Here is a 100,931-nt window from a genome sequence, read left to right as displayed (position 1 = left end):
CCTCGCCGACGACCTTGGCCCGCATGTCGTCGCCGTTGACCCGGATGGCCGGCGCCCCGCCCCCGCCCCTCCCGGGCCCTCGCCCGCCCTGCCGCAGAAGCGGAATGGGTCACAATCGCTTTCGATGAGCAAACACCCGGCCTAGCGTTCGACAGGTCGGGTGTTTGCATGTCGGCAGCATGTCGGCACCGTTACCAAAGCGTGATCCCGAGGGTTCTTGCGGATGTCCCCGGGGTGGACGCAGAGTGATGTATGCGCTTACAGGCAGCGCATACATCACCGGTTGACACCGCCGGAACGCTCAAGGAGGAGCCTCCATGCACCGCACCGCCAGAACCGCCTCGGTGGCCGTCGCACTCGCGGCCATGTTCGGAATCTCCGCGTGCGGCGGCTCGGGCGGGGCGGAGGTCGGCGCCGACGAGAAGCAGACCCTCACGGTCTGGGCCATGGGCACGGAGGGTGAGAAGCTCGTCGATGTCGCCGCCGAGTACCAGAAGAAGAACCCCAACGTCACGGTGAAGGTCACCCCGGTGGGCTGGGATGTCGCCCACCAGAAGCAGGTCGCCGCCGCCGCGGCGGGCAATCTGCCCGATGTGATGCAGATGGGCTCCACCTTCATGGGCGAGTTCGCCGAGCTGGGCGTCCTGGAGCCGGTGGACACCAAGGCGTTCGCCGAGAAGGACTTCTTCCCCGCCGCGTGGGAGGGCAATGTCGTGGACGGCACGGTCTACGGCGTGCCCTGGTACGTGGACGCGCGGGTGCTCTACTACCGCACCGACCTCGCCGAGAAGGCCGGTGTCGGCAAGGCCCCGGCCACCTGGGCCGAGATGTCCGCGCTCGCCGGAGCCTTCCAGGAGAAGGCCGACACCAAGTGGGGCATCTCCCTCCAGCCCTACAACCTCGACGCCTGGCAGAACTGGCTGCCGTTCTTCTACTCCGCGGGCGGTGAACTGATCAAGGACGGCAAGCCCGCCCTGGACAGCGAGGCCGCGGTGAAGTCCCTCGCGGAGTACGCCTCGTACTTCGAGAAGGGTCTCGCCAAGAAGAGCGTCCAGCCCGGCTATGACGTGATCAAGGACTTCGGCAACGGCAGTGTGCCGATGTTCCTCTCCGGCCCCTGGCAGACCGTCAACATCGCCGAGAACCAGCCCCAGCTCAAGGGCAAGTGGGCCGCCGCCCCGCTCCCCGCGGGCACCTCCTCCACCTCCTTCGCCGGCGGCTCCAGCCTCGTCATATCCAAGGACAGCGAGCACAAGCCGGCCGCCCGGGAGTTCATCAAGCACCTCACCGACGCCAAGGGCCAGGCCGACTGGTACAAGCGCACCACCGATCTGCCCGCGAACAAGGCCGCGTGGGACGACGGCGAACTCGCCTCCGACCCCCACCTGAAGACCTTCCGCACCCAGATGGAGAGCGCCAAGGCCATCCCGGCGCTCGCCAAGTGGGCCCAGATCGGCTCCAAGATCGACTCGGCGATCGAGTCGGTGACCCAGGGCAAGGCGTCCCCGGCCGAGGCGGCCGAGAAGATGCAGTCCGAGACCGCCGGCCTGGTCGAGTAGCGCCGTGAGCACCCTCACCGAGACGCCCGCCAAGGGCCCGGCGGCGACGGCGCGGCCGTCCCCGCCGGGGCCCGGGCCCCGCAAACGCCGCCGGGCCGGGGTGCAGAACCTGGCGGGCTGGTTCTTCTCCACCCCGTTCCTGGTCCTCTTCGCCGTCTTCATGGCCCTGCCGATCATCGCCACGCTGGTGATGAGCTTCACCGACTTCGGGCTGCGCAATGTCACCGACCCGTTCTCGGCGGAGTTCATCGGCCTGGAGAACTACACCAGGCTCTTCGGTGACGAGAAGTTCCTCACGGCGCTCTTCAACACGGGGTACTTCGTCGTCGTCGGGGTGCCCCTGACCATCGGGGTGGGTCTGGTCATCGCCGTCCTGCTGAACAACGGCATCCACCGGCTCCGCTCCTTCTTCCGGATCGGCTTCTACGCCCCCGTCGTCACCAGCATCGTGGCCATCGCCGTCGTCTGGCGGTTCGTGCTGGACCCGGCCGACGGCCTGGTCGCCGGGGTCGCCGCCGAACTCGGCATGACCTCGCCCGACTTCCTCGGCTCCGAGACCCTCGCCATGCCCTCGCTGATCGTGATGGCCGTCTGGCGCAACCTCGGCACGGTCATGGTGCTCTTCATCGCCGGTCTCCAGGCCATCCCCGCCGAGGTCCGCGAGGCCGCCCGGCTCGACGGTGCCGGGACGTGGCAGGAGTTCCGCCGGATCACCGTCCCGCTGCTGCGCCCCACCCTGCTCTACGCGACCGTCATCACCACCATCGGCTACCTCAATGTCTTCGAGGAGCCCTTTGTGATGACCAACGGAGGACCGTCCGACAGCACCCTGACGGTCTCCCTCCACATGTACCGGGAGGGCTTCAACTTCTTCCACATGGGATACGCGAGCGCCATGGCGTACGTCCTGTTCGTCGTGATCATGGGCATCACTGTGCTCCAGCTCCGTCTGCTGAAGGACAACACCGAATGAGCACCGCACGACTGAAGCGGCCCGCGGCCTATCTGGCGCTCAGCGCCGGGCTGATGCTGATGGCCGCCCCCTTTCTGTGGATGGCGCTGTCCGCGTTCAAGACCAAGCCGGAACTGGCGGCCAGCCCGCCGGTGTGGATTCCCACCGAGTGGACCCTCGCGAACTTCCGCGAGCTGCTCGACCTCCTCGACCTCCCGGCCTACTTCCTCAACTCCACGATCGTCGCCTCCCTGGTCACCGTCTCCAATCTGCTCTTCTGCTCGATGCTCGGCTACGCCCTGGCGAAGCTGAACTTCGCCGGGAAGAACAAGCTCTTCGGTCTGGTCCTGGGCGCGCTGATGGTGCCCGGCAATCTGATGCTGCTGCCCCTGTTCGTGCTGATGAGCAAGATGCAGCTGATCGACTCCTACGCGGGGCTCGTGCTGCCGTTCGCCGCCGGGGCCTTCGGGGTCTTCCTCATGCGCCAGTTCATGCTCTCCGTCCCGGACGAGCTGCTGGAGGCCGCGAGGCTCGACGGCGCGGGGGAGTGGTACATCTTCTGGCGGATCGTGATGCCGCTGGTGAAACCGGCCCTGGCGACCCTGGCGATCCTCACCTTCCTCCAGTCGTGGAACAACTTCGTCTGGCCGCTCATCGCGACCAACGACCCCGACAAGTACACCCTCCCCGTGGCGCTGGCGACCTTCGCCACCGACCCCAACCGGGCCAACGGCGCCAATGGCGTCCTCATGGCCGGCTCCTTCCTCGTGGTGCTGCCGGTGCTGCTGGTCTTCGCGGTGCTCCAGCGCCACTTCACCCAGGGCATCGCGACCGCCGGTCTCAAGTAACCCGGCCCCGGCCCCCGGGAGCCCCGCCCCCTTCACCGGGCGCCCCCTCTCTCCGGGCGGCGGCCCACGCGCCGCCGCCTCACCATCCCCACCCCCCTCACGGATAGGTATGTGCTGATATGAGCGAGAAGTCCGCTGCCCATGTCGACTGGGAGTCCCGCATCGGCAAGCCCAGCGACACCCGCCTCACGGGAGCGGGCGAGCTGCCCGCCCCCACCCGGGTGACCGCTCGGGACGGCACCGGCCATGTTCTGCTCGACTGGACCCCGGTCGACGGAGCGCTCGGCTATCTGGTCCACCGCGCCGACACCGCCGAGGGGCCGTTCGAGCCGCTGGACCACCTCGGCGGCGATGTGCTGGCCGTGCCCCACCCGCCGTACGCCGACACGCTCGCCGAGCCCGGCCGCGGCTACCACTACCGGATAGCCACCTGGTCCGACAGCGGCGCGGGCGGACTCTCCGAAGCCGTCACCGGCAGCGCCGCGCCCGCGGGCCCGGCACCTGCCGGGGTCACCGTCGCCGTCGACGCCTCGGCGCCCACCACCGATCTGCCCGGCGTCTGGAACCGGATGATCGGTGCCGAGCACTTCTCCCTGCTGATCTGGGACAAGCCCGGAGCGGGCGGCTCCGATGTCGCCGCCGAGTACGCCCGGGCGCTCGGGATCGTCCGGGACGAGATCGGGGTGCGCTCGGTCCGCGCCCACGGCACCTTCCTGCCCGAGACGGTCTCCGTCCGGCCCGATGGCTCCTTCGACTTCTCCGGCCTCGACCAGGTCTACGACCGCTTCCTCGCCACCGGCCTCAAGCCCGTGGTCGAACTCTCCTTCATGCCGAAGGAGCTGGCCGCCGACCCCGGCTACACCGTCTTCGACTACAAGGCCCTGGTCTCCACCCCCGCCGACTGGGACCGCTGGGGCGACCTCTGCCGCGATCTGACCCACCACCTCCAGGAGCGGTACGGCCGGGACGAGGTCGCCGGCTGGGAGTTCGAGGTGTGGAACGAGGCCAATCTGGAGGTCTTCTGGAACGGCACCCAGGACGACTACCACCGGCTCTACGAGGTCGCCGCCCGCGCCGTGAAGTCGGTGGACGAGCGCATCCGCGTCGGCGGCCCCTCCTCCGCCGCGGCCGGCTGGGTCGGCGCGCTGCTGGAGCACTGCCGCACCCATGACGTACCCCTCGACTTCGTCTCCACCCACACCTACGGCAACGCGCCGCTCGACTTCCGGCCCATGACCCGCGCCTTCGCCGAGTCCACCGGACGGCCCGAGCCGGAGATCCTGTGGACCGAGTGGGGGGTGACCCCGACCCACTTCCACCGGGTCAGCGACTCCGTCTTCGCCGCGCCCTTCGTGCTCCGGGGCATGAAGAGCGCACTCGCCTCCACCGACGCCCTCGCCTACTGGGTCGCCTCCGACCAGTTCGAGGAGCTGGGCTGGCCGCCCCGGCTCTTCCACGGCGGCTTCGGGCTGCTCACCGTCGGCAATCTGCGCAAGCCCCGCTTCTGGGCGCTGTACCTCCTCTCCCAGCTGGCGGGCGGCCGGATTCCCGCCGCCGTCACCGGTGACGGCGCCGACGCGCTGACCGAGGCTCTCGCCACCCGCGCCGAGGACGGCTCCACCCTGGACCTCCTCGTCTGGAACGGCACCCTCGACCAGTCGAAGATCGACGGGGACGAGGCGCTGCACCGCACCGCGACCGTCCGCCTCTCCGGGCTCACCCCCGGCGCCTCCTACACCCTCGCCTCCCGGCGGGTCGACGAGCGGCACGCCAACATCCAGGCCGTCTGGAACGACCTCGGCGGCGGCGACTGGCCCGACGACCAGCAGTGGGAGAAGCTGCGCGCCGCCGACCAGCTCCCCGAGGAGGGCCTCGGCTCCGTGACCGCGGAGGCCGACGGCACCGCCGCCCTCACCTTCGAACTGCCCAACCCGGGCATCCGCTTCCTCCACCTCACCCGCGCCTGATCCGCCGGGGGCCGCCGGCAGCCGAGCGCCGGCGGCCCCCGGGCCCGCACCACCGACCCCACCCCCGCATCCGACCACGGGAGCTGGACATCCATGGACCGTCTCGACCGCCGCACGCTGCTCACGGCCGCGGGGGCAGCCGCCCTCTCCGTCCCGGCGCTCTCCGCGCCCGCGCTCGCCGCGCCGTCCCCGGCCGCCACCGGTGCGCCTCAGGGCGCGAAAAGTCTCCATGCTTCTCCTACGACCCTGCTGCACAAGTGGTTCCGGGACACGTATCACTCGATCGAGCGAATGACGACCGACTTCGGTCTCACCGCCGACAAGGCCGACCTCAGCCGCCCCGGCAAGCCCGTCCCCTCCCGCAACACCTCTCCCACCAACATCGGCTGCGGTCTCTGGTCGACCGTCGCCGCCGCCGGGCTCGGTGTGATCAGCCGGGCCACCCTGCACCGCCGCCTCGACCACATGGTCACCGCCGTCGAGCGGCTCGAACGCCACCACGGCTTCTGGGTCAACTGGTACGACGCCCACGACGGCTCCGTCCTGACCCGCTGGCCCGAGACCGGGGAGGCGGTCCGCCCCTTCCTCTCCTCCGTCGACAACGCCTGGCTCGTCACCGGACTGCGCATCGCCGCAGACGCCGACCCCGCGCTGCGCCGCCGTACCGCCCGGATTCTGGCCGGCGCGGACTGGTCGTACTTCTACACCCCCTACGACCCCGCCGACCCCGTCAAGGGCCCCGGCCAGCTCCGCGGCGGCTTCTGGACCGACACCGGCGAACCGACACCCCACCACTACGGCGCCCTCAACACCGAGCCCCGCATGGCCAGCTACCTCGGCATCGCCGACGGCTCACTCCCCGCCGCCCACTACTGGCACCTGCTGCGCACCATGCTCCCCGAGCACGAGCAGGAGCAGACCCCCGGCGGCTCGTACACCACCGTCGACGGCGTCCGGGTCTGGAACGGCCACTACACCCACCGGGGCCGCAAGCTCGTCCCCGCCTGGGGCGGCTCCATGTTCGAGGCGCTGATGGTGCCCCTGTTCGTCCCCGAGTCCACGTGGGGGCGGCGCTCCTGGGGAGTGACCCACAGCCGTTTCGTGCGCTCCCAGATCGAGCACGGACTCGACGAGGAGAAGTACGGCTACTGGGGCTTCTCCCCGGCGAACATCCCCGAGGGCGGCTACCGCGAGTACGGCGTCGACGCGATCGGGATGCAGGTGGAGGGGTACCAGTCCGGCGGGGTCGTCACCCCGCACGCCTCCTTCCTCGCCCTGCCGCAGGCCCGCCGGGAGGCCGTCGCCAACCTCCGATCGATCGCCCGCGACTTCGGCGCGTACCACGAGGGCTACGGCTTCCGCGACTCCGTCGATGTCCGCACCGGACGGGTCAGCGACTTCGTGCTCGCGCTCGACCAGGGCATGATCGCGGCGGCCCTCGCCCAGGAGCTGCGCCCGGGCCTCCTCCAGCGCCCCTTCCGGACCGGCGGTTTCGCCTCCCGGGTCAGGCCGCTGCTGGAGCGGGAGCGGTTCAGCATCTGAGGACCGACGCCCGAGGGGCCGGTTCCACCGGACAGTCCCGGTGGAACCGGCCCCTCGGGCACGGGGCGCGAGCCGCTCAGAGCGCTCCCTTGCGCCGCTCCCGGGTCAGCAGATAGCCGAGATAGGCGCCGCCGATCGCCATCGTGTAGATACCGACGGGCAGATCCTCGAAGAGCGGCAACTGCTGGGCGCAGAGGTCCGCCACCACCATGAGCAGGGCGCCGGTCAGCGCGCCCAGCAGCAGATGGGGGCCGGGCGCCCGGGTGATCCGCTTCGCGATCTGCGGCGCGGTCAGCGCGACGAACGCGATCGGGCCCGCCACACTCACCGCGCCCGCCGACAGCACGATCGCGAGCACCACCGCGAACGTCTTGGTGTTCCTCGGCTCCGAGCCCAGCCCCTGGGCGATGTCGTCGCCCATCTCGCCGATGCCCAGCCGCCGCGCGGTGAGCGCGGTGAGCGGCACGGTCACCAGCAGGACCAGCCCGATGGTGGTGGCATCGGACCAGGAGCGCGAGTCCAGGCTGCCGTTGACATAGGCCGCGAGTTCCGACGCGCTGTCCCGCTTCATCGCGTACACCACGTACTGCGTCACGGCCGCGCAGATCGCCGCGACGCCGATACCGGCGACCACCAGCCGGGCCGGATTGCGGAACCCGGTGCCGGTGGAGACATGGACGAGCGCCATGGCGAGCACACCGCCGGCCAGCGCGCCGACCGGGACCGGTACCGTGCCGGGCAGCATCAGCGCCACGAGGGCCGCGCCCGCGCCCGCCCCCGCGCCCAGCCCGATCACATCGGGGCTGCCCAGCGGGTTGCGGGTGGCGGACTGGAACAGCGCCCCCGAGAGCCCCAGCGCACAGCCGGTGCCGAGCGCCACCACGAGCCGGGGGCCGCGCAGCCGCTCCAGGACGAAGGCGTTCTTGCCCTCGGCCCCGCCGCCCAGCGCCTCGCCGAGGTCGGCGAGCGGAATGCCGAGCCGGCCCAGCGACAGCGTCGCCACGCACGCCACCACCAGCAGCACCAGCAGGCCGAGCGCCGTGAACACCGACACCCGCCGCACGGGGACGGCGAGTCCGCGCCCGATCCGGAGAAACCCCCGGGGGGCCCGGATCTCCGCCGGCGCCGGGCGAACCGGCCCGCGGGGCGCTCCGGTCCGGGGACCGGCGGCGTCCGGGATCATGCGTTCCCCCTCATTCTGCGTACGGCCACGAGCAGCGCGGGAGCGCCGATGAACGCGGTGACGACCCCGACCATCAGCTCCTGCGGCCGCATCACCACCCGCCCGACGACATCCGCGGCGAGCAGCAGCGCCGGCCCGGCGATGGCCGAGAAGGCGATCTGCCAGCGGAAGTCCACTCCGACGGCGGCCCGCACGATGTGCGGAACGGCCAGACCGACAAAGGCGATCGGGCCGACCGCCGCCGTCGCCGCCGCGCTGAGCAGGGTGGCCGCGAGGAGACCTCCCGCCCGCACCAGCCAGGGGTTCGCCCCGAGGGCCGCCGCGGTCGAGTCCCCGAGCGCGAGCGCGTTGAGGCTGTGCCCCAGCACCAGCGCGAGGACGAACCCGGCGGCGGCGAACGGCAGCATCGAGTGGAACACCTCGAAGTTCCGGCCGCCCAGCGCGCCGACCACCCAGTACCGGTAGCTGTCGAAGACCTGCGGCTTGCTCAGGGTCACCGCCTGGATGTACGCCATCAGCACGGCGGAGAGCACCGCGCCCGCCAGGACCAGGCGGACCTGGCTCTTGCCGGAGCCCGCCGAGCCGATGCCCTGGACGACGACCCCGGCGATCAGCGCCCCCGGCAGGGCCCACCACATCGCGGCCGTACCGCCGCTCGCGCCCCAGAAGGCGGTGGCGGTGACGATGCTCGCCGAGGCGCCCGCGTTGATGCCCAGCAGTCCGGGCTCGGCCAGATGGTTGCGGGTCACCCCCTGCATGAGGGTGCCCGCGACCGCCAGACAGAGCCCGGCCAGCACCCCGAGCGCGGTCCGCGGATAGCGGCTCTCGACGATGGTGGTGATCTGGGCGTCACCGCTGCCCGAGAGCACGTCGACCACCTCGCCGAACGAGGTGGTCCTGCTGCCGAACATGACACTGGCGGCCAGGGCGAGCCCCAGCACCACCAGGCCGGCGATCAGCGCGCACACCCGCCGGGCAGTGCCCTGTCGTGCGGCACTGCCCGGCGGGACGTGGGAAACGGTGGCCATATGGCTCCTCTGTCCCCTGCTTCCGGTCTACTTGCCGGCGGCGGCGACAGCCTTGTCGATCAGCGGCAGATACCGGTCGATCGTCCACGGCACGGTCAGCGGGTTGATGATCGAGGAGGCGGTGACGAAGGAGTTGCTGTCACCGACCACCACGGCGCCCTTCTCGACCGCGGGGATGTTCGCGTACAGCGGCTGTGCCTCGATCTCCTTGCGGTTCTTCTCGTCGGTGTAGAACGTGAAGATCAGGTCGCTGTCCTTGAGCTTCTCGGCGTTCTCCAGACCGATCAGCGCCGAGTCGGTGCCCTTCGTCTCCTTGAAGCCGTTCACCACCGGGTCGACGGTCAGGCCGAACGAGGAGACCATCTTGACCCGCTGCTCCTCGGGCTTGAACACACCGAGGGTCCCGGGGCCGGTGTTGTAGATGTACGAGAAGGTCAGGTCCTTGTACTTCGGCCGGGTCTTGCCGGCGTCCGCGAGCTGCTTCTCGATCTTCCCGATCAGCTCGGGGCCCTCGGCGGGCTTGCCCAGCGCCTTGGAGATGATCTCGATCTGCTGGTCCCAGTTGGTGCTCCAGGGCAGATCCGGGTAGGCCACCGTGGGGGCGATGTCCTTGAGCTTGTCGTACTGCTTCTGCGTGACGCCCGACCACGGGGCGAGGATGACATCCGGCTCCAGCTCCAGGATGGCCTCCATGTCCAGCTCCTCGCCGCCCGTGAACTGCTCGGGGAGCTTGTCGCCCTTCTCGGTCACGGCCTCGTGAATCCACGGCAGGTAGCCGGTCTTGTCGGCGCCCCACGGGTAGCTCTCGATGCCCACGGGGGTGTGGCCGAGGGCGATGGCGGTCTCCGCCGAGCCCTGGCCCAGGGTGACGACCCGCTTGGGCTGTGTCTTGATCTCGGCGGTGCCGAGCGCGCTCTTGATGGAGACCGGGAACGCTCCGCCGCTCTTCTCGGCGGCGCCGTCCGGCTTCTTGTCGCCGTCGCCGGACGACGAGCAGCCACCGATGGTCAGTACGGCGGCGGTGGCGGTGGCCGCGGCGGCGAGCGCGCGGCGACGCGCACGAGTGAACCCGAGCATGGACGTTCCTCAAGATTGATGTGCAAGGCCGTCGACCCGGCGTCCCGGCGGAAGGGGGATTCCTCCCGGTGTTCCGCCACGGTGGACGCGGTGAACAGCGGCACTGATCGACTTAGGCAAGCCTAAGCTACGCCTGACTCAACCTTCAACCACCCCCCTGAGGGAGGCGCCGAGGGGCTTCTCCGTGTCCGCTCGGGCACCCTCCGTGACAACCGTGTCCGCGGAGAGTGGTTTCCCCTCGTTGGCCTATGCCGGGCCCCGCACTCTCCCTAGCATGGGCGTCTCACGGCTTCTCTCTGCCGACAGACCGACGGACATGGGTGATTGCGGGATGCGGAACGAGTCGTGGCGCCCGGACGCCATCGACACGACAGTGCCCAGCGTGGCACGGATGTACGACTACTACCTGGGGGGCAAGGACAACTACGAGTCGGACCGCGTCGCCTGCGAGGAGCTGCTGACGCAGGTCCCCAGCACCAAGGTCCTCGCGGTGAACAACCGGCGCTTCCTGCAGCGCGTGGTGCGGCTGCTCGCCACCGAGTACGGCATCCGCCAGTTCATCGACCACGGCTCAGGTCTGCCCACCCAGGACAATGTCCACCAGGTGGCCCAGGCCGTCGACCCGGCGTCGAAGGTGGTCTATGTCGACAACGACCCGATCGTGCTCGCGCACGGCCGGGCGCTGCTCGACGAGAACGACCGCACCGCCGTCATCCAGGCCGACATGCGGGACACCGAGGGCATCTTCGGCCACGCGGACACCGCCCGGCTGATCGACTTCGACCAGCCCGTCGCCGCCCTCTTCGTCTCGGTCATGCACTGCATACCGGACGAGAGCGACCCGGCCGCGCTGATCCGGCGGGTCGCCGAGCGGCTGGCGCCGGGGAGCTTCCTCGTCGTGTGCCAACTGGTCAGCGAGCGCCCGGAGATCCGGAAGTTCGTCACCGACTTCATGGCCGAGGCGACCGGCGGACACTGGGGCCGGGTGCGTGCCCAGAGCGAGGTGACCGAGTACTTCACCGGGCTCGACGTCCTGGAGCCGGGGCTGGTCGAGGTGTCGACCTGGCGCCCGGACAACGACCTCGCCCCGGTCCAGGAGACCGACGAGTGGATCGAGTGGGGCGGTGTCGCCCGGCTGGCGTGACCGGCCGGCGTGACCTCGCGCACCGGCCGCCCGGGTGACCGCGCGGCCGGGGCTCCGCCCGGTGGGCGCGTCCGGCGCGGGGGCGCGGGCGTCAGGATTGGCTCAGCCGCCCGCGGAGCACCTCCAGCGACCGGGCGGGCGTCAGCGCGCAGGCGCCGACCCGGTCCAGCATGTTCCGGTACTGCTCGACGATCTGCGGTTTCTGGGTGAAGGTCGAATCCGTCAGATGCTCTATGTAGACGGCGTCCCGGAGATCGCCCAGCGCGAACCGCAGATAGGTCACGCCCGTGCCCACGCCCACCGCGGCCGACACATCGAGCGGGGCGATCTGGAGGGTGATCCTCGGGCGCTCCACCAGCGTGATCAGATGCTCCAGCTGGGCGCGCATCACCTCCGCGCCGCCGACCGTCCGCAGCAGCACTGACTCGTCGATCACCGCCCACAGATGGGGCGCGTCCGCCTGGTCCAGATGCCGCTGCCGCTCCTGGCGCAGCTCGACCCGGCGCATCACCTCGTGCGGCAGGAGATGGCCGGGGCCCGCCTGGATCACCGCCCGGGTGTACGCGGGGGTCTGGAGCAGGCCCGGCACATAGAAGGGCTCGTACGCGCGGATGCGCTCGGCCGCGCTCTCCAGGGCGACCAGGGGGGTGAAGAAGTCGGAGAGGACATCGCTGAACGAGCGCCACCAGTCACTGCGGCGGGACTGCTCGACCAACCGCAGGAACTCCTCGACCCGCTCCTCGCTGTCGACCCCGTACAGACTCAGCAGCGCGAGCGCGTCGGCCCGCTTGCAGCCATGGCGCCCCAGTTCGATTCGGCTGGTTTTCGACCGTGAGAAACCGAGCTGCCCGTCGACGTCGGCGGGGTCGAGCCCGGCGGCCACGCGCAGTTCGCGCAGCTTGCCGCCGAGGATCAGCTTCAGCGCTGTCGGGTTCTTCTCCACCGCCCCCAGAGGTCTCAGGAACAACGACTCGGTCGGGTCGGGTGCAGCCATGGGGGCCATGGGGGCGCTCCTGCGGACGCTCGGGAGATGTCAGTATCCACCACGGACCCATGACCGACAGGGGGCGTGCCCGTCCGGAGTGCTTTTCAGCCTGTCATCGAGTCGAAGTCGCCACTGCGCGCACCGGCCACAAAAGCGGCTATCTCCTCCCGTGTGTAGACCAGGGCCGGTCCCTGCGGGTCACGGGAGTTGCGGATCGCGACCCCGCCGCCGGGCAGCTCCGCCAGTTCCACGCAGTTCCCCGTGGCGTTGCTGTGACTGCTCTTGGTCCAGGTCACCGAGGTGAGTGCGCTTGCTCGCATGCCATTGATGAAGTGTTCCACTGCCACAGTCCCTTGCTCTTCGTACGGTCGCTCGTGGGCTCAGACTGCCGCGAATGCAATCCCATCTGCAATCCCAGATGCAATTGCATTCTTGTGCGGGACTCGACCATACTCGTCCCCGCGGCCCGCCGCCGCAGCGTCGAAGTCCGCATCCTCCAGGGGGACATGACCAGTGACGACCCATGTGTCAGCCTCAGCGACCACGAGCATCAGGGGCAGCGGAGGGCTCTCCTCCGCCGGCTCGGGCGCGGACTGGCCGCTCGGCTCGGCCGATCAGGGCCCGCCGTCGCCCTGGGGAGGCGGTCACGGCGGGGTCCCCGCCGGATTCGCCGCGTGCGGGCTGGACGGGAATCTGCGCAACGCCTCACAGGCCCGCCGCTTCGTCGCCGCCACCCTCGACCGGTGGGAGCTGCCCGCGCTCGTCCCCGACGCCGCGCTCGTGGTCAGCGAACTCGTCACCAACGCCGTGCAGCACGCGCTCGACCCCGAGACGCCGGACCCGGTCGACTACCCGGTCTGGCTCGGGATGTTTCTCCACCCCGAGGATGTCGTCTGCGCGGTCACCGACCCCAGCTCCCGCCCGCCGCGCCCGCGCGACGCCGGCAGTTGCGCGCTCGGCGGCCGGGGGCTCTCGCTGATCGACGCGCTGAGCCAGAGCTGGTCGTGGTCGCTGACCCCGCCCCGGGGCAAGACCGTCTGGGCGGCTCTGCCGCTGGCCGCCCCGCCGCGCTGACTCAGCGCTCTTCGCCCTCCTCGCCCTCCTCGCCCTCCAGGAACGTCCGGACGACCTCGATCTCCCCGATGCGCGAGGTGCTCACCCGCCGGGGGTCGTCCCCGAGCACCACCAGATCCGCCCGCTTGCCCGCGGCGATGCTTCCGGCGCTCTCCTCCCAGCGGCAGGCGTGGGCGGCGCCCAGGGTGTACGCGTGCAGGGCCTCGTCCACGGTGATGCCCTCGGCGGGTCCGATCACCCGCCCCGACAGCGAGGTCCGTTCCACCATGAACTGGATGGCCCGCAGCGGCGCGCCGTCCGCCACCGGGCGGTCCGAACTCCCCGCGATCCGTACGCCGTTGTCGAGGAACCCCCGGCCCCGGTAGAGCCAGGGAGCACGGCCCTCGCCCATGATCGCGGCATAGTCGTCGCCGAAGTACCGCAGAAACGACGGCTGGATGACGGCGGTGGCCCCCACGGCCGCGAAGCGCGGCAGCTGGTCGGGGCGGACCAGGCCCGCGTGCTCGATACGGTGCCGGGCGTCGGGCCGGGGCCGTATCCGCTGTGCTCTCTCCAGTGCGTCCAGGGCGAGTTCGACGGCCCGGTCGCCGATGGCGTGGACGGCGAGCTGCCAGCCCGCGAGATGGCCCTGGACAATGATCTCGTCGAGCGGCCGGTCGGTCCGCTGGAGCCGCCCGGCGCCGTCCGTCCCCTCGTAGGGGCTGCTCAGAGCGGCCGTACGGGCCATCATGCCGCCGTCCGTGAAGACCTTGAGCGCGCCGAGCGACAGCCGCCCCCCGCCGAAGCCGGTGCGCAGGCCGAGCCCGATCGCGTGCGAGGTGGTGTCCCCGGGCGCCGCGTCGACCGGTCCGAGGGCGTCCGCGGCGACCATGAGCTGGAGCCGCAGCGGCAGCCGGCCCGTGTCCAGGGCGAGCTGGCACGCCGCGCCCTCGATCGGGCTGAAGGCGAAGAGGCCGCTGCCGAGGCCCGCCTCGGCGCAGGCCGTCACCCCCTCGGCCCGGCACTGGAGGGCGGCCCGCTCCAGGGCCCCGGCCAGCTCCTCCAGCGCGTGCGCGGGCCGCAGCCGGCGCGCCCGCGCCATGGACTCCTCCGCGAGAAAGCCCTCGGTGCGGACGGGCCCGGGGAGCAGATCCATGATCGCGCTGTTCACCACGCACCCGTGGCCCGAGATGTGACCGATGAGGACCTTCCGCCCCGCGCTCACCGTGTCCAGCTCGGCCGCGGTGAGATGGCGGCCCAGCGGGCGCTGGTCGTACCCCGTCAGATCCACCCAGTCCCCGGGCCCGGCCCCGGCCACGGCCCGCGCGACCACCGCCAGGACGGCGCCCGGGTCCGCGGAGGGGGCGACGTCGGGCATCCGTGCCCCCAGCCCCGTCCACAGGAGATGGACATGGCTGTCGATGAACCCCGGCAGTACGGTGGCACCGCCGAGATCGAGGAGGCGGCGCGCGGGGAGCGCGGAGACCTCCTCGTCCAGGCCCGCGATCCGGCCCCGCCAGATGCCGAGTTCCCGGGCGGCGGGGCGGGCCGGGTCCATGGTGACGATGTTGGCGTTGGTGATCCTGGCGCAGAGCACGGGCGCATCCCTTCGAGGACGGTGGAAGAGGGGGAGCCGTGGAGCCCTCTCCCATCCTGTGGTCCCGGGGGAGCGTGAGAACCCGTCAGGCGCGGTGGATTCCGCGGCATATCGGTCGGAGAATCGCAGCAAGAACAGTTATGATTAGGTGAGGCTAACCTAAGAAGGTGTTGTGGGTGGACGAGCGGCGAGAGCTCCCGCCGAGCCGGCTGGCGACCTGGGCGGATGGCGTGGTCGCGGACCTCGACACGCAGGACGAGATCGACCGGGCGCTGCGCCGCGCCCTGGGCGGGGAGCCGAGTCTGCGCGAGGAGAACGCGTCCCGCATGGCCGACGCCCTGCGCGCGGCGGCCCTCGGGCTGACTCCGGCCGGCTGCGCGGCCGCGGCGGGCGTCTCGGAGCGGCTGCTGCTCAACTGGCAGTCCCAGGACGCCCCCTTCGCGGCGGCGATGGCCGCCGCGGAGGAGATGGCCCGCGCCCATGCCCCGGCGCCCGCCGCGCCCGTGCTCAACCCGGCCGCGCTGCGGGTCCTGCTCGCGGCCGTCCGGGCCGGAATGCTGCACGCGCCCGCCGCCGCGCTGGTCGGCCTCTCCGGACGGGCGCTGTACCGGCTGCGCAGGGAGAGCCCCGAGATCGCCGCGCTGGTGGCCGCCGCCCGCAGGGCCCGCCCGAAGAAGGCGGACCGGCGGGGAAAGCCCAAGTTCGAACAGCGCTACCGGCTCGTCAGCGTCGGCGAGGCCCCGGTGGCGCGGCCGTTCCCGGACCGGCACCCGGCCGTCCGCCCGGCGGCGGAGCCGCGCCGCCCGGTGGCCGGCGGGGACGGCACCCGGCCACCGTGCTGACCCCGGGGAACCGGCGGACGCCGGAAGCCCGGCCCTGCTCCGGCCGTCGCCCGGCACCCCCGCGCGCGCGTCAGGGCCGCGCGCTGAGGTATCCGCCCATGGTGCGGAAGTACTCGGTGGCGGCGTGCTCGGTGCCGTCCTCGGTCCGCAGCCGCTTGATCACCAGCCCGGGACGCCGTCCGGACCGCGCGTCCGCCCCGGCCACGATGACCACCCCGTCTCCCTCGCGGATGAAGATCCGCCCGGGAGTTCCGCCGTACCGCTTCTCGGAGACCGCCGCCGAGACGATCCGTATCCGCTCGCCCCGGTGGTGGGTGAAGGCGCTGGGGTACGGGTCGGACTGGGCGCGCACCAGCCGCTCCAGGTCCTCGGCCGGCCAGCTCCAGTCGATCCGGCTGTCCTCGATCGCGCGCTTGTGGAAGAAGCTCGCCCGGGAGCGGTCCTGCCGCACCCACACCGCCTCACCCGACTCGATCAGGTCCAGGGCGTCCCGGACGATCGGCCCGATGAGGTCGACCGTGCGGTGGAAGAGGTCGGTCGCGGTGTCCTCGGGGCCGACCGGCACCGAGCGCTGGAGCACCACGTCGCCCATGTCCAGCTCGGCGTCCATCCGGTGCGCGGTGACGCCGACTTCGGGCTCGCCGTTGATCAGCGCCCAGATCAGCGGGGAGAAGCCGGCGTAGGCGGGGAGGAGCGAGTCGTGCACATTGAGCGTGCCGTGCGGCGGCAGATCGAAGATCTCCGGCGGGAGCCAGGTGCGCCAGTTGTTCGCCACGATGATGTCGGGCCTGGCCTCCCGGAGTCTCTCCAGGAGTTCGTCGTCCCCCGGCCGGTTGCGCAGCAGGACCGGGACGCCGTTCTTCTCGGCCAGATCGGCCACCGAGTCGTCCCAGATCTTCTCGTACACGTGGTCACTCTTGGGATGGGTGACGACGAGGACCACTTCGTGCTCGGAGTCCAACAGGGCCTGCAGGGTGCGATGACCCCAGGTCTGGTAGCCGAACATGACGACCCGCATGCGAATCCTCCTCAGGACATTGCAAGGTAAGGCTAACCTTATCTAACATATGCCTGCTTAGGGAGGCGATGACGCGGTGAACACACTGCACAGTGGTTCGGGCACCATCTACGACGTTCTGGGGATCGGCTTCGGACCGTCGAATCTGGCCCTTGCGATCGCGGTCCACGAGTACAACGCACAAGTCTCCGGGGAGGACCGGATCGTGGCCGGCTTCCTGGAGAAGCAACCGCGGTTCGGCTGGCACAGAGGCATGCTCATCGATGACGCCACCATGCAGGTGTCCTTCCTCAAGGACCTTGTCACCATGCGCGATCCGACCAGTGACTTCAGTTTTCTCTGCTATCTGCGGGAGCGGGGGCGGCTGGTCGACTTCCTCAACCAGAAGACGCTCTTCCCGCTGCGCATCGAGTTCCACGACTACTTCGAGTGGGCGGCGGCCCGGGTCCGCCCGCTGGTGGAGTACGCGTCGGAGGTCGTCTCCGTGCAGCCGGTGACGGAGGACGGCGAGGTCCGCTGGTTCGACGTCACCAGCCGGAACCCCGCCGAGCCCGGACTCACCACGGTCCGGCGGGCGCGCAGCCTCTGTGTGGCCACCGGGATGGAACCCCATCTGCCGCCCGGAACCGTGCTCTCGGACCGGGTCTGGCACACCAGCGAACTGATACCCCGGGTGGCCGGCCTGGTGGACAGCGGCACCCCGGTGCGCCGGGCCGTGGTCCTCGGCGCGGGGCAGAGCGCCGCGGAGGCGGTCGACTATCTGCACCGCAGCTTCCCGGGCGCCGAGATCTGCTCGGTCTTCGCCAAGTACGGCTACACCCCCGCCGACGACAGCCCCTTCGCCAACCGGATCTTCGACCCGGAGGCGGTGGACATCTACCACGGCGCGCCGCGCGAGGTGAAGCGGTCGCTCTTCGACTACCACCGGGGGACCAACTACTCCGTGGTGGACATGGAGTTGATCGAGGCCCTGTCGAGGACCATGTACCAGGAGAAGGTCCAGGGGAAGCAGCGGCTCCGGATGCTCAACATCTCCCGCATCCGCGAGGTCCGGGGCGAGGGCGACCGGCTCGGGATCACCGTCGAGTACCTCCCCACCCAGGAACGGGAGGTCATCGAGGCGGATGTGCTGGTCCACGCGACCGGCTACCAGCCCCAGGGCATCGGTGAGCGCCTCGGGGAGATCGGCAAGCTCTGCCTGCGGGACGAGGAGGACGCGCTGCTGGTCGGACGGGACCACCGGGTGGAGACCATCGCCCATGTCACCTCGGACATCTATCTCCAGGGCGGCACCGAGCACACCCACGGCATCACCTCCACCCTGCTGTCCAACACGGCGGTGCGCGCGGGGGAGATCAGGGCCTCGCTGATCGCCCGGCGGATGACGGCCGGGGCCCGGGCCGGCGGCTGAGCCCGCCCCCCCCGGTCCTGTTCCCGGACGGTCCGCCGTCCGTCCGGGAACAGGACCGGGCCCGGCCGCGTGGAGGCGGCCGGGCCCGGTGTTCCCGTGGTGCGTCAGTTGGCGTCGACCAGCTCGTGCGCCGGCACGGTCACCGTGCGGGCGCCGGGCTTGCCGCCCAGGACGACCTTGCGGAGAGCCGAGTTGTTGGTGAGGCTCGTCTCCTTCAGGCGCTTGTCCGGGTTGGCCAGCACCTGAATCCAGTAGGTGCCGTTCGGGACACCGGTGATGTCGAAGGACTGGTCCGGCAGATCCTGGGTGTAGGTGTCGCCGGAGCCCACGTCCAGCACCTCGCGGACGGAGATGGAGTTCTCCTGGCCGCACGCGGTGGACAGATCGGTGTTGCCCGGGTGCCAGTTGGCGTTCTTCACCGTGTAGTCCACGGCGTCCGTGTTGGCCAGGCAGAACGCCTCCTTGCCGCTGCGGACCGCTTCCTTCTTGTCGGCCTTCAGCAGCCGGTAGCTCGCGAAGTCGGTGAAGTGCCAGTGCACATGCCCCGGCCGCGGGTCCCACTCCATGGTGCCGGTGGGCGTGTAGCCGACCTGCTTGCCCTTGGCGTCGTAGAAGTACTGGTACGCGTCCATCAGCTCGGCGCCGGGCTTGCGGAAGCCGTCGACGACCAGCTTGGCCGGGCCCGCGTTCCACACATTGGCGCTGAACGCCATGAAGTCCTTGCCCGGGGCGTCGTACTCCTTGCCGTCCACGATGGTGATGCCGTAGGCCGGCAGCGACCGCAGGTCGGGCTTGGGCACATTGGGCACCGACGCCTTGCCGGTCGGGCGCTGGGCGTTGGGCTTCTGCGCCGCGGACTTGCGGGAGCCGTCCGTCTGGCCGGTCTTGTCACCGACGTTCGCCGTCGTGCGGGCCGACTTCTTCAGCGCCCACGGCAGGGCCGGCGGGGCCGGCGGGTGCGGGCCGTGACCCACGTTGTACGTGGGGGCGGTGCCGCTCGTCGCCTCCATCAGGTTCGCCGGGGGCTGGGCCTTGCCGTGCCCGGCGTGCCCGGCCGCGTGGTGCGCGTGCGCACCGGCGGCCGCCTTGCCGCGGGCGCCCTGGCCGGGCTCCTCCTTGTACTCGTCCACCGTGACCTTGACCGTCTGGGGCTTGTTGGCCATGCCGAACAGGTCCCGGTACTTCTTCGCGACGGTCACCTTGGCGGTGTAGGTGCCGGGCGCCAGGTCGACGCCCTTGTCGTCGTAGTGGCCCGAGTAGGTGTTGGAGGCCCAGCCCTTCTCGACACCCCACACGGAGCCGAGGGTGAAGGGGTTGGTCGGGCAGCTCTGCGGGTACTTCGACTTCGCCGGGGCGTCGGGACGGATACGTCCGGAGGCGTTGTTCGGGCAGAAGGTCTGGCTCGTCTTGAGCACCGGCTTCCCGGCCGCGTCCGTGATGCTGACGTCGACGAAGCCGGGCAGCCCGGTGAAGTCCTTGACCAGGCCCTTGGGGAGCGTCCTGGTCGTGGTCTTCTTGCCCTGGCGGATGATCTGCTGGGCCACCACCGGGTCCTTGTAGGACTTGCGGTTCACCTTGAACTCGAAGGGCGAGCCCTCGGAGGTCACATAGGTGCCCAGGTCGAGCCAGACACCGTTCATCCAGGGGTACTTGGTGATGGTGACCGTCTTCGAGGCGGCGATCAGCCCGAGCTGCGGCGTGGCCGCGGCCTTCTGCCGGGAGTCGGGCGCTGCGGCGACCACACCGGCGGTGACGGCGATGGCCGCGGAGGCGGCGAGCGTCGAACGCCAGAGGCGGGTACGAGGGTTACTGGTCATCGTTCCTCTGTTGAGCGATTGCCACGGGGGACAGGAGTGAAACAGGCGACATGCGGCCGGTCCGGCCGGAGATCCGGCGGAGGCTGACTCGCCCTCGGCCGCGGTCTGCCGGAAGAGAGGGGCGGAGGCCGCCCGGGGTTGTCTGTGAACCCGGAACTTCTCCATCGTTGGCTGGAAATCGCTGTATTGGGTGGGAACTGGTCGTCGGACGGCGATCCGTCTTTCCCGGCGCCCGTTCCTGTGGTATTCGCCCGGTGCCCGGCTTCTCCCGCCTTGGTCCGTCAGCCCGTCAGCCCCGGCGCGCCCCACACCGGGAACCAGCGCGACAGCTCGCTCTCCATCCGCAGATCGTCCGTCAGCAGCGCCTTGACCTGGAGCTCCAGCGCGCTGTCCCGCCGCTCCCCGGCCCCCGCCACCGGCGCGAAGGGATAGAACGTGCCCCGCTTGTAGAGATAGACCAGCGCCAGAGCCCGCTCCGCCGCCGCATCGCGGAAGGAGACCAGGGAGCAGAGCAGCTGCGGTCCGAAGCCCGCGTCCTGGAGCAGGGTGTTCACCGCGTGCAGATCGTTGACCAGGGAGACGGTGTCGTCGGCCGGGTGCCGGGCGAGCAGCCAGGTGTACCCGTACGCGTCCCGGCTGAACTCCACGGGGACCCCGCCCGTCCCGGTGTCGGCGTCCAGCAGCTCCCGTACGTCCGTCCGCAGCCGGTCGAACGCCCCGCCCTCCACCGTGGCGAAGCAGACCGAGCCGGTGCCGGTGGGGACGTAACCCGCCCCCGCCTGGAGGGTGATCGCGGCCGAGGGCAGCGCGAAGAGCCGGTCCAGATCGGGCCGCACCGGCTTGCTGCGGCCGAGGATGGTGTCGAGGAGTCCCATCCGGACCACCCGCTACGGACGGGACAGCTGGGCGGAGATCCGGCCCAGCTGCTCCAGCCGCTGCTCCAGCGTCGGGTGCGAGGAGAGCAGCCGCGCCAGGCTCTCGCGGGAGGCGAACGCGGGCGCGAACCAGAACGCGTTGTACGGCTCCGCCGTGCGCAGATCGCGCGTCGGTATCCGCGCCATCTCACCGGTCACCTTGGTCAGCGCCGAGGCGAGCGCGGACGGGCGGCCGGTCAGCAGCGCCGCGGACCGGTCCGCCGACAGCTCGCGGTAGCGCGACAGCAGCCGGGTGAGCAGAAAACTCAGCGCGTACACCACGGCGCTGATCAGCGGGATCAGCGCCAGCGCGATGGCCGTGCCGCTGTCCCGGCCGGCCCTGCTGAGACCGCCGTACAGCGTGATCCGGGTGATCAGCCCGGCCAGTACACCGAGGAAGGAGGCGATGGTCATCACCGCCACATCGCGGTGGGCGACATGCGACAGCTCATGGGCGAGCACCCCCTCCAGCTCCTCCGGCTCCAGCCGCCGCAGCAGGCCCGTGGTGGCGCACACCAGCGCCGTCTTCTGGGAGCGGCCCGTCGCGAACGCGTTCGGCACATCACTGTCCGCGATGGCGACCCGGGGTTTGGGCATATCGGCGAGCGCGCAGACGCGGTCCACCGCGCCGTGCAGCTCCGGCGCCTGCTCGGGGGTGACCTCACGCGCTCCCATGCCGCGCGCGGCGATCCGGTCGCTGAACCAGAACTGGGCGATGAAGAGCGCGCCGGAGATCACCAGCACAAAAGGCCAGGCGCCGCGGAGCAGCGCGAGCAGGACACCCACGAAGACCACGTACAGCAGACCGATCAGGAACATCGTGGTCACCATGCGGGTGGTGAGTCCCTGGTCCGGGGCGTAACGGGAACGGGTCCGGCGGGCTGTCATCCGATCACCTTCCGGGCGGGTCGCTGCCCCCCACCCCTCAAGTGTGCGCCCGGTTCCCCGCGGGCACCGGGTGTCACTCCGGGCTCACGGGCGGGGGCAGACCGTGATCAGGCCGGGGCGGTGACCCGCGCGACGAAGGAGTCCAGATTCCCGCGCGCGCGGGCGATCCGCTCGTCCAGGGTGAGCGACTCCTCGTAGCGGGTGGTCCGCAGGGCGGGCCGGCGCTTGTCCCGGAGGTAGAGCGAGCAGGCGAGATCCGCGCAGAGGTAGACGCCCACCGTGTTGCCCTCCCGGCCGGGGGCGCCCGCGAGCGGGGCCACCAGCAGGGCCACCCCGGACGAGGCGTGCGAGGTCAGGCAGATCCCGCAGAGGCTCGACTTGACGGCGCTGGTGTTCCGGTTCGCGGGCATCCGCAGGGTGATCCCCACGGGGCCGGACTCCCCGGGGATCACGAGGTGCGCCCGCAGCGGGGCCCCCGGGTCGACCCAGCCGAGGAAGTCGAGGTCCTCCCAGGGCAGCGTGGCGAAGTCCAGGGGCAGGCGCATGCGTCTGGCCTCCCCCTTCGAACAGTTCACGAAGGACGAGCGGATCTGGGTCTCGGTCAGCGGTTCCACCTGCCGCACCGTACACACCCCCCGCGGCGGTCGGCATCCGGGTTTTCCGCCGCCCGGTCCCCGCCGCCGCCCGGTCCCCGCCGCCGCCCGGTCCCCGCCCCGGCCGGGCGGCGGCGGCGGGAGGGCCCGGCGGGCGGGCCGGGCGCGGGGGGCGGGCGGGAGGGCTCCCCCCGGGGCCCGGCCCCTCACGCGTTGGGCACCTTCAGCCGGTCCCAGCTCTTCTTCCCCGGAATCCCGTCCGCCGCGGCGCCCGTGTAACCCAGCTTGCGCTGCCAGGCGGCGTACGACTTCCGGTCCGCCTCGGACCACGAGGGCCCGGGGCCGACCTCGTACCGTCCGCACCCCTCCGCCACCAGCCGCCGGCCCATCGCCGTGATCACGGCGCTGCGCCGCCCGGACGCGAAGAACGCGGCCCCGGGGAAGGGCTCGTACTTCTTCGCCGGCGGCTTCGGCGGAACCGGCTTCCCGGCCGCCAGCCGGTCCTTGATCCGCGCACGCATCGACTCCATGGTGAACCCCCGGGGATCGATCTTCCCCGGCTGCCACTCCTTGTGGCCGATCACCGAGCGCTGCGACCAGCCGTGCGCCCGGCAGATCGCCGCCGCCGCCTTCTCGACGGCCTCCAGCTGCGCGGCCGGCCACGGGTCCTTGCCATTGCCCAGGTTCACGCACTCGAAGCCGTAGAAGTAGCGGTTGCCGTCGGTGTCGGCCTCGTTGTCCGGGGGCAGCGCGGACTCCTGGGTCACGGCGCGCAGCACATCGCCGTCCCCCAGCCCGGCGTGGTTGGCCCGCCCGTTGCCGACGAGATGGACCGAGCCGTCCTTCGCTATGACGCCATGACAGAGCGGACCCGGAAGGCCGGCATGGCCGTTGTAGCAGAGCTCCACGGAGCGCTCGGTGCCGGAGGTCACGGTGTGATGGATCATCACACCCCGCATCGGCCCCCAGGGGCCCTTGTGGTTCCGGTTGTGCGTCCGCCAGCTGCGGTGCTCGACCACCCGCAGCCCTTCGGCACGGAGGGCGGCGACCAGTCTGGAGGCGGACAGTGGTGTTGCCATGCGCGGTACTCCTTCTCGCGGTGTTCTCTCAGTCGGATGACTGTCCGTGATCCTTATGCCCGCTCCCCGGGGGCGGTGAACCGGCTTCCTGTTCGAAGGACGGAGCCGGGGACTCCGCCGCCCGCTCGGCCGCGAGTTCATGAGCCCGGGCCGCCGGGACCACAGACGCCAACGGCCCGAACACCAGCCGCAGATCGGCGACGGAACCCTCGCCCAGCACCCAGGCCAGCGGCGCGAGGTGCACATCGATCCCCGACGGGGGCAGCAGCAGCGGCCGGCGGGCCGCGTCCGCCGGCCACTCCACTCCGCCCGTCGCGGTCCGCGCCGCCACCGTCCAGTAGTCGCCCGCGCGGTAGCCGCCGCCCGGTTCGAACCACACCTCGACCCCGTCCTCCAGCGGCAGCCAGCAACCCTCCGTGACCGGCAGCGCACCCCGGTGCCGGCCGGGGGAGCCGCCGCGCCGGGGCGCGGGCCGGTGGTCCCAGCGGCGCAGGAAGGGACGGAGCGCGGGGTCGCGCCCGACCGAGGGGTCCGGTTCCGCGGAGAGCCGCACCCGCCGTTGGGGCAGGTCCAGTTCCTCCACCCGCAGCAGCGGCAGCGGCTCGCCGCGGCTGACCGTGGCGGTGTCCGCGGTCTCCACCCAGTCGCCCACCTGGAGGCCGAGCCGGTCGTCGCCGCCCAGCGACGCCAGCTCCGCCCAGGTGCCGTCGAAGGCGTCCACGCCGAGGGCCACCGAGCCGTTCTCGCGGGACCAGACGAAGGTCGCGTCCCCCGCCGTGCCGCCCTCGTGGATCTCCACCCGGTAGAGCTGGTTCTCCGGGCCCCGGTAGCGGGAGTCCGGCCGGATCAGGCACGGGCCGTCGTCGGCGTCGCCGGGCCGCTCGGCGCGGGCCGCCAGCCGCGCGGTCGCCGCCCGGCCGGCCGCCCAGCGGTCGAACGCCTCCCGGACGCGGTCCTTGTCCGCCCCGTCCTCCACCTCCAGCTCCGCGCCCGGCAGCGCCAGCACCTGCCAGACCGTCCTGAGCCGGGCGGCCGTGTCGGAGACCGCGGAACCGAGCGCCACCTCCCGCAGCAGCGGATCCTCGACCGAGGTCACCGAGCGCTCCCACACCTTCAGATAGACCAGATACGGGAACGCGGACGGCAGCCGGTCGCCCGGGCGCTCCGGGTCCCGGTGGCCGTCCGGCTGGTCCCAGTACGACCAGACCGGCGCGGCGCCCGGCGCGGCGGGGGCCACCGGGGTGTCCCGGTCCTCCCCGGCCGCCGCGGGGTCGTCGTCGGTGACGGGGGTGCCCGGACCCGGCCGGGTCGCGTCGAGCGGGATGCCGTCCACGTAGTAACGGCCGCCCCCGATGCTCAGATCGTCCAGCTCCCGGCCCGTCCCCGCCAAGCCCACCGCGAAGCCGGCCGCACCGCCGGGCCCGCCGTGCCGCCCGATGAGATCGGCCGCGAGCGCGCGGGCCCTGGCGAGTTCGATCGCGGCCTGCTCATTGACGTCCGCGTCCAGCTGGACCCGGCCCTGCTGGGCGACCACCGCCGCGTAGTGCCGGTCCGGCCGGAAGGTGGCGCGGGAGATGTCTGCGTGCATGGGAAGGGTTCCCCCTTGAGGTTCCGAGGTTCCGAGGTGCCGAGGTGCCGAGGTGCCGAGGTGCCGAAGTGCCGGGCTTCCGGGGCCGCGGGGCTCCGTGTGCTCTTGTCGGTGACGGGTCACCGGTCCCGGTGCCGGGACCGGTGACCCGCGCGGGGCTCAGGTGACGCAGACGATCCCCGCGTCCGTCCCGGCCGGCGCGTACTCGGCGAGCCGCGCCCGCAGGCTGTCCAGCCGCTGCGGCAGATACAGATCGTGGAAGGCGCCCAGCTCCGAGCCGTCCTCCGCGCCCCGCCCCGGGTCCTGCTCCGGGGGCACCACCGCGCACCCGCCGGCCAGTTGCCCGTACGCCGGTGTGCCGTACCGCTCGCTGACGAACAGCGGGCGCACCACCGGGTCCCGGCCGCCGTCCGGCGGGTCCGGCAGACAGTGGTGGCGGCGCGGGGTGCGCGAGCCCGGTGCCACCCACGAGTACCGCACACAGCCGACGCCCCGGCGCGCCACCCGCAGCCGCCCGGTGAGGAGGCTGTTCTCCGCGATCCGTACCGCGTGGGTGTGGATCTCGCCGATCACCGTGGTGCGGTGCAGCGACAGCACGGCGTGCGCGTGACGGCAGTCGGGCGCGGCGAGCGCCGCCCGGCCGTGTCCGGTGGCGTCCAGGACGCTGTCCCGGAGACGGATCTCCAGCGGCTCGTGGCCCACCTCGTCACCCGTCACCTCGACCGGGCCGAGGACGCTGTGCTCGACCGTGACGCACACGGTGGTCCGGTCGAGCACCAGACTCGGCTCCCCGGGGGAGCGCGGCTCGCACTCCGGCTCCAGCGACCAGCCCGGCACCAGCGTGCAGTGCCGCAGCACCAAGGCCCCCACCGGACCGCTGACATGCAGCCCGCGCCCGGTGACCAGCAGTCCGTCCAGCACGATCCGGGGCGGTCGCGCCACCCCCCGGGGCGCCCGGATGTTGAGCGCGTCCGGCCGGTTGCTGTACCAGTCGAGCAGCCGGATCACCGGCCGGGTGCCCTCCGCCGCCCGCAGCTCCAGCCGGTCCCCGGACTCCAGGTCGAAGTCCAGCTGCTCCTGGTAGGCGCCGCTGTGGGTGATCTCGATGATGCCCTCGGGGCCGGGCCCTCCCGCCCGCCGGTCGGACCGCCACGCGGCGTACGCGTCCATGATCCGCGCATGGGTCCGGCCCGGCCCCACCCGGTAGACCTTCGCCGCCGGGGAGGTCTCCCGGTCGCGCGGGTACTCCCCGCCGCCCATGTCGCCCGCGAACGCGTGGTGGTAGGTGACCCACACCCCCTGCCGGGGCGCGGCACGCGGCCCGAAGGCGATCCGCCCGAGCACCGGATCGACGGCGACCTGCCCGCGCCGGGGCCGGTACCGCCACCGGGACAGATCCGCCACCACCAGATCCGCGAGCGGCACCGGCTCGCCGTCGGGGCCGTCGCGCCGGATCGTGAAGGACCTCCCCGGCCCGTGGAAGTCGGCGAGCCGGTCGGCGAGCAGCCGCCGGCCGATGTACGCCGGGACATGGTCGACCGCGGCGGTGTGCGCGGCCGACGGCTCGGCCACCGGCCGGGTCACCAGCGGGCTGTCCTGGCCCAGGATCGAGAAGGTGTAGAGGCCGCGGGCCCGGTCCACGCAGTACGCGGGGGCCCGGCCCACCCGGTGGGGTTTCAGCCGCCACACGAAGAGACCCACACCGGCGGGGGAGCACCCGCCCCGGCTCCGGGCCGAAGCCGCCCGCCGCACCTCCGCCGACCGGGAGACCGTGCCGAACGGGCCGCCGGCGAGGTCCAGCGCCGAGCCGTCCCGCACATCGGCCAGCCGGCCCCGCTCCAGCCGCCGCGCGTCCGACCGCGCCGTGCCCGACCCGTACAGCCGCACCGGCTGATGGCCCGCCACGAGCCGGGAGAACTCCACCGCCCGCGCGGGCAGACCGGCGACCGAGTCCGCCAGCTCCTCCAGGAGCGCGAGGGTGCCCTTGCGCCGCCGGTGCGCGACGGTGGCGGCGACATCGCGGCGCGGCGCCAGGGCCTCGGCGAGCCGGTCCCGCCCCGCGCCGCCGGCCGGCCCCGCCGACCGCACCCGCTCGTACCCGGGGAGCGGACGGTAGCCGACGAGATCGCCGATGTACGGCAGCACCCAGGGCGCGGCGGTCTCCACGAACCAGTCGTCGTACCCCTGCTCCACCCCGTCCCGCACCCGGTCCACCTGCTCGGCGATCACCGCGAGCAGCGCCCGCAGCGGCTCCCCGCCGCCGTCCTCCCCGTCCCGCGTCCGGTGCAGCCGGGGCAGCAGATCCGCCGGTCCATCGGGTTCCGGTTCTCCGTTCATCGGCGCGCCTTCCCTTCTCCGGCCCGGGCGGGCGCGGTGGTGAGCATCGGACTCCGGTACCCGCCGGGCACCGGCGGCATCGCGGCGCTCACCCGGTGACCTCGGTGAGCACCAGGGCCTCGGCGGCCCCGGGGGAGAGCAGGGCGAGCCGGGCCGGCCGGATGCCCCGGAAGACGGTCACCACCCGGCCGCGCGCCAGGGGCCGCGTGTCGGCGATGTCCGGGTTCAGCCGGACCAGTTCCGCCAGGGGGACACCCCGGCGCGCGGCGACCGAGGTGAGCGTCTCGCCGTCCGCCGCGTCCACCCGGTGCACCCGCTCCTCGTACCGCGCGAACCCGGCCGGAACCACCGCCTCCGGGGCGGTGCCGTCCGCCCCCGTCAGCCAGGCGCCCGGCTCCGGCAGCGCGGCGACCACCACCCCGCCGAACTCCTCCACATCCACCCAGTCCACCCCCGGCACCGAGTGCGCCGTCGCCAGGACGTCCGAGACACGGGCCGGCGCGCCCAGCTCCCGCTCCCCGGGACCGAACCGGCGCAGCAGCGCCTGCCGCAGCCGCGGCTCGACCACCGCCCAGCTGTGGTCCCGGGCCGTTCTCACCCGCGCCGACAGCAGCAGCTGCACCAGCTCCCGCGGCCGCACCCGCACCGGCAGCCGCGCGTCCCCGTACCGGACGAGCGCGGCGCGCAGCGCCCGCAGCACCCCGGAGCCCTCGCCGACGGGGATGTCGTCCACCCCGGCGACCGTCACATGCACCACCGTCCGCCGGCCGTCGAAGACCTCCCGCGCCGAGGCCCGGCCGATGCCCGCCCGGGAGCGGGCGAAGTCCTCGTAGTCGGCGACGGACACCAGCCGGTCCAGCGCGGCGACCGCCAGCGGAATCGCGCGCCGGGCCGACTCCGGTCCCTCGGCGTCCGCGCCGCCCGTCGCCGGCAGGGGGTTGGTGACCGCCGTGACCCCCAGCGGCCGGGTCACCGCCTGGGTGATCCGGCCCGCCGCCACATTCGCCGCCCGGCCGGTGCCGAAGCGGTAGCGGGCCCGGACGTTCTCGTGCCCGGTCGGCAGCCGGGCGCCCCGCACCCCGTCGCCGAAGGCCACCGTCGTCCGCCCGGCCGCGTCCGCGCCCCGGACATAGACCCGTTCGGCGGGCCCGTGCCCGGCCAGGCTGTCGGTCCCGTGCCACAGCAGCCCGTCGACCCGCACCTCCAGCGCGGGCGCCGCCCCCGGCGCGCTGTCGTCGGGCAGCCACGTCAGCGGCGACTGCCAGAGCGTGAACACCTGGCCCGCCCGGGAGGCGTCACCGCTGCCGATCGGCTCGTCCCGGCTCTCGCCGTGCGTCGCGGCGACCGCGTTGCCCAGGACCCGCACCGTGTCCCGGCGGTAGCGGTGGACCAGATCCCCGGTCAGTGTGAGCCGGGTGTGGACATGGTCACCGGGCAGCAGCGGATCGAGTACCTGCTCCACGGCGGCGACCACCACCGGTTCGGTGCCCGGGACACCGTCCGTGCCGGGGACGTCGGTGCGCTCACCCGTGACGATCAGCAGCCGTCCGGGGCGCAGCCCCTCGTACAGCTCGTCGAGTTCGATCCCGTTGCCGTGCACCTCCTCGCCCAGCGGATCGTCGGCCGGGCGCAGCGCCTGTCCGCCCGCGTGGACCGTGGTGTCCCGGATCGTCGACAGCAGCACGTCGTGCCCGTCCAGCCACGGGTCGGCCAGGGTCAGTTCGGTGCCCCGGCCGGTGATGCCGAAGGCGGTGAACGCGGCGGTGCGCACCCCGGTGACCCGGGTGGTCACCAGCGCCAGCGCGCTGTCGCCCGGGATGCCGCCCTCGGCGCCCTTGCGGGGGCGCTCCACCGCCACCCGGCTGCCGACCGTGATCCCGTCGTGCACCGCGTCCAGGGAGAGCACCCGCAGATCGGCCCGGACGGGCACGGTCGCGATCCCCAGCTCCACACCCGGCGGTTCACCGGCGGGCGCGAACCGCGCCGTCACCTCGAATCCGCCGTGCGCGCTCTGCCGGCGGTCGCCCGGGGAGAGCTGCCAGACGAGCGGCTCACCGGTGTCCACCTCCACCCGCACCCGCCCGTCGGCGCCCGGCCCGGACACCGAGAGCGCCGCGTCGGGCAGCCCCGCGCCGCACCGCGCCGTCACCTCCTCCGTCCCGCCCGTCGCCGTGCCGCCGCGCAGGGACACCCGGCCGGGGCCCAGTGCGAACTCCGTCTGCGCCGGCAGATGCTCCGACCGCTGCTCCGAGTCATTGCCCTCCGTGTACTGGAACTCGGCCCGCACCGGCTTCCGTCCGGCCGTGTCGTACACCACCCGCAGCGAGGTCAGCGCCGACCCGCCGAGCGGCCAGTCCGTCTGCCGGACCACCCGGCCCCGCTCGTCCTGCACCGACCGGAGCGGTGCCGTCGCCCCGAACGGCGCCGCCGTCACCCGCAGCGCCTCCAGAGCCCGCAGCAGTGGCCGCGCGGACGGAGCCGCCCGGCGCCAGGCCGTGTGCGTCTCCCGGGCCCGTGCGGGGTCGAGCGCCGCCAGCAGCCGTACGCCGAGCTGCGGGCCCGGCGCGAGGAGCCGGCCCGCCGTCCGCCCGGCCGCCTCCGGCGCGGGGGGCACCGGGCCCCCGCGCAGCGCCGGGAGAACGGCGGCGAGCGCCCGCGCGGCGCCCGTGCCGCCCGCCGCGCCCGTGCCGTCCGTCGGGGCCCCCGCCACGGCTCCGGACTCCCCGGGGCGGGAGGGCTCCAGCTCCGCCGCCCGCTCCCGCACCTCGGCGATCCGCGCCGCCAGCCGCTCGAACCACTCCGCGACCTCCTCGTGCGCGCCGGCGAGCGCCCGCGCCTCCTCCATCCGCTCCAGCGGGCCCGCGAGCCCGCGCACCAGGTGCGCCGCGCTGCCGATACCGTCCAGATCGGCCCGCAACGGCGCCAGCACCTGGTCGTCGAAGGTGTCGATGAGCCTGCTGACGGGGCGCGGATGGGGGTTCTCCGGCACGGGGTCGCCGTCCTCCGCCGCCCGCTCGTCCCGGGTGATCCACCGGCGCACCTCGGCGATCAGCTCCCGGAGCGACGCGGGCGCCGACCCCGGCAGCGCGACCGAGGTCACCCCCTCCTCCCGGTCCACCCGCACCCGCGCCACCGACCGCAGCAGCCGCTGCCCCGCCGCCCCCGGCCCCTCGCCGAAGACGAACAGCAGCCGGTCCCCGGGCCGCAGGCCGGTGTCGGTGCCGGCGATCTCGATCCCGGAGCGGGTCCGGAGGTCCTCCGGGGTCAGCAGCCCCGGCCGGCGGCGGCGCACCGCGAGTTCGTTCCACGCCCACCGGGCCGTCAGATCCGTCTCCGTCTCGAACGTCCGCGGTTCCTCGCCGGTCGCCGCCGGCACACTGACGCTCCGCGCCCCGCGCCCGATCAGCGCCTCCGCGTCCGGGTCCCGGGGATCGCGGTCCAGGGTGTACGCGAGCAGGGTGCCGGCGGCGAGACCGGGCTTCGGCCGGTGCCCCACCAGCCGTCCCAGCAGCACCAGCGAGTGGTGCTCCTTCGCGGTCCGCAGATATCCCTCGTCCGCGATCCGCTCCGCGTGGAAGGTCAGCAGATCGCCGACGACGGCCCAGGCGTCCAGCAGCGCGAGGGCCGGATCGCCGCTCGCGCGCGTGGACAGCCCGCGCAGCGCCGGGTACGCCGGTGACGCCAGCCGGTCGAGCAGCGCGGCCAGGAAGGAACCGTAGGTGCCCACCCGGTACTCCAGCGAGGTGCGGCCCGGCGGGTTGTACGGCACCCGGGGGGCCGCCCGCCACTCGTCGTGCCCGTCGTGCCCGTCCGGTCCGTCGTGCCCGTCCGGTCCGTCGTGCCCGTCCGGTCCGTCGTGTCCGTCGTGTCCGGAGCCGTATCCACCGTCACAGCCGCAGCCGCGGCCGTCACCGCCGTCGTGGAAGCCGTTCACCGGGCGCCTCCCTCCAGCTCGATCGAGAGCCGGCCCCACTCGGGCCGCTCCGGGTCGTTGTCGCAGCGGGCGATCTCCAGCGGGCCGAGCCGCAGCACCCCCTCCTCCAGGGCCGACGCGTCGAACGGGTCCGGCCGGAAGAGCCGCGCCAGCCGGGTCACCCGCACGCTCTCCACCCCCGGCACCCCCGCCGCGACCGCCACCAGCCGGCTCAGCCGCACCGGCTCGCCGAACGCCAGCGCGTCGGGGTGGAAGAACGCGGGCTCCCCGCCCGGGAGCCGGCCGCAGCCCAGCAGCCGGTACACCTCCGCGAGCAGGCGCCCCTGCTGGTGCCCCGGAGCGGCGCACACCCGCAGCACGACCTCCAGCGGTACGTTCCGGGCCGGGCCGACCACCAGATCGTGGCCGATCCGGCGGAACCGCTCCAGCGTGTGCTCCACCGCCTCCAGCAGCTCCGGCGGCGGCTCGGCGGTCCCCGTCGCGTCCACCGCGACATGCGCCTCCCGGACGCCCCCCGTCCAGCGGAGCACGGCCGCCGCCCGCGCCACCCCCGGCACCCGCCCGGCCAGCTCCGCGTAGTCCTCGGCCGTCACCGCCCGCAGCAGGGTCCGCCCCGGTGCGAGCGGCGCCGACTGCCGGGCGTGGGACAGGGGTTCGGGGTCCGTTCCCCCGACGGCCGGCAGTGGATTGCGCACGGCCACCACCGGCGGACCGCCGTCCGCGCCGTCCCCGCCCGGGTCGCGGCGGACCACCAGATGGCCGATCGCCTCCGCCCCGACGTTCCCCGCCGTGCCGCCGCCGACCCGGCAGCGCACCCCCAGCCGCGCCCCCGGGCGCGGCCTCGCCCCGTACCGGCCGTCACCGAAACGCAGCGCGATCCGCCCGTCGTCCTCCAGCTCCCCGACGACATGCCGGTCCCGGGGCCCCGAACCCAGCAGATCCCGCCGGGGCGACCACACCCGCTCCCCGTCCACCAGGGTCACGGCGGGCAGCGCCGCCCGCGCGTCCTGGACGACGGCCGCCGCCGCCGGCCCCCGCAGCACCGGCGCGTCCGGCCGCAGCCCCCACGCGTACCGGGGCCCCCAGCTCTGGGCGATCTCCCACGCCACCGAGGCGTCCAGCACCGTCCCCGCCCGCGCCCGCGCCGACAGCACCTCCAGCCGGCGCGCCTTCCCCGCCAGCAGCCGCCCGGAGCGGTGCAGCAACTCCCGCAGCGCCCGCACCGGACGCAGCCGCAGCCCGATCCGCTCCAGCAGCCGCAGCCCGAACAGCACGGCCAGCTCCGCGATCTCCGGCTCCGTCAGCCCGTCGTGGTCCCGGGCGCCGCGCCACAGCTCCACCAGCCGCTCCCGCACCCGCCCCGGAATCCCGGCCAGCCGCTCCGCCTGCCCCCGCGCCACCCGGCCGGGCTCGGGGAACGGCACCACCTGTGCCACCGGCCCATCCCGCAGCACCGGCCGGAACCGGGGCACGATCCCCGGATACACACTCCGCGCCAGCAGCGTCCGCACCACATCGGCCTGCTCCCGCGCGGCGCCCGGCACCACCCGCTCCCGCCGCCGCCCCGCCGAGTCCAGCCCCAGCCCGGCGCGTCCGCACGCCTCCTCGCCGACGGCCCCGAACAGCTCCCGCACCTGACCTGCGGTCAGCAGCCGCCCCGAGCCGGTCTGCTCGATCCGCGCCGCCAGCAGCGCCGCCGTCGCGTTCCCCGGACGGGGGTCCGCGCAGCCGCACGGCGGATCGCAGGACCCCGGTACCGCCGGAACGGGCGGCACGGTCACCCACGGGGGCGCGCCACCGCCGAACGCCGTCGACCGCCCGTGGTCCACCAGCACCACATTGCCCCGCGCCACACTCACATCCGCGACCGGCACACAGTCCGGCCCCGCCCGCACGGCGAGCCGGACCGGGAAACCGAGCGCGTCCTCCCGCGCCCAGGCCACCTCCAGCACCGGCTGCCCCACCAGCCGGTCCACCGCCGGTGTCACCGAGGTGAGCCGCACGGCCTGCCGGTGCGCCGGACGCGCGTCGCCCGCCGTCCCCGAACGCGCCCCGCGCACCTCCTCCACCAGCAGCAGATCCCCCGGCACCAGCTCCAGCAGCCGCGCCGAGCGCGACGCGTCCGTCCACTCGTCCCGCAGTGTCGCGGAGGTCGCCCCCCGGGGCAGCCCGCACACCTCCTCGCCCCAGGTCCAGAACCGGATCGTGTTGTGCCCGGGGCGCACCACCAGCGGCTCACCCGCCGGCACCGGCTCGAACACCTCCACCGACCCCCGCTCGTCCAGGGCGGCCAGCTCCCCGTCGTCGAGCACCGCACCGGGCGGCGCCGGATCGCCCGCCGCGCCGGACGGCAGGTCGACCGCCGCGAACCGGAACGTCCCCGGCGCCAGCCGTACCCGCCGGTCGGCGATGAGCACGACGAACGCGCGCGCGGCGCAGCCGTCGTGCAGGGTGTAGTCGACGAGCCGCACATGACGGCGGACGGACACCCGGCGGCGCGCCGTGTCGAGATACGCCTCCGTGGACACCGCGTCCTGATGGTGGGAGATCCGGTCGGCGGTGTACGCCACCAGCTCCGCCAGCGTCGTCCCCAGATCGGCCGGGTTCCGCTCCACCCACTCCGGCGCGGTCAGCGCCAGCCGGTCCAGGACCAGGGCGCGCACCGTGTCGTAGTCCCGCGCCGTGTAGTCGACCACCGGCACCGGGCCCCCGGTCCGCGCGGACCGTTCCGGGGCGTCCCCGGGGCCGAACGGCGAAGGGCAGTCCACCCGGAAGACGAACCCGGCGGAGAAGTACCGCTGATCGAACCCGGGGAACGGCTCGGTCCCCGGGCGCCCGTACGGATCGGTCTCCACCACCGACAGCCGGTAGCGCGAACCGTCCCCCGTCCGGTCGACGGTGATGTGCAGCCGGTCGTCCAGCTCCGGGTCCTCCTCCCGCTCCACGGACAGCCCGACGGCCTCGATCCCGGTGATCCGCCGGCCCCCGTCGATCCGGATGTTCCCCGGTCGGAGCCCCTCGGGTGCCTTGCCGAGGAAGGTCACCGTCAGCGTCAGCCCGTCGTCCCCGGCCTCGACCGCGTCCACCCCGGACAGCTCCGCCGCCCGCACCCCGGCCCGTCTGACCCCGGTCCGGCAGATCAGCTCCGCACCGCCCGCGACCGGCGCCCCACGGAAGCCGTCCGTCCCGTTCATACCGGCCCGCTCCCCTCGAAGACCTCATCGCGCCGGCTCCCCGTGGCGCGCACCGCGTAGCGCAGCCGCACCCGCACCACGCCGTCGGCGCCCGCCACGTCCAGCTCCTCCACCTCGATCAGCTCACCCAGCCACCGCTGGATCGAGGCCAGCGCGGAGAGCTCCAGCGCCGACGCCAGCTCGGGACTGCCGGGCGCGAACACCAGATCCAGCAGCCCACAGCCGAAATCCGGACGCATCACCCGCTCGCCCGGCGTGGTGAACAGCAACTGCTCCACCAGATCCCGCACATGGGCGTCGTACGCGGCCCGCGCGGTGCGCCCGCGCGGATCGACCCGGAACGGAAAGGCGATATCGGTACGGCGACCGCTCACCGGCTCGACACCCCCCGCGACCCGGGCGCCACCACGGGCGCGCCCTGCGGCACGAGCGCCGCGCCGAAGCACATGCCGCCGGTGCGCTCCAGCAGCACCGGCACCCCGTCGACCAGCACCCCGCCGGGGCCGGGGGTCCAGCGCACCGACACACACGGGCGCGGCACCCCGCCGACCGCGTGGCGGCAGCCGCTGACGGTGAAGACCTCCGCCGCCGTCAGCACGGGCAGCCCGTCGGCCCGCACCCCCGACGACCGCACGGAGCCGGGCGCGACCCGGCCGCCGTGCGGGCAGCCGATCGCCGTACCGCTGTGCACCAGATTCCCCGACACCGGCCGTCCTCCCGCTCTCCGCGTCCCGCCCTGTCCGTCTGCCGCGCTCGTGGCCGCGCCCGCGCCCGCGCAGGTGCCTGTGCTCATGACGCCCCCGGCACGATCAGCCGGCCGTTGTTGATGTCCACCTCGGCACCGTCCAGCACGATCGTCGCGCCGCGCCCGTTGGAGATCGTCACGCCGCTGTCGTCGATCCGGACATACGCCCCGCCCCGGGCCTCCAGCAGAATCCCGGTACCGCCCGGCAGATCCGACAGCACCAGCTGATGACCGCCCGGCGTCCGGATCACCACCGGGTGCGAGGAGGGCGGTTCGGCGCTCGCCCGGGGCGGCAGCTCGGAGACATCCCCGTACCAGCTCCCCGTCCACACGGGGAAACTCGGATCTCCCTGCTCGAACTCGATCCACACCCCGGTCCCCACCTCCGGGACCACGTACTGCCCCGACCGCCGCCCGGTGAACGGCAGACAGGGCAGCGCCCAGGTGGACGCCTCGTCACCGAGCACATCCGGTACCTGAGCCGTGATCCGGCCCAGCCGGAGCGGATCTCTGTTGTCGGTCACCCGCCCCCGGAACTTGCCGAGGAAGCGGTTGTTCGCTGCCGCCATACCAAGTGCTCCTGTGGGTCTGCCGCGTCCCTACGGACGCACGGTCCCGCTCCGGGCGATCAGGCCCTCGCGGGAGAGCGTGAAGTTCTGCCGGTACGAACCGGGGCGGAGGTTGTGGGTCACCGACTTGACGTAGTAGTCCCCGTCGTAGGTCACCCCGGAGCCGCGCACCCCGACCAGCTCCCGGGGCCGCAGCACATATCCGTACCGGGTGACATCCAGCGATCCCGAACCGGAGATCGCGTCCGCCGAGGTCGCGGCCCGCGCCAGCGCCTCGGCCTCGGCCTGCCCCGGCTCCTTCTTCGCCGTGCCGGAGAGTGTTCTGCGCTTGAGCGCGGGCGACGCCCGCAGCCCCAGCGGGGGCCGCAGCGGTCCGATGTCGGGCTGTGCCAGCAGCCGTGCGTCACGGGTCCTCGGGTCCTGCACCCGCGCCTGCGGCTCCTCCCTGGCCGTACCGTCGTAGGCGAAGGTCAGCTGGTCCACGGTCGAATGGCTGTCCATGTTCACATTGAGCGCGTGCTGCCTGAGGCCGAGCCGCTGCTCGGGCCCCCAGAACGCCGTCGAACGGCCGGGCACCGGACCCGGTTCGAGACAGAAGGTGTAGCCGTTGGCCCGGGCCAGCTCGTTCAGATACTGGAGATCGGTCCCGGTCTGGCAGTCGACCCGCACCTGCTCGCGGGCCGGCTGCTGGACCTGCTCGCGGATGATCCGGGCCTCGATCCCGTAGCCGCTGTACCGGGCGAGAATCCGCTCCACCCGCTGCGCGGGCGAGAGATTGGGATAGCGGTCGGTCCGCTCCTCCAGATCCATCAGCAGCGTCAGATCCTCCCCGGTGACGGTGAGGGTGGTCTGCCCGGGCCGGTTGCTCGCCCCCACCTCCTGGCGCACGATCAGCCCGTCCAGGAGCACGGTCTCGGTCCCCCGGACCGAGAGGGTCACGATCACCCGGGTCTTCGGGTCGAAGTACCCATCGGGCAGCAGCCGCCGGCTGATCCCGCCCTTCTTGGTGAGATCGAAGGCCAGCTGGAAGCCGCCGCGCTCCCCGGCGGTGCTGGTGATCTGCGCCGACAGCAGCGCCTCGCCGACCTCGGCCGGCACCGGCCGGGTCAGCCCCCGCCCCATCCGCAGGGTGAGACGCACGGGCCCGGACCCGACCGGCTCATCGGCCATGGTGGCCGCCCGACGAAGGAATCGTGATCACGCGCCCCGGCTCGGCGGTCAGTTCGGCGGGGTCGAGCACCGGATTGGCGTCGGCGATCCGCCACCACTGCCCCGGGTCCCCGAAGTACCGCTGCCCCAGATGGTCGTACCGCTCACCGCCGCCGACGGTGTGCCGGCCGCCCTCCTCCCCGCCGCCCGTCTCCAGCGGCGGCAGCAGCCGTCGCTTGACGTACCGCACCTGTCTCCCGTCCGGCCCGGTGTGCACCCCGATCTCCGCGTCGTGGTACCGGCTGGTCCGTGGATACGGATGCGACCCCGGCAGCCCGTCCAGCGCACTCTCATACGGCTCGATCACGCCTGCAACCCCCGTCCGAGACCCAGCTCCGCCAGCCGCCCGCCCCGCGCGGCGGCGGCCAGCCGCTCCTTCTGCGCCAGATGCGCCATGTACAGATCCGCCCCCCGGTGCCCGGCCGGCAGATCGCTGACCGACAGCACCCGCATCCCGATGGAGAGCGAGGCCCGGATCGGATTCAGCTCCACGTCGAACGCCGACTCGTTGACGGAGAGTTCCGTGATCCGCACCGGCATCACCCGCTTGCTGCCCCAGGTGAAGAGCGTCAGCGGCATCTCGATCGGACTGATCTCGATGGCGCCCCGCTCGGTCAGCCGGGTCGCCTCCCGCAACTGCGCGGTGGTCGGCTGCACGAGCATCTCCAGCACGGCGAGCTGCGGATGCACCCCATCCGGCGCGGCCACCTCGAACTGATCGGTGGCATCGATCTCGGCCGTGAACTTCCATGTCTCCTGCGCGGGCCCCTTCAGCCTGAGCGCCTCATTCCGGTCCCCGCTCCCGCTCCCTCCCCCGCCGGAGTCGGCGCTGTCGCCGGCGGACTGGGGGGCGAGGGAGCGTTCGAGGGTGTCGGGGTTGAACTGGAGGACGATGACGCGCCGGGGGGTGCCGGTGTCGGGGTCGAGGAGGATGAGGCCGGAGCGGAGGGGTTTGGGGAGGTCGGGGTAGCGGGTCATCAGGACCTGCCGTCGTCGTAGTGGTCGAGAATGATGCGCGCATCCACCCTCAAGGACTCCACCGGATCTTTCTGCGCAATATTCGAAAGATCCTCCCGGAATTCGGGCCAGCGTGAATAGGCTGTTGCCCATATTCCGGAGAATCGAATCCCGGGATTATCGCTGCTCATGGCCCTGTTGATTCGCTTGAAGAATTTTCTGTTGTACTCCTGCGGGGAGCCGATTCCTGCTCTCAGGATGGCCGCGCGAATCTCTGGAACCGTTTGCGCCTTGTCGATCGTTGTGGTCAGTTCGCCCAGGGTCCAGGGGTTCAGGGATTCTTCCAGTGACTTCTGGAACCTCTGTACGGCTTCCTTCTGCGAGCCGCTCACGACCAGAACGGAACACCCCGACCGGCCATCCGCAAGATAAGTGAGCGCGATGCCGGGTGCGAGGCTCCAGGTGATGGTGCGAGTGATTCCCAGCGGATTCTCCGATGATTCATTTCTGAGGACTCGCCAGCCGCCACTTTCGCCCAGGCGGATCGCCTCGTCGTCCCCCCAGTCCCGGAGCACCAGGCGGCGCGAGGTGTATGATTCCTGATTTTCGTTCATCTTTCCGTCCCGGTCATCGGTGGGTCTACTTGGTGACTCCGTATGTGTTGATGAGCCAGTCCCTGTCGCCGAACAATTTATCCACTCCTTCCACGAGGTCTTCGATTCGCTTGCTCCTGTGTTGGTCGGTGGTGATTACATTCTCTGCCAATAAGAGGTCGATAATGGTCTGCCGCATCTTGCCCAGTTCGCCGGCGGATGTTCCCAGCTTCGCTTCCTCGATCGCGTATTCTGCTGCGGTGATATCGCTGTGCTTAATATTCCAGATGTCTTTTCCCTGGAGGGACCGGCCGATGACTTTTCTATCCTTTCTGGCCAGCCAGGCCCTGTTGGTGATCTCTGATCTGTTCGCCTCGCCAAGTTTTTTCAGCTCAAGATCGAGTTCCTTCGCCACCTGCTCGGGGGTGAGCGGCTTTTTCTTCTGTTTGATAATTTTCCCGCCTTGCAGTTGGCTGAGTTTCTTCAGCTTCTGCGCTGTCCGGTTGAGAAATCCCCGAATCGGGCTCGTGAGCCGGTTGGCTCCGGTCTGCACCAGTGGCCCGGATCGCAGCACGTCATCCGGACTCCGCTCGCCCAGCTCCACGAGCCTCAGTTCCGCCGCTGCCACCGCGAGCATGTAGTCACCCGTTCGCAACCCTTCCGCCATGGCTCTGGTGAGCGCAAATTGTGCGGGAAGTTGGCGACCATGTGGAAATGCCGCCATATCATCCACGTTGGCGAGAATTTGCAGACCGTGAGTACCGAGGCTGCTGCCCAGACCGGCCGCGCTGGAGGCATCCGCCATGGCGGAGTAGGGGCCCAGGTCGCCCGGTCCGGACTCGCTCTCGTGCGGGTGGACGACAATTTTCCCCGAGAGATCGCTGGCCGGTCCCTTGATCCGTGTGATGGAGATCGATCCGCTTGATCCTGTGTTGTACTGGTGTTCTTTTTCCTTGGGTGCTTTCTTGAAACCCTTGTCATTCTTCATCTGGAGATACGTGCTGAGGATTCCCTTTCCTCCTTCTGCTTCTCTGAGCGCGGACCTGATGTACTCCATGACGCGGCGTTCGAAGTCCTCCTCCCGCAATTCGCGTCCTTGCTCGATGGCGGGCAGCCGTGGGTTCAGGGCTGCTACGACGTCAAAGGATGACCCTTTCGTTCGCAGTAGATCGCTGAGCCCGTACCAGATTCGAGTGGCGGTGAGTACGCCGTGGAAGACCCTGTCCCTGACTCCGGAACCGAGCAGGGATGTCAGTCTGGGTTTGATTCGTGCGACGGTGCGTCGGAGTCTCTCCTCCTTGGACTCCCGTGCTCTTTCCTTTCTTGATCGGTCGTTCTGTCTCCTTTGCTCTTGATCCTGCTGCTTCTTCTTGTCGTCGAGCCAGCTGCTCCGTTTCTTCTCGAAGGTTCTGTGCAGCCTGGACGCACTGTTCTTCAACGCTTTGCCCGATGTGCTCTTGTTGAGCTTTCGCCCCAGTCCTCTCGCCGCATTTCGCGACCCTTTGAGTGCCGACGCGAGACGGGACTTCACTCGCTTGAGGGCAGCACTCAGTGGTGACCTCGACTTCCTTGGTCTCACCGGCTTGGGGCCGTCGATCTCCTTCCGCTTCACCGCCGCTCCGGGAGCGCTGCTCTTCTGGCCCGCGGCCATATCGCGTGAGGAGTTCCCGATGTGACCGGCGGACTTCACGGGTTCCTTCGGTGTCGCCGGCTTCTTCGGCCTCGGCGGTGACTTCGGCGGGGGGGACGGCTTCGCCCTGGGTCTCGGGGTCGCTGGTGGCCTGTTCAGTGCCCGGTGGGCCCTGCGCACCGCCTCGCGGGCGCGGTTGACGGCGGCGCCCGCCGCCTTTCTCGCGCCCCGGCCCGTCCTCCGCAGACCGTTCATGATCTTCTCGGACATCGCCCTGAGGCGCTTCCCGACACCTTTGGTCGCCGACTCCAGACGGATCATCAGGAAGTTGGTGAGGAAATCCAGCAGGGCGACGATCCCCGCCGCGACCGCCTCCGCGAAGAGGCAGGCCGCTGGCCCGGCCCGGACCGCCCTCAGATAGGCCCAGAACTTGCCGAAGGCCGTGAGGATGGAACTCAGGCTCTGCCAGGCCGCCATCAGCCCCTGGACGATCGTCAGAATCGCCCCGGCCGCCGGCACCAGCATCGAGACGACCTTCTCGATCACGAGCGAGGCGATCATCATCGGCAGCGAGGCGATGATCGCGTCCCACGCCATCCTCCCGATCTGCTTGACCGAGACACAGCCCTTCACCAGGACATCGATCACCGCCCTACCCAGCCCGAGAATCCCCTCCACCTTGGTGTCGAACCACCGCTTGACGCCCGTCTTGACCGCGCCCCACAGATGGTCCGTGATCCCCGCCTTCGCCGAGCCGCCCGCTTTCCGGAGCCAACCACCCGGGTCCGGGGCGATATCGGCGATCAGCGCCGCGAACTTCCCCAGCGCCGCGATCGCCGCCCGGGCGAACCTGATCGCTCCCAGGATCACCGCCTGATAGGCCTTGATGACGGCCTTGAGGCCCGCCTCCAGCACGTCCAGAAGCGTGTTCAGGCCTGCGGCCAGCGCGTCCAGCAGGGTGTTGACGGCCTTCTTCAGGCCGTCCGCCAGTTGGTCGACCGCGGCGATCGCCCGGTCCCGCAGTCCCTCGATGGCCTCGCGGAACCTGTCCCGCAGCTCCGGGAAGGCCGCGAGCAGCACATCGCCGATCGCGATCAGCACATCCGCCAGCAGATCGATCGCCTTGATCGCGAGGTCGCGGACGAAGTCGATCGCCTTGTTCGCCCACTCCTTGAAGGTATCGATGATCCCGTTGACGGCCCTGCGCGCCGCGTCGAAGACCGCGGTCACCGCCTCCAGGATCGCGTTGAAAGCGCTCTTCACCTTGTCGGCGACCCAGCCGAAGAAGCCTCCCGATGGCTTCTTCTCCTCCTTCTTCCGCTCCGCTTCCCGCTCGGCCTTCTCGCGCTCCGCGTCGATCCGCGCGTTGTCCGCGTTCTTGCGGTCGCCGACCTCCTTGTCCTTGTCGTCGCGGGCCTTGACGATCTCCTTGTTCCGGTCGGTGTGCTCCTTCTCCGCGTCCCGGTCCGCGTCCTCGGCCCTCCTGTCCTGCTCGGTGCGCCAGGACGCGCGCTCGCGCCGGGCCTCCTCGGCCGCCCGGCCGCGCTCGGACGCCTGCCGCTCCGCGTTCCGGGCGATCTCGCCGTCGATCCCGGTCCGCTTCTCCCGCTCGGCCCGCTGCTCGCCCTGCCGGTGTTCCCGCTCCTTCGTGCCCAGGTCGCCCTGGGCCTGCCCGGCCGCCGACCGCAGCTCCGGGCCGCGCTCCTGCTGGGCGACCGTGCCCACTCCCGGCTCGGCGGCGGACCCCGGCGCCGACGGCCCGCCCGCCCCTCCCGCGCGGCCCGCGGCCCTTCCGGTCAGCCGCTCCGGGGGCGCGTCCGGGAAGATCTGGTCCTCGCCCATCGGCTTGGCGGCGTCCTCGCGCCCCGTGCGCCGGAGTTCGGACTGCTTCTCGCGGAGCGCCTTCGCCTGCTCGTCGGTGCGCGTGGGGTCGCTCGCCCCCTCCAGCCTGATCTTCGGGGCCGGGCCCACCGTCTTGTCGCGCAGTTCGGGGTCGACCGTGGGCACCGCGTCCGCCGCCGCGTCGATGCTCCGCGCGTCCTCGGCGCTCAGCTCCGTGCCCGACGCCGGGACCGACGGCGCCGAAGTGCTGTCGGTGGGCCGCTGCCCCCGGGCCTTCTCGCCGCCCTTCGCCCGCTGCTTCCCGCCCTGGTCCTCGGGCCCGATCCGCTCGACCTTCCCGGACACCGGGGCGGCGGGCGCCGCCGCCCCGGGCGGACCCGATCGCGTACGGGGTGCGCCCGAGGGCCGCTCCCGCGTCGGCGGATCGGCCTCCAGCCGCCGCTGCTCCTCGCCGACCTTCCGGTCCGCCGCCCGTTCCACCCCCGGCATCGCGGCGGCGGCCACATCCGGGGCGAGGGCGCCCACGGTGGCGACGGCGGCCCCCGGTTCCCGCGCCGAGACATCGGGCGGCTCGGCCGGCTTCTCCTCGGCGGTCTCCCCGCCGCCCCCGCCCCCGCCGCAGCCGCCCTTCCCCTCGTCCTTCCCCTCGTCCTTCCCCTCGTTCTTCTCCGCCGACGGCTCCGGCGGGGCACAGCCACCGCCGTCCTTCTCCAGCGACGCCTCGGGTGCCGGGCTGCCGTGGCCGGCGCTGGGCTCACCGGCCGGACTCACCCCCGAACGGGCGGCCGACGGGGCCGCCCCCGGTCCCGCCGCCGCGGTGGGCCCCACCGGCTCGCGGCCGCCGACCGGAGAGCGGGCACTCGCCCCGGAACCGGTCTCCCCCGGGATACCGCTCCTCGGCGCGGGCGCCTCCCGCTCGGGCTTCGGGGGCTCCGCGTCACGCCCCGCGGCGGGGGAGGGGCCGCGGTCCTCGACCGGTTCCGGCCGGGGCTGCGCGCCCGCGGGGCGCGCCGGCGAGGCGGACGCGGATTCCGGCCGCTCCCCGGCGGCGTCCCGCGACGGCCGGGCGCCGGGCTCCTCCCGCTGTTCGTCCGGCTCTTCGTCCGGCTTCCGTTCGGTGTCCGCCGCGCCCGGCTCCCGGCGCTCGGGCTCCGGTTCCTGCCGCTCCCTGTCCACCGTCCCCGGATTGGGTCCGATCTCCTGGTCGACCGGTCGCTCGGCCCGGAGTTCGCGGACCCCGCGATCCCGGGCCTCCGCGACCGGCCCCCCTTCGGGCCGCGGAGCCTCACCCTCCACCGGACCCACGTCCTCGCCCGGTGCCCGCGCCTCGGGTCCCGGACCGTCCTCGTCCTCCTCCCGGGCCTCGCTCTCCCGCTGCCGCTCGATCCGCTCCGCCCGGGTCGGGGGCGGTGCGGGGAAAACGGGCAGCGGCGGGGGAGTGTCCCCCGGTGCCATCCCCTCCGCGGTCGGCACGGACGACAGATCCAGATCCGTCTCCGGCAGATAGTCCTCGGGCTTCAGCTCGACCTCGGCCGCCGCGCCGGGAGCCGTCCGCACCCCGCCCGCGCCCGCGCCCCCGCCCTCCCCGCCGCCGATCTCGTCCCCCGCCCCCGGCTCCAGCCCCAGTGGCCTCTCCGCCTCCAGCGGTTCGCCCGCGGCCTCGTCCTTCTCGTGCAGGCCGTGCTCCGAGAGGGCGCTGTCCGGCTGTTCCGCGCGCTCGTCCACCCGTTCCGGGCGTACGGGCCCGGGGCGGGGCTCCGCCTTCGGGGCGAGGGGCTCGGGGCGGGAGCCGGCGGCCGGGCGGGTCGCGCTGTCCCGGCGTTCGCGCTCGTCGGCCCCGGGAGTGCCCGGCCGGTCCCCGTCCTCCTCCGCCCGCCCGGCGGTCTCCCGCTGTCCCCGGGCCCGCTCATCCGAGACCTCGTCGCCCCGCGCCCGGGAGCCCGCCTGCTTCTCCTCCTCCTGCCGCTGTTCCTCATCGGACCGCTCCCGGGACCGGGCGCGCTCGTCCTCCTGCTCGGTGCGCCGGGCCGCCTCGGCGCCCTCGTACTCCGCGTCCGAGCGCGCCCGGCTCCGCTCGGACGCCTGCCGCTCGTCCCGGGCCCCGGCGTCCCCGCGTTCCTCGCGGGCGTCCTCGTCGCGCCGGTCGGCAAAGGCGCGGCCGGCGGTCCGCTCGCGGCGCCGGCGGACCCGTTCGACCCCCAGCTCCTCCAGGAGGTCGGTCTCCGGCTCCGGCACCCCGGCCGGCTGGAGCCCGAGCGGACCGGTGTCCGCAGCCCGGTCCGCCAGGTCGAGAAGACGGTCGTACTCGGGGGTGAGCAGCCGGTGCTCCAGGGCGCCCAGCACCGAGTCCTGCAACCGGGGCGAGAACTGGGCCAGTCGCAGCCGCACCCGGCCCGACAGATCCGCCGGGTCGCCGCGCAGTGAGCGCAGCACCCCGTTGGCCAGCCGGTCCACCAGCGTCGCCGGATCGAGCCGCTCCGCACGGGTGCGGTCCGCGTCCACCGTCGCGTACCGCAGCCACCCCGGCGTGGCCCGCCCCGGAGCGACCGCCTCCGGGGCGGCCTCCGGCTCCCCGGACCGTACGAGCCCGAGCGCCGCCGACTCCGCCTCGCGCTCCACCTCCTGCTGGGGCAGGCTCACCGCCCCCAGGTCCCGCCCGGCCCGCAGGGCACCCAGACCGTCCGGGTTCTGGACCGTGTGCAGCAACTCATGCGCCAGCAGCCGCAGTCCGTCCGCCGTGCCCGGCCGGTAGGCGCCCTCACGGAAGAAGATCTCCGCGCCCACCGCGACCGCGTCGGCGCCCAGCAACTCGGTGAGCGCGCCCGCGTCCCGGTCCGTGTGCAGCCGCACCCGGCTCAGATCGTGGCCGAGCCGCTCCTCCAGCTCCCTCCGCACGCCGGTGTCGAGGGGCTGGCCCGCGCCGCTGACGATGTTCTTCGGCTCCGGTGCCCGGGAGGCGGCCCGCTCCCGGAGCCTGCGCCGGCGCTCGGCGCGGGCGGACCGGTCGTCCCGCGCGGCGGCGGGCGGCGCGCTCATCGCGGGTCACCCCGCGGGCCGGGGAGGCCCGACGGGTCCGGGGGAGCCGGGAGTTCCGAGAGCCCCGAGAGCCCCGAGTGCACCGCGCGCGCCAGCGCCTCGCCCAGCCGCGCGGGGGACGCCGTCGCGGGCAGCGGCGGCAGACCCGACAGGGCCTCCAGCGCCCGGTCCCCGTCCCCCGCGAGCGGGACCCCCCGCTCCCGTACCAGCCGGGACAGCTCCCGCTGGAACGCCTCCGACACCCGCTCCGGGTCCAGCCGCCCGAAACCGCCGAGCACCAGCGTGCCGATCTCCACCCGGACCTCGGCCCGTGGCGCGCGCGGAACCTCGTTCAGACCCATCCGTGGACCTCCGAGGGGGTCAGGGAGCGGTCCAGCTTCAGATACTCGGTGCGCGCCGCCTCCAGCATGTGCCGCATCTGGAGCCGGTCGCCCTCCTCCGCCGCGAGGAACGCGCCCGACAGCGCGATATTGCGGATCGAGCCGCCCGCCACGGTCAGCCGGGCCAGCAGCCCGCAGTCGATCCCCTTCACCGGGGCCCGCGCGGGCAGCACCCGGCGCCAGATCTCCGCCCGTTCGCCCTCCCCGGGGAACGGGAAATCGACGACGAAGCGGATACGCCGCAGAAAGGCGGTGTCCAGCGCCTGCTTCATATTGGTCGTCAGGACGGCGAGCCCCCGGTACGCCTCCATCCGCATCAGCAGATAGCTGACCTCCAGATTGGCGTACCGGTCATGGCTGTCCCTGACCTCACTGCGCTTGCCGAACAGGGCGTCCGCCTCGTCGAACAGCAGCAGCGCGCCCCCGCGTTCGGCCGCGTCGAAGACCCGGCGCAGATTCTTCTCGGTCTCACCGATGTACTTGCTGACCACCTGGGACAGGTCGATGACGAAGAGATCCAGCCCCAGCTCCCGCGCCATCACCTCGGCGGCGAGCGTCTTTCCCGTGCCCGAGCCGCCCGCGAACAGCGCGGTGACCCCGAGGCCGCGCCGCAGCGTCGCCGCGAAACCCCACTCCTGGTAGACGGTGGCGCGCCGCCGCACATGCGCCACGATCTCGCGGAGAATCCGCGACTGCCGCCCGGCCAGCACCAGATCGTCCCAGGACGCGCGCGGTTCGATCCTGCGGCCCAGCTCGTCCATGCCCACCCGGGCCTCCGCGAGACCGGCCCGCCACGCCAGAGCGGCCGGGTCCGGCTCCGCGGCGCCGGGCAGATCCCGGGCGACGGCCGCGCCGGCGGCGCGGATCAGATGCGGTGGCAGCGAGAACTGCGCCACCAGGTCCTTGAGCTGCCGCCGGGACATCTCCGGTACGGCGGCGAAGGCGTCCTCCCACACCCCGAGCTGCTCCTCGGGGCCGAGGTCCGGCACGGTCACCCGCTCACCGCGCGGGCGCCCGGTCCGCCGGGGGCCGGGGCTCGACACGACGAGGGGCACGGCGGCGCTCTCGACGAACGCGTCCGTCGCCGCGGCCCGGTCGCGCTCCAGGTCGTCGCCGGCCTCCACCAGCAGGGCGGCGGGCAGCAGAATCGCCTCCCGCTGCCACAGCCGGGTCAGCCGGTCGCGCTCGGCGGGGTCGGCGGGGAGGTCGTCGGCGGCCATCGCGTACAGCCCGAGGCCGCAGCGGCGCGCGGCGTCGGCGGCGATGTCGGCGCGTGAGCGCAGATCCCCGCCGACCAGCTCCACCCGGAGCGGGGCACGCCCCCCGGACCCCTGCCAGCCCGCCGCGACCCGGCCCGCCGCGTCCTCGTACGAGGAGGGGAGCGAGGGCGGCGGCACCGTGCGCCGCAGCAGTCCGTGCAGCCGGGCGTCCAGATAAGGGGAGCCGGCCAGAAAGTGCAGGACGCGCTCGTCGAGCCGGAGCCGCGAGGTGGTGAGCCGGGACTCGTCGTCCAGCTCGATCAGCCGCCAGCGGCGCAGCGGGCCGACCGGGGTCAGGGCGCTCCAGTGCGGATCGGGGAGCGCGGCGAGGGCGAGCGAGAAGGTGGCGTGCGTCCGCTCCGGGTGCCCGCTCGCCGCCGCGCACCGCCCGCCCGCGGTGGGCTCCAGCTCCACGGCGGCGGTGAGCAGGACGATCCCGCACTCGAAGGGTGTCAGACCGAAACAGGAGGCGAGGGCGGCGAGCGTGCCGGGAACGGGGGGCTCCGCCACCGGCCCGGCGGCCCCGGCCGCTCGCGCGCCCGCTGAGCCCGGCTTCCGTGCCTTGGGGGAGGGTCCGCCGTCGGCCGCTGCCCCCGGTGCGGCGCCTGCCGTTTCTGCGGTCGCACCGGCCCCGGCCGCTCGCGCGCTCGGTGAGCCCGGCTCCCGTGCCTTGGGGGAGGGCCTGCCGCCGGCCGCTGCCCCCGGTGCGGCCTCTGCCGTCTCTGCGGTCGCACCTGCCCCGGCCCCCGGCGCACGGCCTGCCCCGGCCACCCCGCCCCCGCCCCCGCGCCCGCCGCCGGGCCCGGTCGCCCCGGTGGACGGCCGCCCCGCTTCCCGCCCGGCGGGCCCGCCGGGCCGGGGGCCGGTTCCGCCGGATTCCCCCGCTGTCCGCGCGCCGGGCTCCCCGGCGTCCCCGGGCGCGCCCGCACCCTCCGCCGTACCGCCGCCCGCGCGGGACGCGTGCGCGTCCACCCGGGCGAGCACCGCCGCGATCGCGGCGGACAGCGCGCCGCCGTCCGCCGTGCCCGCCCCCGTGTCGCGCATCGCGCCTCAGCTCTCCTTGCCGTCCGCGGCGCCCGGTCCGGTGGCCCGGCGGGACCGGGACCTGGACGGGGACGGGGACCGGCGGGCCGTCTTCTTCGCGGGGGGCGGGGCGGCGGCCCGCCCCCGGGCGCGCGCGGGAACAGACGCGGGAGCCGGAGCGGGCGGCGGATCGGCGGGGGAGCCCGTCGGCACCGGGGCACCGGGGGATCCGAACGGCAGCGCCCGTACCGTGCGGTGCTCCACCGGCTTCGCCGGGGCGGGCCGTTCGCGGCCCTCGATCAGCACCAGGGTCGCCTGGTACGCCACCGACAGGGTGTACGGCGTCTGGTGGAGCATCCCCCACAGCTTCGACGTCTCGTCGACGTCCATCACCGTGGGCGTGAACCGCACCCGCTGCGCCGACCGGCCCAGATCGCTGCCCGCCAGATGGGGCCGCTCCGCCGCCAGTTCGATCAACTCCCTCGGCAGCACCGGGATCTCGTGCAGGGTGCGCACCACGCACCCGATGAGCCGCTGCCCGACCAGCTCCGCCTCCTCCCCGTACGCGCTGATCAGATAGTGCAGATCCAGCGGCGCCGACGGCCGGTTGACCAGAGTGCCGTCCGCCGTCCGGGTGGGCAGGTCGTGGTGGCGCAGGGAGGCGTTCGGCGCGACCTGGTAGAGGAAGACATTGACGGTCGGCTCGGCGGGCGGCTCGGCCGGGGGCCTGCGGGTCTCCACCTTCACCGCGATGTCCATCTCGGGCCCCAGATTGCTCTCGATCAGCAGGGCCAGCGCCTGGGTGACCGTCGCGACCGCGAGGGCGTTGCTCATGGCCTCTCCCGCCCCTCGCCGCGCGCCAGATAGTCGTCGAGCGTCAGCGCGGGCGCGCGCCGCCCGGGGTGGCCGGCGCGGTCACCGGAGAGGCGGCCCGCGCCCGGCGGCGGTGCCGCGCTCACCTCCAGCCGGTCGATCCGGATGTGCACCACGGGCTCGGCGGGGCGGGGAGCGCGCCGTCCGGTGCCGCCCGGCGGTGCGGCGCGGCCCGCCGGGACACCGCCGGTGCGCGTACGGAGAGGCAGGGCGGCCCGGGCGGCCACGGGCACCGCGACGGGCACCGGTGGCGCGGGGGCGGGTGGCCGCGCTCCGGCGGACGGGCCGGGAGCGCCGCGCCGCCGCGCGGGGACGGGCTCGTCCGGGGGCCCCGGCGCCCGCTCACCCGCGGCCGGCGCCGGGGAGGGCTCCGCGGCCACGGTGCGGAACGGTGCCCGGCGGCCGGCCTCCTCGGCGTCCGGGGGCAGGGCCGCCTCCGTGCGGACGACGGTGAGCCGCTCCGTCCGCACCTCGCCCCCGGCCGGGAGCGGCTGCTCCGGCCCGGCCGGAGCGGGCGGCGGTCCGGCGGGAACCAGGGACGCGGGCTCGTCCGGCGCGGGCGGAGCCGACCGCACCGCCTCGGCCCGCTCGAAGGGCCCGGGCAGCCGGGGCCGCACCCGGACCGCGTCCCGGGGCGCGCCCCTCGGGGTGTACCGGGCGAGCAGCCGGTCGAAGTAGTCAGCCATCCGCGCACAGCTCCAGATAGTGGCGCCGCCGCAGCGGGCTGAGCGCCAGGATCTCCGGCTCGCTCCACCCGTAGGCGGAGGCGAGCAGATGGACATCGAGCAGCAGATCCCGCGCCCAGTGGTCGAGTTCGGCCCAGAGGAAGGAGGAGATGTCCAGCTCGGCCGGGGTGCTCGCGCCGCACTCGGGGCAGGTCACCCGCAGGGTCGCCCCGGCCGCCGGGTCGGCCTCCTCGGCGGCCTCGGCGAGCCGCCGCCCCACCTCCGGCGGCAGCTCGGCGGCCAGCCGCTCCGGGGCCAGGGCCACCCCGCCCCGTACCGCCGACACGGTGCAGCGGGCCAGCAGCAGCCGGCGGGCGCCCGCCGGGTCGGGCGCCGCTCCCGCCGCCGCGAGATCGGCCGGAGTGGGCAGCCGGAACTCGATGCTCCACTCGCCTTCCGTCACCCGCAGCGGCCCTCGCCGCACCGGCGCGGCGGCGCCCGGCGGCCCGGTGCCGAGGTCGAACTCCATCGCCTCGCCGCAGCCGCCGCACTCGGCGCGCACCCGCATGCGCTCCCCGAACAGCGCGCGGCGCAGCGCGAACAGATCGGCCTCCCGCTCGCCCACGGGCGCCGACAGCAGTTCGCCGTCGGCGGCGCCGGGGCGGGCCGCCCGGTGCAGCAGCCGGGAACGCTCCTCCGGAGGGTGCCCGAGCCCCGCCTCCCAGGCGGCGAGGAGCTGCGCGGGACCCGTGGGCGTCACCGCCGGGACCCCGGGCGTCCGCTCCGGCCCGCGAGTGGTGTTCACGCCGGGTGGGTGAACGAGGGCTCGGCCGGCTCCTCCACCTCGTAGTCGCGCTCCCAGCCCTCGCATTCGAGCTTCACGCTCTGGATCGCGACCGCGTTGGCGTTGGCGTCCAGCTCGCCGAGGACCTGGTACTCACTCACCCAGGCCCGGTACAGCCGGTGCGAGACGGCCACCTGGCCGGCCTCGTTGAGGACCTGGATGATGATGTCCTTCCGGAAGTCCCGCAGCGAGACCTCCGAACCGAGCCCCGCGCCGACCTGCCAGACCTTGTTGGCCCAGCGGTCGAACTCCGGATCGTGGGTGACCCCGCGCTCCAGGGTGACCCCCTCGAACTCCGAGCGGCCGGGGGACTTCCGGGGTGAACTGGGGTCCCCGCCGTTGCGGTGCTTGACCACCTCGGTGGTGCGCTTGAGCGGACTGATCTTGCTGACGCCGGCAACGGTCCGGCCGTCCCACAGGACCAGGAACTTGAAATTCTTGTAGGGGTCGAAACGGTGGGCGTTGACCTGGAACTCGGCCATCTGATTCCTTCGTCATCCTCTTCCGTCGGTCAGGACTGGGCGGACTCCGCGGCGACCTGCTGAATCCGTACGATGACGAACTCCGCGGGTCTGACCGGTGCGATTCCGACCACGACATTGACGACCCCGCGTTCGATGTCATCGGGGGTCGTTGTATTTCTGTCGCACTGGACGAAGTAGGCCTCGCGGGGTGTGCCGCCCTTGAAAGCGCCCTGCCGGAAGAGATTGTTGAGATACGAGGAGGCATTGAGCCGGATCTGCTGCCACAGCTGTTCGCCGTTGGGTTCGAACACCACCCAGCGCAGACCCCGGTGGAGGCTCTCCTCGATATGGAGCGCGAGCCGGCGCACCGGCACGTACGCCCATGCGCTGTCGAGGCCGTCGGCGCCCCTGAGGGTGCGCGCCCCCCACACCAGGGGTCCCGCCACCGGGAAGGAGCGCAGACAGTTCACCCCCAGCGGGTTGAGCTGTCCGTTCTCCCGGTCGGTGAGGGAGACGCTCAGCGAGCGGACCCCGGTGAGCCGTGCGTCGGTGCCGGCCGGGGCCTTCCACACCCCGCGTTCGCCGTCCGTGCGGGCGATGACGCCGGCGACGGCACCCGACGGCGGGAAGTCGCGCAGCCGGCCGGTGAGCGGGTCGGTCAGCCGCACCTGCGGGAAGTACAGCGCCGCGTGGTCGCTGCGCACGGAGTCGAAGGCGCCGATCCCGGCCCGTGCCGCGTCCACGCTGCCCCAGGCCGCGGGCGCGTCCACGAGCTGGAAGATCCGCCGGTCCCGGCAGAGCTGGTCGGCGGCGGAGACCACGGTGAGGATGTCGTCGACGGACTCGTACCCCGCGAGTTCGGGGAGCGCGAGCAGACCGATGTCCTCGGCGTCCCGCAGCGCCTGGACGCCGGTCCTGCCCGCCTCGCTGCCGATGAGGTCGGCGGGCCCCGGCGGCTCGCCGTCCCGGCCGCCGGTGAGCGGGAGGACGGGCGGGTTGACGGAGCCCTCCAGGCCCAGGTCGTTGGCGCACTCCCCGACGAAACGCACCACGTCGCCGGGGTCGGTGGACCCGGCGACGACCTGGAGGCGCCGGCCGAAGGCGGTGACCTCGGCGCCCGCGTACGCGTGATGGCCCGGGGCGTCGGGCAGGGCGCGCAGCTTCCGCTCCAGCAGCAGGGCGAGTTCGGTGACGGTGGACGGCGGCTCGCCGTCCTCGGCGGGGTCGTGGAGGGTGAACTCGCGCTCCACCTCGCCGATCTTGACCACCAGGTCGACTCCCGTGTCGGGGAGGGGGTCGGCGAAGGGCTTGGAGACCGTCCCCGAGGGGTCGGGACGGCCCTCGTCGAGCGCCTCGACCCGGACCAGCGCGGAGCCCGCGTTGACGACCGTCTCCACGAAGCGGGCGTGCCCGGTCTCCATCGACAGACCGGTGAAGGTCTCGCCGGGGCCGCCGTGCGCGTCGAGGACGCGCAGATCGAAGGTCTTGTCCGGGGTGGGGGTGTCGTGGCCGACGGCGACCCGCAGCCCCGAGCCACAGGCGCCGGGCTCCTTGGCGCGCACCGCCAGCACCGGGCACTCGCTGTGCCCCTCGGTGGAGCCGAGGGTGACATGGGCCGCCTCGCCGGTGCCGGCCCTGGTCACCCGGACGATCACCGCGACGGCGCCGCCGTTGCCGAAGAACTGGTGGACCGCGTGACCGACGGCGCCGCGGGCGGTGAGCCCGCCGAAGCGGCGCTCGAAGTCGGCGAAACCGGTGACCCGGACGGGCCGGTTGAGCGGGCCCCTGCGGGTGTGCCCCACGAACGCGGCCACCGAGGTGCTGACCGAGGCGATGGTACGGACGCTGCTGGGAAGTTCTTCGATGTACACACCGGGATAACCCATGTGCGTAGGCATTCCCCCTCCATTCCCTCCGCGCACCAAGAGATGGGGAGGGATGGTGAAGAGATTGAACGCAATTCTCGAATGCAGGTTGCGGGCTCTTCGAAGATCCCAACGCCACACGCCCCGCGCGATATCGGTTTCGCCGGGCCATCGGCTTGCGTGTGTGCCTGTGGCTCCTGATGCATGAGTTCCTCTGCGAGTCTCTGCCCGTATCCCGTTACCGGTCAAGATGACGTTTCGGACAAGCCATTGATCATTTCCCGCGTATGTCTGTGGCAGGTGTCTCGTCTGGTCAGGAACGTGCAACAGGACGAATAGGGAGGTGAATTCACCGGTGCTTCACAGGAGAACTGGCCACGGCGCGGAGAATGCGCCGAACGGCGCCGGGAACGGACCGGAGCCTTGCGCCCCGCCGGTGGTCCGTGCGGGGGCGCGGGCTCCGCCGGCTCCCCGGCGCTCCGCGCCCTCGCGCGCCGTGGGGGCGTCCCGCCCGGCCCGCCGCCGCCCCGGAGCGCCGCTGACCCGTCGCGGCGGACGCGCCGGACCCCGCTCCGGGCGTCGATGGACCGCGCACCGGCGCGGGGGAGGCGGCCACCCGGGTCGGTGCGCGGCCTCCGGGGGGGGGCGTGCCTCCGGGCCCGGGCTCAGCCCAGGACCCGTACCGGCTCCCCGGCGAGATACGCCGCGATGTCCTCGACCGCCTGCCCGAAGTACCCCTCGTAGTTGCGCCGGGTCACATACCCCAGATGCGGCAGGGCCAGGAAGTTGGGTGCCGAGCGCAGCGGATCGGCCGCGTCCAGCGGCTCCGTCTCGAACACATCCGAGCCCGCCCCCGCGATCCAGCCCTCGCGCAGCGCCCGCAGCAGCGCCTCCTGGTCGACGATCGCCGCGCGGGAGGTGTTGACCAGATACGCGCCGGCGCGCATCCGCCGCAGCTCGGCCTCGCCCACCAGCCCCCGGGTGCGGTCGCTCAGCACCAGATGCACCGAGACGAAGTCGCTGGTCTCCAGCAGCTCCTCCTTGGTGGCCACCGCCACCGCCCCGTGCTCGGAGGCCCGCTCCGGGGTGAGGTTCCGGCTCCAGGCCGCCACCTCCATCCCGAAGGCGGCTCCGACCCGGGCCACCCGCCCGCCGATCCGCCCCAGGCCCAGCAGGCCGAGGCGCCGCCCGTGCAGATCGGCTCCCAGGGTCTGCTGCCAGGGACCGCCCGTCCGCAGCGCGCTGTTCTCCGGCACCACCTGACGGGCGAGCCCCAGGATCAGGGCCCAGGTCAGCTCGGCGGGCGGCTCGGAGCTGCTGGCCGTGCCGCAGACCGTGACCCCGTGCCGGGCCGCGGCCTCCAGATCGATGGAGGCGTTGCGCATACCGGAGGTGATCAGCAGCCGCAGCCGGGGCAGCCGGGCGAACAACTCCTCCGGAAAGGGCGTCCGTTCCCGCATGACGACCAGGATCTCGCAGTGGCCGACGGCGTCGACGAGGGCGTCCCGCGAGGTGAAGTGGGTCGGGAGGAACCGTGTCGTGACCCGGGGGGCGAGCCCGTCCCAGTCGGCCAGGGAGTGGGCGACACCCTGATAGTCGTCCAGTACGGCGCAGTGCAGCCCGGTCACGCTTACCCCCACAGTCACTCGGATGACGCGGAGCCTAGTACAGCGCCCGCCCCGTGTCCCGGAGCGGACGGGCGGCAGTGATCGCGGGAAAACCTTGACCTCAAGTTTGGTTGAGGTCATAGCGTTCCTTCTGAGCCCCTGGCCACCCGGCCGGCGGGCACCCGACGCCGGCCCACTACCCCCCTCCGGAGACACTTCTCATGGACATGGAAGTCACCGCGTGGTCATCGCTGCACAGTTCGATGAACGCCCAGCAGGACCGGCGGCCCTTCTCCCGGGCGACCCTCCGCCGCATCGCCTCCTTCGCCCGGCCGCACCGCCGCAACCTCGGCTTCTTCCTGCTGCTCAGCGTCCTCGCCGCACTGCTCGCGGTGGCGACACCGATCCTCGCCGGCCGGGTCGTCGACGCGATCGTCCAGGGCGGGCAGACGGGCACGGTCACCCGGATCGCCCTGCTGATAGCCGTCATCGCCGTCGCCGAGGCGGGACTCGGGCTGCTCATCCGCTGGCTGTCGTCCAGCCTCGGTGAAGGGCTGATCCTCGACCTCCGCACCACGGTCTTCGACCATGTCCAGCGGATGCCGGTCGCCTTCTTCACCCGCACCCGCACCGGCGCGCTCGTCAGCCGGCTCAACAACGACGTGCTCGGCGCACAGCGGGCCTTCAGCAACACCCTCTCCGGAGTCGTCTCCAGCTTCGTCGCCCTGGTGCTGACCCTCGTGGTGATGCTCAGCATCTCCTGGCAGATCACCGTGCTCGCCCTCGCGCTGCTTCCGGTCTTCATCATCCCCGCCCGGATGCTGGGCTCCAAGATGGCGGCGATGACCCGCGAGGGCGCCCGCCACGACGCGGCCATGAGCACCCAGATGACCGAACGCTTCTCCGCGCCCGGCGCCACGCTCGTCAAGCTCTTCGGGCGTCCCTCCGACGAGTCGGACGAGTTCGCCGCCCGCGCCCGCCGGGTGCGCGACATCGGTGTCCGTATCGCCATGGCCCAGTCCGCCTTCATCACCGCCCTCACCCTCGTCTCCGCGCTGGCCCTCGCCCTCGTCTACGGACTCGGCGGCCACTACGCCGAACTCGGCAGCCTCGAACCCGGAGCCGTCGTCGCCCTCGCGCTGCTCATCACCCGGCTGTACGCCCCGCTGACCTCGCTGGCCGGCGCCCGGGTCGAGGTGATGAGCGCCCTGGTGAGCTTCGAGAGGGTCTTCGAGATCCTCGATCTGCCCCCGCTGATCGCCGAGCGGCCCGACGCCCGCGAGGTGCCCGAAGGACCGGTGTCGGTGGAGTTCGACGGGGTCACCTTCGCCTACCCGTCGGCGGACAGGGTCTCCCTCGCCTCCCTGGAGGACGTGGCCACCCTCGATCCGCGCGAGGGCGGCACCGTGCTCCACGATGTCTCCTTCCGCGCCGAACCCGGCCGGATGGTGGCCCTCGTCGGCTCCTCCGGAGCGGGCAAGTCCACCATCGCGCAACTGCTGCCGAGGCTGTACGACACCGACTCCGGCGCGGTACGGCTGAACGGCGTCGACGTCCGCGACCTGAGCGCACAGTCCATTCGCGAGACCCTCGGCATGGTCACCCAGGACGGGCACCTCTTCCACGAGTCGGTCCGCGCCAATCTGCTCCTCGCCCGCCCCGACGCCGGCGAGGACGACATCTGGGACGCCCTGCGCCGCTCGCGCCTCGACGGCCTGGTGGCCTCGCTGCCCGACGGCCTCGACACCGTCGTCGGCGAGCGCGGCTACCGGCTCTCCGGCGGTGAGCGGCAGCGGCTGACCATCGCCCGGCTGCTGCTGGCCCGCCAGCGGGTGGTGATCCTCGACGAGGCCACCGCCCACCTGGACTCCACCTCGGAGGCGGCGGTGCAGGAGGCGCTGGCCGAGGCGCTGGAGGGCCGTACCGCCGTGGTGATCGCCCACCGGCTGTCGACCGTACGGGCCGCCGATCTCATCCTGGTCGTCGAGGAGGGACGGATCGTGGAACGCGGCACCCACACCGAACTGCTCGCCGCGCACGGACGGTACGAGCAGCTCTACCGCACCCAGTTCGAGCGCCCCGGCGCGGAGGAGAGCCAGCAGCCGGTCGGCTGACGCACCACGGACCGGGGAGGACCGGGGAGCTGAGGGCGGGGCGGGGCGGGGTCCGGTACGGGAAGACTGTGCCGGGCCCCGCGCCGCCGCGTCCCGGTGTGCGGCATGCCGGATGCCGTGGGGCCGGGTGCCGTGGGGCCGGGTGCCGTGGGGTCGGGTGTCGCGGGGCGGGCTCCGTTGGGGCGGAACCGGTTGCGGGGGCTCCGGTCCTCCCGTCCGGTTTCCGTGCCGTATGCCGTATGCCGTATGCCGTGGGCGGGCTCCGTTGGGGCGGGTCCTGTCGCGGGGGCGCCGGCCTCCGGTCCGGTTTCTCCGGCGCGGTGGCCGCCCTTCGGCCCGGAGCCCTCGCTCCGGGGGCCGCGCTTCGGTCCGGGCGGGCTCTCCGGGTCCGGGCCCGGAGCCTCCGGGCCCGGGCGCTCCGGCGAGGGTGGCCCCCACCCGCGCCCACCCCCGGCCCCACCTCCACCCCCGGATAAATCTCCGGCGCTCGTACAACTGTTGCCCCGGCCGGAGAGTCTCCTCTGTACTCCCGTCCTCGAACAGCCACGGCACGACCGAGGCGAATCCGGCACCCCGGGTGCCCCGTGCCTCCGGTCCGCCACCCCCACGCGGCCCTGCCCGGACGGGCGACCAGACAGCCGCGGGTCCCACCGGGCCCCGCTCGGAGCAGGAGCCCCGCATGCGCATGCGCAGAAACCTCCGCCTCGTCCTCGCGACAGCGACAGCCGCCGCGCTGACCGGTGGACTGCTCACCCTTTCGGCGGGTGCCGCCGCCACCGCCGCCCCCGCCAAGCACGCCGACGACTTCAACGGCGACGGCCACCGCGACTTCGCGGTCGGCGGCAACGGCTCGGTCACCGTGACCTACGGCACCGCCAAGGGCCCCGGCACCACGACCAGGACCTTCACCCAGAACAGCCCCGGCATCCCCGGCCCCGCCGGTGACACCGGCGGCTACCGCGACCAGTTCGGCAACGCCCTGGCGACCGGCGACTTCAACCGCGACGGCTACGCCGACCTCGCCGTGGGCGACCGCACCGAAGCCGTGGGCAACGCCTACGAGCGCGGCGCGGTCACCCTGATATGGGGCTCCAGGTCCGGCCTGGGCTCCGCCGCCGCCCGCATCCCCACCCTCGGCGGCTACACCCCCGAGCGGTTCGGCAACGCCCTGGCGACCGGCGACTTCGACGGCGACGGCAGGCTCGACCTCGCCGCGTCCGACACCCACGCCGTCTACATCTACCGGGGCGGCTTCGGCACGTCCGGCACCACCGGAAGGATCACCCGCCACTCCCCGGCGAGCAGCGCCCACTACATCGAACCGGGCGGACTCGTCGCCGGGCAGGTCACCAAGGACAAGGCCACCGACCTCTACGTCCTCGGCCAGGGGTACGACGAGACCCTGCGGAGCGACACCGCCGCGGCCTGGTTCCTGCGCGGCGGCTCCACCGTCAAGCCGGGCGCGCTCACCGTCTACAACACCTCCTTCACCCCGTTCTTCGGCGTCCAGGGCGTCATCGCGGACTTCGACAAGGACGGCTACGGGGACCTCGCCGTCGGCGACCGCACCTACCGGAAGAGCGCCGGAGCCGTCTCCGTGGTGCGCGGCGGCGGCAACGGGCCGACCACCACCCGGCGGCTCACCCAGTCCACCGACGGCATCGTCACCGGCGCCACCGCGGGCGACCGCTTCGGCCAGGTGCTCTCGGCCGGCGACACCAACCGCGACGGCTACCCGGACCTCGCGGTCGGTGTCCCCGGCGAGCGGGCCGGCACCGCCGGATCAGCGGGCGGTGCGCACATCCTGCGCGGCGGGAAGAAGGGTCTCACCGGTACCGGCTCCCAGTGGTTCACCCGCCAGACCGCGGGCGTCCCCGGCAGCGCCGCCGCCGGTGCGGAGCTGGGCCAGGACGTGCGGCTGCGCGACCTCGACCGCGACGGGGACGCCGATCTGCTGATGTCCGACCGGGGGAGGAAGAGCCTTCTGCTCCCCGGCGGGCGCGGCGGCATCACCGCCACGTCCGTCCGTGAACTGCCCCTGCGCGCGAGCTTCCCGCAGTAGCCGCGACCCCCTCGGGCACCCGCCCCAGCACCCGCCCCAGCACCCTCCGAGCGCCGTGGCCGGCGCGCCCCGCCGGCCATGGCGCTCGGCCGTGCCCCGGCGCCACCGGCGCCCGCACAGCCGCTCCGGCGCACGCCCGGCGTACAGACGTACGAGGCCAACGCCCGTTCATTGCGCCAGCATTGCGGCCGTGTGGAGATCCCGGCCGGAGCCTTCCGCGTTCGATTTTCCGGTCGTTACGTTGCCCGTGAACGGCAACCCCGAGCGGCTGCCGGCAGCTCCCGGGCAGCTCCCGAGCGGTTCCGGGGCACCCTCACCCTCGTCCGAAGGAAGCGCCATGAGCCAGCCCATCGACTCGGTGACCGCGGGTCACACCCCCGACGAACCCGCCACGGCACCCCGGACGGGCTGGTCCTTCGAGACCAAGCAGGTCCACGCGGGCACCAGCCCGGACCCCACCACCGGCGCCCGCGCGGTGCCGATCTACCAGACCACCTCCTTCGTCTTCCGCGACACCCAGCACGCCGCCGACCTCTTCTCCCTCGCCGAGCCCGGCAACATCTACACCCGTATCCACAACCCCACCCAGGACGCCTTCGAACAGCGGGTCGCGGCCCTGGAGGGCGGGGTCGCGGCGGTCGCCCTCGCGTCGGGGCAGGCCGCGGAGACCCTCGCCATCCTGACCGTGGCGAGCGCCGGCGACCACATCGTCTCCAGCGCCTCCCTCTACGGCGGGACCTACAACCTCTTCCGGCACACCCTCCCCAAGTTCGGCATCGAGGTCTCCTTCGTCGACGACCCGGACGACCTGGACGCCTGGCGCGCCGCCATCCGTCCCACCACCAAGGCCCTCTTCGCGGAGACCCTCGGCAACCCGCGGGGCAACGTCCTCGACGTCCGGGGGGTCGCCGACGTCGCCCACGCCGCGGGCGTCCCGCTGATCGCGGACAACACCGTCCCCACGCCGTATCTGCTCCGGCCCATCGAGCACGGCGCCGACATCGTGGTCCACTCGGCGACCAAGTTCCTCGGGGGCCACGGCACCACCCTCGGCGGTGTCGTGGTGGACGGCGGCACCTTCGACTTCGGCGCCCACAGCGAGCGCTTCCCCGACTTCAGCGCCCCCGACCCCAGCTACCACGGACTGCGGTACTGGCCCGCGCTCGGACCCGGCGCGTTCGCCGTCAAGCTGCGGGTGCAGCTGCTGCGCGACCTCGGCCCCGCCATCGCGCCGCACTCCGCCTTCCTGCTCCTCCAGGGCGTCGAGACGCTCAGTCTGCGCATCCAGCGGCACTCCGCCAACGCGCAGGAGCTGGCCGAGTGGCTGGAGCAGCGGGACGAGGTCGCGGCGGTGCACTACCCCGGGCTCCCCGGCAACCGCTGGTACGACGCGGCGCGGCGCTACCTCCCCGGCGGCTCGGGCGCGGTCCTCGCCTTCGAGCTGCGCGACGGCGCGGAGGCCGGGAAGAAGTTCGTCGACGCCGTCGAGCTCTTCAGCCATCTGGCCAACATCGGCGATGTCCGCAGCCTGATCATCCACCCGGCGTCCACCACGCACAGCCAGCTCGACGCCGAGCAGCTCGCCGCGACCGGCACCGCCCCCGGCCTGGTCCGGCTCTCCGTCGGCATCGAGAACATCGCCGACCTCAAGGCCGACCTGGAGAGCGGGTTCCGCGCGGCCAAGGCCGCCTCCTGAACACCCGTACCGAACCGGTGGGTCCGACGGCCGCGCCGCCGCCCGCCACCGGCGCCTGGCAGGAGGGCGACCCTCCCGGGCGCCGGCGGTGGGCGGCGCGGACCGGGCCGCTGCCGCTGGAGGCGGGCGGGGAACTGCCCGCCGTCCGGCTGGCCTACGAGACGTGGGGGAGGCGGGCGGCCGACGGCTCCAACGCGGTGCTCGTCCTGCACGCGCTGACCGGGGACAGCCATGTCACCGGTCCCGCGGAGCCCGGTCATCCCACCCCCGGCTGGTGGCAGGGGCTGATCGGGCCGGGCCGGGCCCTGGACACCGACCGCTGGTTCGTCGTCGCTCCGAATGTGCTCGGCGGCTGCCAGGGCAGCACCGGACCGTCCTCCCGCCGGCCCGACGGGCGCCGCTGGGGGAGTGCCTTCCCCTTTCTGACCACGCGTGACCAGGTCGCGGCCGAGGCGCACCTCGCCGATCTGCTGGGCATCGACCGCTGGGCCCTGGTGATCGGCGGCTCGATGGGCGGGATGCGGGCCCTGGAGTGGGCGGTGGCCCACCCCCTGCGCACCGAGGCGCTGCTGCTGCTCGCCTGCCCCGCGGCCACCAGCGCCGAGCAGATCGCCTGGTCCGCCGTGCAGCTGCACGCCATCCGCTCGGACCGCAACTGGCGGGGCGGCGACTACCACGACGCGGCCCCCGGGGAGGGCCCGCACCGGGGGCTCGGCCTGGCCCGGCGGCTCGCCCATGTCACCTACCGCAGCGAGGCCGAGCTGGCCGCCCGCTTCCACCGTGCCGCCCAGGGGACGGAGGACCCCTGGCGGGGCGGCAGATATCAGGTCGAGTCCTATCTCGACCACCACGCGGCCAAGCTGGTCCGCCGCTTCGACGCGGGCAGCTATGTGGTGCTGACCGAGGCGATGAACAGCCATGACATCGGGCGCGGCCGAGGGGGTACGGCAGCCGCGCTGCGCCGGGTCCGCGCCCGCACCCTGGTGGCGGCGATCGACTCCGACCGGCTCTATCCGCCGGCCCAGCAGCACGAGCTGGCGGCGGGCATCCCCGGTGCGGACGGAGTGCGCGTCATCGAATCCCCGTACGGCCACGACGGATTCCTCATCGAGGCCGGGCAGGTGGCCGCGCTCGTGCGCGAGCTGGCCGGGGAGTGAGCCGCCCGCCCGGCGTCCCGTGCGCGGCGCGTGGGCGGGCGGTTCGGTCCGTGGAAGCCCCCGGCACCCACCCGTCCACGTGTTCGACAGAAGAAACGATTCCTCCCCGCACCCTGCGGTGACAATTTAGGCAAGGCTCACCTAATATGAGCATCGATGACTTCGGGTCCCCCACTCCGACAAGTCCGGCTTTTGCTTTGCGCACGTCCATGCCCTGGACACCCTCCCGCACTCTCGCGTGCCCGCTCTTCCCGAAGGAGACATGCAGCGCATGTCCATGCCCCGTAGAACCCGTCTGGCCACCGTCGTGGCGCTCGCCGCCGTCTCTCTCGGCTCCGGTGCCGTCGCCGCCCCCGCCTTCGCGGCGGCCCCCGCGGCCCTCGCCGCCGCCGACGCCCCGGCCGCCGCCCAGGCGGGTGGCAGCGCCACCGCGGCCTCCCCGATCCTGGCCACCGGCCAGGTCGGCTGGGCCTTCAAGACGTCCTGGTTCAACTATGTGACCAAGATGGCGAAGGGCACCGTCACCGCGGGCGACGGCGCGACCCAGGCCGCCGGCGGAGTCATCGGCTACCCCGTCCGCCACGGCGCGGTGAACCCGGCGGGCCTCGACGCCGATGTCCTCTTCTCCGGCTCCGTCACCTACGCGGCTCCCGACCACGACATCATCGGGATCACCCTCTCCAAGCCCCGCGTCGTCCTCAAGGACGGCAAGGGCACCCTCACCATGGATGTCCGCAGCGAGCTGAAGGGCGAGGCGCCCGTCACCACCACCGCGGTCCCCTTCGCCGACCTGAAGGCCACCGCCGGCGCCCTGGACGGCTCCCGGATCAACTGGAAGAACATCACCGCCACCCTCACCGCCGAGGGTGCCAAGACCTTCGCGTTCGAGGGCCGGGAGATGTACCCCGCCGGGACGGCCCTGGACGACGCCGCCATCTCCGGCACGGTCACCGTGCCCACCCTGACCGTCAGCAACGTCTCCGGCCTGGGCGCCGAGACCGAGGTCACGGTGAACGGCAGCGGCTACCGCCCCGGTCGCGGTGTCTACCTCGCCCAGACCGTGGCCCTCCCCGGCACCACGTACCCCAGCAAGTTCGGCAACGCCGCCTACATACGCAAGGTCGCCGACGACGGCACCTTCACCGCCACCCTGAAGCTCACCGAGACCTTCACCCCGGCCGGCGGCGTGGCCACCCCCGCGATCGACTGCCGCACCACCGCCTGCTTCGTGGCCAGCTTCAACTCCCACGACGGCGCGGACGCCACCTGGATGGCCTCCCGTGCCCAGGACGTCGCCCGCTCCCTGCACTTCGGCGCACTCAAGGTCACCGGCGAGCCCGCCGACCGCAAGGTCCGCTCGGGTGCCAAGGCCACCTTCACCGCCACCGCCTCCGGCGCCGATAGCGTCCAGTGGGAGCGCAGCACCAACAAGGGCACCACCTGGACCGCCATCCCCGGCGCCACCGGCACCACCCTCTCGGTCGCGGCCACCAGGGCCCTGAACGACTCCCGCTACCGCGCCGTCTTCACCAACGGCGCCGGCTCGGTGACCACCACGGACGCCACCCTCGCCGTCACCACCGTGCCCAGCCGCATCACCGGCCTCAACGCCGCCCCGGAGCCGGTCGCCAAGGGCGACAAGGTCACCGTCACCGGCACCCTCCAGGCCGTCGGAGCCTCGGACGAGACCTGGCGCGCGCTTCCCAAGAGCCCCCTCGTGGTCGAGTTCCGCGCCAAGGGCGCCAAGACCTGGGCCAAGGCCGCCACCGCGACCTCCGACACCAAGGGCGCCTTCTCCGCCAAGGCCACCGCGGCCAAGGACGGCGACTGGCGCGCCCGCTACACCGGCACCACCGAGCGCGGCTGGGCCAACAGCGGCACCGACTACGTGGACGTCAAGCTGCGCACCGAGGTCAAGGGCTTCAACGCCTCCCCGGAGCCGGTCCGCAAGGGCAAGCAGCTCAAGGTGAACGGCACCCTGCGCACCCTCGACGGCACGTGGGCGGGCACCGGGAGCCACAGTGTGACGATCTGGTTCAAGGCCAACGGCGCCAAGAGCTGGAGCAAGCAGGCCACCGCCCGCACCAACGGCAAGGGCGACTTCTGGAAGTACTTCACCGCCAAGCAGGACGGCAACTGGAAGGCCGTCTTCGACGCCACCTCCAGCCGTCTGGGCAGCAGCAGCGGCAGCGACCACGTCGACGTGCGCTGACGCTCCGGTGCCGGCCCCGCCCCCACGCCGGGGGGCTGGGCCGGCACCGCTGTTCCCCGCCGCCCCAGCCGCGACGCGGGTCCGATTCCGCTCCGGCCCCTATGCCCACTCCTACTCCCGCTCCTACTCCCACTCCCGCTCCTACTCCCACTCCCGCTGCGACTTCGGCTCCGGCGCACGCCCAGGCCCCGGTTGCCCCCGGTCCCCGTCCCCGCGCCCGGCCCGCGCTCTCAGCCCCGCCGGAACGGTGCCGCCGGCGGTGGCCCCAGCGTCGTCGTACCGGGCGCGGCCCGGTGCCCGAGACCCGTGCGGTAGACATCCAGCGCGGCCTCCGTGCGACCCCCGCGGCGCAGCAGATCCCCCAGCAGCCGGCAGAGATCGGCCAGATCCCCCCGCGCCCCGCTCCGCTCCAGCAGCGCCAGCGCCCGCACATAGTGCTCCTCGGCCGCCTCGGCGTCCCCCCGCTCCTCCGAGATCAGCCCGAGCAGCCGGTGAGCGCCCCCGGCATGCACCGCGCCGTGCCCCTCGTCCAGATCCAGCAGTACCGATGCCAGCTCCGCCGCCTCGTCGAACCGGCCGCGCCGCCGCAGCACATCGGCCAGCTCCACCTCCACCTGTGCCGCGTAGAGCGCGGCCCGTTTGGCCGCCAGCATGTCCCGGGCGGTGCGCAACTCCTCCTCGGCCGCCGCGAGATCCCCGTTCTGCGCGTGGACATAGCCCCGCATCCAGTGGCAGTGCGCGAGATCCGTGCGCAGCCGCAGCTGACGGTAGATCGTCTGCGCCTTGGCGAGCGAGGCGTCGGCGTCGGCCGTGCGCCCCTCGGCGAGAAAGGTGCGGGCGACCTGCCGGTGCATCCCGGCGACCAGCGCCGGATCGCTGATCCGCGGCGCCAGCGCGAGCGCCAGTTCAGCGGCGTGCGCGGCCCGGGCATGCGCCCCCATGTCGATATAGGGGCCGATCACGGCCGCGTACAGCAGCACCATCGCCTCGGGGTCGGCCAGACCGCTCCCGCTCAGCTCATCGATGGTCGATTCCAGGAGATAGCAGGCGTACCGCAGCTCGCCGGCCAGCAGATGCGCGATCGCGCGGCCCCGGATCGCCCGGGCCCGGCGAGGCAGCGGCCGGTCGGCCAGCAGCTCCTCGGCCGCCTCGAAGTGCCGCCGCGCGTCGTCCAGTTCACCGGTCTCCAGCGCGCAGTCACCCAGCCCGAGGTGGGCCTCGGCCCGCTCGGGACCGAGCCCGAGATGCTCCGCGTCGGTGAGCACCCTGCGGTAGCGCACCGCCGCCTCGTCCGCCGCCCCGGCCGACAGCTCCCGCTGGGCGTCGGTGAGGGAGAGCCTCAGCTCCGTGGCCAGACGGGCCGGCCGGCCGGTCGCCAGCTCGTCTAAGGAGGTCCCGAGCCGCTCCGCGAAGAAGCGCAGCGCGGTCTCGGACGGCCGCACCTTCCCCGACTCCAGTGTCGAGACATACGCGGGTGTGTACGAAGGAGTGGCCAGCTCCCGCTGTGTCAGACCGAGCCCCTTGCGCAGCCGCTGCACCCGGCGGCCGATGTCGGCCGGTTCGTCCATGGAAACCCCCTGGTCGCTGGAGTTCCTCAGTATTCAGGTTCGGCAGACCATTGCGCATGTCCGGTGCGCACCCTAATTTAAGTCATCAGTTCACCAGAGTTATCAAGCCACTTAACATCCTCAGGGGAGGGGATCTCATGAGCTCGGCCCTGCGCAGAGCCATGGCCGCGGCCGGTCTGGCCACTGCCGTCACCGCCGTCCTGGCCATCGCACCCGCCGGTGCGGCCGCCGCCCCGGCGCCGCCCGCACGCGGCGGAACCGAGGTCGAGGTCGAGATACCCGGACCCGAGCACGGCACGGTCGCCGGCTCCGGCCACACCCTCGTACCGCAGGACGGCCGGGACCGGCCCCGGTCGCGGCTGTCCGCTGCCCAGCAGGCGGAGGACGGCCAGGTCGCCAAGATCCTCGACAACGGCTCCACCGCCGACCGGCTGGACATCGTCATCGTCGGCGACGGCTACACCACCGCGGAGCTGGGCCGGTTCCGCACCGACGCCAAGGAGAAGTGGGCCGAACTCGCGGCCACCGACCCCTACACGAGGTACCAGAGCCTCTTCAACGTGTGGACCGTCGACGCGGTCTCCCGCCAGTCCGGCGTCACCGGCGACCCGGGCGCCGACACCGTCCGCGACACCGCCCTCGGCTCCTACTTCTGGTGCGACGGCATCGAGCGGCTGCTCTGCATCGACCAGAACAAGGTCGACGGCTATGTGGCCAAGGCACCCGAGGCCGACCTGGTCATCGTCCTCGCCAACAGCGCCAAGTACGGCGGAGCCGGATACAACCAGCCCAGCCCGACCCTCGGCTACGAGGGCATCTCCACCGCCTCGGCGGGCAACGAGAAGTCCGGCAAGGTCGCGATCCACGAGACCGGCCATTCCCTGGGCAAGCTCGCCGATGAGTACTTCTACCCCGGCTACCCCGGCTACGAGCAGTACACCGGCCCCGAGCCCGCCGACTCCAACATCTCCACCCTCTCCGCCGCGGACCTGGCCGGCCAGCGCGTCAAGTGGCACCGCTGGCTGGGCGAGACCTCACCCGACGGCGGCACCATCGGCACGTACGAGGGGGGCGGCTACTTCGTCAAGGGCCTCAACCGGCCCACCGACAGCTCCATGATGCGCGCCGTCGACAAGCCCTTCAATCTGCCCGGTGTCGAGGCGATGATCGCCGGCTTCTACCGCCACGCGAAGGCCGTCACCGCCGTCACTCCCACCGACCGCACTCTCCGGCTGCGCCACACCGTGAAGACCACCGTGCCCCGGCTGACGGGAACGGACGGACGGCAGCTCAAGGTCCGCTGGTATCTGGACGGCAAGGAGCTGAAGCCCCTCGCCGGCCGCACCTCGATCCGCGTCTCCGACCTGACGCTGCGCCTCCTCGACCTGCGCACCCACAAGCTGACGGTCACCGCCGAGGACCGCACTCCCTCCGTACGCGACCCCAAGATCGCCGCCACGCTCAAGTCCTCCGTGAGCTGGAACGTCAGGCTCTGACACACCGCTCCGGCCCACCACGGGCCGGAGACGGTGCCCGGCCGGCCGTTGTCCTGCCCTTGGGACACCCGCCGCCGTCAGCCGGCCTGCCGGAGCGAGACGGTCCGCAGCAGCTCATACGCGGCCTGGGTGTAGCGGCAGCGCAGCGTGGGAGAGATGTTGGTCAGCGCGACGACCGCCACCGCCGGATCGGGGCAGAACCCGATGAACGAGGTGAAGCCCCGTGTCGCCCCCAGATGGAAGTAGAGCCGGCGCGTGGGCAGGACGTTATGGCTCCAGGCGAGACACAGCTCGGGCCCGCCCGGTGTACGGGGGCGGACCCGGGTCACCTCCCGCAGGGCGAGACGCAGCGGATCACCCGGCCCGGCATGCAGCTCCGGAGTGATCAGACACCGCAGATAACGCAGCAGATCCCGGCCGCTGGACCGCAGCACACCGGCCCCCGGCAGCGCGGGAATCGTGAACGGCGGCCGGGGCCGGCCGTGCCAGTGTCCGGTCGCCTGGACCCCGGTTGTCTCCGCCGTGGTGTCGGTCAGGCCCAGCGGCTTGACGACCTGCGCCATGAGCAGCGGTCCATAGCCGGTGGTCCCCCGCTCGGCGAGCAGATGCCCGAGCAGCCCGACACCGAAGTTGGAGTAGTGCACCCGCAGCCCGGGCGGACGCCGCACCCGGGAACGGGACAGCGAGTCCAGCAGCCGGTGCGCCGGATACGCCTGGTACGGATTGGTGGTCCAGGACGGCACCGCCGTGCGCAGCAGCCCCGGCGGCAGCCTCGGCAGCCCCGAGGTGTGCGTCGCCAGATGCTCCAGGGTGATGCCGCCACCCACCGGGCCCCTCGGCAGCGCCCAGCGCGGAACACGAGCGCTCAACGGCTCGTCGAGGCGCACCGTGCCCCGCGCCGCCATATCGGCGAAGAGCAGCGCGGTGAAGGTCTTGGTCACCGATCCCAGCTCGAAACGGGTGCGCTCGGTGACCGGGACCGCGCCCGTCTGGTCGGTGAAGCCCCGGCACAGCGAGGTCGTGCCCGCTCCCGTGTGCACCATGACCACGGTGGCGGCCCGGCCGCCGGCCGCGTCCGCCACCGTCTCCAGCAACTCCTCCGTCGACCGGGCCCGCTCAGAGATCGGTGGCATCGCCATGGCGCGACAGCGCCAGAGTGCCGGCGATCGCCGCCACGATGGTCGTATGCCGATTGTCCAGATACGCCGTGTCCGGGTCCTCGTCGATCGGCGTTCCGTCCCGGGGCACCAGACCGTCCTCGTGCTGCGCGGCGGCGAGCCGCTCCCAGATGTCCGGCTCGCAGCGCGGCTGCGGCAGACAGGCGTCCACGATCATCAGCTCGGCGAGGAGATCCCACTCATGGATCTCCGCCCAGATGTCCATCCAGACCGGCAGCCAGTTGGTGAGGTACTCCTGGATGTGCGGCGGCAGCCCCTCCGGCCGCGCCCCCCAGTCGGTCGCGTGGAAGACGGTGTGGGTCAGGCAGTAGGCCGTCATCCAGTCGATCATCCAGGGCTCGGGGGTGTGCCCCAGCCAGGTCGCGTTGATCATCGCCGGCCAGTCCGCCGGACGCTCCACACCCGCCACCCGGGCCGCGTTGGCCACGGCCATACGCCGGTTGGGCATCATCTCGGAGCCCTGGTGCGAGGCGAGACCACCGAGATGTGTCACCAGCGCGTGCAGTCGCTCGTGCCGGTACCCGACGCGGGCGAAGTGCGTGTACATCTCCAGCGGGTCGGTCATCATCGGAAAACGGATCTGACGCTCATACAGCAGATCGCCGGAGCCGAACTGCGACCAGCCGAAGTCCAGCAGATCCCGGGCCGCCTGCTGCTCACTCGACGAGGCCATGCCCTCGCGCAGCACCAGCGACGCGGCCAGCGCCAGCTCTCCCAGCGGCTTGTAGAAACCGTCGGGGTCGGTGAGCACCTCCTCCGCGTCCGGCGGCATCGCGCCGCGCTCGCTGTTGCGGTGCAGCCAGCCGAGCGCCCGGGTCACCACCTGGTGGGCGATCCGCCGGCTGCTCGCCGGTGCTCCGGTCGTCGGTGTGCTCATGAGGCGCGCCCCTTCTGTTCGTGCCGCCCGGCGATGAGCCGGCGGGCGATCGCGGTGTCCAGAACGGTTCTGGCGCCGACGGCTCCGCACAGCTCCAGGTGCTCCACCACGGTTTCGATGTCGGTGCCCGGCAGAACGGCACCCCGGCTGTCCGCCAGCGCGACCCAGCGCGCCAGCCGCGCGGCCGTCGGATAGTCGCGGCGCAGCATCGAGCGGGCCAGCCCTCTGTTCAGCGCGAGCACCCGGCGGATCGCCTGCTCGCTCACCGGCCCCCGCACACCGGGCAGCGCGAGCGGTGACAGTTGCGCCATGCGCTGCGCCCAGGGGCGCCAGTGCGGGTGCTCGGCCGCCGGCGGGGCGCCCCCGGGCGCAGCGCCGGCGGCCGAGTCCAGTGTGACGACGGGCTCGTGGCCGCACTGGGAGAGAAGGGTGATCGTGGCCCGGCCGAGACAGGCTGCCTCCGGGGGGTCGTCGGGCTCGGGCGGGAAGACGCGCAGCGCCTCGGCCACCACTTCTCGGTCACCCGGTGCGACGGGTACCGAGGCCGACAGCGCGGGTGCGAAGAGGTCAGGCCCCAGCACCCGCACCGCGGCCAATGCCGCCTTTGCGTCCATCGCCTCCTGCACGTGGACCGCCAGGCCCGGGGAGTCCTCCCTGCCCCGCAGGGCATTGAGCACACGCCCGGCCAGACTCTCCACCGCCGCTCCGTATTCAGCCGACGGCGCGGAGCCCGATTGCGACATTGGTAACTCGCCTTCTTCCGGAATGTTCAGTGGTGCGGTTGCTTAACGCAGAGGCTTACTTCTCCTGCGGCTGCTTCGGCTGCTTCGGGGAGAGAAGGACGGCGGCGAGCAGGATGAGGGCCGCCTCCGGCGCGTAGACCGGGGCGCCGCTGACCGTGGCCTCGGGCTCGGTGATCAGCGAGCGGACGGCGAAGCGCTCGTCGGCCTCGGCGTGGACGGTACGGATGTGGGTGGTGGTGATGGACATGATTCCTCCAAGGTGGCCGCCGCCCGTTGAACGGACGGGTCAACCGGGCGTTGCGGGCGATCGCCGGCAACGGATGGACCGGCACGAGTAACGCGCCGTCACCACATAGTCACCCGTTTATGTCGCACCTCGCGAGAGGAAGTCACCTATTTTCACCTGATGTAGTGAATCAGTGCGGCGTGTCCGACTGGACTGGAGCAAGTAACCATGCCTTGAGCACCCGGGCCCGCGCCGGAACCCCCGCGTCAACGCGCCCCCGGCCTCCACCGGCCCCGGAGCCCGGGTTGACCTTCAAGCCGCTTGAAGGGCCACCATCGCACCCATGGACGACACCGACGCGCTGATGAGTATCGGCGCCTTCGCCCGCAGAGTGGGGCTCGCACCGAGCGCCCTGCGGTTCTACGACGACTGCGGTGTGCTGCGCCCCGCCACCGTCGACGGCGCGACCGGCTACCGCTACTACACCCCGGACCAGGAGCCCCGCGCGCTCCTCGTGCGAAGGCTGCGCCAGGCGGGGATACCCCTGACCGACGCCTCCGCCGTACTCGACGGCAGCCGTGAGGAGGCCCGTACCGTCCTGGAGGAGCACGCCAGAAGGGCGCGCGAGACCGCCGCGTCCGCCCGGTCGGCGATCGGGGAGATCCTCCGCGAACTCCACGGCGGCGAGCACCGGACCACGGCGCGGATCGGGGGAGCGGAGCTGGCCGGCGCCGTGCGCCAGGTCGCACCGGCGGCGGCGTCCGGTCCCGGCCGGGAGGAGTTCCCGGCCCTCGGCTGCGTGCTGATCGAACTCGACCACCAGGAAGTACGGCTGGTGGCCACGGACCGCTACCGCCTGGCCCTCCGCGCGCTCCGGCCCTCGTCCTTCGAGGGCGACCCGTGCCGTGTCCTGACCGGAGTCCCGGAGCTGAGGGAGGCCGCGTCCTGGGCGATGCGGCTGCCGGAGCTCGTCGTCGAGGCGGACCGGCAGGGCGTCCGGCTCCTCGGCGACCGCACCGTACACGCCCTCTCCCCGGTCGAGGACACCTTTCCCGACTACCGGCTGATCCTGGACGACCTGCCCACCCCCGGACACCGGATCATCGCGGACCGGGCCGCGCTCCGCACGGCGGTCGCCGAAGCCGGCCACGACGGGCCACTCACCCTCCGCACCGAGGGGGAGCGGCTCATCCGCGTCTCCTGTGGCACCGTCACCTCCCGGGTCGCGGCCCTCTGCACCGGCCCCCCGCTGCGGATCGCCTTCGACCCGGGGGTGCTGCTCCCGGCACTCGACGCCGGTGTCGGCCCCGATGTCCTGCTGGAGATCTCGTCCCCGGTGCGGCCCGTGGTGGTCCGCTCCGCCGACCAGGGCAGCTTCACCACCCTGGTCATGCCGGTCGCCGACCCCTCGGCCGACCGGTGACTCCCCAGCCGTCCACCCGGCGCCCCCGAAACCCCGGAGTGCGGAGAGCGAGACCCATGAACCCGGACAACCCCGTCGTCGGACTCTGCGCCCAGGGCATGCGCGCCGAGGCCGAGGGACGGGACGATGACGCCCGAGGCCACTTCGAGCGGGCCTGGGAGAGCGCGGCCGACGACTACGAGGCATGCGTCGCGGCCCACTACCTCGCCCGCCACCAGCCCACACCGGAGCTGACGCTCCACTGGAACCAGGAGTGCCTGAACCGTGCGGACCGGGCCGGTGACGACCGGGTGCGGGGCTTCCACGCCTCCCTGCACCTGAACATGGCGAAGGCGTACACGGATCTCGGCGACCCCGGCCGGGCGCGCGCGCACTTCGAACACGCCGCCACCCGGGTCGACGAGCTCCCGCCGGGGCAGTACAGCGACTGAATTCGCGTGGCGGTCGCCGAGGGGCTGCGTGCCTCGGGAGCCATCGAGCCACGGCCCGCGGACGCCCTTCTGGCGGAGCTTCTCGCCGGGTTCCGCGCCCGCGGCGACCTGGTGGCGCTGGGTCTGATCCTCCCCGCGCGCCTCGCCGACCTCGGTACCGACGAGGACCGCACGCGGCTGGTGACGGCTCTGCGCATGGTCCACGCCGCGCGCCGGCTGCCGGCAGCCGAACAGCGCCGTCTGGGCACGGTCATCAGCGCCCTGACCGGCACCGCCACCCCGGCTGTCTGAGCGGTGTCCGTGCCCACCACCCCTGTGCCCCCGTACTCCCCGCGCCTCCGTACCCCCGTGCGGCGGGGCCGGCGCCGCCGCACGGCGCGGCACACCGTCGCGGGGTGGCTGTTCACGGAGAACCGCACCGCCCGGCAAGGACGGTGCGGTTCTCGGTGAAGGGTGGGTTGCCCGAGCGGGGCGGGTGGGGGGACCGGTGGGGCGCCCAGCACCGGAGCCGTCCCGCCCGGGCGTCACCCGCTCCTCAGGGCCCGTGGCGGGCCGGCGCGCCCGACGGGCGCTCGACGAGGAGCGGGCGAGCAGAGATCACCTGGTCAGGACTCCGTCGAACTTCGCCCAGTCGTACATCTGGTGTACGGCCTGACCGAGGATCGGAATGCTGATGTGCTCGAACACATCCTCGATCAGATCGATGTCGCCGGTGTTGTAGATCAGCGGTCCGTTGATGTTGATCAGACCGCCGGAGCGGGGGGTGACCTGCTCCTGGGCGCTCGCGGTTCCGCCCGACAGTGCCAAGGCCACTCCGGCAGCCGCAACCACTACCGCCAGCCTTGCCCTGCGTACGCGACGTTCCATCGGTTCTCCGATTCTGGGGGATCTCGGTTCTTCGAGGGTGCTTCGGCCCAGCGCCAACTGCCGCTGGATGCGGTGGAGTCGACACGCGATTTCGCCGTACGGGCTGAAGTGAGCGTCAGCTTGCCACTAGGTCAAGGGCAAGTAAAGTGCCTGGCGGCCATGAATTCGATCATCATCCGACGGCATCGGCGATCGCCGGTCACCACCGGAAGAGCGCAGGTCAGAGCGGTATTCGACAGCTCGTCGGCTCCCTTGGCGCGCATGGCCGGAAACATTCGAACGCTCATGGTCGCGGCACGGCCGGCCCCCCTCGCGGCGGACAGCTGCCGGCCCTCCCGGCGCCGTCCCCACCCTTCGCCCGGCCATGGCACCGCGCGCCTCCGCGCGCGGTGCCGGCAGGCTCCGGCGGACAGCTGCCGGCCCCGGGGAGTTCTCCGCGCGGGGCGGTACGCGGAGCCATCGCATCCGGGCCGTGCCCCCGCCGCCGTGGCCACGCCGAGTGGGGCCGGCGCCGGGCGGCGAACCGGGCCGGACGGTCTTCACCGGCCTCGGCGGACCGGTTTCACAAGGCCCGGCGGACCGACGGCCGCGTTCGTACGGGCCCATGGCTCCACTGGCCGGAAATCTACGCTGCGGCTCCCCTCCCGAAGGGCCGGGCCCGGGACCCCGAGGGCCGGGCCCGTACCCGAACGCGCCGGGACGTACCGGGGAAAGCCCCAGCGGCGCCGGACCCACGGCGGGCCTCGGAGCAGCGGAGACACACGGCAGCCGGTTCGCCGGGCGGAGGCCGGCCCCTGCCGCCGCCCTCAGGCCGGAGGCATCGGCGGGCGCCCGGGGAAGGACCGTACCGAATGATCACCCGGTGATCCGCCAACGGCGCGGGCACCCTCCCCACCGGCCGATTATCACGTGGAATGACCGTACAACCCTCTCGTGACCTCGTTGGTCTCCCTTATGACCACCAACGTGGTCGCACCTACGAGGAGACCGTCATTTCCGCCATACGCAAAACCCTCACCGCCACCGCCGTCGTCACCGCCGTCCTCGCCGGCACCGCCGCTTGCGGCACCGTGGAGAACCTGTCCGCCGGCCAGAAGCTGGACCGCGCCTTCGAGAAGCTCGGCAAGGAGAAGTCGCTCTCCTTCGAGCTGGGCCTCGACACGGACGTGAAGTCGATCAAGGCGCTCGACGCCGATGCCGCGCCGGGCGACGAGGTCCCCGACGAGGTCGCCAAGCTCCTCACGGGTGCGCGGGTCTCCGTCTCCGTCCAGTCCAAGAAGCCGCTCGCCGACTCCGGCGAGAAGGACTTCACCGGCATGGCCATGAAGCTCAGCACCCCGGAGGGCGAGCTCGTCGAGTACCGGGTCGTCGACGACTTCACCTACTTCCGCGCCGACATGAAGGCGTTCGCGAAGCTCTCCGGCACCCCCGTCCCGAGCGCCGACGACCTGCCCGCCGAGGCGGGACCGTTCAAGGACGTCCTCTCGGGCAAGTGGGTCAAGGTCGAGACGAAGGAGCTGGAGAAGGCAGGCGAGGAGCTGGGCGCGGGCGCGGACGCCGCCGAGCCCTCCCCGGCCCCCAGCCTCGACGCCGCGACGCAGAAGAAGATCGTCAAGGCGCTCAAGGAAACCATCGCCCGTGAGGTCGAGTTCAAGACCGCCGACGGAAAGGACGGGGCCGAGCGCATCACGGCCACCGCCCCCTTCCGCACCCTCCTCACCGGGCTGATCGACGAGATCCGCCCGCTGTCGAAGGAACTGCCGCCGGGCGCGGAGCTGCCCTCGGCCAAGGACCTCAAGGAAGTCCCGAACAAAAAGGTCGCCGCCGACTTCTCGCTGAAGAACGGCGAGCTGACCGAGGTCTCCATCGACCTCTCCAAGCTTCCGGAGAAGGCCAAGGTCGACAAGTTCGCCCTCACCCTGCGCATGGGCAAGGGCGAGGAGGCCACCGCCCCGTCCGGTGCCACCGAGGTCAAGATGGACGAGCTGATGGAGGGCTTCTTCGGCGGCATGGGCGCCTCCGCGATGGGCCCCGAGGAGAACGTCCAGGGATGATTCCGGCACGGAGGGGGCGGCGGGCCCGGTCCGCCGCCCCCTCCGTTCCTCCGCGCCGACTGCTCAGGACCGGCCGGACGGGTTGATCCACTCCGGCTTCTGCCCGCGCAGGATCTGAAGGTAGTGGTCCGTCGAGTTCTTCAGCACCTCCTGGGCGCTGTGACGGATCGCGGGCTCCCACCAGTGGGCGTAGATGCGGTCGAAGGGATAGGGGCGAACCGCGTCGATCACACCGTGGACCCCCTGCTCCGGCAGCGGGAGCCGGTTGGGCGCGCTGTAGAGGAAGGCCACCCGGTCCTCGCCGGGTGACACATTGATGGTGTCCCCGCTGAGGATGACACCCGCGCCGTCGGCCCCCTCCGCCCAGTGGAGAACCGAGCTGCCCGGAAAGTGGCCGCCGCACTGGACCAGGGTGACGCCGGGGAAGACCGCCCGGGTGCCCTCCCAGGTCCTCACCAGCGGTTCCACGGCCGACGGCCGTGCCAGCCAGGAGATATCGGCCTCCGGCAGCAGGATCTCCGCGTCGAAGGCGCGGGCCCACTCGACGATCGCACCGTAGAAGTGCGGATGACTCGCGCTGACCGCGTGCAGCCCGCCGGCCTCCCGCACGGCCCGGAGGGCGTCGTCGTCGACGAACCCGGACGGGTCCCACAGGACATTGCCGTGCTCGGTGGTCAGGAACAGACCGCGCTGCCCGATGCCCACCTGCCTGGTGGCACCGATCCCGGTCAGCCCGGGCTCCACTTCGCGGATGTCGCTGCGGCAGCCCGCGGCGACCAGCTCGGCGAGCGTGGTCCAGCGCTGCCCGCCCGCGGGCACCCACTGGCGGTCGTCCGCGCAGATCGCGCACACGTCCGGTGGCGCGGCTTCCTGATAGTCGAGGTTTCCACAGGTCTCACAGATCCAGGGCGGCATCGCTGGTTCCCCTTCGTGAGGTCACGGATTCCCGTACTCACGATTCGTGAATCCGGGGCTTTGAGGCTCGGGGGCTTCGAGGGTCCACGGACTCCCGGGTGCGTGGACCGGGGGCGTGGGCCGGGAGGGTGAGCGGTCGGCTCGGATCGGCTCTGGTCGGCTCGGATCGGCTCGGGTTCGATCAGCTCCGCTCGGGTCGGCTCAGTTCCAGGAGCAGGTCGGCGAGTTCGGCGGGGCGGTTGCTGGGAATCATGTGGTTGGTGTCGATCTCCCGGTAGTTCCACAGCTCCGGTGCCTTCCGGGCCCGGTCGGCACCGGCCCAGAACGGACCACCGGGCTCCGGCCGGGGCTCCCCGGTGGCCTTGATGAAGGTGCGGGAGAACGGGTAGTCCTCGGGCCGCCGCGGAATACGGATCGGCTCGGTGAAGCAGGAGATCGGCTGCGGTGTACGCCGCGCGGTGAACCAGGCCGTGAAGTCCGGGTCCTCGAACTGCCGCGGAGGCGGCAGCAACTGCCAGTCCTCACCGGGCCCCACGGGCCGACGGGCCCGCCCGGCCGCTGCGGCGGGGTCGACGACATCCCCGTCATGAGGAACGAAGGCATCGAGATAGACCAGATGCGAGACCCGCTCGCCGATGAGGTCAAGGGCCCCGGTGACAACGAATCCGCCGTAGGAGAAGCCGAGAAGGACGATCTCGTCGAGATCCTCGTAGACGATGGAGTTGACCACGTCGGTGATATGGGTCGTCAGACCGACATGTGGGCCGGTCAGATGGGCGCGCTCCCCGATACCGGTCATGCTCGGGGTGAACACCTCATGACCGGCGGCCCGCAGCTCGGCTCTGACCTTCCGGAAGTCATGCGCGCCGCTCCAAGCGCCGTGAACAAGGACAAAAGTCGTCATGGTCTTTCCGTTCCGCGGGGAGGGATGAGTGGTGGGCGTCTCAGGGGATGTTAAGGGTGAGATGCTGCGGGGGCGGAGGGATCAGACGGAGATCTGTCTCCAACAGATCGGTCGCGTGCGGTACTTCGGTGAATCCGGCCAGCCGGTAGGTGATGTACATCATCCGGTTGCGGCCGGTATCGGTGAATTCCGCCTGGAGCCGTACGCCGCCGTCCCGGGCGAGCCCCATGACGTGGTGGAGGAGCACCGTCCCCACCCCTCGTGACATGACCCGGCAGGACATCAGCAGCAGCCGGAGAGTCCACACCTCGGCCCGGGTCTCGACGAGCGCCAGACCGATCTTGCCGTAGGTGCCGAAGCGGTCGCTGAGCTCCGCGACAAGGAGAAGATGGTGCGGAGAGCGGAGCAACTCCTTCAGCTCGTCGTAGGAGTAGGTGTGCCCGGTCGAGTTGAGCTGGTTGGTACGGACGGTCAACTCCTCGGCCCGCCGCAGATCCTCCTCGCCCGCCCGGGTGATGGAGAAGACCATGCCGAGCGTCGCGAGAAAGTCGTCCCCCACCGCGTCGGCGTCCTGCTCCGCCTGCTCACGCTCGATACTGCTGCGGTAGAGATGCCGGCGCCGCCGTGACTCGTCGGTGATGAACCGGGGCTGGAATTCAGCCCATCGGGTGACGGCATCGTGGACCTCCCCGGGGTCCAGACACCTGACCTGCGGATGCCGGAAGGCCACCTCCTCCCGCTCAAAGGGCTGGTCGTCGACAAAGGCCACGGTGTCCAGGGAAATATTGAGTGCCTGCCCAATTTCTGCGACAGCAGCCGACTTTGTCCCCCAGCCGATACGAGGGTGGAGAAAGTACTCGGCGAGCCCGAGCCGTTCGAGCTGCGCCATGGCGGTGGCGGGGTCGTTTCTGCTGGCTATGGAGTGAAGGATGCCGCGTGCGTCCAGCTCTTTTATCGCATCGGTGATGTGGGGGTGGGGAGTGACGTGATCGTCCTCCAGGAGGGTTCCGTTCCAGAGGGTGTTGTCGAGATCCCAGACAACGCATTTGATTCCCGCTGCGGCTGGTTTTTCCTGATGCTTTTCCATTTCTGTCTTCTTTTGCTTTCTGTGGTGTGTGTTTGTGTGTTGTGTGGTGTTTGTGTGGGGTGTGGTTTAGGGGTAGGGGTAGAAGCCTTGGTGGGTTTTGCGGCCGTGGAGGTGGGCGTTGACCATGTGGTGGAGGAGGGGGCTGGGGGTGTATTTGGGGTTGTTGGTGTGGTGGTGGAGGTTTTGGAGGCTGTGGAGGATGGTGTCGAGTCCGATGAGGTCGGCGGTGTGGAGGGGGCCCATGGTGTGGCCGAGGGTGGTGGTGAAGAGGGTGTCGATTTGTTCGGGGGTGGCGATGTTTTCGTGGACGAGGTTGATGGCTTCGTTGATGGTGGTCATGAGGATGCGGTTGGAGATGAAGCCGGGGGTGTCTTTGATGGTGAGGGTGTGTTTTCCGAGGGTGGTGAGGAGTTGTTGGGTGCGGGTGATGGTGTCGGGGGTGGTGTGGTGTCCGGGGATGAGTTCGACGAGGGGTTTGAGGGGGGCGGGGTTCATGAAGTGGATGCCGATGATGTGGGTGGGGCGGTGGGTGAGTGCGGCGATTTTGGTGATGGGGTGGGTGGAGGTGTTGGCGGCGATGATGCAGTGGTCGGGGCAGTGGGTGTCGAGGAGGGGGTAGAGGTGTTGTTTGGTTTCCCATTGTTCGGTGGTGTTCTCGATGACGAATTCGGTGGTGGTGAGTTGGGTGTGGTCGGTGGTGCAGGTGATGCGGGTGAGTGCGCGGTCGGGGTCGTGGTCGGGTGGGGGTGTGGGGTGGGGTGTGGGGGGTGGGGTGTCGATGCCGGTGCCGGGGCCGGTGGGGATGGTGGTGGTGTGGGGGGTGGTGGGGGTGAGGAGGTGGTGGAGGCGGAGGTTGTGGTGGATCTGTTGTCTGGCGTGGTCGAGGATGGTGGGGTCGGTGTCGATGAGGAGGACGTCGTGGTGGGCGGTGGCGAGGTTCTGTGCGACTCCGGTGCCCATGGTTCCGGCTCCGATGACGGCGACGCGCATGCGGGGTTCCTCCGCGGGTGAGGGTGAGGGTGAGGGTGAGGGGGCGGGGGTGGGGGTCGGGGTCGGGGGTGGGGGTGGGGTGTCTTTCCGGTTTCCGGTTCTTTCCTTCTTTTTTCTTCTTTTTTCTTCCTGCTTTCTTTTCTTCTTGTTTTCTTTTGGTTTTTCGGTTCCCTTTCCGCTGGTTCGGTTCGGGTCTGGCGGGTTCGGTTCGGGTCTGGCGGGTTCGGTTCGGGTCTGGCTGGTCCGGTTCGGGTCTGGCGGGTTCGGTTCGGGTCTGGCGGGTTCGGTTCGGTCCGGCCCGGGTTGGGCGGGGCCGGTTGGGGCCGGTTGGGGCCGGTCCGGGTTGGGTGCGTCCGCTGGTTCGGTCCGGGTTGGGTTGGGCGGGGCCGTGGGTTGAGGCCGGCGGGGGTCCGGGTTGGGCCGGGTCTGGCGGGTTGGGGCCGGTCCGGGCCGGGTCTGGCGGGTTGGATCTGAGTTGGATCTGGGTTGGATCTGGGTTGGTTTGGGTTCGGGGTGGGTTCGGCGGGGGCCCGGGGTGCGGGGTGGGGTGGGTTCGGCGGGGGTTCGCGGTGGGTTGAGTCCGGCGGGGGTTGAGTCTGGGTTCGCGGTGGGTTCGGTGGGGGTTGAGTCTGGGCTGGGCGGGGTTGGGTTGGCGGGGGCCCGGGGGTGAGTTTGGGCTGGGTTGGGGTTTGAGTTGGGGTTTGGGGTGGGTTGGGGGTTGTTTGTCCGTGGGGTGGGCGGCGGGTCCGGGGCGCGTTGCCGGCGTTTGTCGGCGGGTGCCGGGGTGGGTGTCTGCCGGTGAGTGTGGCTTCTGTCGGTGGGTCCGGGGTGTCTGCCGGTGGGTGTCGGGGTGCCGGTGCCGGTGTGGGTGCCGGTGTGCCGGTGTGCCGGTGTGTGTTGGTGGTGTCGGGGTGGGTGTTGGTGGGTCAGTTGGCTGGTGGGTGGGGTGGTGGGGTGGTGATGGCGTGGGCGAGTTCGGCGATGGTGAGGTTGTTGAAGAGTGTGGGGAGGGTGATGTGTATGTGGTGGGTGGTGCGGAGCTGGTTGAGGAGCTGGATGCCGAGGAGGGAGTGTCCGCCGAGTTCGTAGAAGTTGTCGTGGGTGCCGATGGGGTGGATGCCGAGGTGGTCCTGCCACAGGGTGGTGAGGGTGTGTTCGGTGGGGGTGGTGGGGGGTGTGTAGGGGGTGGTGAGCGGGGGGCGTGGGTGGGCGTGCCGGGATGCTTCCGTCCCGGTGCTGGTTCCGCTGCCGCTGCCTGCCCCGCTGCCCGTCCCGCTGTTGGTTCCGCTGCCCCTGTCTGTCCCGCTGCTGCCCGTCCCCGTCCCCGTCCTGGTGCTGGTGCTGGTGCTGGTGTGGGTTTCTGTGTGTGTGGTCGTGTCGGTATGGGTGGGGGTGGGGAGGGTGGTGCTGGTGTGGTGGGTGAGGGTGGTGAGGGTTTTGGTGGCGATGGTGATCTGGGGGGTGGGTGTGTGGGTGAGGATGCGGTCGAGGGCGGCGGTGCCTTCGGCGGGGAGGATTCCGGTGCGGAGGTGTTCGAGGAAGGTGGTGTCGCGGCGGGGCGGGGTGGGGCGGGGTGGGGCGGGAGGGTGAGCGGCCCGGGTGTGTCCGCCGGCGGCTCCGTCTCCCGCGGGGCCTGTGCTGCCCGTGCCGGCCTCTCCTTCCGTGCCGACCGTGCGGGCCGTGTTTCTCGTGCTGCCGGTACCCTCGCGGGGGCCGTCTCCTCCCGCGAGGCTGTCTCCTTCTGTACGGCCGTCTTCTCCCGTACGGCTGTCTCCTTCCGTACGGCCGTCTTCTCCCGTACGGCTGTCTCCTCCCGCGAGGCTGTCTCCTCCCGTACGGCCCGCTTCTCCCGCGGGGTCGGTTTCTCTCGCACGGCCGTCTTCTCCCGTACGGCTGTCTCCGTCCGTACGGCCTGCTTCTCCCGCGGGGTCGGTTTCTCCTGTGGGGTTTGTGCTGTCTGTGCGGGCCTCTGTTTCCGTGCCGTGTGTGCCTGGCGCAGGCTTTGTTTCTTCTGTCCTGGCTGTGCTGCTTGTGCGGTCTGTTCCTCGGGTACGGCCGTCTTCTCCTGCGGGGTTTGTGTTTCCCGCACGGTCCGTGCTGCTTGTGCCTGTTGTGTGGGCTGTTTCTTTCCCGGGGTTGGTTGCTTCCGTTCCGGCTGTGTTTGCTGTGCTGTTCGTTTCTTGTGTTCTGGCTGTGCTGTCTGTTGTTTTGGTGTCGTGGGTTCCGCTGGTGCTGTCAGTGCTGTCAGTGCTGTCAGTGCTGTCGGTGCTGGTTGTGGTGTCTGTTCTGGTGGTGTGGTCTGTGGTTCCGGTGCGGTGGGTGTTGCCGGTGCTGTTTGTTTCTGTGGTGCTGGTTGTGCTGTCGGTGTCTCTTGTGCTGTCCGTTTTTTGTGTGCTGCCGGTTTCTGAGTTGTTGTGTGTGCTGCTGGTGTTGTTGGTGGTGTGGGGGTTTTCCGTTTCGTGGGTGCTGTCCGCTGTTCCGGCGTGGTGTGCGGTGTCCGTGCTGTGGGTGGTGTTTGTGCGGGGGGTGCCGGCTGCCGGTCCTGTGGTGTCCGTGCTGCGGGTTGTGCTGCCGGTGTCTGTTTCCCGGGAGCCGTTTGTGCTGTCCGGGCTGTCTGTTTCTCCGGTGTGGTTCTGTCCTGCCGGGCTGGGTGTGCTCCGTGTCGTGTCCGGCCGTTCCGTGCTGTCTGTTCCTGCGGCAGGGTTGGTGTTTGCCGTGTTTCCCGTCGTGTGGGTGCTGCCGGTGTCGCGGGTGCTGTCCGTGTCTCCGGTGGGGGCTGTGCCGTTTGTGCTGTCGGTTCTTCCGGTGCTGTCCGGGCCTCTTTCTTCGCGGCCGGTTTCTTCCGTGTGGCCGGTGTTTTCCCCGTGGTCGGTGCGGGCTGTGCCCGTGGTGTGGTCTGGGCTGTCCGCTCTTCCGGTGGTTCCGGTGGTTCCGGTGGTTCGGGTAGTTCCGGTGGTTTCTGGGCTGGTGCTGTGGGTGGGTGTGTGGGGGGTGGTTTCGGTGGAGGTGCCGTCGCGGAGTGCGGGGAGTTTGGTGGTGAGGGCGCGGGCTTTCTTCATGGTGAATTCGCGGGCGTGGAGGAGGGTGTGGCCGTGTTCGTCGAGGAGGGTGATGTCGAGGGTGAGGGTTTCGCGGTGGGGGTGGCCGGGGTGGTGCTGGAGGAGGCTGTAGAAGGTGGAGGGGAGGGGCCGGCTGATGGTGATGGTGTGGTATTGCAGGGGCATGTGGTAGTGGGGTTCGAGGTAGAGGCTGGCGTATCCGGTGGCGATGTCGAGGAGGAAGGGGTGGAGGGCGAGGTGTTCGAGGTCGGTGGTGAAGGGGCGGGGCAGGCACAGGCGGGCGAGTGCCCGGCCGTGGCCGGCCCAGATGCGGTCGATGCACTGGGAGCGGGGGCCGAAGGTCATGGGCCCGTTGTGGTGTAGGGGGGTTACTTCCTTCAGTCCGTAGCGGTGGATGAGGTTCTCCGGGTGCCCTGCGGGGCGGGGGCTGTCCGCGGGGCGGCCGTGGGTGTGCGGTGCGCGGGGTGCGGGGTCCCGGTCCTGGCTCCGGCCGGTGCGGTGGCCGTGGTTTCCACCGGCACCGCCGCCGCTGTCACCCGTGCCGGTGCCGGTGCCGGTGCTGGTGCTGGTGCTGGTGTCTGTGTCTGTGCGGGTGTCTGTTGTGGTGCGGGTGTGGCCGGTGGGGGTGTTGTCCGGGGTGTCGGGGCCGCTGGTGTCCGGGTCCGGGTGGTGTCCGTGCCGGGGAGGGCTGGGGCTGTCCTGCCGGCGGGTGGTTCCCCGCGGCTGTGCCTCGTCGCTGTTGCGGTGGTGTGTGTCCTGCGGGCCGCTGGGGGTGGTGTTCCTCCCGGGCCCGCCCGTGCTGTCTGTGCCGTGCGGTTTTCCGGTGCTGTCTGTGCTGTTGTGGCTGTGGGTCCCGGCCGGTTGTGGTTCCTCTTCCCGGAGGGTGTTCCCGTGCGGTTTTCCGGCGCTGTCCCGGTGGTGTCCGCTGTGCGGGCCGTCCGGGCGGTCCGGGCCGGTGGCCCCGCGCGGTTCCCCGTGCCCGTCCCCGTCTTCGTCTCCGTCGCTGTGATGGCCGCGGTGGTGTGTGGTGTGCGGGCCGCTGGGGCTGGTGCTGCCGCCGGGGTGGCCTGCGGTGTCCGGGCGGTGTGTGTCCTGCGGGCTGTCCGGGGCGGGGTTCCCGCCCGCTCCGTGTGTGCCGTGTCTGTCGTGTGTGCTGTTGGTGGTGTGCCGGCTGTCCGGAACTTCCGGGCTGTCCGGATCTCCCGGATCTCCCGGATCTCCCGGATCTTCCGGGGTGTGCGGGGTGGGGGTGGCGGTGCCGTTGACGTGTTCGGTGGGGGCGGGCTGGTTGGGGTGGTGGCTGGTGACGGTGAAGCGGAAGGCGCCGTTCACGCGTTCGAGGGTGATCAGGATTTCTTTGGTGTCGCGGGTGCTGAGGACGGCGGGGGTGAGGAAGAGGACGTTGTCGAAGCGGAGGGGGCCCGGGTGGCCCTGGTCGGCGAGGGCCGCGCGGATCATTTCGAGGTAGGCGGTGCCGGGGATGACGGGGTGTCCGAGCATGCGGTGGTCGTCGACGAGCCAGTGGCCGGGGGCGAAGCGGGCTGTGTAGAGGGCGTGGGTGGCGGTGCTGGTGACGCGGGTGTGGAGGAGGGGGTGTCCGAGTGCCACGGCCCCCGCCCCCGCCACGGCCCCCGCGACGGCCCCCGCGACGGCCCCGGGTGCGGGCCGGGGCGTGGGCTCCTCCTTCCGTGCGCGGCCGGCCGCCGGCCGGAGCGGAGTGCCGGTCACCGGCCGGGGCGGCGGGCCGGGTTCCGGTGGCGGTGCGGTCTCCGGCCGGCGCGGCGGGCTGGTTTCCGGTGCCGGTGTGGCCGTGTGCCGGGGCGCTGGGCTGGTTTCCGGTGCCGGTGTGGCCGTGTGCCGGGGCGCTGGGCTGGTTTCCGGCCGGGATTGTGGTGCGGGTGCGGGTGCGGGTGCGGGTGCGGGTGCGGGTGGTGGTGGTGGTGGTGTGTTGGTGTCTGCCGGTCCGGTGACGGGTGTGGGTGTGGGTGTGCCGATGGTGCGGGCGGCCATGCCGGTTTCCTGCCAGGCGTCCCATTGGAGGGAGGTGGTGGGGCCGGTGGTGGTGGTGCGGTGGTGGGCGAAGGCGTCGAGGAAGGCGTTGGCCGCGCAGTAGTCGGCCTGGCCGAGGCCTCCGGTGAAGGCGATGGTGGATGAGCACAGGAGCATGAAGTCGAGGTCGAGGCCGGCGGTGGTTTCGTGGAGGATGAGGGTGCCGGTGGTTTTGGGGGCGAGGACCCGGTGCGCGGTGTCGGGGTCCTTCAGCTGCATGAGGCCGCTGCCGGGGATTCCCGCGGTGTGGATGACGCCGTGGATGGTGCCGAAACGCCGGCGGGCCTCGGTGACGGCGGTGTGCATCTGCCGGCGGTCGGTGACGTCGGCCTGGACCAGGAGGACTTCCGCGCCGAGCTGTTCGAGGGCGGCTGCCCGTTCCGCGGGGGTGGCCGGGGGCGTTCCGGTGGTGTTCCCGGCCGTCTCCGGGCCTTTCCCCTGCCCGGTCTCCTGCTGCCCGGTTCTGTCGGTGAGTCCGTCCGGTGTCCCGGTTCTGTCCCCGTCCCCGGCCCGGCCCCCGGCCCCGGTCCCGTCCCTGTTCCTGTTCCTGTCCTCGGTCCGGTTCCTGTCCTCGTTTCCGTTTCTGTCCTCGGTCCGGTTGGTGTGCTCGTTTCTGCCGCTGTGGGTGCTGTTCGTGGCGCTGTGGGTGCGGGGTGGGGGGAGGGGGGTGCGGGTGGTGAGGACGAGGCGGGCTCGGACGGTGCGTGCGAGGTGTTCCGCGAGGGTGAGGCCGATGCCTCCGAGGCCGCCGGTGATGAGGTAGACGCCGTGGTCGCGGAGACGGGGCGGGGTCCGGGGGGCCGGGGGGAGGGGGAGGGGTTCCCAGCGGGGGGTCCACCGTCGGGTGCCGCGGTGGGCGGTGACGGGGTCGTGGGGGTGGTGGAGGATATCGGCGAGGATCTGTTCGGCGGCGCGGGCGGCGGGGCCGGGGGTGCTGCCTTCCCGGCGGGCTGCCGCCCTCGGCCGCGTCCCGGGGTCTGCCCCCTGCCCGGCCCCCTGCGCGGCATCCGGTCCGGGGTCTGCGTCCGGCGCGGCACTTGGTCCGGTCCCCGGTTCCGGTCGTCCCGTGCCGGATTCCGTTCCCGTTCCCGATTCTGACCCGGCGTCTGCCCTCGCCCCGGTCCCGGGTCCGGTTGCCGGAGCGGTCTCCGTTGCCGTTCCTGTCCCTGCCCGGCCGCCGGCACCCGTGCCCGTACGCGCACCTGTGCCCGCATCTGTGCCCACGCTTGTACTTGCACCTGCATCCGTACTCGCATCTGTGCCCGTGCCCGTGCCGGTGCCGGTGCCTGTGTCCGTGCTCGTGCTGGCACCCGTGTCCGTGTCCTGGCCCGTGCTTGTTCCTGTACTTGTGTCTGTTCCTGTGCCGGTGTTCCGGTTTGTGTCTGTGGTTGTTCCTGTGTGGGTGTTGGTGTCTGTGGCGGCTTCTGGTTCTGGTTCTGGGTTTGTTGTGGTGCGGGGTGGGGTGTGGAGGTCGGTGTCGATGCTTTGGGTGGTGAGGCCGGGGTGTTCCTGGGGGGCGACGGTGCAGGGGCCGGTGAGGGTGGCTTTCTCGGGGCTGACGGGGTCGGTTCCGGTGACCTGGCGCAGTTCGTTGGAGACGACGGCGAGGTGGAGTCTGTGGTGGGGGTGGCGGGCGGCCCATGCCTGGGTGAGGAGGAGGAGGCTGGTGAATCCGTGGGTGGTGTGGGTGGTGAGGGTGTGGGTGGTGGGCGGTCCGGTGGTGGGGGTGGTGGTCCAGAGGTGGACGATGGTGCGGGGTGGTGCGGGGAGGTGCTGGAGGAGCAGGTCGTAGTGGCCGCGGTCGCCGGGGGCGAGGCTGTAGCCGCGGGGGGTGTGCTGCTGGAAGGTGTCGCCGGGGGTGACGGTGGTGACGGTGTGCCCGGCGTGTTCCAGGCGTTGGGTGAGGTGTTCCGTAATGCCGAGGGTGTCGGCGAACAGGAGCCAGTGCCCGGGTGCGCGGGCGAGTTCGGCGGCGGTGACGGGGGCCGGCGGTGCGGTGGAGGCCCAGGCGGGGACGGAGAACCAGTCCGTCATGTCCGCGAGTTTCTCCAGTCTCCCCGCACCCGCACCCGCATCGGTTTCGGTTTCGGCTCCGGTTTCCGGGTCTCTTCCCGTTTCCCCGCCCCCGCCTGTGCCTGTGCCTGTTTCCGTGCTGGTTCCGGTGCCGGTCTCTGTGTCGGTGACGGTCTGCGGGCTGGTGGCCGGTGCGGCCCCCGCCCCCGCCCCTGTTCCTGTTTCTGTTCCTGTCCGCGCCCCTGTCCCCGTTCCTGTTCCTGTTCCCGACCCTGTCCGCGTTCCTGTTTCTGTTTTCGTTTCTGTTTCTGTTTCTGTCCTGGTTTCGGTGGTTGTGGTGGTGGTGTGGTGAGGGGTGGGCCAGTGGTGCTGGTGGCTGAAGGGGTAGGCGGGGAGGGGGACACGGGCGGGGGGCCGGGTGGGGGGGTGGGTACGGGGCCAGGCGGGCTGGGCGCCGGTGAGCCAGAGGCGGGCGAGTGCGGTCAGCAGGGTACGGCGGGCGGGGGTGGGGTCGTGGGCGGCGGGGAGGGTGGGGATGGTGGTGCGCCGGCCCCGGTCGGGGGGCAGGAGCTGGAGGGCGATGCTGCCGGCGGACTGGCCGGGGCCGGTTTCCAGGAGGACCCGGGCGGGGGTGCGCCAGAGTTCGCGGATGCCGTCGGCGAAGCGGACGGTCTCGCACATGTGGCGGGCCCAGTAGCGGGGGTCGGTGGCCTGGGTGCCGGTGATCCAGGTTCCGGTGAGGTTGGAGATGTAGGGGATGTCCGGCGGGCGGAGGGTGAGGGTGCGGGCGAGGGCGGTGAGGCTGTCGCGGGCGGGGTCGAGGAGGGGGGTGTGGTAGGCGTGGGTGGTGGGCAGGAGGCGGCTGGCCACCTCGGCGCGGGCGAGGTCGTGGTGGAGCCGGTGGACGGCGTCGGGGGGGCCGGCCAGGACGCACAGGGCGGGCCCGTTGACGGCGGCGACGCTCACGCGGGGGTCGAGCGCGGCGGCCTCGTGTTCGGGCAGGGGGACGGCGAGCATGGCGCCGGGGGGTGTGCGGTCGATGAGCTGGGCGCGCAGGGCGACCAGGCGGGTGGCGTCCTCCAGGGTGAGGACGCCGGCGAGGGTGGCGGCGACGTACTCCCCGATGCTGTAGCCGGTCATGGCGTCGGGGTGGATTCCGAACGACATCCACAGGCGGGCCAGGGCCCATTCGGTCATGAAGGTGACGGGCTGGGCGTTGACGGTCCGGTGGAGAGCGCTGTCCCCGGCACCCCCGCCGCCGCCCCCGCCGCCGGTCCCGTCCCCGCCGCCGGTCCCGCTTCCTGCCCCTGTTCCGGGGGTGGTGCGGCCGAGGAGCGCGGGCAGGTCCAGCCCGCTGCCCGCCCGGGCGTCGTGGCCGGCGGGCCCGTCTGCCGGGGTGGTGTGGCCGGCGGGCCCGGTGCCGGCGGGGGGGTAGAGGAGGGTGCGCGGGTCGGTGCCGAGGTGGGGGGCGAACAGGGCGGCGCAGCGGTCGATTTCCTCGCGGAAGACCTGTTCGCCGGTGTAGAGGTCGTGGGCCATGCCCGGGTACTGCTCGCCGAGGCCGGGGAACATGAACGCGATGGCCGGGGCGGGGTCTTGGGCCCTGGCGCGCAGGAGACGGCGCGGGGCGGGCGCGGTGAGCGCGCGCAGGGCGTCGGCGCGGTCGTGGCAGACGAGGGCCTGGCGGTGGGTCAGGGGGACCCGGCCGGCCTGGAGGGTGTAGGCGGTGTCGGCGAGTTCCTGGCCGGGGTGGGCGGCGAGGTGGCGGGCCAGGCGCCCGGTGGCGGTGTCGAGGGCGTCCTCGCTGCCGGCGGACAGCACCAGCAGCTGCCACGGCGGTGAGGGCACCGGCGTGCCGGGCGCCGGGGCTTCCTCCAGGACGGTGTGCGCGTTGGTGCCCCCGGTGCCGAAGGCGCTGACACCGGCCCGCCGCGGGGTGGCGCCCCGCGGCCAGGCGGTCAGGGCGGAGACGACACGGAACGGGGAGCGTTCCAGTCCGAGGTCGGGGTTGGGGCGGCGGAAGTGGAGGGTGGGCGGGATCTGGCCGTGTTCCAGGGCCAGAATGGTCTTGATGAGCCCGGCGGCCCCGGCGGCGGCGTGGGTGTGGCCGATGTTGGTCTTGACCGAGCCGATACCGCACCCCGGCCCGTCCGCGCCTCCCGCGCCCCCTGGGCCGTTCGCGCCTCCCGCGCCGTCCGCGCCCCCTGGCCCGTCCGCGCTTCCCGCGCCGCTGGTGCCTCCCGCGCTTCTCGCGCTTCTCGCGCTTCCCGTGCTGCTGGTGCCGCTGGTGGGGGTGGTGAAGACGCGGGTCAGGGCCTCGACCTCGATGGGGTCGCCCAGCGCGGTGCCGCTGCCGTGGGCCTCGATGTAGCCGATGGTCTCCGGCGCGGTGCCGGCCATGGCCTGGGCCGCGGCCACGGCCCGCGCCTGTCCCTCCGCGCTGGGGGCGCTGAACCCCACCTTCGCCGCGCCGTCGTTGGTCACGGCGGTGCCCTTGATCACGGCGCGGACCGTGTCGCGGTCGCGCAGCGCGTCCTCCAGGCGCTTGAGGACCACGATCCCCGCGCCGGAGGAGCTGACGGTGCCCCGGGCCCCGGCGTCGAAGGCCCGGCAGTGCCCGTCGGGGGAGAGGATGCCCCCTTCCTGGAAGAGGTAGCCCTCCACCTGCCGGGCCCGTACCGTCACCCCGCCGGCGAGAGCGGTGTCGCAGTCCCCGCCGAGCAGTCCCTGGACCGCCAGGTGCACCGCGACCAGCGATGTCGAGCACGCCGTCTGCACGGTCAGCGCCGGGCCGCGCAGACCGAGCCGGTAGGCCACGCGGGTGGCCAGGTAGTCGCGTTCGTTGCTCAGGTGCGTCTGGAGCCACCCGGCGCGTTCCAGCAGACCGGGCGCCGCCTCCAGATACCGGCGGTAGGTGTTCTCGTACGCTCCCGCGTACACGCCGACGGGCCCGCAGCCGTGCCCGGAGGCGTAACCGCTGTTCTCCAGGGCCTCCCAGGCGCATTCGAGGAAGACCCGGTGCTGGGGGTCCATCAGTTCCGCTTCCCGCGGGTTGATGCGGAAGAACGCGGCGTCGAAGAGCGCCGGGTCGTCCAGGACGCCCCGGGCCGGCACGTACGCGGGGTCCCGCAGGGCCGCCGCCGGGATGCCCGCCCCGGTCAGCTCCTCCTCGCTGAAACGGGTGATGGTCTCCCGTCCCTCGCGCAGGTTGTCCCAGAACGCGTCCGCGTCACGGGCTCCCGGGAACCGGCACGCCAGTCCGATGACCGCGATCTCCAGGCCGGTGCTCATGCCTGCGTGTCCCCCCGCTCCCGCCGCGCGCGCCGCCCGGCCAGCCGGGCCGCTCCCGGCGCCGGGATGCCGTCCTCCGCCGGCCCCGGCCCCCGGCCCCGGTCCGGCCCCCGCTCCCGTTGCTCCCGTTCCTGTTCCTGTTGCTCCCGTTCCTGTTCCTGTGGTGGTGTGCCGGTGCGGTGGGCGAGGTAGCGGGCCAGCGCGGTGACGGTGGGGTGGGCGAAGAGGTCCACGACGGGGATGTCCGCGCCGGTGGTCTCCCGCAGGCGCCGCTGGACCCGGCGGATCAGCAGGGAGTTGCCGCCCAGGTCGAAGAAGTGGTCGTGCGGGCCGATGGCCGCGGTGCCCAGGACCTCGGCCCAGATCCCGGTGACCGCGGCCTGCGCCCCCGCCCCGCCCTCCCCGCTGCCCGCCCCGGGTGCCGCCCCGGGGGGTGTGCCGGGGGCTGTGCGGGGGGCGGGGGTGAAGCGGGCGGTGAGGGCGGTGCGCTGGATCTTCCCGGTGGACGTGCGCGGGATCGCGGTGGTGCGGAAGATCCGGCGGGGGATCTTGTGGGCCGTCAGGCGGGCGGCGAGGAACGCGCGCAGGTCGTCGTCGCCGGCCCGGGCCCCGGGGCGGAGGACCACGGCCGCCGCGACCTCCTCTCCCAGGGTGGGGTGCGGCAGGGCGAACGCGGCGGCCTCGGCGACCGCGGGGTGCGCGCACAGCACCCCGTCGACCTCCAGCGGGGAGACCTTGCTGCCGCCGCGGTTGATGATCTCCTTGAGGCGGCCGGTGATGAACAGATGGCCGTCCTCGTCCAGGTGGCCGCTGTCACCGGTGCGGAACCAGCCGCGGGTGAACGCGGCGGCGTCCGCGTCCGGGTTGCGGGCGTAGCCGCCGATCACGGTCGGGCCGCGCAGCACGATCTCCCCGTTCTCCCCGGGGGGCAGCAGAGCGCCCCGCGGGTCCATCACCGCGACGTCCGCGCCGATGGACACCCCCGACGAGCCGGGTTTGCGCGCCCGCGGCGGCAGCGGGCCGCTGGTGATGATCGAGCATGCCTCGGTCATGCCGTAGGAGTCGATGACCGGTACCCCCAGGGTCTCCTCCAGGGCCCGGGCCACAGCGCCCGGCAGCGGCGCGGAAGCGGACCGCACCAGCCGCAGCCGCCCCCCGCCCGGCCCGCCCGGCCCGCCCGGTCCGCCCGGTCCGTCTGCGGTGGGCCCGCCGGGGCCGGTGAGGGTGGTGAGGACGGCCTGGTGGATGGCGGGCACGGCCGTGTACCAGGTGGGCGCGTACTCCCGCAGCTGGCCGGGGAAGGCCGAGGCGTCGAAGCCCGGCGGGCACACCACGTCCGCGCCCGCGGACAGTGTCGCCAGCCAGGGGCCCATCAGGCCGTGGCCGTGGAAGAGCGGGAGCACGTTCAGGCACCGGTCGCCCTCGCCCAGACGCAGGCTCAGGGCGATGTTGTGGGCCGAGGTGCACACCGCGCGGTGGGTCAGCGGGACCAGTTTCGGCCGGCCGGTCGTCCCCGAGGTGTGGAGCACGAAGGCCACCTCCCCGCCCCTGCCCTCTCCCCTGTCCTCCCGGCCGCCGCCGCCCGCCGGGATGCCGCCGGTGCCGGTGCCGGTACCGGTGGCGGCGGTGGTGGCGGGGCCGGGGGTGAGGGTGAAGGCGCCCGCGGGGCCGGCCGGGTCCGGGGCGAGTTCGATGACCCGGCGGCCCTGGGCGCGGGCCACGGCGGCGGCGAGGCTGTCGCCGCCCTGTTCGGTGATCACGGCGCGGGCGTCGAGGTCGGTGAGGTAGAAGTCGAACTCCGCCGCCCGGCCCGCCGGGTCCAGGGGCGCGGCCTGCCCGGCGCAGGCCGCGCCCAGGTAGGCCACGGCCGCCGACGGGCCGTGGGGCAGTGCCAGGGCGACGCGGTCGGCGGGGGTGATGCCGCAGTCCCGCAGGACCCGTCCGGTCTCCTCGACCCGGCGGGCCAGCTCGCGGTAGGTCAGCGGGGGCAGGCCGGGGGCGAGCAGAGCGGCACGGCCGGGGTGCCGGCCGCAGCGGCGGGCGACGAGCCGGCTGAGATGGAGGTCGGCGGGCTCGTTCGTCCCGGGGGCCGCAGCGTCGCCGTGGGCCAGGGTCATGGTGCTCCTCCTGCGCGTGCGGGGTGCGGGAACGTCCGGGGCCGGGCCCGGCCCGGGGGCCGGGAGAGCCTGGCGGCCGTGGTGCCGTGTGCCGGTCCGGTGCTCCGGCGCCGGGACGGTGGGGGAGGGGTGCCGGGAACGGGCCCGGCGCGTCGGCGGGCGGCTGTCGGCGGTTCGCGGTGGTCGGCGGTCGGCGGTCGGCGGTCGGCGGTCGGTGGTCGGCTGTCGGCGGTTCGCGGTGGTCGGCGGTCAGTGGTCGGCGGTCGGCGGTCGGCGGTCGGTGGTGGTCAGTTGGCGGTGGTCGGGGTCCGGGCTGCGGCGGTCGGCTGCGGGGCCAAGGGGGCCGGAAGGGGTCCGGGGGAGGCTGGGAAGGTGTCAGGGGGCGTGGGGGAGTGCGGGAAGGGCGCTCTCCCGGGGCGCGGCCGGCGGCGCCGGCGGGCCCAGGAGCCGCGCGGTGGTGCGGGCCAGGCGGGCGCCCTGGTAGCGGGCGGCCCGCAGCACGGCCGGGCCGGGGACGGGGCCCTGCGACAGGGACCAGGAGGTTCCGTACGGATTCCCGCCGGCCTCGGTGACGACGGGGTCGGTGTAGCCGGGCGGCACGATGAGCGTGCCCCAGTGGTGCAGGGTGTTGCACAGGGCCAGCAGCGCGCTCTCGCTGCCGCTGTGCGGATGGGCCGTGGTGACGAACGCGGTGGCCGCGCGGACACGGAGCCGGCCCTCCTCGCGCGGGGTCTCGCAGGACTCGAGGAAGGCCAGCAACTGCGGTGCCATGGTGCCGATACGGGCCAGGGCCCCCAGGGCCGCCGCGTCGGCCCACTGGAGGTCGGCGGGGGTCGCGGCGGGCACCTCCGGGGCCGCCGCGCCGGCCGGGCGGTCCGGGTGGGCGCGCCGCAGCCGGACCTCGGCGCCCTCGCGGCGGGCGCCGTCGGCCAGGGCGGCGGCCAGCGCCAGGGTGGGACCCTCGGCCGGGTGGCAGACCACCGCGACCCGCACCGCCCGGCCCCCGCCCCGCCCGGGACCCGTGGCCGAATCCCGCCACGCCCCCGGGCCGCGGCCCGTATCCCGCCCCGGACCACGGCCCGGTGCCGGGGCCGTGCGTGGGGCGGTGCCCGGCTCCCCGCCCCCGCCCGCAGCCGTGTCCGTCACCGGAACGGCCCCGGACACGGCTGCGCGAGCCGGCGCGGCGCGTCCGTCCGTACCGTCCCCGGACAGCACCGCACCGGTCCCGGCGCGCACTCCCGTACCGTCTCCGGACACCGCGTCCGCCCCCGCCTCCGGTGCCGGTGCCGGGCGTGCTCCCGTGCCCGTTCCGGGTGCCGGCCCCGCCTCCGCACCCTCCTCGGCACGCGTTCCCGGAACCGGAACCGGCCCCGCCCCTGCCTCCGCCCCTGTGCCCGGTGCCGGTCCCGGTTCCGTATCCGCCCCGGTACGCGTTCCCGGGACGGCCCCCGGCCCCGGCCCCGGTCCCGTCTCCGCCTCCGCTCCTGTGCCGGGTGCCGGTCGGGGTGGTGCGGTGCCGTTCGCGGCGGCGGGGTCCGGTGCCGGTTCCGGTGTCCGGGGCGGTGCCGGGGCGGTGGCGGGGAGGAAGGGCAGGGGGGCGGGGCCGAGGCGGGCGGTGGTGCGGGCGAGGCGGGCGCCCAGGGCGGCGGCGGCCCGCAGGACGTCGGCGGCGACCCGGCCGCCGGGGTCCGCGGGCGCGGACACCCCGTACGGGTTGGCCCCGTCACCGGCGTCCGGGGGCAGGATCAGCGCTCCCCAGTGGTACATGCTGTGGTAGAGGCTCAGGAGGGTGGACTCCCGTCCGCCGTGGAGGCTGGCGGAGCTGGTCATCGCGGTGACGACCCGCCCGGCCAGGACACCGCGCCGCCACAGCGGGGACGCGGAGTCGATGAACCGCTTCAGCGGGTGGGACACGTTCCCGAAGTGGGTGGGGGTCCCGAAGATCAGCCCGCCGGCCCACAGCAGGTCCGTCAGGTCCGCGGTCCGGCCCCCCTCCTCCCCGGCCCCGGCCCCGGCCCCGTCCGCACCCGCACCCGCACCCGCACCCGTATCCCAACGCCTGCCCGTGCCCGTGCCCGTGCCCGTGCCGGTGCCGGTGCCGGTGCGGGGCGGCGGGGTGCCGGGGACGGGCAGCAGCCGTACCGCCGCCCCGGCGGCCGCGGCCCCCGCCGCCGCCGCGCGGGCCAGCGCGTGGACGGTCCCGTGGTTGCTGTGGTAGATGACCGCGACGTTCGGCGCCAGCGCCACGTGCCCCGCACCCCCCTCGGCGTCTCAGACCGTCTCGGCGAGCCGGAAACCCACCGCGTAGAACGCCCGGTCGTACAGTCCGTGCCGCCGCCGGCAGCGGGCCAGGTCCCCCCGGCGGGTGAAGCTCCCGCCGCGCGCGATGCGGTAGGTGCTGTGGGCCCGCAGGGCGGGGCTGGCCGATTCCAGCCCGCCGGGGTACGGCAGGAGGTCATCGGCGATCAGTTCGCCGCCGGGGTAGGGGCGGTAGTCGTCGGCGGTGTACTCCTCGACGTTGCCGGCCATGTCCAGGGCGCCGAACGGGGAGCGGCCGGCCGGGTAGATGCCCACGGGCGTCGAGGACAGCGGCCCGGACTCGGAGGTGTTGGCCGCGTCCGCGCTGAAGGTGTCGCCCCAGGGGAACTCGCGGTCCCCGCCGCCGGCCGCGTACTCCCACTCGGCCTCCGACGGCAGCCTGAACGCCCGCCCGGTGCGCTGCGCGAGCCAGGCCGCGTACGCGTCGGCGGCCTGCGGCGGCACCGTCCACACCGGGTGGTTGGCGAGCTGGTCGGGGTAGCAGCCGAACCGCCACGACGTGGGCAGCCAGCGGGCCCGGGTGTCCTCCAGGAACCGCCGGTACTCCAGGTTGGTGACCGGGTAGCGGCCGATGCGGAAGGCGCCGATGTCCCTCTCGTGCGCGGGGCACTCCTTGCGAATCCACGCCTCCTCGACCCCCGCGTGGCCCCACTCGCCGATCACCCGCCCGACCTCCTGCGGCGGCAGGCCGATCCGCACCCGCCCGCCCGGGACCGTGTCCATCACCGGGTCGTCGGGCCTGATCCGCGGATCGCCCGTGAGCGAGACGAGGGCCCCGGCCGCGTAACGGCGCTCGAAGGGCGCCGCGGGGTCCTCCGCGGCGGCGGCCAGCGCCCGCGGGCCGCCGCCGCTCCCGAGAAGGTCCGCGCCGTGCGCGGCGAGGCTGTCCGCGGCGCAGCGGCCCTCGAACCACGGCGGCAGCCGCATCGCCTGCCGGTCACCGATCATGTCCGAGTTGATGGGGGTGGTCTCTCCGCTCGCGACCGTCATACCGCTCCTTCGGGGATCTCGTAAACGCTGCCGTCGTACGAGCCGGCCAGGAAGCACCGGCGGCCGGCGTGGTAGGCCAGCGAGGAGATGCCGGAGGTGGTGGGCCGCAGCGCCGGCTGCCACCGGCCGCGTTCGCGGTCGAAGACGGCGACGTGGCCGTCGTAGGCGCCGGTGGCGATGAACCGGCCGTCCGCCCCGGCGCAGACGCACTTGACGGAGTGGGTGTGCGGGGTGGGCACGCTCTCGCAGCCGAAGTCCGCGTCCCACAGCCGCAGCACCAGATCCCGGCCCGTGCTGGCGAACGCCCCGCCGCCCAGGGCGACACAGCCGTTCGCGATCCGCCCGTGCGCCCCCTCCACCCGGTGCACCTCCGCCAGGGTCCGCGTGCTGTGCCAGGCCACCGACCGGTCGGCGCACACCGAGAAGATCAGCTCCCCCGACACCGCGACGCCCTTGACCGCGTTCTCGTGCAGCGGCAGGTCCCCCACGTGCTCGGCGCCCCCGCCGCCCAGGGCGAACACCAGCCCGTCACCGGTGTAGGAGCCGATCACCGCGTGCGGCACACCCCCGCGCTCGAAGACCGCCCCGCAGTTCAGCGGCGAGCGGTGCTGGTGCAGCGCCCGGCCGCTCAGCGCGTCCATGACCAGCCCCAGCTGACCCCCGGTCAGCACCAGGCCCGGGGCGGGCGTGAGGAAGTTGCACAGACTCCCCAGCGACAGATGCTCCTTCCCGTCCCGGCGCACGATGCCCGCGTCCCCCACGCTCAGCACCCGCGCGCCGAGCGCGCAGGCCGCGTTCACCCCGTGCGTGGGCCGCACCACCGCCGCCCGCCAGGCCCGCCGCCGGTAGTCGTAGGTGCGGTACGTCGCCCCGAACGTGCCGAACACCAGCGCGGAAGCGCCCGCGAACGCACAGGAGCGCGGCCATACGTCATCGGGCACCGCGGCCTCGTCGACCTGCACCGGCAGCGGGCCGGACACGTCCCAGATCCGCAGGCTCCGGTCGTAGCTCAGGCTCACCAGCAGCGCCCGCCCCGCGTCCAGGACCAGGCGCTTGACCCCCGAACGGTGCGCGTCCACCCGCTCGCTGACCCCCGAGCGGATCACCACGATCTGTCCCGCGTCGTTCCCCGCGTACAGGGTCCCGTCCGCGCCGACCGCGACCGTGTCGGTCTCCACCCCGCCCAGGTCGATGTCCTCCAGCAGGGCCCCGCTGCCCACCTGCCAGCGCTTGACCGTCCCGTCGTCACTGGAGGTGATCAGCTCGTCCTCGCTGACCCAGGCCGCCGAGATGACATCCGCCGTGTGCCCCGACAGCCGCTGCACCAGCGCCCCGCTGTAGTCGTAGACCCGCGCGTGATGGTCCCGCGACACCGCCGCCACCAGCTCCCGCGTCGGATGCGGAACCGACATCTCCACATCGTCGCTCTGGTCGTTGAACACCGCCAGCAGCCGCAGATCCGGCACCGACCACAGCCGCGCCGTGTAATCGCTCGACGAGGTCACCAGCCGCCGCCCGTCCGGGGTGAAGGCGCACTGGTTCGCGAGATGGTCGTGCACCACCCGGCCCAGGGCCTTTCCCGTCGACTGGTCCCACAGAATAACCTGGTTGTCGTATCCGGCGGTCGCCACATACGCATCCCCGTGCGCCGCGACACCGCTGATGGGACCCTTGTGCTCAATCATAGTCCGCTCGCTTTCCGTCGAGCTTTATCATGTGCCCGGCTTGATTCACCTTCGTCTTCAGATAATGAAAATTCACATGATTCGCATACACGCCCGTAGGGATCTGCAGGGACACATCGACACCCAGCCGCCGCAACTGCTCCGACTTCTCCGGGTTATTGGTCAGAAGCCGTATGCGCCGGATGTCCAGCGCCAGCAGAATCTGCGCCGCACTCGTGTAGTCGCGCAGGTCGCCGGCGAAGTTCAGAGCCCGGTTCGCCTCATACGTGTCATAACCGTCGTCCTGGAGGGTATAGGCGTCGAGCTTGTTGTACAGGCCTATCCCGCGCCCCTCCTGGCGCAGATACACCAGCACCCCCGACTCCGCCTCGATGGTGGAGAGCGCCTCGCGCAGCTGCGGCCCGCAGTCACAGCGCGCCGACCCGAATATGTCACCGGTCAGGCACTCCGAATGCACCCTCACCAGCGGCAGCGGCACCGAGGACGGCTCCCCGAACAGGATCGCCACATGCTCCCGGCCGTCCGCGAGACCGTCGAACGAGACCATCCGGGCCATCCGCAGAGCCCCGGATATATACAGGGGAAGAGGAACCACGGCACGAAGCACAGCCGCTTTCGGACCTGTCTCTGCTGCCTCCATCGGAACCCCTTCAGGTTTGAGGCTGCTGAAATCCCGCTACACAGACGACGGCATGGCGACGGCACGGATCAGTGGTCACTCAAAAACACAGGGATGTTGCATGCTGCCCTGCCGGATACATCGTGTCAACACCCGGATCAATGACTTTTAAGCGGACTTCTTCCGGCCAGGATCTCTCCCGTTCGGACGCGCACCGCACTCCCGTCGGGCCGCATCCGGACCGCCTTCTCCACCGGCCCGCGCGGCGCCATCCACCGTAAACACCCGCGGCCGCGGAGAACCCGGCAGCGAGACCCTTCCTATTCGGCAAGCACACCCGCGCACGCGCAAGTCTGTTTCCGGCCACAGCCCTTGCGGGTGCGGTGCGCGAAAGGATCAACGAAAGAAGATCGGAAACACCCGGCGGGGAATTCCGGCGGATCATGAAGGAATGCGCAACGGGCGGTGCCGCGCAGGAGGAAGAGGAACCCCGGCCCCCGCCGGGCCCGCCCCCCGGCACCGGCCCGCACATGCCCGCACCCGCCCCCGCGCCCCGGACTCCCGCCTCCCGGCCCGCGCTCACGCGCCCGCGCCCCGCACCCGGGCCGCCCCCGCGGGCCCGCCCGCAGCCCGGCCCCCGCGGCCCCGGCCCGCCCCCTGTCCCGGCGCACACCCCGGCCCCGGCCGGCCCGCTGACCCTGGCCGGTTCCCCTCGCCCCCCGGAGCACTCCCGGCCCCGCCGCCCCCGCAGCCCGGCCCCGCCGCCTCCTCCCGGCCGCCCGCCGGCGGACCCTGCCACCGGCACACGGACGCCCCGCCGCATCCCCCTTTCCCCGCCGCATCCCCCTTTCCCCGCCGCATCCCCCTTTCCCCGCCGCACCCCCCCTTCCCCTCCGGTTCCTTGTCCCTTTCCGGCCCGGCCCGGCCCGGCCCCGCGGCGCGGCCCGGCCCCGCGGCGCGGAACCGGCCGCACCGGCCCGGCGCGTTGCCCGTTGCCCGCTGTCCGCCGGCGGCTGCCCGGCCCGCCCGCTCCCGCTGTCCGCCGGCGACACGGCCGCCCGCCGCGCACCCCGCCCGCCCCCGGTGCGGTAGAAACACCCCGGGGGCCCCGGCGTCCCCGCGCACCACACCCGCGCCCCACGTCACGGAACCCGCGCCGGAGGCCGCACAACCGCGGCACACGGCACGGACCTCACGCCAGACGCCAGACGCCAGACGGCAACGGCAACGGCGGACGGCGGCGGCGCAGACGGCACCGGGCGCGGGCCGCACGGCGCACGGCACCGGCACACGGCACCGGGAACGGGCCGTACGGCAGACGGCAGACGCACACAGCACGCAGCAGACGGCAGACGGCAACGCACACGGCACCCGGGCGCGGGCGCGGCCCGCACGGCGCGGGCGGCACACCCCCCGCCGCACACGGTGTCTCGCAGACGGGACGGGCATGGACGGCCAGAAGGTTTTCATCGTCACCGGCGGGGGATCGGGCATCGGCGCCGCCACCGTGCGGCTGCTGCGCGCCGGCGGGCACCACGTGGTCGCCTCCGGACGGCGCCCCGGCCCGCTCCTGCGCGTCGCCGCCGAGACCGGGGCGCTGGCCCACCCCGGGGACACCGCCGACCCGGACGCCGTCACCGCCCTCGTCGAGACGGCCGTCACCGCCCACGGCCGTCTCGACGGACTCGTGCTGAACGCGGGCACCGTCCGGCCCGGCGCGGTGGGCGACCTGTCCACCGAGGACTGGGAAGCGGTCATGCGCACCAACGTCACCGGCCCCTTCCTCCTCCAGCGCGCCGCCCTGCCGCACCTGCTGGCGGCCCGCGGCGCGGTCGTGGCCGTCGCCTCGGTCTCCGCCCTGCGCAACGGCCTGGCCAGCGCCGCCTACGCCGCCTCCAAGGCCGCCCTGCTGCACCTGTGCCGCTCCCTCGCCGTCGACTACGGCCCGCGCGGACTGCGCGCGAACATCGTCTGCCCCGGCTGGGTGCGCTCCGAGATGGCCGACCGCAGGATGACCCGGTTCGCCCGGGAGGCGGGACTGGCCGGCACCGAGGAGGCCTACACCCAGGCGACCCGCCTGATCCCCGCGCGCCGCCCCGGCGAACCGGAGGAGATCGCCGAGGCCATCGCCTGGCTCCTGTCGCCCGCCGCGTCGTTCGTCAACGGCGCCGTCCTCACCGCCGACGGCGCGGCGACCGCGCTCGACCCCGGCGTCATCCCCTTCGCCTTCCGCGTCGAGCCCCGCGAACCCGCACCCCGCTGACCCCCGGCCCGGCCGGAATCCGGACGGCGGCCCACCGTTTGAAGCCGCCCCGGGCGGCAACAAGCGACCCGCACCCGCCCGCCGCGGCGTGCACGGACACCCGCGCCGGGCCCGCGCCCGGCGCGCCCGCCCGCTGCCCCCGGCGGACGGAAACGGCACACGGCACACCGGCACACGGCACACCGGCACACAGGCACACGGACCAGCGGACCAGGGGAGAGACGAGTGACGGTTACGGACCCCCAAGCGGCGCGCCCGGGCACCCGGGCCGTATGGGTCGTGCGCCCGACGGGCGACATCGACGCCGACAGCGCACCCCCGCTGGCCCGGACCCTGCGCACGGCCGCCGCCCGCCGCCCCGCCGCGACCGTCGTCGACCTGTCGGCCACCGCCTTCGCCGACTCCTGCGTCCTGCACCTGCTCCTGGACGCCCAGCACGCCCACCGCGCCCACGGCGCCGCACTGGTGGTCGCGGGACCCTTCCCCCGCGCGGTGGCCCGCCTGTTCGAGACCACGGACGCCGCCGCCCTCCTGACCCTCGCCGACTCCGCCGGCGACGCCCTGCGTACCCTGCGCACAGCGCCCCGGAACTGACCGGGCCGCCGCCGGCCGTGTGCGCCCGCTCCCGCCGGGGCAGGCGCACAGACAGGACACAGGCGGCCGATCAGGAGGGAGTTTCCCGATGACAGCTCAGGACACGACCACGGCCCGCTCCGGTACCGGAACCCGGACGGCCGTGACCACACCCGCCCAGGCACGCGACACGGTACGCCGGCTGCTGGCCGGCGCCCCCCGCCCCCGGGGCCCGGGCCGGGACGCGGAGACCGTCCTGGCCGACGCGCTCCTGGTGACCTCCGAACTGGTCACCAACGCCATCCGGCACGGCGGGGGACTGGTCCGCTTCACCGCCGCGGTCAGCGCCGGAACCCTCCACATCGCCGTCACCGACCGCACCAGCGCCCCGCCGCTGCCCGCACCCCCGCCCCGCCCCCGCACGCTGCGCACCGGCGGCTACGGCTGGCCCCTGGTCCTGCGCCTCAGCACCGGCGTGGCCATCACCCCCGCCCCCGGCGGCAAGACCATCCGCGCCCGGGTGCCCCTGCACTGAACCGCCCCGCCCCGCCCGTCCCGCGCCGTCCGCGGCGCGCGGCACAGCGGCGCCGGGGGCGAGCACCGTGTCCGGCACCCGCCCCCCGCCGAAGACCCCCGAAGACTCCCGGGGACCGCCAGGGGCCCTCTCCGCCGCTTCCCGCTACTCCGCCGTGGCGTGGGCCGCGTCGCGGATCTGGTCGGTGACGACATCGGGGTGCGACATCATCGCCACGTGCGAGGAACTGATCTCGATCGTGCGCGACTTCGCCCGCCTGGCCTCGAACCGCTCCAGATCCGGGGCGATCGCCTTGTCGTTCTTCGCCACGATGAACCAGGACGGGATCGTCCTCCACGCCGCCGCGGTGGCGTTCTGCCCGAACCCGGCCTGCGCGACGGGCCGCTGCTCGACCGCCATCACCCGCGTCTGCGCCGCCGGCAGATCGGCGGCGAACACCGCGTGGAACTTCTCGTTCTGGATGTACAGATCGGTGCCGCTGGCCGTCCCGTCGGTGTACGGGACCGGGCGCAGCGCCGTCCCCAGATCGCTGCCGGTGAACTTCGTCGACAGGGTGGCGGGGTTCTCCCCCACGTCCGGCATGAAGGCCGACACGTACACCAGCGCCTTCACGTTCGGGTTCCCGGCCGCGGCCTGGCTGATGACCGCCCCGCCGTAGGAGTGGCCGGCCAGCACGATCGGGCCCTTGATGCTCTTGAGGACCGAGGCGACGTACGCCGAGTCGCTGAGCACCCCGCGCAGCGGGTTCGGCGGGGCGACCACCGGATACCCCCGCTGCTGGAGCCGCTCGACCACGGCGTTCCAGCCCGAGGCGTCCGCGAACGCGCCGTGGACCAGGACCACGGTCGGCTTCACTCCCTGCCCCGTGGGCTCGGGGTTGGAGGAACCGGAAGGGTCACCGCCGGCCATCGCGGGCCCGGTGGCGAAGACCGCCGCCGCCAGCGCCGCCGACACGGCGGTGGCGCGCACCGCTATCCGGCGCCGCGTACGGGAGGGGGGAGGGGACACAGCCATGAGGGGTCTCTCTTCCTGCTGGGAGGGAAGGCTGTCGCCCCACCGTCCGCCCGGCCCCGCGCGGGCCGCCCCCCGGCCGGTCCGGGAGAGTGAATCGCCCCCGCCGTCCGGGTGACACCCACCGCGCGCCCCGCCTCCCCGGGACCAGCGGGCCGCCCCTGCACCCGCCCGGCCCCGGCCGCCCCCGGCCCCTGGCACCCGCCCGCCCCTGGCCACCCCGCTTCCCCGGCCCAGCGGGCCGCCCCTGGCACCCGCCCGGCCCCGGCCGCCCCGGCGCACGGGCCCGGACCGGC

71 protein-coding genes are annotated in these 100,931 nt (G+C 72.9%); 22 read left to right on the top strand and 49 right to left on the bottom strand.

What is annotated here, in order from left to right; genetic code table 11:
* The first annotated feature begins 317 nt into the window (after window positions 1-317).
* The 5 genes from ABT122_RS13545 (at window position 318) to ABT122_RS13525 (ending at window position 6,868) form a co-directional block, all read left to right on the top strand.
* Window positions 318-1,559: a sugar ABC transporter substrate-binding protein gene (locus tag ABT122_RS13545; protein ID WP_351550069.1), complete on the top strand. Its 1,242-nt coding sequence runs from the start codon at window positions 318-320 to the stop codon at window positions 1,557-1,559.
* A 4-nt stretch (window positions 1,560-1,563) separates the two neighbouring features.
* On the top strand, window positions 1,564-2,532 hold the full coding sequence (locus ABT122_RS13540; protein ID WP_351550066.1) for a carbohydrate ABC transporter permease: 969 nt from the start codon (window positions 1,564-1,566) through the stop codon (window positions 2,530-2,532).
* Window positions 2,529-3,359, top strand: coding sequence for a carbohydrate ABC transporter permease (locus ABT122_RS13535; protein WP_351550063.1), 831 nt, complete (start codon window positions 2,529-2,531; stop codon window positions 3,357-3,359). The genes ABT122_RS13540 and ABT122_RS13535 overlap by 4 nt, the downstream gene beginning before the upstream one ends.
* 119 nt (window positions 3,360-3,478) lie before the next feature.
* The gene (locus ABT122_RS13530; protein WP_351550061.1) at window positions 3,479-5,326 is read left to right on the top strand and encodes a GH39 family glycosyl hydrolase; all 1,848 of its coding nucleotides are present in this window, start codon (window positions 3,479-3,481) and stop codon (window positions 5,324-5,326) included.
* A gap of 93 nt (window positions 5,327-5,419) precedes the next feature.
* Window positions 5,420-6,868 (top strand): glucoamylase family protein, encoded by a 1,449-nt coding sequence (locus tag ABT122_RS13525; protein ID WP_351550058.1) that lies wholly within the window; start codon window positions 5,420-5,422, stop codon window positions 6,866-6,868.
* Between the two features lie 76 nt (window positions 6,869-6,944).
* Here the strand turns inward: ABT122_RS13525 and ABT122_RS13520 are convergent, their stop codons facing one another.
* The 3 genes from ABT122_RS13520 to ABT122_RS13510 are packed head-to-tail and all read right to left on the bottom strand — an operon-like array spanning window position 6,945 to window position 10,156.
* Window positions 6,945-8,051, bottom strand: coding sequence for a FecCD family ABC transporter permease (locus tag ABT122_RS13520; protein ID WP_502976139.1), 1,107 nt, complete (start codon window positions 8,049-8,051; stop codon window positions 6,945-6,947).
* Window positions 8,048-9,079: a FecCD family ABC transporter permease gene (locus tag ABT122_RS13515; RefSeq protein ID WP_351550055.1), complete on the bottom strand. Its 1,032-nt coding sequence runs from the start codon at window positions 9,077-9,079 to the stop codon at window positions 8,048-8,050. Before ABT122_RS13515 ends, ABT122_RS13520 begins: the two co-directional genes overlap by 4 nt.
* A gap of 27 nt (window positions 9,080-9,106) precedes the next feature.
* Window positions 9,107-10,156 carry an iron-siderophore ABC transporter substrate-binding protein gene (locus ABT122_RS13510; RefSeq protein WP_351550053.1) on the bottom strand — a complete coding sequence of 350 codons (1,050 nt, stop codon included), beginning with the start codon at window positions 10,154-10,156 and terminating at the stop codon, window positions 9,107-9,109.
* Between the two features lie 331 nt (window positions 10,157-10,487).
* Between ABT122_RS13510 and ABT122_RS13505 the strand changes: the two genes are divergently transcribed.
* A complete protein-coding gene (locus tag ABT122_RS13505) occupies window positions 10,488-11,300 on the top strand; it encodes an SAM-dependent methyltransferase (RefSeq protein WP_351550050.1) in 813 nt (270 codons plus the stop codon).
* A 91-nt stretch (window positions 11,301-11,391) separates the two neighbouring features.
* On the opposite strand, the gene ABT122_RS13500 is transcribed toward ABT122_RS13505, so the two are convergent.
* Window positions 11,392-12,294 (bottom strand): helix-turn-helix domain-containing protein, encoded by a 903-nt coding sequence (locus tag ABT122_RS13500; protein ID WP_351550047.1) that lies wholly within the window; start codon window positions 12,292-12,294, stop codon window positions 11,392-11,394.
* A gap of 95 nt (window positions 12,295-12,389) precedes the next feature.
* Window positions 12,390-12,605 (bottom strand): DUF397 domain-containing protein, encoded by a 216-nt coding sequence (locus tag ABT122_RS13495; RefSeq protein WP_351550044.1) that lies wholly within the window; start codon window positions 12,603-12,605, stop codon window positions 12,390-12,392.
* 205 nt (window positions 12,606-12,810) lie between these two features.
* Between ABT122_RS13495 and ABT122_RS13490 the strand changes: the two genes are divergently transcribed.
* On the top strand, window positions 12,811-13,359 hold the full coding sequence (locus ABT122_RS13490; RefSeq protein ID WP_351550041.1) for an ATP-binding protein: 549 nt from the start codon (window positions 12,811-12,813) through the stop codon (window positions 13,357-13,359).
* A gap of 1 nt (window position 13,360) precedes the next feature.
* On the opposite strand, the gene ABT122_RS13485 is transcribed toward ABT122_RS13490, so the two are convergent.
* Entirely contained in the window at window positions 13,361-14,935 is a 1,575-nt protein-coding gene (locus tag ABT122_RS13485; protein ID WP_351550038.1) for an amidohydrolase, read from the bottom strand.
* Between the two features lie 176 nt (window positions 14,936-15,111).
* Between ABT122_RS13485 and ABT122_RS13480 the strand changes: the two genes are divergently transcribed.
* Window positions 15,112-15,777: a hypothetical protein gene (locus tag ABT122_RS13480; protein WP_351550035.1), complete on the top strand. Its 666-nt coding sequence runs from the start codon at window positions 15,112-15,114 to the stop codon at window positions 15,775-15,777.
* A 70-nt stretch (window positions 15,778-15,847) separates the two neighbouring features.
* Here the strand turns inward: ABT122_RS13480 and ABT122_RS13475 are convergent, their stop codons facing one another.
* Window positions 15,848-16,795 (bottom strand): methionyl-tRNA formyltransferase, encoded by a 948-nt coding sequence (locus ABT122_RS13475; RefSeq protein WP_351550032.1) that lies wholly within the window; start codon window positions 16,793-16,795, stop codon window positions 15,848-15,850.
* Window positions 16,796-16,871: 76 nt separating this feature from the next.
* Here ABT122_RS13475 and ABT122_RS13470 point away from each other — a divergent pair, with 76 nt between their 5' ends.
* On the top strand, window positions 16,872-18,206 hold the full coding sequence (locus ABT122_RS13470) for a lysine N(6)-hydroxylase/L-ornithine N(5)-oxygenase family protein (protein ID WP_351550029.1): 1,335 nt from the start codon (window positions 16,872-16,874) through the stop codon (window positions 18,204-18,206).
* A gap of 104 nt (window positions 18,207-18,310) precedes the next feature.
* Here ABT122_RS13470 and ABT122_RS13465 read toward each other — a convergent pair whose 3' ends face one another.
* From ABT122_RS13465 to ABT122_RS13345, 25 genes are all read right to left on the bottom strand, one after another.
* Window positions 18,311-20,023, bottom strand: a complete 1,713-nt coding sequence (locus ABT122_RS13465; RefSeq protein WP_351550026.1) for a lysyl oxidase family protein — start codon at window positions 20,021-20,023, stop codon at window positions 18,311-18,313.
* 281 nt (window positions 20,024-20,304) lie between these two features.
* Window positions 20,305-20,898: a PspA-associated protein PspAB gene (gene pspAB / locus ABT122_RS13460; protein ID WP_351550023.1), complete on the bottom strand. Its 594-nt coding sequence runs from the start codon at window positions 20,896-20,898 to the stop codon at window positions 20,305-20,307.
* A gap of 12 nt (window positions 20,899-20,910) precedes the next feature.
* Window positions 20,911-21,825 carry a zinc metalloprotease HtpX gene (gene htpX, locus ABT122_RS13455; RefSeq protein ID WP_351550020.1) on the bottom strand — a complete coding sequence of 305 codons (915 nt, stop codon included), beginning with the start codon at window positions 21,823-21,825 and terminating at the stop codon, window positions 20,911-20,913.
* Window positions 21,826-21,932: 107 nt separating this feature from the next.
* The gene (locus ABT122_RS13450) at window positions 21,933-22,439 is read right to left on the bottom strand and encodes an FBP domain-containing protein (RefSeq protein ID WP_351550017.1); all 507 of its coding nucleotides are present in this window, start codon (window positions 22,437-22,439) and stop codon (window positions 21,933-21,935) included.
* Window positions 22,440-22,624: 185 nt separating this feature from the next.
* Window positions 22,625-23,497: a peptidoglycan-binding protein gene (locus tag ABT122_RS13445; RefSeq protein ID WP_351550014.1), complete on the bottom strand. Its 873-nt coding sequence runs from the start codon at window positions 23,495-23,497 to the stop codon at window positions 22,625-22,627.
* 28 nt (window positions 23,498-23,525) lie between these two features.
* On the bottom strand, window positions 23,526-25,085 hold the full coding sequence (locus ABT122_RS13440) for a DUF6519 domain-containing protein (RefSeq protein ID WP_351550011.1): 1,560 nt from the start codon (window positions 25,083-25,085) through the stop codon (window positions 23,526-23,528).
* 159 nt (window positions 25,086-25,244) lie between these two features.
* Window positions 25,245-27,422 (bottom strand): hypothetical protein, encoded by a 2,178-nt coding sequence (locus tag ABT122_RS13435; protein ID WP_351550008.1) that lies wholly within the window; start codon window positions 27,420-27,422, stop codon window positions 25,245-25,247.
* A gap of 88 nt (window positions 27,423-27,510) precedes the next feature.
* A complete protein-coding gene (locus tag ABT122_RS13430; RefSeq protein ID WP_351550005.1) occupies window positions 27,511-31,356 on the bottom strand; it encodes a putative baseplate assembly protein in 3,846 nt (1,281 codons plus the stop codon).
* On the bottom strand, window positions 31,353-34,550 hold the full coding sequence (locus tag ABT122_RS13425) for a putative baseplate assembly protein (RefSeq protein WP_351550002.1): 3,198 nt from the start codon (window positions 34,548-34,550) through the stop codon (window positions 31,353-31,355). Before ABT122_RS13425 ends, ABT122_RS13430 begins: the two co-directional genes overlap by 4 nt.
* The gene (locus ABT122_RS13420; RefSeq protein ID WP_351549999.1) at window positions 34,547-34,924 is read right to left on the bottom strand and encodes a GPW/gp25 family protein; all 378 of its coding nucleotides are present in this window, start codon (window positions 34,922-34,924) and stop codon (window positions 34,547-34,549) included. Before ABT122_RS13420 ends, ABT122_RS13425 begins: the two co-directional genes overlap by 4 nt.
* Window positions 34,921-35,256: a hypothetical protein gene (locus ABT122_RS13415; protein ID WP_351549996.1), complete on the bottom strand. Its 336-nt coding sequence runs from the start codon at window positions 35,254-35,256 to the stop codon at window positions 34,921-34,923. Before ABT122_RS13415 ends, ABT122_RS13420 begins: the two co-directional genes overlap by 4 nt.
* An 83-nt stretch (window positions 35,257-35,339) precedes the next feature.
* The gene (locus ABT122_RS13410; protein WP_351549993.1) at window positions 35,340-35,864 is read right to left on the bottom strand and encodes a phage baseplate assembly protein V; all 525 of its coding nucleotides are present in this window, start codon (window positions 35,862-35,864) and stop codon (window positions 35,340-35,342) included.
* 30 nt (window positions 35,865-35,894) lie between these two features.
* On the bottom strand, window positions 35,895-37,034 hold the full coding sequence (locus ABT122_RS13405; protein ID WP_351549990.1) for a hypothetical protein: 1,140 nt from the start codon (window positions 37,032-37,034) through the stop codon (window positions 35,895-35,897).
* Window positions 37,024-37,380, bottom strand: coding sequence for a LysM peptidoglycan-binding domain-containing protein (locus ABT122_RS13400; RefSeq protein WP_351549987.1), 357 nt, complete (start codon window positions 37,378-37,380; stop codon window positions 37,024-37,026). The genes ABT122_RS13405 and ABT122_RS13400 overlap by 11 nt, the downstream gene beginning before the upstream one ends.
* A complete protein-coding gene (locus ABT122_RS13395) occupies window positions 37,377-38,051 on the bottom strand; it encodes a hypothetical protein (protein WP_351549984.1) in 675 nt (224 codons plus the stop codon). The genes ABT122_RS13400 and ABT122_RS13395 overlap by 4 nt, the downstream gene beginning before the upstream one ends.
* The gene (locus ABT122_RS13390) at window positions 38,051-38,644 is read right to left on the bottom strand and encodes a hypothetical protein (RefSeq protein WP_351549981.1); all 594 of its coding nucleotides are present in this window, start codon (window positions 38,642-38,644) and stop codon (window positions 38,051-38,053) included. The genes ABT122_RS13395 and ABT122_RS13390 overlap by 1 nt, the downstream gene beginning before the upstream one ends.
* Before the next feature lie 25 nt (window positions 38,645-38,669).
* The gene (locus ABT122_RS13385) at window positions 38,670-45,131 is read right to left on the bottom strand and encodes an eCIS core domain-containing protein (protein ID WP_351549979.1); all 6,462 of its coding nucleotides are present in this window, start codon (window positions 45,129-45,131) and stop codon (window positions 38,670-38,672) included.
* A complete protein-coding gene (locus ABT122_RS13380; protein ID WP_351549976.1) occupies window positions 45,128-45,472 on the bottom strand; it encodes a hypothetical protein in 345 nt (114 codons plus the stop codon). The genes ABT122_RS13385 and ABT122_RS13380 overlap by 4 nt, the downstream gene beginning before the upstream one ends.
* Window positions 45,463-47,280 carry an ATP-binding protein gene (locus ABT122_RS13375; protein ID WP_502976138.1) on the bottom strand — a complete coding sequence of 606 codons (1,818 nt, stop codon included), beginning with the start codon at window positions 47,278-47,280 and terminating at the stop codon, window positions 45,463-45,465. The genes ABT122_RS13380 and ABT122_RS13375 overlap by 10 nt, the downstream gene beginning before the upstream one ends.
* 540 nt (window positions 47,281-47,820) lie before the next feature.
* Window positions 47,821-48,627, bottom strand: coding sequence for a Pvc16 family protein (locus ABT122_RS13370; protein ID WP_351549970.1), 807 nt, complete (start codon window positions 48,625-48,627; stop codon window positions 47,821-47,823).
* Window positions 48,624-49,352 carry a hypothetical protein gene (locus tag ABT122_RS13365; RefSeq protein ID WP_351549968.1) on the bottom strand — a complete coding sequence of 243 codons (729 nt, stop codon included), beginning with the start codon at window positions 49,350-49,352 and terminating at the stop codon, window positions 48,624-48,626. Before ABT122_RS13365 ends, ABT122_RS13370 begins: the two co-directional genes overlap by 4 nt.
* Window positions 49,345-50,091: a hypothetical protein gene (locus tag ABT122_RS13360; RefSeq protein WP_351550072.1), complete on the bottom strand. Its 747-nt coding sequence runs from the start codon at window positions 50,089-50,091 to the stop codon at window positions 49,345-49,347. The genes ABT122_RS13365 and ABT122_RS13360 overlap by 8 nt, the downstream gene beginning before the upstream one ends.
* A 41-nt stretch (window positions 50,092-50,132) precedes the next feature.
* Window positions 50,133-50,657 carry a phage tail protein gene (locus tag ABT122_RS13355; RefSeq protein WP_351549965.1) on the bottom strand — a complete coding sequence of 175 codons (525 nt, stop codon included), beginning with the start codon at window positions 50,655-50,657 and terminating at the stop codon, window positions 50,133-50,135.
* Window positions 50,658-50,686: 29 nt separating this feature from the next.
* Window positions 50,687-52,537 carry a phage tail sheath C-terminal domain-containing protein gene (locus ABT122_RS13350; RefSeq protein WP_351549962.1) on the bottom strand — a complete coding sequence of 617 codons (1,851 nt, stop codon included), beginning with the start codon at window positions 52,535-52,537 and terminating at the stop codon, window positions 50,687-50,689.
* Between the two features lie 632 nt (window positions 52,538-53,169).
* A complete protein-coding gene (locus ABT122_RS13345) occupies window positions 53,170-54,150 on the bottom strand; it encodes a D-2-hydroxyacid dehydrogenase family protein (protein ID WP_351549959.1) in 981 nt (326 codons plus the stop codon).
* Window positions 54,151-54,332: 182 nt separating this feature from the next.
* Here ABT122_RS13345 and ABT122_RS13340 point away from each other — a divergent pair, with 182 nt between their 5' ends.
* The 5 genes from ABT122_RS13340 to ABT122_RS13320 all read left to right on the top strand — a co-directional run bounded on the left by ABT122_RS13340 (window position 54,333) and on the right by ABT122_RS13320 (window position 63,352).
* On the top strand, window positions 54,333-56,225 hold the full coding sequence (locus ABT122_RS13340) for an ABC transporter ATP-binding protein (RefSeq protein ID WP_351549957.1): 1,893 nt from the start codon (window positions 54,333-54,335) through the stop codon (window positions 56,223-56,225).
* 679 nt (window positions 56,226-56,904) lie between these two features.
* The gene (locus ABT122_RS13335; RefSeq protein WP_351549954.1) at window positions 56,905-58,287 is read left to right on the top strand and encodes an FG-GAP and VCBS repeat-containing protein; all 1,383 of its coding nucleotides are present in this window, start codon (window positions 56,905-56,907) and stop codon (window positions 58,285-58,287) included.
* A 337-nt stretch (window positions 58,288-58,624) separates the two neighbouring features.
* On the top strand, window positions 58,625-59,983 hold the full coding sequence (locus ABT122_RS13330; protein ID WP_351549951.1) for a bifunctional o-acetylhomoserine/o-acetylserine sulfhydrylase: 1,359 nt from the start codon (window positions 58,625-58,627) through the stop codon (window positions 59,981-59,983).
* A gap of 17 nt (window positions 59,984-60,000) precedes the next feature.
* The gene (gene metX, locus ABT122_RS13325) at window positions 60,001-61,140 is read left to right on the top strand and encodes a homoserine O-acetyltransferase MetX (protein ID WP_351549948.1); all 1,140 of its coding nucleotides are present in this window, start codon (window positions 60,001-60,003) and stop codon (window positions 61,138-61,140) included.
* A gap of 271 nt (window positions 61,141-61,411) precedes the next feature.
* Window positions 61,412-63,352: an HtaA domain-containing protein gene (locus tag ABT122_RS13320; protein WP_351549945.1), complete on the top strand. Its 1,941-nt coding sequence runs from the start codon at window positions 61,412-61,414 to the stop codon at window positions 63,350-63,352.
* A gap of 230 nt (window positions 63,353-63,582) precedes the next feature.
* Here the strand turns inward: ABT122_RS13320 and ABT122_RS13315 are convergent, their stop codons facing one another.
* Window positions 63,583-64,920, bottom strand: a complete 1,338-nt coding sequence (locus ABT122_RS13315) for a tetratricopeptide repeat protein (RefSeq protein ID WP_351549942.1) — start codon at window positions 64,918-64,920, stop codon at window positions 63,583-63,585.
* Between the two features lie 137 nt (window positions 64,921-65,057).
* Here ABT122_RS13315 and ABT122_RS13310 point away from each other — a divergent pair, with 137 nt between their 5' ends.
* Complete coding sequence (locus ABT122_RS13310; RefSeq protein WP_351549939.1) at window positions 65,058-66,416, top strand: M64 family metallopeptidase; 1,359 nt, start codon at window positions 65,058-65,060, stop codon at window positions 66,414-66,416.
* A 77-nt stretch (window positions 66,417-66,493) separates the two neighbouring features.
* On the opposite strand, the gene ABT122_RS13305 is transcribed toward ABT122_RS13310, so the two are convergent.
* The 4 genes from ABT122_RS13305 to ABT122_RS13290 all read right to left on the bottom strand — a co-directional run bounded on the left by ABT122_RS13305 (window position 66,494) and on the right by ABT122_RS13290 (window position 69,461).
* Window positions 66,494-67,549 (bottom strand): serine hydrolase domain-containing protein, encoded by a 1,056-nt coding sequence (locus tag ABT122_RS13305; RefSeq protein WP_351549937.1) that lies wholly within the window; start codon window positions 67,547-67,549, stop codon window positions 66,494-66,496.
* Window positions 67,533-68,471: a DUF6895 family protein gene (locus ABT122_RS13300; protein ID WP_351549935.1), complete on the bottom strand. Its 939-nt coding sequence runs from the start codon at window positions 68,469-68,471 to the stop codon at window positions 67,533-67,535. Before ABT122_RS13300 ends, ABT122_RS13305 begins: the two co-directional genes overlap by 17 nt.
* A complete protein-coding gene (locus ABT122_RS13295; protein WP_351549933.1) occupies window positions 68,468-69,169 on the bottom strand; it encodes a hypothetical protein in 702 nt (233 codons plus the stop codon). Before ABT122_RS13295 ends, ABT122_RS13300 begins: the two co-directional genes overlap by 4 nt.
* Window positions 69,170-69,269: 100 nt before the next feature.
* Entirely contained in the window at window positions 69,270-69,461 is a 192-nt protein-coding gene (locus ABT122_RS13290) for a hypothetical protein (protein WP_351549931.1), read from the bottom strand.
* 322 nt (window positions 69,462-69,783) lie between these two features.
* On the opposite strand from ABT122_RS13290, the gene ABT122_RS13285 reads away from it, so the two are divergent.
* From ABT122_RS13285 to ABT122_RS13275, 3 genes are read left to right on the top strand one after another with little or no spacing between them, the layout of a single operon-like run.
* On the top strand, window positions 69,784-70,863 hold the full coding sequence (locus ABT122_RS13285) for a MerR family transcriptional regulator (RefSeq protein ID WP_351549928.1): 1,080 nt from the start codon (window positions 69,784-69,786) through the stop codon (window positions 70,861-70,863).
* Window positions 70,864-70,919: 56 nt separating this feature from the next.
* Window positions 70,920-71,294 carry a hypothetical protein gene (locus ABT122_RS13280; RefSeq protein ID WP_351549926.1) on the top strand — a complete coding sequence of 125 codons (375 nt, stop codon included), beginning with the start codon at window positions 70,920-70,922 and terminating at the stop codon, window positions 71,292-71,294.
* A gap of 6 nt (window positions 71,295-71,300) precedes the next feature.
* Window positions 71,301-71,585 carry a hypothetical protein gene (locus tag ABT122_RS13275; RefSeq protein ID WP_351549924.1) on the top strand — a complete coding sequence of 95 codons (285 nt, stop codon included), beginning with the start codon at window positions 71,301-71,303 and terminating at the stop codon, window positions 71,583-71,585.
* 306 nt (window positions 71,586-71,891) lie between these two features.
* Here ABT122_RS13275 and ABT122_RS13270 read toward each other — a convergent pair whose 3' ends face one another.
* Entirely contained in the window at window positions 71,892-72,107 is a 216-nt protein-coding gene (locus tag ABT122_RS13270) for a hypothetical protein (protein ID WP_351549921.1), read from the bottom strand.
* A gap of 968 nt (window positions 72,108-73,075) precedes the next feature.
* Here ABT122_RS13270 and ABT122_RS13265 point away from each other — a divergent pair.
* A complete protein-coding gene (locus tag ABT122_RS13265) occupies window positions 73,076-74,215 on the top strand; it encodes a hypothetical protein (protein ID WP_351549918.1) in 1,140 nt (379 codons plus the stop codon).
* 63 nt (window positions 74,216-74,278) lie between these two features.
* Here the strand turns inward: ABT122_RS13265 and ABT122_RS13260 are convergent, their stop codons facing one another.
* From ABT122_RS13260 to ribA, 10 genes are all read right to left on the bottom strand, one after another.
* A complete protein-coding gene (locus tag ABT122_RS13260; RefSeq protein ID WP_351549915.1) occupies window positions 74,279-75,130 on the bottom strand; it encodes an MBL fold metallo-hydrolase in 852 nt (283 codons plus the stop codon).
* A gap of 181 nt (window positions 75,131-75,311) precedes the next feature.
* Window positions 75,312-76,034 carry an alpha/beta fold hydrolase gene (locus ABT122_RS13255; protein WP_351549912.1) on the bottom strand — a complete coding sequence of 241 codons (723 nt, stop codon included), beginning with the start codon at window positions 76,032-76,034 and terminating at the stop codon, window positions 75,312-75,314.
* Between the two features lie 40 nt (window positions 76,035-76,074).
* Window positions 76,075-77,121: an HAD-IIIC family phosphatase gene (locus ABT122_RS13250; protein WP_351549909.1), complete on the bottom strand. Its 1,047-nt coding sequence runs from the start codon at window positions 77,119-77,121 to the stop codon at window positions 76,075-76,077.
* 66 nt (window positions 77,122-77,187) lie between these two features.
* Entirely contained in the window at window positions 77,188-78,111 is a 924-nt protein-coding gene (locus tag ABT122_RS13245; protein WP_351549906.1) for a 3-hydroxyacyl-CoA dehydrogenase family protein, read from the bottom strand.
* A 926-nt stretch (window positions 78,112-79,037) separates the two neighbouring features.
* Window positions 79,038-88,523 carry an SDR family NAD(P)-dependent oxidoreductase gene (locus ABT122_RS13240; protein WP_351549903.1) on the bottom strand — a complete coding sequence of 3,162 codons (9,486 nt, stop codon included), beginning with the start codon at window positions 88,521-88,523 and terminating at the stop codon, window positions 79,038-79,040.
* Window positions 88,520-90,640, bottom strand: coding sequence for a non-ribosomal peptide synthetase (locus ABT122_RS13235; protein ID WP_351549900.1), 2,121 nt, complete (start codon window positions 90,638-90,640; stop codon window positions 88,520-88,522). Before ABT122_RS13235 ends, ABT122_RS13240 begins: the two co-directional genes overlap by 4 nt.
* Before the next feature lie 375 nt (window positions 90,641-91,015).
* Complete coding sequence (locus ABT122_RS13230) at window positions 91,016-92,887, bottom strand: NAD(P)H-dependent oxidoreductase (RefSeq protein WP_351549897.1); 1,872 nt, start codon at window positions 92,885-92,887, stop codon at window positions 91,016-91,018.
* A gap of 24 nt (window positions 92,888-92,911) precedes the next feature.
* Window positions 92,912-93,949, bottom strand: coding sequence for a formylglycine-generating enzyme family protein (locus ABT122_RS13225; RefSeq protein ID WP_351549894.1), 1,038 nt, complete (start codon window positions 93,947-93,949; stop codon window positions 92,912-92,914).
* Window positions 93,946-95,634, bottom strand: coding sequence for a WD40 repeat domain-containing protein (locus ABT122_RS13220; RefSeq protein WP_351549891.1), 1,689 nt, complete (start codon window positions 95,632-95,634; stop codon window positions 93,946-93,948). The genes ABT122_RS13225 and ABT122_RS13220 overlap by 4 nt, the downstream gene beginning before the upstream one ends.
* The gene (gene ribA / locus ABT122_RS13215) at window positions 95,627-96,181 is read right to left on the bottom strand and encodes a GTP cyclohydrolase II (RefSeq protein WP_351549888.1); all 555 of its coding nucleotides are present in this window, start codon (window positions 96,179-96,181) and stop codon (window positions 95,627-95,629) included. Before ribA ends, ABT122_RS13220 begins: the two co-directional genes overlap by 8 nt.
* Before the next feature lie 1,519 nt (window positions 96,182-97,700).
* Here ribA and ABT122_RS13210 point away from each other — a divergent pair.
* The 3 genes from ABT122_RS13210 (at window position 97,701) to ABT122_RS13200 (ending at window position 99,624) form a co-directional block, all read left to right on the top strand.
* Complete coding sequence (locus ABT122_RS13210) at window positions 97,701-98,516, top strand: SDR family NAD(P)-dependent oxidoreductase (protein ID WP_351549885.1); 816 nt, start codon at window positions 97,701-97,703, stop codon at window positions 98,514-98,516.
* Between the two features lie 225 nt (window positions 98,517-98,741).
* The gene (locus tag ABT122_RS13205) at window positions 98,742-99,110 is read left to right on the top strand and encodes an STAS domain-containing protein (protein WP_351549882.1); all 369 of its coding nucleotides are present in this window, start codon (window positions 98,742-98,744) and stop codon (window positions 99,108-99,110) included.
* Between the two features lie 88 nt (window positions 99,111-99,198).
* Window positions 99,199-99,624, top strand: a complete 426-nt coding sequence (locus ABT122_RS13200) for an ATP-binding protein (protein WP_351549879.1) — start codon at window positions 99,199-99,201, stop codon at window positions 99,622-99,624.
* Between the two features lie 144 nt (window positions 99,625-99,768).
* Here ABT122_RS13200 and ABT122_RS13195 read toward each other — a convergent pair whose 3' ends face one another.
* Window positions 99,769-100,638 (bottom strand): alpha/beta fold hydrolase, encoded by an 870-nt coding sequence (locus tag ABT122_RS13195; RefSeq protein ID WP_351549876.1) that lies wholly within the window; start codon window positions 100,636-100,638, stop codon window positions 99,769-99,771.
* Between the last annotated feature and the right edge of the window lie 293 nt (window positions 100,639-100,931).

It is taken from the genome of Streptomyces sp. NPDC001985, assembly GCF_040296845.1.
Taxonomy (GTDB): domain Bacteria; phylum Actinomycetota; class Actinomycetes; order Streptomycetales; family Streptomycetaceae; genus Streptomyces.
Note: the sequence above shows the minus strand (reverse complement) of the source record. Positions and strands in the feature narration are given on the sequence as shown.

Bases quoted from the DNA above. Each gene is read 5' to 3' on its own strand.
- ABT122_RS13545 (WP_351550069.1), top strand. From the start codon at position 318: ATGCACCGCACCGCCAGAACCGCCTCGGTGGCCGTCGCACTCGCGGCC.
- ABT122_RS13535 (WP_351550063.1), top strand. From the start codon at position 2,529: ATGAGCACCGCACGACTGAAGCGGCCCGCGGCCTATCTGGCGCTCAGC.
- ABT122_RS13530 (WP_351550061.1), top strand. From the start codon at position 3,479: ATGAGCGAGAAGTCCGCTGCCCATGTCGACTGGGAGTCCCGCATCGGC.
- ABT122_RS13525 (WP_351550058.1), top strand. From the start codon at position 5,420: ATGGACCGTCTCGACCGCCGCACGCTGCTCACGGCCGCGGGGGCAGCC.
- ABT122_RS13520 (WP_502976139.1), bottom strand. From the start codon at position 8,051: ATGATCCCGGACGCCGCCGGTCCCCGGACCGGAGCGCCCCGCGGGCCG.
- ABT122_RS13515 (WP_351550055.1), bottom strand. From the start codon at position 9,079: ATGGCCACCGTTTCCCACGTCCCGCCGGGCAGTGCCGCACGACAGGGC.
- ABT122_RS13510 (WP_351550053.1), bottom strand. From the start codon at position 10,156: ATGCTCGGGTTCACTCGTGCGCGTCGCCGCGCGCTCGCCGCCGCGGCC.
- ABT122_RS13505 (WP_351550050.1), top strand. From the start codon at position 10,488: ATGCGGAACGAGTCGTGGCGCCCGGACGCCATCGACACGACAGTGCCC.
- ABT122_RS13500 (WP_351550047.1), bottom strand. From the start codon at position 12,294: ATGGCTGCACCCGACCCGACCGAGTCGTTGTTCCTGAGACCTCTGGGG.
- ABT122_RS13495 (WP_351550044.1), bottom strand. From the start codon at position 12,605: ATGCGAGCAAGCGCACTCACCTCGGTGACCTGGACCAAGAGCAGTCAC.
- ABT122_RS13475 (WP_351550032.1), bottom strand. From the start codon at position 16,795: ATGCGGGTCGTCATGTTCGGCTACCAGACCTGGGGTCATCGCACCCTG.
- ABT122_RS13465 (WP_351550026.1), bottom strand. From the start codon at position 20,023: ATGACCAGTAACCCTCGTACCCGCCTCTGGCGTTCGACGCTCGCCGCC.
- pspAB (WP_351550023.1), bottom strand. From the start codon at position 20,898: ATGGGACTCCTCGACACCATCCTCGGCCGCAGCAAGCCGGTGCGGCCC.
- htpX (WP_351550020.1), bottom strand. From the start codon at position 21,825: ATGACAGCCCGCCGGACCCGTTCCCGTTACGCCCCGGACCAGGGACTC.
- ABT122_RS13445 (WP_351550014.1), bottom strand. From the start codon at position 23,497: ATGGCAACACCACTGTCCGCCTCCAGACTGGTCGCCGCCCTCCGTGCC.
- ABT122_RS13440 (WP_351550011.1), bottom strand. From the start codon at position 25,085: ATGCACGCAGACATCTCCCGCGCCACCTTCCGGCCGGACCGGCACTAC.
- ABT122_RS13435 (WP_351550008.1), bottom strand. From the start codon at position 27,422: ATGAACGGAGAACCGGAACCCGATGGACCGGCGGATCTGCTGCCCCGG.
- ABT122_RS13425 (WP_351550002.1), bottom strand. From the start codon at position 34,550: ATGAACGGGACGGACGGCTTCCGTGGGGCGCCGGTCGCGGGCGGTGCG.
- ABT122_RS13410 (WP_351549993.1), bottom strand. From the start codon at position 35,864: ATGGCGGCAGCGAACAACCGCTTCCTCGGCAAGTTCCGGGGGCGGGTG.
- ABT122_RS13405 (WP_351549990.1), bottom strand. From the start codon at position 37,034: ATGGCCGATGAGCCGGTCGGGTCCGGGCCCGTGCGTCTCACCCTGCGG.
- ABT122_RS13395 (WP_351549984.1), bottom strand. From the start codon at position 38,051: ATGACCCGCTACCCCGACCTCCCCAAACCCCTCCGCTCCGGCCTCATC.
- ABT122_RS13390 (WP_351549981.1), bottom strand. From the start codon at position 38,644: ATGAACGAAAATCAGGAATCATACACCTCGCGCCGCCTGGTGCTCCGG.
- ABT122_RS13385 (WP_351549979.1), bottom strand. From the start codon at position 45,131: ATGAGCGCGCCGCCCGCCGCCGCGCGGGACGACCGGTCCGCCCGCGCC.
- ABT122_RS13380 (WP_351549976.1), bottom strand. From the start codon at position 45,472: ATGGGTCTGAACGAGGTTCCGCGCGCGCCACGGGCCGAGGTCCGGGTG.
- ABT122_RS13370 (WP_351549970.1), bottom strand. From the start codon at position 48,627: ATGAGCAACGCCCTCGCGGTCGCGACGGTCACCCAGGCGCTGGCCCTG.
- ABT122_RS13365 (WP_351549968.1), bottom strand. From the start codon at position 49,352: ATGGCTGACTACTTCGACCGGCTGCTCGCCCGGTACACCCCGAGGGGC.
- ABT122_RS13355 (WP_351549965.1), bottom strand. From the start codon at position 50,657: ATGGCCGAGTTCCAGGTCAACGCCCACCGTTTCGACCCCTACAAGAAT.
- ABT122_RS13350 (WP_351549962.1), bottom strand. From the start codon at position 52,537: ATGCCTACGCACATGGGTTATCCCGGTGTGTACATCGAAGAACTTCCC.
- ABT122_RS13340 (WP_351549957.1), top strand. From the start codon at position 54,333: ATGGACATGGAAGTCACCGCGTGGTCATCGCTGCACAGTTCGATGAAC.
- ABT122_RS13335 (WP_351549954.1), top strand. From the start codon at position 56,905: ATGCGCATGCGCAGAAACCTCCGCCTCGTCCTCGCGACAGCGACAGCC.
- ABT122_RS13330 (WP_351549951.1), top strand. From the start codon at position 58,625: ATGAGCCAGCCCATCGACTCGGTGACCGCGGGTCACACCCCCGACGAA.
- ABT122_RS13320 (WP_351549945.1), top strand. From the start codon at position 61,412: ATGTCCATGCCCCGTAGAACCCGTCTGGCCACCGTCGTGGCGCTCGCC.
- ABT122_RS13315 (WP_351549942.1), bottom strand. From the start codon at position 64,920: ATGGACGAACCGGCCGACATCGGCCGCCGGGTGCAGCGGCTGCGCAAG.
- ABT122_RS13310 (WP_351549939.1), top strand. From the start codon at position 65,058: ATGAGCTCGGCCCTGCGCAGAGCCATGGCCGCGGCCGGTCTGGCCACT.
- ABT122_RS13305 (WP_351549937.1), bottom strand. From the start codon at position 67,549: ATGCCACCGATCTCTGAGCGGGCCCGGTCGACGGAGGAGTTGCTGGAG.
- ABT122_RS13300 (WP_351549935.1), bottom strand. From the start codon at position 68,471: ATGAGCACACCGACGACCGGAGCACCGGCGAGCAGCCGGCGGATCGCC.
- ABT122_RS13290 (WP_351549931.1), bottom strand. From the start codon at position 69,461: ATGTCCATCACCACCACCCACATCCGTACCGTCCACGCCGAGGCCGAC.
- ABT122_RS13285 (WP_351549928.1), top strand. From the start codon at position 69,784: ATGGACGACACCGACGCGCTGATGAGTATCGGCGCCTTCGCCCGCAGA.
- ABT122_RS13280 (WP_351549926.1), top strand. From the start codon at position 70,920: ATGAACCCGGACAACCCCGTCGTCGGACTCTGCGCCCAGGGCATGCGC.
- ABT122_RS13265 (WP_351549918.1), top strand. From the start codon at position 73,076: ATGACCGTACAACCCTCTCGTGACCTCGTTGGTCTCCCTTATGACCAC.
- ABT122_RS13260 (WP_351549915.1), bottom strand. From the start codon at position 75,130: ATGCCGCCCTGGATCTGTGAGACCTGTGGAAACCTCGACTATCAGGAA.
- ABT122_RS13255 (WP_351549912.1), bottom strand. From the start codon at position 76,034: ATGACGACTTTTGTCCTTGTTCACGGCGCTTGGAGCGGCGCGCATGAC.
- ABT122_RS13250 (WP_351549909.1), bottom strand. From the start codon at position 77,121: ATGGAAAAGCATCAGGAAAAACCAGCCGCAGCGGGAATCAAATGCGTT.
- ABT122_RS13245 (WP_351549906.1), bottom strand. From the start codon at position 78,111: ATGCGCGTCGCCGTCATCGGAGCCGGAACCATGGGCACCGGAGTCGCA.
- ABT122_RS13240 (WP_351549903.1), bottom strand. From the start codon at position 88,523: ATGAGCACCGGCCTGGAGATCGCGGTCATCGGACTGGCGTGCCGGTTC.
- ABT122_RS13235 (WP_351549900.1), bottom strand. From the start codon at position 90,640: ATGACCCTGGCCCACGGCGACGCTGCGGCCCCCGGGACGAACGAGCCC.
- ABT122_RS13225 (WP_351549894.1), bottom strand. From the start codon at position 93,949: ATGACGGTCGCGAGCGGAGAGACCACCCCCATCAACTCGGACATGATC.
- ABT122_RS13220 (WP_351549891.1), bottom strand. From the start codon at position 95,634: ATGATTGAGCACAAGGGTCCCATCAGCGGTGTCGCGGCGCACGGGGAT.
- ribA (WP_351549888.1), bottom strand. From the start codon at position 96,181: ATGGTCTCGTTCGACGGTCTCGCGGACGGCCGGGAGCATGTGGCGATC.
- ABT122_RS13210 (WP_351549885.1), top strand. From the start codon at position 97,701: ATGGACGGCCAGAAGGTTTTCATCGTCACCGGCGGGGGATCGGGCATC.
- ABT122_RS13200 (WP_351549879.1), top strand. From the start codon at position 99,199: ATGACAGCTCAGGACACGACCACGGCCCGCTCCGGTACCGGAACCCGG.
- ABT122_RS13195 (WP_351549876.1), bottom strand. From the start codon at position 100,638: ATGGCTGTGTCCCCTCCCCCCTCCCGTACGCGGCGCCGGATAGCGGTG.